The 102,501-nt window shown below is 69.7% G+C and carries 90 protein-coding genes and 1 pseudogene; 40 read left to right on the forward strand and 51 right to left on the reverse strand.

Annotated features, from left to right (window positions below; translation table 11 throughout):
* On the reverse strand, positions 1-142 hold a 142-nt coding region (gene rpsU, locus Q0654_RS06425; protein ID WP_298851938.1), incomplete at its 3' end, for a 30S ribosomal protein S21.
* 143 nt (positions 143-285) lie between these two features.
* Here rpsU and tsaD point away from each other — a divergent pair.
* The 3 genes from tsaD to folK are packed head-to-tail and all read left to right on the forward strand — an operon-like array spanning position 286 to position 2,184.
* Positions 286-1,299, forward strand: coding sequence for a tRNA (adenosine(37)-N6)-threonylcarbamoyltransferase complex transferase subunit TsaD (gene tsaD, locus Q0654_RS06430; protein ID WP_298851709.1), 1,014 nt, complete (start codon positions 286-288; stop codon positions 1,297-1,299).
* A gap of 40 nt (positions 1,300-1,339) precedes the next feature.
* Positions 1,340-1,705, forward strand: a complete 366-nt coding sequence (gene folB, locus Q0654_RS06435) for a dihydroneopterin aldolase (RefSeq protein WP_298851712.1) — start codon at positions 1,340-1,342, stop codon at positions 1,703-1,705.
* Positions 1,702-2,184: a 2-amino-4-hydroxy-6-hydroxymethyldihydropteridine diphosphokinase gene (gene folK, locus Q0654_RS06440; RefSeq protein WP_298851714.1), complete on the forward strand. Its 483-nt coding sequence runs from the start codon at positions 1,702-1,704 to the stop codon at positions 2,182-2,184. Before folB ends, folK begins: the two co-directional genes overlap by 4 nt.
* Before the next feature lie 109 nt (positions 2,185-2,293).
* Here the strand turns inward: folK and Q0654_RS06445 are convergent, their stop codons facing one another.
* The 3 genes from Q0654_RS06445 to Q0654_RS06455 all read right to left on the reverse strand — a co-directional run bounded on the left by Q0654_RS06445 (position 2,294) and on the right by Q0654_RS06455 (position 5,546).
* Entirely contained in the window at positions 2,294-2,869 is a 576-nt protein-coding gene (locus Q0654_RS06445; RefSeq protein WP_298851716.1) for a sulfur transferase domain-containing protein, read from the reverse strand.
* An 88-nt stretch (positions 2,870-2,957) separates the two neighbouring features.
* Positions 2,958-3,749 carry a DUF2189 domain-containing protein gene (locus tag Q0654_RS06450; protein WP_298851718.1) on the reverse strand — a complete coding sequence of 264 codons (792 nt, stop codon included), beginning with the start codon at positions 3,747-3,749 and terminating at the stop codon, positions 2,958-2,960.
* A gap of 114 nt (positions 3,750-3,863) precedes the next feature.
* Positions 3,864-5,546 carry a hypothetical protein gene (locus Q0654_RS06455; protein ID WP_298851720.1) on the reverse strand — a complete coding sequence of 561 codons (1,683 nt, stop codon included), beginning with the start codon at positions 5,544-5,546 and terminating at the stop codon, positions 3,864-3,866.
* 266 nt (positions 5,547-5,812) lie between these two features.
* Here Q0654_RS06455 and Q0654_RS06460 point away from each other — a divergent pair, with 266 nt between their 5' ends.
* Complete coding sequence (locus tag Q0654_RS06460; protein WP_298851721.1) at positions 5,813-6,364, forward strand: YaeQ family protein; 552 nt, start codon at positions 5,813-5,815, stop codon at positions 6,362-6,364.
* Positions 6,357-7,544, forward strand: a complete 1,188-nt coding sequence (locus Q0654_RS06465) for an NAD(P)/FAD-dependent oxidoreductase (protein ID WP_298851722.1) — start codon at positions 6,357-6,359, stop codon at positions 7,542-7,544. The genes Q0654_RS06460 and Q0654_RS06465 overlap by 8 nt, the downstream gene beginning before the upstream one ends.
* 58 nt (positions 7,545-7,602) lie before the next feature.
* Here Q0654_RS06465 and Q0654_RS06470 read toward each other — a convergent pair whose 3' ends face one another.
* From Q0654_RS06470 to Q0654_RS06480, 3 genes are read right to left on the reverse strand one after another with little or no spacing between them, the layout of a single operon-like run.
* Positions 7,603-7,887, reverse strand: a complete 285-nt coding sequence (locus Q0654_RS06470; protein ID WP_298851724.1) for a SemiSWEET transporter — start codon at positions 7,885-7,887, stop codon at positions 7,603-7,605.
* A gap of 8 nt (positions 7,888-7,895) precedes the next feature.
* Positions 7,896-8,432: a hypothetical protein gene (locus tag Q0654_RS06475; protein ID WP_298851727.1), complete on the reverse strand. Its 537-nt coding sequence runs from the start codon at positions 8,430-8,432 to the stop codon at positions 7,896-7,898.
* Positions 8,433-8,434: 2 nt separating this feature from the next.
* Positions 8,435-9,145: a pseudouridine synthase gene (locus tag Q0654_RS06480; RefSeq protein ID WP_298851729.1), complete on the reverse strand. Its 711-nt coding sequence runs from the start codon at positions 9,143-9,145 to the stop codon at positions 8,435-8,437.
* A gap of 139 nt (positions 9,146-9,284) precedes the next feature.
* Between Q0654_RS06480 and Q0654_RS06485 the strand changes: the two genes are divergently transcribed.
* A complete protein-coding gene (locus Q0654_RS06485) occupies positions 9,285-9,656 on the forward strand; it encodes a VOC family protein (protein ID WP_298851730.1) in 372 nt (123 codons plus the stop codon).
* A gap of 249 nt (positions 9,657-9,905) precedes the next feature.
* Here Q0654_RS06485 and dbpA read toward each other — a convergent pair whose 3' ends face one another.
* The gene (gene dbpA, locus Q0654_RS06490; RefSeq protein ID WP_298851732.1) at positions 9,906-11,276 is read right to left on the reverse strand and encodes an ATP-dependent RNA helicase DbpA; all 1,371 of its coding nucleotides are present in this window, start codon (positions 11,274-11,276) and stop codon (positions 9,906-9,908) included.
* Positions 11,277-11,426: 150 nt separating this feature from the next.
* Between dbpA and Q0654_RS06495 the strand changes: the two genes are divergently transcribed.
* The gene (locus Q0654_RS06495; protein ID WP_298851734.1) at positions 11,427-11,936 is read left to right on the forward strand and encodes a DUF1993 domain-containing protein; all 510 of its coding nucleotides are present in this window, start codon (positions 11,427-11,429) and stop codon (positions 11,934-11,936) included.
* Between the two features lie 329 nt (positions 11,937-12,265).
* On the opposite strand, the gene Q0654_RS06500 is transcribed toward Q0654_RS06495, so the two are convergent.
* The 3 genes from Q0654_RS06500 to Q0654_RS06510 are packed head-to-tail and all read right to left on the reverse strand — an operon-like array spanning position 12,266 to position 14,591.
* Complete coding sequence (locus tag Q0654_RS06500; RefSeq protein WP_298851736.1) at positions 12,266-13,594, reverse strand: sensor histidine kinase; 1,329 nt, start codon at positions 13,592-13,594, stop codon at positions 12,266-12,268.
* Entirely contained in the window at positions 13,591-14,277 is a 687-nt protein-coding gene (locus Q0654_RS06505; protein ID WP_298851737.1) for a response regulator transcription factor, read from the reverse strand. The genes Q0654_RS06500 and Q0654_RS06505 overlap by 4 nt, the downstream gene beginning before the upstream one ends.
* A complete protein-coding gene (locus Q0654_RS06510) occupies positions 14,277-14,591 on the reverse strand; it encodes a PepSY domain-containing protein (protein WP_298851738.1) in 315 nt (104 codons plus the stop codon). Before Q0654_RS06510 ends, Q0654_RS06505 begins: the two co-directional genes overlap by 1 nt.
* A gap of 133 nt (positions 14,592-14,724) precedes the next feature.
* Between Q0654_RS06510 and Q0654_RS06515 the strand changes: the two genes are divergently transcribed.
* A complete protein-coding gene (locus tag Q0654_RS06515) occupies positions 14,725-15,186 on the forward strand; it encodes a PepSY domain-containing protein (RefSeq protein WP_298851740.1) in 462 nt (153 codons plus the stop codon).
* Positions 15,187-15,344: 158 nt separating this feature from the next.
* Positions 15,345-15,641 (forward strand): hypothetical protein, encoded by a 297-nt coding sequence (locus Q0654_RS06520; RefSeq protein WP_298851742.1) that lies wholly within the window; start codon positions 15,345-15,347, stop codon positions 15,639-15,641.
* A gap of 27 nt (positions 15,642-15,668) precedes the next feature.
* Here Q0654_RS06520 and Q0654_RS06525 read toward each other — a convergent pair whose 3' ends face one another.
* The 6 genes from Q0654_RS06525 to Q0654_RS06550 form a co-directional block, all read right to left on the reverse strand.
* Positions 15,669-16,502, reverse strand: a complete 834-nt coding sequence (locus Q0654_RS06525; protein WP_298851744.1) for an ATP-dependent Clp protease proteolytic subunit — start codon at positions 16,500-16,502, stop codon at positions 15,669-15,671.
* A 58-nt stretch (positions 16,503-16,560) separates the two neighbouring features.
* Positions 16,561-17,823 (reverse strand): NAD(P)/FAD-dependent oxidoreductase, encoded by a 1,263-nt coding sequence (locus Q0654_RS06530; protein ID WP_298851746.1) that lies wholly within the window; start codon positions 17,821-17,823, stop codon positions 16,561-16,563.
* Between the two features lie 52 nt (positions 17,824-17,875).
* On the reverse strand, positions 17,876-18,868 hold the full coding sequence (locus Q0654_RS06535; protein ID WP_298851750.1) for a cytochrome d ubiquinol oxidase subunit II: 993 nt from the start codon (positions 18,866-18,868) through the stop codon (positions 17,876-17,878).
* The gene (locus tag Q0654_RS06540) at positions 18,865-20,229 is read right to left on the reverse strand and encodes a cytochrome ubiquinol oxidase subunit I (RefSeq protein WP_298851753.1); all 1,365 of its coding nucleotides are present in this window, start codon (positions 20,227-20,229) and stop codon (positions 18,865-18,867) included. The genes Q0654_RS06535 and Q0654_RS06540 overlap by 4 nt, the downstream gene beginning before the upstream one ends.
* Positions 20,230-20,534: 305 nt before the next feature.
* Positions 20,535-21,146: a GbsR/MarR family transcriptional regulator gene (locus Q0654_RS06545; protein ID WP_298851755.1), complete on the reverse strand. Its 612-nt coding sequence runs from the start codon at positions 21,144-21,146 to the stop codon at positions 20,535-20,537.
* A 353-nt stretch (positions 21,147-21,499) separates the two neighbouring features.
* Positions 21,500-23,542: a 3-hydroxyacyl-CoA dehydrogenase NAD-binding domain-containing protein gene (locus Q0654_RS06550; protein ID WP_298851757.1), complete on the reverse strand. Its 2,043-nt coding sequence runs from the start codon at positions 23,540-23,542 to the stop codon at positions 21,500-21,502.
* 288 nt (positions 23,543-23,830) lie between these two features.
* On the opposite strand from Q0654_RS06550, the gene rpoE reads away from it, so the two are divergent.
* The 4 genes from rpoE to Q0654_RS06570 all read left to right on the forward strand — a co-directional run bounded on the left by rpoE (position 23,831) and on the right by Q0654_RS06570 (position 26,965).
* Positions 23,831-24,424 carry an RNA polymerase sigma factor RpoE gene (gene rpoE, locus Q0654_RS06555; protein WP_091239829.1) on the forward strand — a complete coding sequence of 198 codons (594 nt, stop codon included), beginning with the start codon at positions 23,831-23,833 and terminating at the stop codon, positions 24,422-24,424.
* Entirely contained in the window at positions 24,421-25,050 is a 630-nt protein-coding gene (locus tag Q0654_RS06560; RefSeq protein WP_298851767.1) for a sigma-E factor negative regulatory protein, read from the forward strand. The genes rpoE and Q0654_RS06560 overlap by 4 nt, the downstream gene beginning before the upstream one ends.
* A gap of 3 nt (positions 25,051-25,053) precedes the next feature.
* The gene (locus Q0654_RS06565; protein ID WP_298851770.1) at positions 25,054-25,455 is read left to right on the forward strand and encodes a SoxR reducing system RseC family protein; all 402 of its coding nucleotides are present in this window, start codon (positions 25,054-25,056) and stop codon (positions 25,453-25,455) included.
* A gap of 88 nt (positions 25,456-25,543) precedes the next feature.
* The gene (locus Q0654_RS06570; RefSeq protein ID WP_298851773.1) at positions 25,544-26,965 is read left to right on the forward strand and encodes a DegQ family serine endoprotease; all 1,422 of its coding nucleotides are present in this window, start codon (positions 25,544-25,546) and stop codon (positions 26,963-26,965) included.
* A 127-nt stretch (positions 26,966-27,092) separates the two neighbouring features.
* Here the strand turns inward: Q0654_RS06570 and Q0654_RS06575 are convergent, their stop codons facing one another.
* The 7 genes and pseudogenes from Q0654_RS06575 to lptD all read right to left on the reverse strand — a co-directional run bounded on the left by Q0654_RS06575 (position 27,093) and on the right by lptD (position 34,550).
* Positions 27,093-27,662, reverse strand: a complete 570-nt coding sequence (locus tag Q0654_RS06575; protein WP_298851944.1) for a hypothetical protein — start codon at positions 27,660-27,662, stop codon at positions 27,093-27,095.
* Positions 27,547-28,596: pseudogene (locus Q0654_RS06580) on the reverse strand (symmetrical bis(5'-nucleosyl)-tetraphosphatase). Before Q0654_RS06580 ends, Q0654_RS06575 begins: the two are co-directional and overlap by 116 nt.
* The gene (apaG, locus tag Q0654_RS06585) at positions 28,596-28,991 is read right to left on the reverse strand and encodes a Co2+/Mg2+ efflux protein ApaG (RefSeq protein ID WP_298851775.1); all 396 of its coding nucleotides are present in this window, start codon (positions 28,989-28,991) and stop codon (positions 28,596-28,598) included. The pseudogene Q0654_RS06580 and the gene apaG overlap by 1 nt, the downstream one beginning before the upstream one ends.
* An 82-nt stretch (positions 28,992-29,073) precedes the next feature.
* On the reverse strand, positions 29,074-29,889 hold the full coding sequence (gene rsmA / locus Q0654_RS06590; RefSeq protein WP_298851778.1) for a 16S rRNA (adenine(1518)-N(6)/adenine(1519)-N(6))-dimethyltransferase RsmA: 816 nt from the start codon (positions 29,887-29,889) through the stop codon (positions 29,074-29,076).
* Entirely contained in the window at positions 29,886-30,884 is a 999-nt protein-coding gene (gene pdxA / locus Q0654_RS06595; RefSeq protein WP_298851781.1) for a 4-hydroxythreonine-4-phosphate dehydrogenase PdxA, read from the reverse strand. The genes rsmA and pdxA overlap by 4 nt, the downstream gene beginning before the upstream one ends.
* An 8-nt stretch (positions 30,885-30,892) precedes the next feature.
* Positions 30,893-32,197 carry a peptidylprolyl isomerase gene (locus Q0654_RS06600; protein WP_298851783.1) on the reverse strand — a complete coding sequence of 435 codons (1,305 nt, stop codon included), beginning with the start codon at positions 32,195-32,197 and terminating at the stop codon, positions 30,893-30,895.
* A gap of 124 nt (positions 32,198-32,321) precedes the next feature.
* A complete protein-coding gene (gene lptD, locus Q0654_RS06605) occupies positions 32,322-34,550 on the reverse strand; it encodes an LPS assembly protein LptD (RefSeq protein ID WP_298851786.1) in 2,229 nt (742 codons plus the stop codon).
* A gap of 244 nt (positions 34,551-34,794) precedes the next feature.
* Between lptD and Q0654_RS06610 the strand changes: the two genes are divergently transcribed.
* Positions 34,795-37,554: an EAL domain-containing protein gene (locus Q0654_RS06610; RefSeq protein WP_343230124.1), complete on the forward strand. Its 2,760-nt coding sequence runs from the start codon at positions 34,795-34,797 to the stop codon at positions 37,552-37,554.
* A gap of 56 nt (positions 37,555-37,610) precedes the next feature.
* A complete protein-coding gene (locus Q0654_RS06615; protein WP_298851792.1) occupies positions 37,611-38,276 on the forward strand; it encodes a TetR family transcriptional regulator in 666 nt (221 codons plus the stop codon).
* 25 nt (positions 38,277-38,301) lie between these two features.
* Here Q0654_RS06615 and Q0654_RS06620 read toward each other — a convergent pair whose 3' ends face one another.
* Positions 38,302-38,766, reverse strand: coding sequence for an FKBP-type peptidyl-prolyl cis-trans isomerase (locus tag Q0654_RS06620; RefSeq protein WP_298851794.1), 465 nt, complete (start codon positions 38,764-38,766; stop codon positions 38,302-38,304).
* A gap of 27 nt (positions 38,767-38,793) precedes the next feature.
* Between Q0654_RS06620 and Q0654_RS06625 the strand changes: the two genes are divergently transcribed.
* A complete protein-coding gene (locus Q0654_RS06625) occupies positions 38,794-39,063 on the forward strand; it encodes a DUF2007 domain-containing protein (RefSeq protein ID WP_298851797.1) in 270 nt (89 codons plus the stop codon).
* A 7-nt stretch (positions 39,064-39,070) separates the two neighbouring features.
* Here Q0654_RS06625 and Q0654_RS06630 read toward each other — a convergent pair whose 3' ends face one another.
* Positions 39,071-39,925: a DUF6159 family protein gene (locus Q0654_RS06630; RefSeq protein WP_298851799.1), complete on the reverse strand. Its 855-nt coding sequence runs from the start codon at positions 39,923-39,925 to the stop codon at positions 39,071-39,073.
* Between the two features lie 100 nt (positions 39,926-40,025).
* Entirely contained in the window at positions 40,026-40,838 is an 813-nt protein-coding gene (locus Q0654_RS06635; protein ID WP_298851802.1) for a ferredoxin--NADP reductase, read from the reverse strand.
* 304 nt (positions 40,839-41,142) lie between these two features.
* Here Q0654_RS06635 and Q0654_RS06640 point away from each other — a divergent pair, with 304 nt between their 5' ends.
* The 4 genes from Q0654_RS06640 (at position 41,143) to Q0654_RS06655 (ending at position 44,017) form a co-directional block, all read left to right on the forward strand.
* A complete protein-coding gene (locus Q0654_RS06640; RefSeq protein ID WP_298851804.1) occupies positions 41,143-41,898 on the forward strand; it encodes a DUF6491 family protein in 756 nt (251 codons plus the stop codon).
* Positions 41,898-42,635: a hypothetical protein gene (locus Q0654_RS06645; protein ID WP_298851806.1), complete on the forward strand. Its 738-nt coding sequence runs from the start codon at positions 41,898-41,900 to the stop codon at positions 42,633-42,635. The genes Q0654_RS06640 and Q0654_RS06645 overlap by 1 nt, the downstream gene beginning before the upstream one ends.
* A gap of 76 nt (positions 42,636-42,711) precedes the next feature.
* On the forward strand, positions 42,712-43,611 hold the full coding sequence (locus Q0654_RS06650; RefSeq protein WP_298851809.1) for a dienelactone hydrolase family protein: 900 nt from the start codon (positions 42,712-42,714) through the stop codon (positions 43,609-43,611).
* 61 nt (positions 43,612-43,672) lie between these two features.
* Complete coding sequence (locus Q0654_RS06655) at positions 43,673-44,017, forward strand: zinc ribbon domain-containing protein YjdM (RefSeq protein WP_298851810.1); 345 nt, start codon at positions 43,673-43,675, stop codon at positions 44,015-44,017.
* Here the strand turns inward: Q0654_RS06655 and Q0654_RS06660 are convergent.
* Both Q0654_RS06660 and Q0654_RS06665 read right to left on the reverse strand, forming a co-directional pair.
* Positions 43,999-44,415: a hypothetical protein gene (locus Q0654_RS06660; protein WP_298851812.1), complete on the reverse strand. Its 417-nt coding sequence runs from the start codon at positions 44,413-44,415 to the stop codon at positions 43,999-44,001. The two genes, Q0654_RS06655 and Q0654_RS06660, sit on opposite strands and share 19 nt — an antisense overlap.
* Entirely contained in the window at positions 44,416-44,835 is a 420-nt protein-coding gene (locus Q0654_RS06665; RefSeq protein WP_298851814.1) for a hypothetical protein, read from the reverse strand. It lies immediately after the preceding gene.
* On the opposite strand from Q0654_RS06665, the gene Q0654_RS06670 reads away from it, so the two are divergent.
* On the forward strand, positions 44,834-45,781 hold the full coding sequence (locus Q0654_RS06670) for a helix-turn-helix transcriptional regulator (RefSeq protein ID WP_298851816.1): 948 nt from the start codon (positions 44,834-44,836) through the stop codon (positions 45,779-45,781). The genes Q0654_RS06665 and Q0654_RS06670 overlap by 2 nt on opposite strands.
* 203 nt (positions 45,782-45,984) lie before the next feature.
* Here the strand turns inward: Q0654_RS06670 and sugE are convergent, their stop codons facing one another.
* From sugE to Q0654_RS06725, 11 genes are all read right to left on the reverse strand, one after another.
* Positions 45,985-46,305, reverse strand: a complete 321-nt coding sequence (gene sugE, locus Q0654_RS06675) for a quaternary ammonium compound efflux SMR transporter SugE (RefSeq protein ID WP_298851817.1) — start codon at positions 46,303-46,305, stop codon at positions 45,985-45,987.
* Between the two features lie 188 nt (positions 46,306-46,493).
* A complete protein-coding gene (locus tag Q0654_RS06680) occupies positions 46,494-46,748 on the reverse strand; it encodes a hypothetical protein (RefSeq protein ID WP_298851819.1) in 255 nt (84 codons plus the stop codon).
* Between the two features lie 67 nt (positions 46,749-46,815).
* Positions 46,816-47,325, reverse strand: a complete 510-nt coding sequence (locus Q0654_RS06685) for a hypothetical protein (RefSeq protein WP_298851821.1) — start codon at positions 47,323-47,325, stop codon at positions 46,816-46,818.
* Between the two features lie 8 nt (positions 47,326-47,333).
* The gene (locus tag Q0654_RS06690) at positions 47,334-48,206 is read right to left on the reverse strand and encodes a methylglyoxal synthase (RefSeq protein WP_298851940.1); all 873 of its coding nucleotides are present in this window, start codon (positions 48,204-48,206) and stop codon (positions 47,334-47,336) included.
* 100 nt (positions 48,207-48,306) lie between these two features.
* Positions 48,307-49,461 carry a hypothetical protein gene (locus tag Q0654_RS06695; protein WP_298851823.1) on the reverse strand — a complete coding sequence of 385 codons (1,155 nt, stop codon included), beginning with the start codon at positions 49,459-49,461 and terminating at the stop codon, positions 48,307-48,309.
* Between the two features lie 108 nt (positions 49,462-49,569).
* A complete protein-coding gene (locus Q0654_RS06700; RefSeq protein WP_298851825.1) occupies positions 49,570-50,694 on the reverse strand; it encodes a hypothetical protein in 1,125 nt (374 codons plus the stop codon).
* Positions 50,695-51,011: 317 nt separating this feature from the next.
* Positions 51,012-51,548, reverse strand: coding sequence for an electron transport complex subunit RsxB (gene rsxB / locus Q0654_RS06705; protein WP_298851827.1), 537 nt, complete (start codon positions 51,546-51,548; stop codon positions 51,012-51,014).
* 7 nt (positions 51,549-51,555) lie between these two features.
* On the reverse strand, positions 51,556-52,953 hold the full coding sequence (locus Q0654_RS06710) for a C13 family peptidase (protein WP_298851829.1): 1,398 nt from the start codon (positions 52,951-52,953) through the stop codon (positions 51,556-51,558).
* Positions 52,950-53,657, reverse strand: coding sequence for an acireductone synthase (gene mtnC, locus Q0654_RS06715; protein WP_298851831.1), 708 nt, complete (start codon positions 53,655-53,657; stop codon positions 52,950-52,952). Before mtnC ends, Q0654_RS06710 begins: the two co-directional genes overlap by 4 nt.
* A 5-nt stretch (positions 53,658-53,662) precedes the next feature.
* Positions 53,663-54,217, reverse strand: coding sequence for an acireductone dioxygenase (locus Q0654_RS06720; protein ID WP_298851834.1), 555 nt, complete (start codon positions 54,215-54,217; stop codon positions 53,663-53,665).
* Positions 54,214-54,852 carry a methylthioribulose 1-phosphate dehydratase gene (locus tag Q0654_RS06725; RefSeq protein ID WP_298851837.1) on the reverse strand — a complete coding sequence of 213 codons (639 nt, stop codon included), beginning with the start codon at positions 54,850-54,852 and terminating at the stop codon, positions 54,214-54,216. Before Q0654_RS06725 ends, Q0654_RS06720 begins: the two co-directional genes overlap by 4 nt.
* A 295-nt stretch (positions 54,853-55,147) precedes the next feature.
* Here Q0654_RS06725 and Q0654_RS06730 point away from each other — a divergent pair, with 295 nt between their 5' ends.
* Positions 55,148-55,495 carry a high-potential iron-sulfur protein gene (locus Q0654_RS06730; RefSeq protein WP_298851839.1) on the forward strand — a complete coding sequence of 116 codons (348 nt, stop codon included), beginning with the start codon at positions 55,148-55,150 and terminating at the stop codon, positions 55,493-55,495.
* 88 nt (positions 55,496-55,583) lie between these two features.
* On the opposite strand, the gene Q0654_RS06735 is transcribed toward Q0654_RS06730, so the two are convergent.
* Positions 55,584-56,972, reverse strand: a complete 1,389-nt coding sequence (locus Q0654_RS06735; protein WP_298851841.1) for a M28 family peptidase — start codon at positions 56,970-56,972, stop codon at positions 55,584-55,586.
* Positions 56,973-57,218: 246 nt separating this feature from the next.
* On the opposite strand from Q0654_RS06735, the gene tyrS reads away from it, so the two are divergent.
* Together tyrS and Q0654_RS06745 are read left to right on the forward strand one after the other, a co-directional pair.
* Entirely contained in the window at positions 57,219-58,496 is a 1,278-nt protein-coding gene (gene tyrS, locus Q0654_RS06740) for a tyrosine--tRNA ligase (RefSeq protein WP_298851872.1), read from the forward strand.
* A 366-nt stretch (positions 58,497-58,862) separates the two neighbouring features.
* Complete coding sequence (locus Q0654_RS06745) at positions 58,863-60,971, forward strand: hypothetical protein (protein ID WP_298851874.1); 2,109 nt, start codon at positions 58,863-58,865, stop codon at positions 60,969-60,971.
* An 83-nt stretch (positions 60,972-61,054) separates the two neighbouring features.
* Here Q0654_RS06745 and Q0654_RS06750 read toward each other — a convergent pair whose 3' ends face one another.
* Positions 61,055-61,987 carry a LysR family transcriptional regulator gene (locus Q0654_RS06750; protein WP_298851876.1) on the reverse strand — a complete coding sequence of 311 codons (933 nt, stop codon included), beginning with the start codon at positions 61,985-61,987 and terminating at the stop codon, positions 61,055-61,057.
* A gap of 96 nt (positions 61,988-62,083) precedes the next feature.
* Here Q0654_RS06750 and gstA point away from each other — a divergent pair, with 96 nt between their 5' ends.
* From gstA to Q0654_RS06770, 4 genes are all read left to right on the forward strand, one after another.
* On the forward strand, positions 62,084-62,689 hold the full coding sequence (gene gstA, locus Q0654_RS06755; protein WP_298851879.1) for a glutathione transferase GstA: 606 nt from the start codon (positions 62,084-62,086) through the stop codon (positions 62,687-62,689).
* Positions 62,686-63,777 (forward strand): nitronate monooxygenase, encoded by a 1,092-nt coding sequence (locus Q0654_RS06760; RefSeq protein WP_298851881.1) that lies wholly within the window; start codon positions 62,686-62,688, stop codon positions 63,775-63,777. Before gstA ends, Q0654_RS06760 begins: the two co-directional genes overlap by 4 nt.
* A gap of 111 nt (positions 63,778-63,888) precedes the next feature.
* Positions 63,889-66,456, forward strand: a complete 2,568-nt coding sequence (locus Q0654_RS06765) for a serine/threonine-protein kinase (protein WP_298851883.1) — start codon at positions 63,889-63,891, stop codon at positions 66,454-66,456.
* 365 nt (positions 66,457-66,821) lie between these two features.
* Entirely contained in the window at positions 66,822-68,741 is a 1,920-nt protein-coding gene (locus tag Q0654_RS06770) for a prolyl oligopeptidase family serine peptidase (protein WP_298851886.1), read from the forward strand.
* A 104-nt stretch (positions 68,742-68,845) separates the two neighbouring features.
* Here the strand turns inward: Q0654_RS06770 and Q0654_RS06775 are convergent, their stop codons facing one another.
* The 4 genes from Q0654_RS06775 to rlmJ all read right to left on the reverse strand — a co-directional run bounded on the left by Q0654_RS06775 (position 68,846) and on the right by rlmJ (position 72,965).
* Entirely contained in the window at positions 68,846-70,624 is a 1,779-nt protein-coding gene (locus tag Q0654_RS06775) for an ABC transporter ATP-binding protein (protein ID WP_298851888.1), read from the reverse strand.
* Positions 70,625-70,760: 136 nt separating this feature from the next.
* Positions 70,761-71,264: a macro domain-containing protein gene (locus Q0654_RS06780; protein WP_298851890.1), complete on the reverse strand. Its 504-nt coding sequence runs from the start codon at positions 71,262-71,264 to the stop codon at positions 70,761-70,763.
* Between the two features lie 304 nt (positions 71,265-71,568).
* Complete coding sequence (locus Q0654_RS06785) at positions 71,569-72,063, reverse strand: Slp family lipoprotein (RefSeq protein WP_298851893.1); 495 nt, start codon at positions 72,061-72,063, stop codon at positions 71,569-71,571.
* On the reverse strand, positions 72,060-72,965 hold the full coding sequence (rlmJ, locus tag Q0654_RS06790) for a 23S rRNA (adenine(2030)-N(6))-methyltransferase RlmJ (protein ID WP_298851895.1): 906 nt from the start codon (positions 72,963-72,965) through the stop codon (positions 72,060-72,062). Before rlmJ ends, Q0654_RS06785 begins: the two co-directional genes overlap by 4 nt.
* A gap of 114 nt (positions 72,966-73,079) precedes the next feature.
* On the opposite strand from rlmJ, the gene Q0654_RS06795 reads away from it, so the two are divergent.
* The 10 genes from Q0654_RS06795 to Q0654_RS06840 all read left to right on the forward strand — a co-directional run bounded on the left by Q0654_RS06795 (position 73,080) and on the right by Q0654_RS06840 (position 93,285).
* Complete coding sequence (locus Q0654_RS06795) at positions 73,080-74,894, forward strand: DUF885 domain-containing protein (protein WP_298851898.1); 1,815 nt, start codon at positions 73,080-73,082, stop codon at positions 74,892-74,894.
* Positions 74,895-75,241: 347 nt separating this feature from the next.
* Positions 75,242-75,655 carry a ketosteroid isomerase-related protein gene (locus tag Q0654_RS06800; RefSeq protein ID WP_298851902.1) on the forward strand — a complete coding sequence of 138 codons (414 nt, stop codon included), beginning with the start codon at positions 75,242-75,244 and terminating at the stop codon, positions 75,653-75,655.
* A complete protein-coding gene (locus Q0654_RS06805; protein WP_298851904.1) occupies positions 75,652-76,251 on the forward strand; it encodes a GNAT family acetyltransferase in 600 nt (199 codons plus the stop codon). The genes Q0654_RS06800 and Q0654_RS06805 overlap by 4 nt, the downstream gene beginning before the upstream one ends.
* A complete protein-coding gene (locus Q0654_RS06810) occupies positions 76,251-77,135 on the forward strand; it encodes a carbon-nitrogen hydrolase family protein (RefSeq protein ID WP_298851906.1) in 885 nt (294 codons plus the stop codon). Before Q0654_RS06805 ends, Q0654_RS06810 begins: the two co-directional genes overlap by 1 nt.
* A gap of 633 nt (positions 77,136-77,768) precedes the next feature.
* Positions 77,769-81,197 carry a hypothetical protein gene (locus Q0654_RS06815; protein ID WP_298851909.1) on the forward strand — a complete coding sequence of 1,143 codons (3,429 nt, stop codon included), beginning with the start codon at positions 77,769-77,771 and terminating at the stop codon, positions 81,195-81,197.
* 190 nt (positions 81,198-81,387) lie between these two features.
* Entirely contained in the window at positions 81,388-84,744 is a 3,357-nt protein-coding gene (locus tag Q0654_RS06820; protein WP_298851912.1) for a hypothetical protein, read from the forward strand.
* A gap of 316 nt (positions 84,745-85,060) precedes the next feature.
* Positions 85,061-88,459 (forward strand): hypothetical protein, encoded by a 3,399-nt coding sequence (locus tag Q0654_RS06825; RefSeq protein ID WP_298851914.1) that lies wholly within the window; start codon positions 85,061-85,063, stop codon positions 88,457-88,459.
* 172 nt (positions 88,460-88,631) lie between these two features.
* Complete coding sequence (locus tag Q0654_RS06830; protein ID WP_298851917.1) at positions 88,632-89,072, forward strand: DUF2141 domain-containing protein; 441 nt, start codon at positions 88,632-88,634, stop codon at positions 89,070-89,072.
* A 16-nt stretch (positions 89,073-89,088) separates the two neighbouring features.
* Entirely contained in the window at positions 89,089-90,594 is a 1,506-nt protein-coding gene (locus Q0654_RS06835; RefSeq protein WP_298851919.1) for a carotenoid oxygenase family protein, read from the forward strand.
* A 180-nt stretch (positions 90,595-90,774) separates the two neighbouring features.
* Complete coding sequence (locus Q0654_RS06840; protein ID WP_298851921.1) at positions 90,775-93,285, forward strand: serine/threonine-protein kinase; 2,511 nt, start codon at positions 90,775-90,777, stop codon at positions 93,283-93,285.
* Positions 93,286-93,345: 60 nt separating this feature from the next.
* On the opposite strand, the gene Q0654_RS06845 is transcribed toward Q0654_RS06840, so the two are convergent.
* The 3 genes from Q0654_RS06845 to Q0654_RS06855 form a co-directional block, all read right to left on the reverse strand.
* Entirely contained in the window at positions 93,346-95,145 is a 1,800-nt protein-coding gene (locus Q0654_RS06845; protein WP_298851924.1) for a TPM domain-containing protein, read from the reverse strand.
* Between the two features lie 85 nt (positions 95,146-95,230).
* Positions 95,231-95,971, reverse strand: a complete 741-nt coding sequence (locus tag Q0654_RS06850) for a DUF3667 domain-containing protein (protein ID WP_298851926.1) — start codon at positions 95,969-95,971, stop codon at positions 95,231-95,233.
* A 53-nt stretch (positions 95,972-96,024) separates the two neighbouring features.
* A complete protein-coding gene (locus tag Q0654_RS06855) occupies positions 96,025-96,657 on the reverse strand; it encodes a hypothetical protein (protein WP_298851929.1) in 633 nt (210 codons plus the stop codon).
* 483 nt (positions 96,658-97,140) lie between these two features.
* On the opposite strand from Q0654_RS06855, the gene Q0654_RS06860 reads away from it, so the two are divergent.
* Positions 97,141-97,710, forward strand: coding sequence for an ECF-type sigma factor (locus Q0654_RS06860; protein WP_298851932.1), 570 nt, complete (start codon positions 97,141-97,143; stop codon positions 97,708-97,710).
* Between the two features lie 9 nt (positions 97,711-97,719).
* A complete protein-coding gene (locus tag Q0654_RS06865; protein WP_298851934.1) occupies positions 97,720-100,203 on the forward strand; it encodes a serine/threonine-protein kinase in 2,484 nt (827 codons plus the stop codon).
* A gap of 232 nt (positions 100,204-100,435) precedes the next feature.
* Here the strand turns inward: Q0654_RS06865 and Q0654_RS06870 are convergent, their stop codons facing one another.
* Positions 100,436-101,809 (reverse strand): hypothetical protein, encoded by a 1,374-nt coding sequence (locus Q0654_RS06870; protein WP_298851936.1) that lies wholly within the window; start codon positions 101,807-101,809, stop codon positions 100,436-100,438.
* A 191-nt stretch (positions 101,810-102,000) separates the two neighbouring features.
* Positions 102,001-102,423, reverse strand: a complete 423-nt coding sequence (locus Q0654_RS06875) for a DNA polymerase III subunit chi (protein ID WP_298851942.1) — start codon at positions 102,421-102,423, stop codon at positions 102,001-102,003.
* Positions 102,424-102,501 lie beyond the last annotated feature (78 nt).

A 102,501-nucleotide genomic window follows, 5' to 3' on the forward strand; every position in this document is an offset into this window, starting at 1 on the left:
TGCGCTTGCGCTCCTGGGTCGGCTTCTCGTAGAACTCGCGCTTGCGGGTCTCGGCGAGGACGCCGGCCTTCTCGCAGGTGCGCTTGAAGCGACGCAGGGCAAACTCGAACGGCTCGTTTTCGCGGACTTTGACGCTGGGCATGGGATCTCCGGTGCTGATTCGGTGGGCCCCCGCGACAGTTGCCCGCGCGGTCGATGCGCGCAATGCGGGGGCGGGGAGCCGCGTATGATACGCGGCCTTCCAACGCCCTTGCAATCCGGGGCCTGATCTGCATCTTTCGCCCCATGAATGTGCTCGGCATCGAAACCTCCTGCGACGAGACCGGCGTGGCCCTCTACAGCCACGAACGCGGCCTGCTGGGCCATGCCCTGTACAGCCAGGTGCGCCTGCATGCCGACTACGGCGGGGTGGTGCCGGAGCTGGCCAGTCGCGACCACGTGCGCAAGCTGCTGCCGCTGATCCGCAGCTGCCTGGACCAGGCCGGCCTGGGGATGTCCGATCTCGATGGCGTCGCCTACACCGCCGGCCCCGGCCTGGTCGGTGCCCTGCTGGTAGGAGCGGCGACGGGACGGGCGATCGCCTGGTCGCTGGGTCTGCCGGCGATCGGCGTGCACCACATGGAGGGCCACCTGCTGGCGCCCCTGCTGGAGGCCGACGCGCCGCAGCCGCCTTTCGTGGCCCTGCTGGTCTCGGGCGGGCACAGCCAGCTGGTCGAGGTCGAGCGCATCGGCGTGTACCGCCTGCTGGGCGAGACCCTGGACGACGCCGCCGGCGAGGCCTTCGACAAGACCGCCAAGCTGCTGGGCCTGCCGTACCCGGGCGGCCCCGAGCTGGCGAAGCTGGCCGAATCCGGCGATCCCGCGCGCTACAGCTTCTCGCGGCCGATGACCGACCGGCCTGGTCTTGAGTTCAGCTTCTCGGGCCTCAAGACCCAGGTGCTGCTGGCCTGGCAGCAGTCGGACCAGAGCGCGCAGACCCGTGCCGACATCGCCCGCGGCTTCGAGGAGGCTGTGGTCGAGACGTTGGCGATCAAGTGCGAGCGTGCCCTGAAGGCGACGGGCGCGAAGACTCTGGTGGTGGCTGGCGGCGTCGGCGCCAACCGCCGCCTGCGTGCGCGGCTCGACGAGCTGAGTCGGCGGCGCAAGGTCAAAGTGAGTTTCCCGCGCCCGGAGTTCTGCACCGACAACGGCGCGATGATCGCCTTCGCCGGCGCCCTGCGGCTGGCGGCGGGCCAGCACGATGCCGATGCGCTCACCGTGCGGCCACGCTGGGATATGGCAGGCTTGCCGGCCGCTTGAGTCGGCGCGCCCGCCGCTTGCTCCCACATCAGGACTCCGCATGGACAAGGTTTTCATCGAGGCGCTCGAGATCGAGTGCCTGATCGGCATCTACGACTGGGAGCGGCGCATCCGCCAGCCGATCGTGCTGGATATCGAAATGGCCTTCGACAACCGCGTGCCGGCGGCGTCCGACGACATCCGCGACACCCTTGATTACAAAGCCGTCAGCAAGCGCCTGATGCAGTTCGTCGGCGAGTCGAGCTTCGGCCTCGTGGAAACGCTTGCCGAGCGCTGTGCGGCGATCATCCTCGACGAGTTCAAAGTCAGCCACGTACGCCTGAAGCTCTCGAAGCCGGGGGCGGTGCGCGGTGCGCGCGCGGTGGGCGTGCTGATCGAGCGCAGCCGCACCGACGCTGCGGCATGAGCCTCGCCCTGCTCAGCCTGGGCAGCAACCAGCAGCCCGAGCACTATCTGCGCGCCGCGGCTGATGCCCTGCGCCAGCGCTTTCCCGGCGCCCACTTCTCGCCGGTGTATCGCACGCCTGCCGTCGGATTCGAGGGGCCGGATTTCCTCAATGCAGCGGCGGCGATCGACAGCGACCTCGACCCGTTTGCGCTCAACGACTGGCTGCATGCGCTGGAAGACGTCAATGGCCGCCGCCGCGACGTGCCGCGTTTCTCCTCGCGCACGCTCGACGTCGACATCGTCTACTTCGAGGATCGCGTGCTGGAAGGCCCAGGCAACCTCAAGCTGCCGCGGCCGGAGCTGAAGTTCGCCTTCGTCCTGAAACCGCTGGTCGATCTTGCGCCGGACTTCATCGATCCGGTACAGGGCCAGGCGCTTGACGCGCTGTGGCGGGCCTCGGGGCTGGTGTCGCCGGTCCGCGACCTGCTCGATCTCTGAGCGGTTCCGCCAGGGATGCGCAGACTCTGCACGCAGGATCGCCACTCCCGCGCGTCTCGCCTTGGACAGCCAGCGGCGGCAGCGATGGACGGATGCCACTGATCCGCTTTCAGTCTTCGTCGTCGCTCTTGAGCTCCAGCCGCAGCGGCAGGCCGGTCATCTGCTCCAGTGGCAGCGGCCAGTGGCCCAGCGGCGCCAGCGAGCGCAGGGCATCCTCTGGGCTCACGCCCTGATGCTTGACCGCATAGGCGGCGTACAGCCAGCCCGCGCGCACGCCGGTCGCGCAGTGCACCAGCAGCTTGCCCTCGGACCTGGCCAGGGCCTCGGCGAAGGCGTCGACCGCCGCGGGGCTGAAAGGGTGCGCCTTGCCGTCAATCGGATGGGCGCGATAGTCGAGCCCCAGTTCGGCGGCGAGCGCGGCCTCGTCGAAAGGCACGCGGCTGCGGTCGGCCATCTCCTCGGGCGTGCGCAGGTTCAGCACGGTGCTGACGCCGCGCTCGCTCCACTGCCGCAGGTCGTCGGCCGTGGGCTGGGCGCTGACCACGATGCGCTCGAAGCTGAGTGCACCAGGCTGGGCCGAGGGCATCGGCTTCGGCGTGGGCGCAGATGCGGTCCTGGGTGTGCTGGCGCAGGCGGCCAGCAGTGCGCACAGGAGCAGGAGCAGCAGCGATGAGGCGTGGCGCATGGCGGTCATCTCCGTGGCGGCGAAGGGCGTGGGCTGAATCCTGCCGAGGTCGGCGCGCGTCGTCGACGCATCCGCCGCGGGCGCGCCTTCAGTCGAGCGCTGGCCAGCTGCTCGCGTCCAGCGTCTCCCGATAGCCGTGCCAGGCGGCGTAGGCCAGCCAGGGCATGACAAGCCCAAGGCCGAGGAAGGCGGTGGCGAAGCCGACCGCGGTGAGCACCACGATCAGCCCGACCCAGACCAGCATGGTGATCTTGTTGCGCATCACCGCATGGATACTCGACACGCAGGCGGTGACCATGTCGACCTCACGGTCGGCGATCATCGGCAGCGAAAAGGCAGCCGTGGCGAAGGTGATCGCGGCGAACAGCGAGCCCACCGCCGAGCCGATCAGCAGGAACTCCAGAAGGCCGTGGAGGTTGCTGGCGTCCACCGGAAAGAATGCATTGACCATCATTCCGGCGCGCGACCAGACCAGCAGGATCACCAGCTGCGCCAGCGCGAACACGCCGGCCTGACCCACCACGCGGCGGGCCAGGGTGAAGGAATCCGCCAGCGTTGGCCTGCGCCCTGCAGCGAGGCCACGGCTGACGCAGTACAGGCCGACCGCGAGCAGCGGCGCGATGAAGACGAAGCCCGAGAGCAGGGTCGCCAGCAGGGCGAAGCGGCCCAGCGACCAGGCCAGCGCCGAGACGGCAATGCTGACCGCGACGATGACGAGGCCGAACACTGCGCTCAAGCCCGGCGCGGCGCACAGGTCGCGCCAGCCCAGCCGCAGCCAGCGCAGGGGCGCGAAGGGATGCAGGTCCGTGCAGGGCACGACGAAGGGGCGGTCGTCGGTGGCGGCGGGCTCCGGGGCTGCAGGCGGCGCGGGCTCGTGCATGGCGTGATCCGACAGGCGACAGGCCGGGAGGCTAGCAAGTCCGCCGTCGCGCATCGCGCTGCGTCGCAACAGCAGCCCCACACGGCCAGCGGCGCGTGCGGGGCTGTCGACTTTTCAGTCGGCGCTCTTCAGCGGCGCCTTGGCGAAGGCCGCCAGCTCCTTGAGCAGGCCCTGGCTGTAGTCCAGCGAGCGCTGCCAGTCGGCCGCCAGCTCGCCCATGCCCTCGAACAGGGCGCGACGCGCCTCGTCCAGCACGCCATCGGGATCGAGATCGCCCACTTCGATCTTGCCGCTGCGCGCCAGCTGCTGATGCACGTGATCGGCGCGACGGAGTGCCGCGCGTGCGATGTGGCCGAGCAGGTAGTCCTCCAGCAAGGGCCACGGCGGACAGCTGAGGCAGGGGTCGGGGCGCGGCCAGCGGAAGCGCCAGAAATCGGCCAGGCGCGGAACCTCGAACACCAGGTCGAACAGCCACTCGCTGACCTGGCAGGGCCCGAGCAGCGGGTACAGGTACTCGGCGAAGCTGCGCCCCAGCTCGACCGTGGGCATGCGCGCATCGAGCTCCTGCAGGTAGGCATAGCTGAAGGGCAGGGCGGCGATGGCCGGCTCCAGCATGCGCGAGCGCCAGCCCGGCTTGGCCAGCCAGATCGCGACGTTGACGAAGTAGCGGCGGACCTTCGCCCACTCGACCCCGTTCTCGGCCTCCAGGCCCGCGAGGTTCATGTCGAACCAGTGGTGCCAGGTGGAATCGACCACCACGCGCCCCAGATTGACGCGCTGGCCGTCGTAGATGGTGATGGCGGCGAACTTGCGCCCGGGCTGGTCGCCCTTGTCCAGGTTCCAGGGCGGGTCGGGCAGGCTGCGCACATGGGCGATCGCGCGCGGCATCGGCGGGTTCGCGCCGGTCTGCGGGAAATCGCCCTGCGGATCGGTGATCTCGTCGGTGTCGTAGCACCAGCCTTCGTGCGGATGATCGGGAAACACGTCGATCGGCCCGTGCTGGGGATGGCAGAGGATCGGATGCGGGCGCTTGAACACACGCAGCCCGCGCACGAAGCTCGATTCCGGCACCCACTCCAGCGGCTGCGGATTGGCGTCCCGTTCGACGCCATTCGGGATTATCGCCGGACTGGGATTGCTGACCGGATGCCAGGTCTGCGCGGCGCTGGCCGGGCGATTGGTGTCGTGGCGGCTGCTGCCGGTCCGGTGCGGCACCGATTCCGCGGCCTTCCAACGGCGCATGCGGCGAACCCGCGGGATGTTGCTGCACATGCTGGCGCCGAGGATGGCGTGATCGCCCATCGCCAGCAGGCCGCCCATGCGCTGGTCCATCCAGGTGCGCAGCACGGCGGCCTCCGTGTCCGAGGTCGGATTGTTGCCGGCGGCGGTGATCTGGGCGTCGTCCTGCAGCGTCGGATTGTGGATGAGTGGACGGATGCCGAAGCACCAGATCTGGTCGAACAGATCGATGCTGCGGCCGCCGCCCGCCTCGGTCTGGTCGAAGCGGAAGCCGGTGTAGGTGGCCTGCTGCAGGCGCTGGGCCTCGCTGAGCGCGGCCTTGGCCTGCGGGCCGTCGCGGGTGGCCAGCACCACGCGCGTGCGGGCGAAGCCGAAGTCGGCGCCATCGACGATCGCAGCGATCTTGCCGATGCCGAAATCGCCGGCGGTGGAGCTCAGCGCGATGCCGCCGTCGACCAGGATCAGGATGTTCTGCGTGCGCAGCAGGCTGAGTTTGGGCCGGAGCTGGTCGAGGATCGGGACGACCCGGTCGGCGTGGATGCTGAAGCGTGGAAACATGGGGACACTCCTTGAAAGAGATTCAAGGAGTCGCGTGGCGCTCCCGGTGGCGTCGAGCGACTCGCTGCGGGCGCGACTGCATGGCGCGCCCGGGGTTCAGTGGCGGGAGATGCCGGCGCCGCGGGGCGATCCTTCGTCCGGCGGCGCTCGGTGAGTGCTCAGGGGTGCACGTCGCGGGCGTTGTCCCAGCCGTTCGTCGCCTCGGCCCGGTGGGCTGGGGCTTTCGGTCGGCCTACACTGCGCGCCCCGACATGCAGCGGATCCCCATGGCGCTCAAAGCCACCGTCCATCGCGCCGAGCTCGAAATCAGCGATCTCGACCGGCACTACTACGCCAGCCACAGCCTGACCCTCGCGCAGCATCCGTCCGAGACCGATGCGCGCCTGATGGTGCGGCTGTTCGCCTTCGCCCTGTTCGCGCAGGAGCGGCTGGAGTTCGGCCGCGGCCTGAGCGCCGACGGCGAGCCGGACCTGTGGCTCAAGTCGCTGACCGGCGAAATCGAGCATTGGATCGAGCTGGGCCAGCCCGAGGAAGCGGCGATCCGTCGCGCCTGCGGCCGCGCGCGCAAGGTCAGCCTGATCGGCTACAGCGGTCGCGCCTTCCAGATCTGGTGGGAAAAGAACGCCAGCGCGCTCTCGCGCTGCGCCAACCTCGAAGTGATCGAGCTGCCGGCCGGCAGCGCCGAAGCCCTGGCGGGCCTGCTGGCGCGCGGCATGCGCCTGCAGTGCATCGTGCAGGAGGGCGAGGTGCAGCTGATGAGCGAAAGCGCCAGCGTCACGGTGACGCCGGTGCTGCTGCAGGCAGCCACGCGTGGCTGAGGTCGATGCCCTTGATGTGCTGGTCATCGGCGGCGGCGCCGCTGGACTGTTCTGTGCGCTCACCGCCGGCCAGCGCGGCAAGCGCGTGCGGGTGATCGAGCACGCCAACCGCTGCGGCAAGAAGATCCTGATGTCCGGTGGCGGACGCTGCAATTTCACCAACACCGGCGCGCGCCCGGAGAACTTCCTCTCGGCCAACCCGCATTTCTGCAAGTCGGCGCTGGCGCGCTACCGGCCCGAGCATTTCATCGCCATGGTCGAGCGCCACGGCATCGCCTATCACGAGAAAGAGCTGGGCCAGCTGTTCTGTGATGAATCGTCCAAGCAGATCGTGCGCATGCTGCTCGACGAGTGCGCAGCGGCCGGCGTCGACATCCGCACGCAGTGCTCGATCGAAGCCGTCGAGAAGACCGACGCGGGCTTCCGCCTGCGCACCACCCAAGGCGTGTTCGAAGCGCCGACGCTGGTGGTGGCCAGCGGCGGTCTGTCGATTCCCAGCATGGGCGCGAGCGGCTTTGGCTATGCATTGGCGAAGCAGTTTGGCCACAGCGTGCTGCCGACCCGCGCCGGCCTGGTGCCGCTCACGCTCAGCGGCACTCATGCCGAGCGCATGCAGGATCTCGCCGGCGTCGCCCTGCCGATCACGGTGACGGCGGGCAAGCAGAGCTTCAGCAACGCCATGCTGATCACCCATCGCGGCATCAGCGGGCCGGCGATCCTGCAGATCTCCTCCTACTGGCAGCCGGGCGAGCCGCTGACGCTCGATCTGCTGCCCGGCGAGGATGCCTTCGCTCGGCTCAAGGCACTGCGCGAGGCGCGTCCGGCCGCCGAGCTGCGCACCGTGCTGGCCGAGTTGCTGCCCAAGCGACTCGCCCAGCGCCTGTGCGAGGAGAACTTCGAGAGCCGGCCGATGCGCCAGTTCAACCCGAAAGCGCTGCAGCAGATCGCCGACGCCCTGCAGCGCTACCCGCTCATCGCCAGCGGCACCGAGGGCTATCGCACCGCCGAGGTCACGCTGGGCGGGGTCGACACCCGCGAGTTGTCGTCCAGCACGATGGAATCGAAGCTCTGCCCCGGGCTGTATTTCGTCGGCGAAGTGATGGACGTCACCGGCTGGCTGGGCGGCTACAACTTGCAGTGGGCCTGGGCGTCAGGGCATGCCGCGGGGCAGGCTGCCTAGCGGAATCCTGGTGCTTCGCGTGCCATCCTGAGTGGTGATCGGCATCGTGCGTCGCCGCTCAATCAGCGGGTCGCGCCGCGCCGGGATGTCGCCGGTACCACACCACCTGGCCCAGGTTGATCAGGTTCACGCTGAGGGTGAACACGTTCGACAGGATGATGGGCAGGTCGTTCAGGACGATGCCGTAGCCGAGCCAGAGCAGTACGCCCAGGCTGAAGACGCTGAAGCTGACCAGCGACAGATCGCCTGCGCTGCGCCGGCGGAAGTTACGCACCACCTGCGGCAGGAAGGCCACGCTGGTGCAGAAGGCGGCGCAGAGGCCGAGAACGGTGACCGGTTCCATGAGGCCCCTCAGAGAGCAAAGCGGCGGCGTACGTCCGCCCAGTCGCGGACGCGGACCGGGGCGTCTTCCAGGAGATTGTGCGGCGCGCTGAACAGCAGGCCCTGGCCGCGGAAGCCGGTGAAGTTGCGGCTGTGGTCGTCGATCAGGAAATCGGCGCAGACCGCCGACTTGTCGCCACAGTAGATGAAGTTGCGCCAGGGCACGAAGGGGAAGTGCTGGTGCAGCCAGTGGTATTTCGGCAGGAAGGAGTTCGGATACTCCATCGCCGCGGTGGCGAAGAAGATCTCGTAGCGTTCGTTGAGCTCGCGCACGACCTCGACGCTGCCCTCGATCACGTCGAGATCGTGGAAGAACTCCTCGCGGTGCGGATAGGCGCGCACCGCGTCGCGGCGCTCGATCGGCACCGCCTCGAACAGATGGCGGCCGGCCAGGCTGGCGCGCTCGATGCGCTCGCCGTACTCGCGCTCGTAGATCGCGAGGAAGCGGCCGAGCGAGTCGGCCACCACCTCGTCCATGTCGATGGCGATGCGCTGCTTTTCGCGCATGGTTACCAGTCCGTGCGGCCGGGGATCAGCCCGCGCAGCTCGGCGTCGGTGAGGTTGCGCCACTGGCCGGGCTTCAGCACGCCGAGCTTGATGTTGTCGATGCGCACCCGGCGCAGCTCCTTGACGCGATAGCCGAAGGCCGCGGCCATCAGGCGGATCTGCCGGTTCAGGCCTTGCGTCAGCACGATGCGGAAGCCGTACTTGGCCAGCCGCGAGGTGCGGCAGGGCAGGGTCATCTGCCCGTGCACGCGCACGCCGCGGGCCATGCCGGTCAGGAACTCCGGCGTCACCGGGTTGTTGACCCCGACCAGGTATTCCTTCTCGTGGCGGTTCTCGGCGCGCAGGATCTCGTTGACGATGTCGCCGTTGCTGGTCAGCAGGATCAGGCCCTCGCTGTCCTTGTCGAGGCGGCCGATCGGAAAGATCCGCTGCTCGTGGCCGACGAAGTCGACGATGTTGCCTTTGACCTCGGTGTCGGTGGTGCAGGTGATACCGACCGGTTTGTACAGCGCGATGTAGACATGCCTGCGACCGCGCTTCTCTTCGCGCTTGGGCAGCGGGCGGCCGTCCAGCAGCACTTCGTCGCCTTCGCCGACCTCGGTGCCGATGCCGCCGCGCTGGCCGTTGACCGTGATGCGCCCGGCGGCGATCAGCCGGTCGGCCTCGCGGCGCGAGCAGTAGCCGGTGTCGGCGATGTGTTTGTTGAGGCGCATGGGGCGGGGGGATCCGGTGACGCGAAGGGCGCACATGATCGCAGCTGCGGCGGGGACGTGCATGGGCGCGCGCCGGCGCGCATGCTGTCGCGGCCGCGTTCACCCCGTGCACACCCGCCTCAATCGCAGGAGTCCCGCCATGCAGCTCGGTGCATTTTCCGTGAGCCTCAACGTCCGCGACATCGGCGCCTCGCGCGCCTTCTACGAGAAACTCGGCTTCAGCGTGTTCGGCGGCGACCAGGCGCAGAACTGGCTGATCATGAAGAACGGCAGCACCCTGGTCGGCCTGTTCCAGGGCATGTTCGAGCGGAACATGCTGACCTTCAACCCGGGCTGGGACAGCGAGGCGCAGCCGCTGCCGACGTTCGACGACGTGCGCGAGATCGAGCGGCAGCTGAAGGCGCAGGACCTCGAACTCGCCACCGAGGTCAAGCCCGACACGACCGGGCCGGGACACCTCGTGGTGATCGACCCGGACGGCAATCCGGTGCTGATCGACCAGCATCGGTGAGACGTTTGCCGCACAGGCACGCGCGAGGCGGTTGGGGAGGCTACGGTGGGCCAGGGCCCACCCTATTCAGATCATCGGCGTGGCGAACAAGACGACTCGCGTAGGGTGGGCCCTGGCCCACCATGAGCTCGAACGTTGATGCGCGCGTCTCTCATCGCGTGCACCCGGAAACTTCGCCCCTTGATTCCCCCTGAGCCCATAGGGTGGGCCCTGGCCCACCATGAGCTCGAATGCTGACGCCCACCCGCCTCACATCGCCCGCACCCGGAAGCTGCGCCCCTTGATCTTGCCGGCCTGCAGCCCGGCGATCGCCGCCTTCAGCACATCCGCGCGCACCGCCACGTAGCTGCGCGTCGGAAACACATCGATCTTGCCGATCGCGTCAGCCTTCAAGCCAGCGGCGCCCGTGAGCGCACCGAGGATGTCGCCCGGCCGCAGCTTGTCGGTGCGGCCGGCGTCGATGCGCAGGGTGCGCATGGCGGGCTTGGGCGCGTCGGTCGGGCGCGCATTCAGCGGCGCGCGGTTCCAGCGGATCGGCTCGCCGCGGCCGGCTTCGATGGCCTGCGCGCGCGGCATCTCGCGCGAAGTGACGAGGTTCAGCACCAGCCCGCTGCCTCCGGCGCGGGCGGTGCGGCCGCTGCGGTGGACATAGACATCCGCCTCGTGCGGCAGCTCGTAGTTGACCACGCAGGCGAGGTCCTTGACGTCGAGCCCGCGCGCGGCGACGTCGCTGGCGACCAGCACGCCCAGCGAGCGATTGGCGAACATCACCAGCACCTCGTCGCGGTCGCGCTGCTCCATGTCGCCATGCAGGGCGGCGGCGGAGAAGCCGGCGTTGGCCAGCGCGGTGGCGACGTCATCGACATCGCGCCGGGTATTGCAGAACACCACGGCCGACTCGGGCTTGAGCTGCAGCAGCAGGCCCATCAGGGCGGCGGGCTTGGCATCGAGCGCGACCTCGTAGAAGCGCGCGTCGATGTCCGGTGCGTGTGCCTCGCCCTCGATCGAAACCTCCACCGGCTCACGCAGGCTGTCCTTCGCAAGCGCGCGGATCTCCTCGGGCCAGGTGGCCGAGAACAGCAGGCTCTGCCGTGCCTTCGGCAGGCGCCTGACGATGTCCTTGATCGACTTTTCGAAGCCCATGTCGAGCATGCGGTCGGCCTCGTCCAGCACCAGCACCTCGATCGTCGACAGATCCAGCGCGCGCTTTTGCAGCAGCTCCTGCACGCGGCCGGGTGTGCCGACCACGATGTGTGGCGCGTGGGTCAGCGAAGCCAGCTGCGGGCCCAGCGCCACGCCGCCGGTGAACAGGCTGATCTTGACGTTGGGAATCGCCATCGCCAGCCGCCGCAGCTCCTTGCCGACCTGGTCGGCCAGCTCGCGGGTCGGGCACAGCACCAGGGCCTGGGTGCGGATGGCGGTGGCATCCAGCCGCTGCAGCAGGCCGAGCCCGAAGGCCGCGGTCTTGCCGCTGCCGGTGGGCGCCTGCGCCAGCACGTCGGCGCGCGCAAGGATCGGCGGCAGGGCCAGGGCCTGGATCGGCGTGGGCGTGTGGAAGCCCGCGGCTTCGATGGCCTGCCGCAGGGCAGGGATGAGCTCAAGTTCTTGGAAGGTCGACATGCGCCATGATCGCAGGCGGCGGCGAATCGCGCGATGCCGACTGCGCGAATCGCCTCAGACGCCGCCTTCCATGGCCAGCCGCGGCGAGAGGCGCGCAGCCCGTCGCGCCGGCAGGGGCTAACATCGGCTCCCTTTCGCAGGAGTCTCCCCATGCAGCAGCCCATGTACGTCGCCTCGATCCCGGTCTTCAAGCAGCTGCTCGGCGGTTTGAGCGGTGTCCTCACCAAGGCCGCGGAACACGCCGCCGCCCGCAAGATCGACCCGCCGGCCCTGCTGCAGGCGCGGCTGTTCCCGGACATGTTCCCGCTGCTGCGCCAGGTGCAGATCGCCACCGACTTCGCGCGCAGCGTGGCCGCGCGTCTGGCCGGGGTCGAGGTGCCGAGCGCGCCGGATACCGAGCAGAGCTTCGACGAGCTGCAGCAGCGCATCGCCAGCACGCTGGCTTTTCTCGACAGCCTCGACGCCGCCGCCTTCGAGGGCAGCGAGGGCCGCGAGATCGTGCTCCGCCCCGGCACGCCCAAGGAGCGCACGCTGAGCGGCCAGGCCTATCTGCTGTCCTACGGCCTGCCGCAGTTCTTCTTCCATGTCACCACGGCCTATGCCCTGCTGCGCCATGGCGGCGTGGAGATCGGCAAGCGTGACTACATGGGCAGCTACTGAGGGACGGCTTCCCCGGATCGCGCGGCTAGGCGTGCTTCTCGGATGCTCATGCAGGTGCGCGACACGCGCACCCTACGTATGCGATTCACCAGCGCGTCGCCGACGGGGTGTTCCTGCGCGATGCGCCAGATATTGCGAGTAGGGTGCGCCTGTGGCGCACAAGTCGAAGTAGGCTGCGCTTCTGTCGCACCAACCCAAGCAAGCCGCGCTTGCGGAGCACCAGGCGACGTTGGCCGCGCCTGCTGCTCACCGGACCCACCCACCGCGTCCGCGAAGCACGGTAAGCGTCACCGCCGATCCGGGACGTGGCGCGTTCGTCCAAGGCGGCCTCAATGCACGCGATCGATCTCGATCCGCGCCCGCAGGCCGCCGAGATCCGAGCGCAGCAGCTGCAGTCGGCCGCCGGCGGCCTCGAGCAGGTCCTCGACGATGGCGAGGCCGAGCCCCGAGCCGGGCACCCGCTCGTCGAGGCGCACGCCGCGCTGGCGCACGGCGCCGGCCGCGTCCTCACTCAGGCCGGGGCCGTCGTCGTCGAGCTGCAGCCAGAGCGTCGCGGGTGCGCTGCCCGCGCTGAGCTGCACCGCCGTGCGCGCCCACTTGCAGGCGTTGTCGAGCAAGTTGCCGAGCAGTTCCTGCAGGTCATCCTCGGCGTAGGGCAGCTGCAGGTTCGGCTCGATGTGGGCGTCGATCCGAATGTTGCGATCGGCGTGGATGCGCCGCATCAGTTCGATCAGCGTCGCCGCGACGGGCGCGAGCTCGCTGCGCGCGCGGAAGTCGCGAGCCACGCCGGCCTGCAGTTGGCGTGACACCGCCGCCTGCATGCGCGCGCTCTGTTCGCGCACGGTCACCGCGAGCTCGGGGCCGGGCCGCTGGGCGGCGGCGTCGAGCGCGGCAAGGGGCGTCTTCAGCGCATGCGCGAGGTCGGCGGCGGCGTGGCGCGCACGCTGCACCGAGCGTTCGTGATGCTCCAGCAGTTCGTCGAGATGAGCCACCAGCGGACCGAGCTCGGCGGGCAGGCCCTCGCGGCCGATGCGCGCGCGCGCGCCGCGGCGCACCTGCTCGACCTCAGCGGCGAGGCGCTTCAAGGGGCGCAGGCCCAGCCGCACCTGCACGGCCAGCAGTGCGGCCAGCAGCAGGAACAGCAGTGCCGTGGCGACCAGGGTCAGGCCGCGGAAGCGCTGCACGTCCTCGCGCAGCGGGCCCTCATCGAGGCCGACCCAGACCTCGACCGGCAGGCGCACGCGTGGCACCTGCACGCGCTGGCGCAGGGTGAGCAGCGCCTGGCCCGTGGGCCCGTCGATGCGCTCGACTGCCGCCTGTGGGCCCGCAAGCGTGGCGAAGACTGCGCGGAAATCCCACAGCGAGCGCGAGGTGAAGCCGCTGCCGTCCTCGCCGGCCTGCCAGTAGCGGCCGGAGAACACGCGCTCGTAGTCGGGGTCGCCCGGGCGGTCGCGCATGCCGAGGCTGCCGTCGGGCCGCGCTTCGAGGCGACCGACGATGCCGGCCAGCTCCTGTTCGAGGATGCGCAGCTGGCCGCGCTCGGCGATCACCCGGAAGGCTTCGCCGAGCAGCCAGGCGGCCAGCAGGCTCAGAAGCACGCCGCCGAGCAGGCCCACCCGCAGCAGGCGGGCGCGCAGCGAGCGCCCGGCCAGGTTCATTCGCCAGCGTCCGCGCCAGCTTCAGCCTCAGCTTCGAGCCGGAAGCCCTGGCCGCGGTGGGTGTGCAGCAGGCCGGGGCCGATCTTCCTGCGGATGCGCCCGACCAGCACGTCGAGCACGTTCGAGTCGGGGTCGTGGCCGCCTTCGTAGACGTGTTCGCCCAGTTCGCCGCGGCTGACGATGCGGCCGACGTTGTGCAGCAGGTAGCCGAGGATGCGCGACTCCTGGGCGGTCAGGCTGAGGCTGGCGCCGTCGAGGGCAAAGCGGCCGGCGTTGACGTCGTGGCTCAGTGGGCCGCACTCCAGCACCGGGCTGGCGTGGCCGCTGGCGCGGCGGATCAGGGCGCGCACCCGCAGCACCACTTCGTCGAGCAGGAAGGGTTTGGTCAGGTAGTCATCGGCACCGGCGTTGAAGCCGGCCAGCTTGTCGTGCCAGCGACCGCGCGCGGTCAGGACCAGCACCGGCAGCTTGACGCCCTGCTCGCGCCAGCGGTGCAGCACCGACAGGCCGTCCAGCGAGGGCAGGCCGAGATCCAGCACGGCGGCGGCATAGGCCTCGGTGGCGCCGCGGAACTCGGCCTCGCGGCCATCGGCGCAGTGTTCGGCGGTGAAGCCGGCGTCCTTCAGCGCGGCACAGACGCGCAGCGCCAGCTCGGCATCGTCCTCGGCGACCAGCACGCGCATCAGTCCTGCTCCATGTCCTTGAACTCGCCGGTGCTGGCGCGGTACTCAAGCTCCCACACGCGGCCATTGGCGTCGAGGATCTCGATCTCGTACTCGTCGTCGTCGAGATCGAACTCGATGTCGACCACGCGACCCGGCACGCGGCGCTGGGCGTCCTCGAGGATCGAATCGAGCGAAGCGAGTTCACCGCGCTGCACGGCTTCGCGCAGGCGGCGGGTCTCGGCGGGATCGGCGGGCTGCGCCGTGGCACTGCCGCCCGCGACGAGCACGAGGCAGACGAGTGCCGCAGGAAGTGCGAACAGGGGCTTGCGCATGCGCACAGGCTGCCAGCCGGGCTTAAATCGATCGTGAACCCGGCCCTCAGACTGGCCATAGGCGGGGTGTGGAGACTGCGCCCCACGCCGCGGCGATCCGCCCGGCCTGCATCCCAACCCGAGGAGAATCACCATGTCCAAGTCGTCCAACACCCTGCGTCGCTCCATGCTGATGTCCGCCATCGTCGCTGGCGCCATCGGTCTTGCCTTTGCCGCCCACGCCGTCACCCCGCGCTCGTCCGCCGATGTCGCTGCCGATCTGAATCGGGCCGGCTATGCGGAAGTGCGCGAGATCGAGTACGACGACGGCCTCTGGGAGGCCGAGGTGCGCCGCGCCGACGGCCGCTGGGGCGAAGTCCACGTCGATCCCGTCAGCGGCGAGGTCTTCGACGCACAGGCCGGCCGCGCGCTGCTGGATGCCGCGGCACTGGCCGCCGCGCTGCAGTCGCAGGGCTACACCGCGATCGAGGACCTGGATCGTGAAGGCGCCACCTGGAGCGCCGAGGCCGTGGGCCCGGATGGCCAGCGCGTCGAGCTGCGCCTGAGCGGCTACGACGGTCGCGTGCTGCACAGCGAGGCCGAGTGGGACGACTGAGCCGCAATCGATCATCGCCCAATGCAGGAGGCCGGTCCGAAAGGGTCGGCCTCGTTCCTTGAGGGGTGGGCTCGGAACAGAGACTGCGGTGGCATCGAGTCGCCGGTTGCCGCAGCCCTCGCGTACGCTGCGCGCCTGTCTGCAATGGATTGCCGCACATGGCGCCGAGCCCCGCCGTTGATTTCTTCCGTCTGCGCTGGCAGGGCGCCGTGCCGATGCGCCGACTGTTCTGGCGCGATCTGCTGCTGGTCGGCAGCGTGATCAATGGGGTGGCCAGTGTGGTCGGGCTCGCTCTGTTGGCCGGCGGCGCGCCCGCCTGGCTGGCCGTCGCCCTTCACTTCGCGCCCGTACCCTACAACCTGTTCCTGCTGCTCTCGGTCGGTCGTTCGCCGGAGCGCAGCACCGGGGTCGAACTGGTGGCCGGGCTGTGGTTCGTGGCGATGCTGCTGGTCTGATCGGACATCAGGGGCGTATGTGTTGTCTCACCTGTGCCTGTCTTCCTCGGCGCTTGGCCGCTCGCGCGGCGCGTACTCGACGCCGCCCAGCCCGCGCATCGGCTGCGGGTACAGGGCCATCAGGTCCAGCACCGATTCGGGCATGTCGATGTTGACCTTGAGGCCAAGTTCGGTGACCTGCTCGGGCGTGATCGGGTAGTCGTGGGTCCAGCGGCCCTCGGTCAGCGCCATCGCGACTTCCTCCGCGCGCTCCTTGCCAAGCCGGGCCAGCAGCAGGTCGGTCAGGCTCTCGCGCAGCTGGCGGATCGCCATCTGCGCCTGGTCGGCGAGGATCAGCGTGTCGTCTTCGACATCCTTCGGATCTTTCTGCGCGACCGCGCGCAGGATCGAGGCCGCCGGCACGTCGTCGATGGCCGGGTCGAGCGGGCCCAGCACCGCATGCGGGCTCATGACGATTTCATCGCCGGCGATCGCCAGCAGGGTGCCGCCGGACATCGCGTAGTGCGGCACCAGCGCGCGCACCGGGCCGGGGTGTCGCGCCAGCGCGCGGGCGATCTGCAGCGAGGCCAGCACCAGCCCGCCGGGCGTGTGCAGCACGAGGTCGATGGGTTGCTCCGGAGGCGTCTGGTGCACCGCGCGCACCACCGATTCGGCGTCGTCCATGTCGATGTAGCGCAGCAGCGGAACGCCCATCAGGCTCATGCGCTCCTCGCGATGCACCAGCAGGATCACCCGGCTGCCGCGCTCGGCCTCGATGGCCTCGCGAAGGCGGTCGCGCTGCCGCGCCAGCCACAGCCGGTGCAGGAAGGGCTGCAGGAACAGGGCGAAGGCGAGCAGGGCGAGCAGGCTGAGCAGGGTCATGCCGGGCGGCGTTCCATGGATGCGAGAGCCGGATCAGGCCGCAGGGCGGTGCCGCAGGTCAAGCGCGGTCACGCGCCGACGGCTTCGCGTGGCTGCGGTGGTCCGCAAGCGCCTGCAGCAGGGACGCGGGGATGCGTCTGCGCCCGAACAGGCCCTGCTGTGTGCCCGAGAGCACCGCCAGGCTCTGGCCGCGGCTGCCGGGCATCCTCGACAGCGGCAGGAACAGGGCATCGCGCAGGCGCGCGAGCAGGCGATGGTCGGACTGGAACAGCGGCGTCAGCCAGCGCGACCAGAGGTGGTAGATGCCGACGTGGGCGCGGCGTTCGGCGGCATAGCGGCGCAGCGCCGCGTCGACCCGCGACTCCGCGCGCAGGGCATCGCGCAGCGCCAGCGCGTCGAGTAGGGCCATGTTGACGCCCTGGCCGAGCTGCGGGCTCATCGCGTGCGCGGCGTCGCCGATGGCGCACAGGCGGCCCGTGTGCCAGCGCCGCAGCACGGTGTCGCGGTAGCTGGCGCGGGCCAGTCCTGAAGCCTCGGCCGGCAGACGCATGAGCACCTCGGTGGCTTCGGGCCAGAGCGCGTACAGCTCGCTGCGCCAGGCGTCCATATCGCCTGAGCGCCAGCGTTCGAACTCGGCGCAGGGCAGGCTCCAGAAGAAGCTGAGATGCGGGCGTGGGTTGGCTCCGCAGCCGCCGACCGGCAGCAGGCCAATCATCCGCCGGGCGCCCTGGTAGCGCTGGCGCAGTTCGGCCCCATGCGGCCAGCCTTCGGCCGGCAGCAGGCACCAGAGGGCGCCCCAGGGATAGGGCCGGTCCAGCCGATGCGGACCCAGCGCGGCGCGCAGCTGCGAGCCCGAACCGTCCGCGGCGATGACCAGATCGTAGGGGCCGTGCTGGCGACCGTCGGCAGTGTGCAGCCGGCCGTGTTCGGCATCCACCGACTGCACTTCGGCGGCGAATTGCAGCTGGGTTGCTTCGGAGCGCGCGGCATGCAGCAGCTGGAACAGGGCCGTGCGCTGCATGCCCAGACCGAACAGCTGCGGCTGCAGCTCGCTGTAGCGCATGTCCATGATGCGGCGGCCATTCGGCAGGTCGCCGAACAGTCGCCGCACCGGCGCGCCCAGCTGCAGGGCGGCATCGAGCAGGCCCAGCTCCAGCAGCACGCCCATGCCGGTCGGCTGCAGCAGGAAGCCCGCACCGACCGGGCCCGGGTGCGCCACCCGCTCGAACACTTCGACGCGATGGCCGTCGCGGGCCAGCAGCAGGCTGGCGGCCTGACCCGCGCTGCCGTAGCCGGCGATGGCGATGTGCAGGGGTTTCACTCGACGTTTCCCGGTGCGCGCTGGATGCGCCGAGTCTGCCTGCGCGAGCGCTTCAGTAGTAGCGCAGCTGGGTCGCCTTGCCCCAGAACACCCGGTAGCTATAGGCCGAGTAGGCCAGGATCGCCGGCAGGGTAATCGCCACGCCGAACAGAATGATTATCAGCGAGCCCGGCGCCGCCGCCGCCTCATGGATGGTGATGCGGTCGACCACGAGGTAGGGGAACAGGCTGTAGGCGAGCCCGATGAAGGCGAACACGAACAGGCCGACGGCGCAGGCGAAGGGCTGCCAGGGGCTGCGCAGATCGCCTGTGCGCATGCGCTTCAGCGAGCGCAGGGCGATGAAGAACAGCGCCGCGGTGATCAGCGGGATCTGCAGCAGCAGGATGAAGTTGGGCAGGCTGAACCACTTTTCGAAGATGCGCGCGCTCACCATCGGCGTGGCGACCGAGACCGCCCCGATGCCGATGCCGGTCAGCCACAGCGCGCGCTGCGCCCAGCGCACGGCCTTCCGCTGCAGCTCGCCTTCGGCCTTCATCAGCAGCCAGGTTGCGCCGAGCAGGGCATAGCCCGCCAGCAGACAGACGCCGATGAAGCTGGCGAAGGCGAAGTTCGCCACGCTCCACTCGAAGCCGAGGATGTAGGCGCCGAGCATGAAGCCCTGCGACAGCGCGGCCAGCGCCGAGCCGGCGAAGAAGCTGCGATCCCACAGGTGCTTGTGCTTTGCCCGCGCCTTGACCCGGAAGTCGAAGGCCACGCCGCGCAGGATCAGCGCGATCAGCATCAGCGTCACCGGCAGGTAGAGCGAGCTCAGGATCACCCCGTGCGCCATCGGAAACGCGATCAGCAGGATGCCGACACCCAGCACCAGCCAGGTTTCGTTGGCGTCCCAGAACGGCCCGATCGAGGCGATCATGGTGTCCTTCTGCGCCTCGTCACCGCCGGGCAGCAGGATGCCGACGCCAAGGTCGAAGCCGTCCAGCACGACGTAGGCCAGCATGGCCAGCCCCATCAGGGCGAGGAAGATCTCCGGCAGCCAGGCGCTCATGCGCGTGCTCCTTCAGCGGTGTCATGGGTGGGCAGGGTGCCGATGGCGCCGTCCAGCTCGCCCTTCGAGGCCTTGTGCATCAGGTGGAAGAGCACGCTGATATAGGCCGTCAGTAGAACGATGTAGATCGACAGATACAGGCCGAGGCTGATGCCGATCAAAGGCGCCGGCACGCTCGATGCCGCGTCAGCCGTGCTCACGACGCCGTACACCACCCAAGGCTGACGGCCGATCTCGGTGACGTACCAGCCGGCCAGCGTCGCCACCCAGCCGGCGAAGGTCATGCCAACGAGCACGCGCAGCAGCCAGCGGGCGGGCTCGCCGCGGCGCTTCAACTGCCAGACGCCCAGCCAGCTCACTGCCAGCATGAGCAGGCCGATGCCCACCATCACCCGGAACGACCAGAACACCGGCGCCACTGGTGGGTGATGCTCGAAGTCGTTCAGGCCCTTTAATTCACCGTCGAGCTCATGGGTGAGGATCAGACTGGCCAGCTTGGGGATCTGGATCTCGTAGTCATTGCTGCGGGTGTCCTCGTTCGGCAGCGCGAACAGGCGAAGACCCGCGCCGCGCTCGGTCTCCCAGATGCCTTCCATCGCCGCGACCTTGGCCGGCTGGTGCTCCAGCGTGTTCAGGCCGTGCAGGTCGCCGGCGAGGATCTGCAGCGGGATCAGCACCGCACCCAGCACCAGACCCGTGCGCAGGGTCGCCTGCACTTCGGCGCTGGCATCTCCCCTCAGCCGGCGCCAAGCCGACAGGCCGGCGACCAGGAAGGCCACGGTCAGGCCCGAGGCCAGCAGCATGTGGCTGAGGCGATACGGAAACGAGGGGTTGAAGACGATCGCCGCCCAATCGGTCGGGTGCGCCTGGCCGTCGATCATTTCGAAGCCCACCGGCGTCTGCATCCACGAGTTCAGCACCAGGATCCAGAAGGCCGACAGGGTGGTGCCGAAGGCGACCAGGAAGGTCGCCAGCGTATGCACGCGATCCGACACGCGGCCCTGGCCGAACAGCATGATCCCGAGGAATGCGGCCTCAAGGAAAAATGCGGTCAGCACCTCATAGCCGAGCAGCGGGCCGGCGATGTTGCCCACGCGCTCCATGAAGCCCGGCCAGTTGGTGCCGAACTGGAAGCTCATGGTGATGCCGCTGACCACGCCCAGCGCGAACGAGAGCGCGAACACCTTCACCCAGGTTCGATAGGCGGCATTCCATTTGGCATCGCCGGTCGCACGCCAGCGCAGCTTGAAGAACAGCAGCAGCCAGCCCAGCGCGATGGTGATCGTGGGGAACAGGATGTGGAAGCTGATGTTGGCCGCGAACTGGATGCGGGCCAGCAGGATGGGGTCGAGGGTGTCCATTTTTGGAGCCGGGATTCGGGATTGGTAATTCGGGATTCGTTAGAGCGCGCTTGCCGCAAGCCCTAAACTTCTCGATCTGAGCCCCTCTCCCATCGGGAGAGGGGTTGGGGAGAGGGCCGGGTGTTCGCAGGCGGTTGTGGTGGCAGGCCTGGCACTCAACCAAGCGTTCGCGCTTTCCATCCGTATTGGGAAAGCGCGCTTGGCCTAGCTGCGACATTCAGAAGTCGGCCAACAGCCGCGTGCGACCGAGCGAAGGTGGGGGTGGGGGGCTGGCGTTCGCAGGCTGCAGTGACGCAGCGCTCTGTTCAGTCCACCGCTTTCAACGCACGCTCACCCGGTTCAGGCGGCGCTTTCGCTTCGGGCTCGCCGCGCCACCCACCACCCATCACGCGCTCCTTCAGCTCCAGCAGCTTGACCACCTTGCTGCCCAAGCCCATCAGGCTCTGCAGGGTGTCGGGCGAGAGCTTGCGCACCTCGGCGAACCAGTCGGTGATCTGCTCGATCAGCTCGTGCATCTTGCGCATGCGTTCCTGCGCGTAGACGTCCTCGGGCGAGCCGGCGTTCTCCAGCAGCGCATCGCGCAGCATCGACAGGGTCGGGTCGACCTCGCGGCGCTGCCGCTCTTCCGCCAGCGTCTTGAAGATCTGCCAGACATCCTCGGGTGCCGAGTAGAAGTCGCGGCGGTCGCCGGGATGATGTTCGAGCTTGACCAGGCGCCAGCTCTGCAGCTCCTTCAGGCCCATGCTGACGTTGCTGCGCGACACGCCGAGCTTGTCGACGATGTCGTCAGCGGTCTGCGCCTCGCGGCTGACGTAGAGCAGGGCGTAGATCTGCCCGACCGTGCGGTTGATGCCCCAGCGGCTGCCCATCTCACCGAAGTGCAGCACGAAGGCCTGGCTGAGCGGGGGGAGGTTCATCGCCATCTCCGAAGTTTCAGTAATTTCTGAAATTACGGTGCGGATGATCTGGATCAGGGTGTGAACCGGATGTGTATGTTGAGCGCTGGCATTGGGGAGTGAGGATGCGCGCCAGTGGACCACGGGGCCGCGCACTGATGAGCGCCTGAGCGGCGCGTCCGAAGGTCGGGATTCCCAGGGCGCAGGCAGCGCGCCCTTCGATCGCCGGTCCGTACGCCGGCAGGGCTTCCCACTGCTTGGACAGACAGGGTCCAAAGGGCGCTGCAGCGCGGTTCCGAAAGGCTGTGCCACCAGACGACCGAGGGCGAGCCTCTCGGCTCGCCCTCGTGCGTCACCCAGCGGCGCTGCGGGCTTCAGCCCGGGATCAACGCATCCCAGCCCGGCCGTGGGTTGAAGCGCGGGCCGTGGCGACCGGCGAGTTGCTCCAGGCGGGCCTTGAGCTTGGCCGCGCCCTCGCTGCGCACGTACTGGATCGGGCCGCCGCGGAAGGGTGCGAAGCCGGTGCCGAAAATCACGCCGGCATCCAGCAGGTCGGCGTCGGCGACGACGCCCTCGTGCAGGCAGGCGACGGCCTCATTGACGAAGGCCAGCACCAGGCGGTCGGTGAGGTCTTCGGGCGCCTTGTAGTCCTTGGGCACCTCGGGCTTCTTGGCGCGGCCGTTTTCCCAGGTGTAGAAGCCCTGGCCGTCCTTGCGGCCGCGCTTGCCCGAGGCCAGCAGGCCGTCGAGTCCGCTGGGGATCGGCAGGTTGAGGAACTCGGCCATGATCTTGCCGACGCTCGCGGCCACGTCGAGACCCACGGTATCGGCCAGTTCGATCGGGCCCATCGGCATGCCGAAGGCCAGCGCCGCCTTGTCGATGACCGGGCCGGGAACGCCCTCGCTGTAGAGCGTCATTGCTTCCAGCAGATAGGGCATCAGGATGCGGTTGACCAGGAAGCCCGGGGTGCCGGCGACCGGCACCGGCAGCTTGTCGATGGCGCGGCAGAAGGCCGCGAGGCGACGTTCGGTCTCGGCGTCCATGCCCTCATGCCGGACGATCTCCACCAGCGGCATCATCGACACCGGGTTGAAGAAATGCAGGCCGGCGAACTGTGCCGGGCGCTTCAGTTCGGCGCGAAGATCCGTGAGCGGAATCGACGACGTGTTCGAGGTCAGCAGGCTGTTCGCCGGCAGGTTCTCCTCGACCTTGGCGTAGAGCGCGCGCTTGGCGTCGAGGTTCTCGAAGATCGCCTCGATCACCAGATCCGCCTTGGCCACGCCGGCGCCGTCGACATCGGCGTTCAGGCGCGCGATGGCGGCGGCGCGCTTGTCCTCGCGCTTCAGCTTCTTCTCGTAGAAGGTGTGGGCGCGGGCGATGGCCGGCTGGATCTGTTCCAGCGAGCGGTCCTGCAGGGTGGTCTCGAAACCGCGCAGCGCGCTCCAGGCGGCGATGTCGCCGCCCATCACCCCGGCGCCCACCACGTGGACGTGCTTGATGTCATGCGACTTGCCGCCGAGACCCTTCAGGCGCTCCTGCAGGAAGTAGACGCGCACGAGGTTCTGGGCGGTCGGCGTGCCCGCCAGCTTGGCCACCGACTTGGCTTCGGACACGAGGCGCGACTCCACCGGGCCGCCGCTGCGCCGCCAGGTTTCGATCAGTGCGAACGGCGCCGGGTAGTGCGCCTTGCGCGCCTTGCGGCTGACCTGCTTGACCAGCATCGGCGCCAGCGCCTGACGCACCGGCCACCAGTTGGTGGCCCAGCCGGTGAGGCGCTGCTTCAAGGGACGCTTCACGCCGCGCTTCAGCAGTGCCAGTGCGGTATCGAGCAGCACTGCAGGTTCGCAGGTCTTGTCGATCAGGCCGATGGCGCGCGCGTTCGAGGCGGACAGCGCGCGGCCGGTCAGCATCATGTCGAAGGCCGCCGGAGCGCCGACCAGCGGCGGCAGGCGCACGCTGCCGCCCCAGCCCGGATAGATGCCGAGCTTCACTTCGGGCAGGCCGATGCGGGTGCTGTCGTCGGTGCTGGCGACGCGGTAGCGGCAGGCCAGCGAGAGTTCGGTACCGCCGCCCATGCAGAAACCGTGGATCGCGGCGACCGTGGGGCAGGGCAGCTCGGCCAGCTTCTGGAACACGTTCTGGCCGTAGCGGATCGATTCGAAGACCGTGCCGCGCTCGTGGTAGGTCTTGAACTCGGCGATGTCGGCGCCGGCGACGAAGCCCGAGGTCTTGCCTGAGATCACCACCACGCCCTTCGGCTTCTCGATGGCGATGCGCTCGACCAGCTGCTCGAGCTCCTCCAGCACCTCGCGGGCCAGCGTGTTGACGCTGGAGTCGGCGCGGTCGAAGGTCAGTACCACCACGCGGTCGTCGCGCAGCTCGGGACGCCAGTGCTTGAAGCGCAAGCCGTCGAACATGGGAATCTCCTGCAGGGGGCGAGCGCCGGCATGCTAAGCCGCGCCGGCCGCGAAGGGGTCACGTATGATCCGGACTGTGTGCGGGCGCGGTCAATCCGGGCGCGTATGGTGGCGGCGGTGGAGTGAACTTTCACACTAAACCGGCGGTCGCAGGCTGCCATGAACGCCGTCCTCAGCTTCGACAGCCTGAATTCCTCCGTCTTCCGCCTGCAGGAGACGCCCGCGCCCGCCGCCCCGCGCGCCCATAGCCTCGCGCGAACAGAACAACAACAGGGAGAGCGGCCCCGGATGGCCGAGAACGAAATCGACTACGACCTTGTGCGTCGGGTGCAGGCCGGCGACAAGCGTGCCTTCGACCTGCTGGTGCGCAAGTACCAGCACAAGCTGGTCAGCGTGATCTCGCGCTACATCAACGACTGGAGCGAGTGCCAGGACGTCGCCCAGGAGAGCTTCATCCGCGCCTACCGCGCGCTCGGCAACTTCCGCGGTGACGCCCAGTTCTACACCTGGCTGTACAAGATCGCGGTCAACACCGCCAAGAACCACCTCGTGTCCAAGGGCAGGCGCCCGCCGACCGACGACATCGACGCCTCCGATGCCGTGCAGTACGACGGTGGCACCTGGCTGCGCGATGTCGACACGCCTGAGCAGGAGCTTGCGCGGCAGGAGATCGAGCGCACCGTCGCCGAAACCGTCGAAGCCCTGCCCGAGGAGCTGCGCATCGCCATCACCCTGCGCGAGGTCGATGGCCTGAGCTACGAAGAGATCGCCCAGACCATGGGCTGCCCCATCGGCACCGTGCGTTCGCGGATCTTCCGCGCCCGCGACGCCATCGACCAGAAACTGCGCCCGCTGATGGGCGCCGAGCGAGTCCGCCCATGAGCATCGACAAGCCCCTCGATCCGAACGCCGAGCTGCGCGAACAGGTCTCGGCCCTGTGCGACGGTGAACTCGCCGCCGACAGCCGGCGCTTCCTGCTGAAGCGCCTCGCCGACGATGCCGAGCTGAAGTCGGCGTGGTCGAACTACCACCTGATCGGCGACAGCCTGCGCCGCCAGGCCGGGCCGCCGCTGGCCCTGGACTTCGCGGATCGCGTGCAGGCCGCCCTCGATGCCGAGGCCGCGCAGGCGTCGCGGCATGGCTGGATGCGCTGGGGTGGCGGTGCTGCCGTGGCCGCGGCGGTCGCGCTCGCGGCGATCATCACCGTGCCGGTGCAGCAGTCGCAGGTGCCGGAGTCGGCAGCCCCGCTGGCCGGCAATGGCGAGGTGGCGCCCAGCGCTGTCAGCGAGCGCGACCTTCGCCCCGACATTTCTCGCGCGGCCCAGACCGTCGCGGTCGGTGCCACGCCTGCGGGCTACGGACAGATGAGCAACGGCCTGCCGGTGCGCTACGTGCCGGTGCTGCAGGCGGACGGCAGCCTGCTGCTGGTGCCCTACACCCCCTTGCTGCAGGCGCCCGCCCAGCCGGGCCCGACCGCGCCTCCGCTGCTGCCGGCGCGCGCCCAGTAGCGTATGCGCGCCGAGCGTCGGCCTGCGGTGGTCGTTGGCAGGTCGCGGCAGCACCTGCGTCTTCGCTACACCGCAGAGTGCAGCAGCTGCGGCGGCTGCGGCGGACGCTGCAGCGTGTTCGTCGAGGATGGCGGGCATGCCGTTGAGTTGCCGGACACCGATCCCGGCCTCAACCCTGGCGACGCCGTCGAGCTTGAGCTGCCCGGCCCGCAGCTGCTGCGCCAGGCTGCCTTGGGTTATGGCCTGCCGCTGCTGGGCCTGTTGGCGGGCGCCGCGCTGGGCAGCGCGCTGGGTGATGCCGCCACCGCAGTCGGCGCCGTGCTGGGAACTTCACTGGCGGTGGCGTATTCCAAGCGCGCCGCACGTCGGCTGCCGATGCCGCAGATTCGACGCACCGCGACTTGAAAGCCGCAGCGCGCGTCCGCATGCCCGAAGGGCGGGCGGCGACAGCGCCCTGAATCCCACTCGACCTGTCATGAGGAACCGGATGCCCATGAGCATGACCCACCCCTTGCACGCCTTCTGGCTCGCCGCCGTGCTGGCCCTCACCGGCCGCGCTGCCGAGGCGCAGAACCTGCCGGACTTCACCGAGCTGGTCGAGCAGGCCGGACCCTCGGTCGTCAACATCGAGGCGACCCGCACCGCCGAAGCCGCCGCGCGCCTCGGGCCGAACAACATCCCGCAGGACGAGATGCCCGAGATCTTCCGCCGCTTTTTCGAGCAGCCCGGCATGCCGCAGGTGCCGCGCGACCGCACCTCGATGGGCACTGGCTTCATCATCTCCGCGGACGGCTATGTGCTGACCAATCACCACGTGATCGACGGCGCCGACCAGGTGATCGTGCGCCTGCGCGATCGCCGTGAGCTGGAAGCGACGGTGATCGGGTCGGACGCGCAGAGCGATGTCGCCCTGCTCAAGCTCGACGAAAGCGGCCTGCCCACGGCGAAGATCGGCGAATCGCGCACGCTCAAGCCGGGGCAGTGGATGGTCGCGATCGGCTCGCCCTTCGGCTTCGAGCATTCGGTGACTGCCGGCATCGTCAGCGCACTGGGCCGCGCCTCGCAGATGGCCGGCCAGCAGTACGTGCCCTTCATCCAGACCGACGTGCCGATCAACCGCGGCAACTCCGGCGGCCCTCTGCTGAACACCAATGGCGAAGTCGTCGGCATCAACTCGCAGATCTTCTCCAACACCGGCGGCTACATGGGCGTGTCCTTCGCGATTCCGATCGAGGTCGCGATGGACGTGGTCGAGCAGCTGAAGGACAAGGGCTTCGTCTCGCGCGGCCTGCTCGGCGTGCAGATCCAGGAAGTCAGCCGCGAGGCCGCGCAGGCCCTGGGCCTGCCGCGTCCCGGCGGCGCCCTGGTGGGCGGCTTCAGCGCGGACAGCGTGGCCGAGAAGGCCGGCATCCAGCGCGGTGACGTGATCCTGAAGTTTGGTGACACCCCGATCAATCGCAGCAGCGACCTGCCGCCGGCCGTCGGCGCGACCCGCCCGGGCACCCGCGTCGACGTGACGGTGTTCCGCGAAGGTCGCGAACGGCGGATCCCGGTGACGGTAGGCGAGCTGCCGCGCGATCAGAGCGCGCAGGCCAACCGCGGCGGCGAGCGCAGCAGCGCGCCCGCCAACCCGCTGGGGCTCGATGTCGAGGATCTCACCGCCGAGCAGCGCGAGCCGCTGGGCCTGAAGGCCGGCGAGGGCGTGCTGATCACCGGCATCCGCGGCATCGCCGGGCGTCGCGCCGGACTGGCCGAAGGCGACATCGTGCTGATGGTCGGCCGCACCGCCGTCGGCAGCGCCAAGGCATTCAACGACGCGGTCAAGGACGCCAAGCCCGGTGAGCCGGTGATGCTGCTGATCCGCCGCGGCGAGGCGACCCAGTTCGTCACTGTGACGCCGCCGCGCGAGGACTGACACCCGACAGTATCGACGCTGCGTTCGCCAGGGACGGCGATGCGCTGTGTCTTCCGGGCCCGCGCCGAGCGATCCGGCGCGGGCTTTCTTTTGCGCCGCCCTCAGCTGGGGGCGCACGGAAAATGGCTCAGTGGGCGTCGGCGTCGCCGCTCAGTTCGCGCTCCAGCTCGTCCGCGACCTCGGCCACGAAACGGACGGCCTCGCGGACCTGCAGCGGGCTGGCCCGTGCCGGTATGCGGGCGATTGCGTACAGGTGGCGGTCCTGCAGCGCCCAGAAGCCGAGGGTGAAGGTGTTGTTCTCGCCGAGCAGGCGCTGCAGCAGGGCAGGATCCAGCGTTTCGTCCTCGCCGAAGCGGTGCGCCAGCGAGTAGACATCGCGCTGCTCTCCAACGTCGTAGCGCAGCGTCCTCGACTGCAGGGTGACGCTCTGGCTGCGGCCGTCGTCGTACTCGATCACCAGCTGCAGGTCGGCCTTGGCGTTGATCTCGTAGCTCAGGCCGGCAGCGTCCACCGCTGCGCGCAGGCGGGTGTCCACCTGCGTCGCCTTCGCTCCCTTGAGCTCCGCCTCGTCGACCCCTGCCTCATCCTGTGCGGGCGTGGGGGAGGCGAACAGCAGCAGCGGCAGGATCGCGCCAAGCACAAGGCGGCCAGCCAGGCGCGGGGTGGCCAAGGGTGGAGCAATCAGTCGTGTGCGCATCGATGCGCCCGGAGTGGAACGGGGCCGCGAGTATGCCGCGTCGATCCGGCGGAGTACGAGGCTGCGCCGGGGCGCGGGCCGGGCGCAGCGCAGACGCTTATTCGGGGCGACCGCCGGCGCGACCGGCGACCTGCACCACCTGCGGGAGTTCCTGGTCGAGCCGCAGCGCGGTGAGCTTGCCGCCCCAGACGCAGCCGGTGTCGATCGCGTGCACGCCGAGCCCCTGGAACAGGCCCAGGGTCGACCAGTGGCCGCAGACGATGCGCAGGTCGCGCTGGGCCTGGCCCGGCACGGCGAACCACGGGTACAGGCCGGGCTTCTGGGTGCCGGGGCGGCCCTTGTGGTCGAAGTTCATCGTGCCCTTGGGCGAGCAGAAGCGCATCCGCGTGCAGATGTTGATGATCGCGCGCAGGCGGTCCATGCCGTCGAGCTTGGGGCTCCAGGTCGCCGGGTTGTTGCCGAACATGCCGCGCAGCAGTTTGACGTGGTTGGGGCCGGCAAGCCTGCTCTCGACCTCGTGGGCGCGGGCCAGCGCGATCCGCGGCGTCCATTTCGGAGCAAGCCCGGCATGCACCATCATCCAGCCGAGGCTGGCATCCAGATGCACCAGCGGGCGACAGCGCAGCCAGTCGAGCAGCATCGGACCGTCGTCGGCGAAGATCACCCGCTGCAGCTCGGCATTGGTGCGCCTGCGCTCGTTCTCGGGGCGCGCTGCGATCGCCAGCAGCGAAAGATCGTGGTTGCCGAGTACCACCGTGCTGTGGATGTCGAGCGCATGGATCAGCCGCAGCACTTCCAGCGACTCGCCGCCGCGATTGACCAGGTCGCCGCAGAACCACAGACGGTCGCTGGCGGGATCGAAGCGGATCGCGTCCAGCAGTCGCTGCAGCGGTTCGAGACAGCCCTGGATGTCGCCGATCGCCCAGACCGCCATCAGTGCAGGACGCGCGGCATGCTGAGCACGAAGCCCGGGATCGGCGAGCGGAAGCGGCGTTCGTCGTCCGTCTGCCAGCCGTAGCTGCCCTGCATGTGGCCGACCGGCGTGCGCAGCACCGCGCCCGAGGTGTATTCGAAGCTCTGGCCCGGCTCCAGCCGCGGCGTCTGGCCGACCACGCCGGGGCCGCGCACTTCCTCCACGCAGTCGTCGGCGTCGGTGATCACCCAGTGGCGATCCACCAGCTGCGCCGGCGCGCCGCCGAGATGCGTCATGCGCACGGTGTAGGCGAAGGCGAAGCGCTCGTCCTCGGGCTCGGACTGCTCGGGCAGGTAGCGGGTCTGCACTTCGATCCGGATGTGCGCGCAGGGCGGCGTGGTCTTGAGGGCGCTCATGCCGCGCATTCTAGTCCGAGCAGTCGATGGCCATGTGCGTGAGCCTTGGGTTGCGCGGGTGAAATCCCACGGCTCGCCCCCGTCAGTCCTGCTCAGGCGCGAGCGCTGCCGGCACCGATTCGTCGCCGAGGGCGTTGGCCAGCGCCACATAGTCGGCAACCGCCACGGTTTCCGCGCGAGCACCGGGGTCGATGCCGACCGCTTCGATCTGGTCCGGCGTGCACACCGTCGACAGCGCATTGCGCAGAGTCTTGCGACGCTGTGCGAAGGCCGCGCGCACCACCTGTTCGAAGCGCCGGGGCTGCAGCAGCCCGACTTCAGCCGGGTCACGAGGCTCCAGCCTCACCACCGCCGAATCGACCTTGGGCGGCGGCCGGAAGCAGCCCGGTGGCACCTTGAACAGCGGCGTGACCCGGCAGCGTGCCTGCAGCATCACGCTGAGCCGTCCATAGACCTTGCTGCCCGGCGCCGCCGCCATGCGGTCCACGACCTCCTTCTGCAGCATGAAGTGCATGTCGGTGATCGCCGGCAGATGGGCGATGGCGTGGAACAGGATCGGTGAGGAGATGTTGTAGGGCAGGTTGCCGACCAGACGGATGCTGCCGCCGGCGGCCAGCGCAGTCAGGTCGACCGTCAGGACATCGGCGTGCACGATCGACAGCTCCGCGCCGAGCTCTGCGCCCAGCGCGGTCAGCGGTTCGATCAGATCGCGATCGAACTCGATGACCGTGAGCGCGCCGTGGCGCTTCAGCAGCGGCCGGGTGATGGCGCCGGCGCCGGGGCCGATCTCGACGATGCGTTGGCCGGGCTTGGGATCGATCGCGCGCACGATCTTCTCGATCATCGCGGTGTCGCTGAGGAAATGCTGGCCCAGCGATTTCTTGGTCTGGTGGCTCATGGCGCGTTCCGGCGGTGCAGGGCGAGGGCGCAGGCCGTGCGATGCGCCGCGATCAGGCTGGCCGCATCCGCGCGACCGGTGCCGGCGAGCGAGAGTGCCGTGCCGTGGTCGACGGCGACGCGCACAAAGGGCAGACCGAGGCTGATGTTCACCGCCTGCTCGAAACCGCTGTACTTCAGTACCGGCAGGCCCTGGTCGTGGTACATCGCCAGCACCGCATCCACGCCTTCCAGCATCTGCGGCAGGAAGGCGGTGTCGGCGGGCAGGGGGCCGAGGAGGTCCAGGCCTTCGTCGCGCAGGCGGGCGAGGCAAGGCTGGATGACCTCGATCTCCTCGCGGCCGAGGTGGCCATCCTCGCCGGCATGCGGGTTCAGGCTCAGCACGGCGATGCACGGCCGGGCGATGCCGAAGTCGCGCTGCAGCGCGCGGTGCAGGCAGCGCGCCGTGCGGGCGATGCGCGCGTCGGTGATGGCATCGGGCACCGCGCGCAGCGGCATGTGGGTGGTGACCAGCGCCACCCGCAGGGTCGGCGAAGCCAGCATCATCACCACATCGTCGACGCCTGCGCGCTCGGCCAGGCGTTCGGTCATGCCGGAAAACGCCACGCCAGCCGCATTGATGACCGCCTTGTGCACTGGGCCGGTGACCAGACCCTCGAAGTCGCCGGCCAGGCACAGCTCCACGCCGCGATCGATGCAGCGCAGGACCTGGGCCGCGTTGGCAGCGTCGACCAGGCCGACCTGGGCCGGGGTGGCAAGGGGCTCAGGCAGCACGGAGAGGTGCCCGGCGCGGCGCTCGATCGGCGTGCCTGCGTTGGCATGGATCGCCACCGGCAGGCCCAGCCGGGCGGCGAGCGCCTGCAGCTGGGTCGGATCGGCGATCGCCAGCAGCTCTGAATCACGCTCGTGGAGGGCCAGCTTGAGCGCCAGCTCGGGGCCGACACCGGCAGGCTCGCCGGGAATCAGCAGCAGCCGCGGCGGCGCATCCGCGCCCATGACGGCACTCAGCTCGCCAGGCGGGTTTCGACGTAGGCCTCGTCGCGCATCTGGCGCAGGAAGCGCTCGTACTCGTCCTCGGCCTTGCGGCGGCCGATCGCTTCGCGGGCCTCGTTGCGGCGCAGCTGTTCGGTGACGTCCTGCTCGCGCGAGCCCAGGCGCTGCAGGATGTGCCAGCCGGCGTCGCTCGAGAATGGCTCTGACACTTCGCCATCGGCGAGCTTGAGCAAGGCTTCACCCGTGGCCTGACCCCAGGCGTAGAGCGGGAACCAGCCCATGTCGCCGCCCTGGTTTCGGGTTGCAGGGTCCTGCGATTCGGCCCGCGCCAGCTCGGCGAAGTCCTCGCCGGCCTGCAGGCGGGCCTGCAGGGCGTCGATGCGGCTGCGCGCTTCCTCGCGGCTCACGACTTCGTTGACGCGCACCAGAATGTGCCGGGCCTGGTACTCGGTCACGCTCTGCGGACCTTCGTTGCTGCGCTCGATCAGCTGCAGCAGGTGGTAGCCGCCGGGGCCGCGCACCGCCGGCGAGACGTCACCGGGCTGCATGCCTTCGATCAGGCTCGCGAACAGGGGCGGCAGCTCGTCGAGGCGACGCGTACCCAGGTCGCCGCCTTCCAGCGCGTTGGGGGCATCCGAATAGCGGATCGCCGCAGCCTGGAAATTCATTTCGCCGCGGTCGATCAGGCCCTTGACGCCATCGATCTTGGTCTTGGCCAGGTCGATCTGCTCGGCGGTCGCGCCGTCCGGCAGTGCCACCAGGATGTTGGCGACGCGCACGCGACCCGACTGAAGGGTTTCGGACGCCAGCAGGATGTCGATCTCGCTCTCGCTGACCTGCACGCGGGACTGCACGATCTGCTGGCGCAGGCGCTGCACCACGATCTCGTCGCGCAGCGACTGTGCGAATTCCGGGAAGTCGATGCCGTCGGCGGCCAGCTGGGCGCGCATCTGGTCAAGAGAAATGTTGTTCTGCTGGGCGATCCGGCGGATCGATTCCTCGACCTCGGCGTCTGGCACGCGCACGCCCATCTCGCGGGCGCGCTGCACCTGCAGGCGCAGCAGCACGAGGCGCTCCAGCACCTGGCGCTCCAGCGCCGACTGCGGCGGCAGCTGTTCGCGACGGTCGGCGTACTGGGCGAGGATGTTGGCGACCGCGCGATCCAGTTCGCTGCGCAGGATCACATCCTCTTCTACAACGGCGACCACGCTCTCGAGCGGGGTCATGGGCACGGCGAGCTGCGCATTCACGGGGGCGCCGATGGCGCCGGCAAGCAGGACGAGCAGGGCGGTGCAACGCGTGGCGATCCGGTTCATGCGCGAACGGTCTCGTGGGTCAGCGGATGGGGGTGGGGTGGCGTCGGCTTACGGCGGCCCGCAGGCTCGCACGGACACGATGGACACCGCATAAACGACTGCGCTGGACGGGCTGCGACGGCCGTCAACGCGAGTAGCCGAGGATAGCACGCTGCAATAGTTCCTCTGAGTCGCGCCCGAAGCGCCCGAGGCCCTTCAACTCGATCTCGACGTAGAGGGCGTTGTTCTTCTCGCCCTCGCGGTTGCGGACGTAGTGGCGGCCGAGCAGGCGCACCGCCACGCAGCAGCTTTCCCACTGCAGGCCGGCGAAGGCCTCGATGGTGCGACGGTCGGCGATCGAGTAGTTCCAGCGCCCGAGCACGCGCCAGGCCGGGCTCAGCGGCACCAGCCAACTGCTGTCGACCTGCTCGACCGGGGCGCCGGCGGTGCGGCGGAAGCGATAGCTCAGGTTGGCGACGGCACCGTCGTCGCGCCGGTACTGGGCGCGCAGCGCCGAGAGGTCGGTGCGGTTGAGGTCGGGGTCCCACTGGCTGCCGATGCCGGCGGAGAAGCGGCGGGTGAAGTTGGCCGAGATCTCGCCGACGAAGGGCGAGGCGTTCGGCCGGGTGGGCAGGCCGCCGGGCTGCAGGCCGACCCGCGGCGGATCGAAGTAGCGGATCTGGCCGACGCTGGCGGCGAAGCGCTCGCGGCCATCCGCAGCATCGAAGAAACGGCTGCCTACCGCCAGCGTCAGCTGGTTGGCGTCCATCTGCCGGTCGGCGCCGGTGAAGCGGTTGGAGCGGAACAGCTGGGCGAAGCTGAAGGACAGCTCCTGGGTATCGAACAGGGGCAGGTCGTCCTGATCGCGGAAAGGCGCACGCAGGTAGAACAGGCGCGGCTCCAGCGTCTGCTGCAAATTGCTGCCGAACAGTCGGGTCGGGCGCTCGAACAGCAGGCCGGTGTCTAAGCTGAAGATCGGCAGGCTGCGCTCCGGGCTGCGGTCGGGAAAGCTCGCTGCGAAGCCGCGGTCGAGGCGGTAGCCGGTCTGGCGGAAGGCCAGCTCCGGACGGATGAATCCCCAGGCGCGTTCGATAGGAGCGCGCAGCCAGGGCCGCAGGTCGTAGCGGCTGCCGGCGTCGCGATCCTGGTGGCCGAAGGCGACCACCTCGGCATCGAGGCCGACGCGCAGCGGGCCAGCCGGCAGCCAGGCGCTGTAGCGAAGCTGCGGCAGCTGCTGGAAGGGTGCCGCGCTGTCGGGGATCAGCGGATCGACCAGCTGGAAGTCGCGCAACACCGCGCTGGCCTGCCACTGGGCGCCGCTGCCGCGCAGCCCGGCCTGGCTCTCCAGCAGGGTGGTCGAGATGCTGGTCAGCGAGTCGCCGAAGTCCTCGAAGTAGCGGTCGTCGGACACGTGGTTGAGGTCGACGAGTACGTTCCAGGCCGGCGACAGCCGACCCACGTGCTGATAGCGCAGGGCGCCGCGGTCGCGTCGACGGACATCGTCGTTCGGCAGCCAGTCGCCTTCGAGGAGCCCGCTGAAGCTGCGACCGAGGTAGCGGAACTCGCCGCCAAGCATCAGTCCACGTCGCCCGAGGCTGCGCAGGGTGACCGTGGCGTCGTAGTTCGGCGCCAGGTTCAGGTAGTAGGGCAGGCGGATGTCGAGGCCGTTGCTGTTGCCCGAGCCGACTCCCGGGTAGAGGAAGCCGCTGCGGCGGCGTTCGTCGATCGGGAAGCTCACGTAGGGCATGTAGAACACCGGCACGCCGGCGAACTCAAGGCGCGCATTGCGGGCCTTGCCAACGCCCGTTTCGGTGTCGAGGTCGATGTGCTGGGCGCGGAACTGCCAGGTTTCCTGTTCCGGCTCGCAGGTGCTGTAGGTGACGCGGTCCAGCGCGCTGCGCGTGCCTTCGACCCGGGCGGCATCGGCAACACCGTTGCCGCGCTGCATCAGCAGCTGGTAGCGCAGGTCGCCGAGCTCGGTCCGATCGTCCTGCAGGTTGCCGCGTGCGGACGCTGCCTCCACCAGCAGGGCCTGGTCCTGGTACTGCAGGCCTTCAGGCGCTTCGAAGGCGCCGCTGGTGGCGTTGAGGTCGAGCCTTGGCGCCACCAGGCGCTGGTCGGCGCGCACCAGCTCGGCCTCGCCCTCCAGGGTGTAGACGCCCGGACCCTCGATGCGGAAGGCGCGTGCGACGACGTCGATCGGCGCGGTCTCGCGGGCGACGTCGCGCGGCAGATCCGGACGGTAGAAGTCCGGGTAGTCGCGTGCGCGGCAGAGGCTCCAGTCGGGGGTGCTGGACTGGCCCAGCGCCGGGCCCGAAAGCAGGGCTCCCAGCGCAAGACCGAGGGGATGAAGGCGGAAGCGATTCGGGCTCAAGGCTACAGCTCGGGACTCGATGGGGACGGCCGCGCCGGACGGGCGCTGGCCGCGCGGAAACGCAGGGGATGGGTTGCGCCAGAGCGGCAGCGCTGGCCCTTGGCCCCAAGCTTGCAGGATAGCCCGATCAGCCGGCAATCGCGGCGGCAGCGATACGTCGCCGGCTGCCCGTATAGTGCGGCGGGGATGCATCCGGGGGAGGGCAGTCGGTGGGCTCGTAGATCGCTTCAGGCACTCGGATACGGTGGTCGCCCTGCTGTGCGCCGATCGGGGCACAGTACTGGAAGCCAATCCCGCGCTGGAGCGCGTGCTCGGCTATCGCCTTACCGATGCGCTCGGCCGACGCCCGCTGGAGCTGGGGCTCTGGCCGGACATGTCGGTGCGCACGGCGATCTGGTCGCAGCTGCGCGAAAGCGGGCGCGTCAGCGGCCTCCTGATCAGCGTCCGCCACGCCGCTGGCCACCTGCTCGCGTGTCGATTGAACGCCGAGTGCGTCGATGGCGAGGACGGCACGCAGATCTTCGCCCTGCTCGACGCCGCCCCGGAGCGTCTGGCGGAGCACAGCAACGACCCGCAGCGCGAGAGCTACCGCTCGCTCTATCTGCACGCCGCCGAAGGCCTGTTCCGCTGCCTGCCCGGCGGCGGCCTCATCGATGCCAACCCGGCGATGGCGCGCATGTTCGGCTTCGAGTCGGCGGAGCACATGCTGCTGGCGCTGTCCGAAGACATGGACAGCCTCTACGCCGATGCCGAGGACGCCGCCCGCGTACGCGAGGAGCTCGCCGCCAGTGGCCGGGTGCGCGGGCGTCGGCAGCGCATGCGCAGGCGCGATGGCAGCCTGCTCTGGGTCAGCGAGAACTCGCGGGCGGTGGTCGATGCAGCGGGGCGCGTGCTGTTCCACGAGGGTTCGCTGATCGACATCAGCGCCGAGCAGGAAGCCCAGCAGGCCTTGCGCGAGTCCGAAAGCCTGTACCGCGCACTGGTGCAGAACTGTCGCGACGGGGTCTTCCTGATCCAGCGCGGGCGACTGCTGTTCATCAATCCGGCGCTGGCCGAGATGCTGGGCTATGCGCCGGCGGAACTGATCGGCCAGAGCTACATGGGCCTGGTCCACCCGGACGACGTGCAGGCACAGGCCCAGCGGAGGCAGGCGCGCGAGGACGGCTCGCTGGACGTGCAGCGCTACGTGATCCGGCTGCTGCATCGCGAAGGCCATGTCGTCAGCGTCGAGGTGCACGCCGACGCGATCATCTACCACGGCGACATCGCCTCGACCGGCGTGATGCGCGACATCACCGTGGAGCAAAGGCAACGGCAGGCGCTGGCTGACGCCGAAGCGCGCTATCGCGAACTGTTCGATCGCTCACCCGTGGGGCTGTTCCGGAGCACCGAGCAGGGCCGCTTCCTCGATGTCAATCCGGCCCTGGCGCGCATGCTGGGCTACCCCGACGCCGCCAGCCTGGTCAACGCGCTGGAGCATGTCGATCGCCTGTACGCCGATCCGGACGACCGCGACCGCCTGCTGCTCAAGCTGCGCGAACACGGCGCGGTGGCCGATTTCCCGACCCGGCTGGTGGCGCACGACGGCAGCCTGCTGTGGGTCAATCTGTCGGTGCAGCGCGTCGACGAGCGTGCCGGCGGCATGGAGCTGGCCGGCTCCGTCGTGGACGTCAGCCGCCAGCGTGAAGCCGAGCATCTGCTGCGCTTCCACGCCAACTTTGATCCCCTGACCGGCCTGCCCAATCGCTGGCAGTTCGAGCAGCAGCTGCTCATCACCCTCGGCGAGGCCCAGGGCCGCGATCGCCACGACTACGCCGTGCTGTTCCTCGACCTCGACGGCTTCAAGTGGGTCAACGACAGCCTGGGCCACGGCGCAGGCGATCGCTTGCTGGTCGCGATCGCTGAGCGCCTGTCGCTGACCCTGGGCCGTGAAGCACTGCTGGCGCGCTATGGCGGCGACGAGTTCAGCATGCTGCCCACGGGCCCGTGTTCGCGGGCACGGGCCGAGGCGCTCGCGCGGCTGATCGCCGAACTGTTCCAGCGTCCGTTCCGCGTCGACGGCCAGGAGGTCTACTCCGGCGCGAGCGTCGGCATCGTGCTTGGACATCCTGACTACCGCTGGCCCGAGCAGATCCTGCGCGACGCCGACACCGCCATGTATCGCGCCAAGGTGCTGGGCAAGGGTGGCTTCGCGGTGTTCGACGAGGCCATGCACGCGGAGGCGCGCCGCCGCTTCGAGCTGCAGACCGACCTGCGGCTGGCGCTGGGGCGCGGGGAGTTCGTTGTCCATTACCAGCCGATCGTCGAGCTGGACTCCGGTCGTGCGCTGGGCTGCGAGGCGCTGGTGCGCTGGCGGCATCCGCGTCGCGGCCTCCTGCTGCCCGGCGAGTTCCTGCCGCTGGCCGAGGAAGCCGGCCTGATTGGCGAGATCGATCTGTGGGTGCTGCGCGAAGCCTGCCGGCAGGTGGCGGCGTGGCGCGGCAGGCTCGGCTACGAGGGCTTCAGCCTCAGCGTCAACATGGACGAGCGACTGGTCGCCCTGCCGTCGGCGCCCAGCGAGATCGCCGCGGCGCTGGCCGCGGCCGGGCTGCCCGCCAGCGCGCTGCACATCGAGGTCACCGAGCGGGTCTTCAGCGCCGACATGAACCAGGCCGGCGAGCGCTTGGACCGCTTGAAGGCGACCGGGGCGGCCCTCGTGGTGGACGACTTCGGCACGGGTTACTCGTCGCTGGAGCGCTTCGCCGAATCCCCGTTCGATGCGCTGAAGATCGACCGCGGCTTCATTCGCGACATGGGCGCAAACATCCGTCATCGCGCGATCGTGCGAACGATCATCGGCTTCGCCGGCGACCTCGGGCTTTCGCTTACCGCCGAGGGCATCGAGACCGAGGAGCAGCGTGCCGCCCTGCTGGCCATGGGCTGCGGGCGCGGCCAGGGCTACCTGTTCGCGCCAGCGCTGGAAGCCGGCGAGTTCGAAGCCTGGGCGGGCCTCGGCAGCGCCTGAAGCTGCCACGGCGCGCGCGTACACTGGCGGCCCCACGCGCCGCATCCACCCTTCACATGTCCGTTCGTGCCACTGGCGACGCTGATCCCGCCCGCACCCGCGATGAGCGGCGCCTGCTGACCCGCGCCCAGCTGCTGTCGGCGGCGCTACAGCTGATGGGCACCGGGCGCAGCTTCGCCTCGCTCAGCCTGCGCGAGATCACCCGCCAGGCCGGCGTCGTTCCGGCAGCCTTCTATCGGCATTTTCCCAATCTGGATGAGCTCGGCCTCGCCCTCGTCGAGGAGTCCGGCGCCACCCTGCGGCGACTGCTGCGCGAGGCGCGCCGCACCGGCCTGCCGCCTACCCAGATCCTGCGCAGTTCGGTGCTGATCTTCCGCGCCTACGTGCAGCAGCACCGCGCGCATTTTCTGTTCATCGCCTCCGAGCGCGGCGGCGGCGCACCAGTGATCCGCCAGGCCATCCGCACGGAGGAGGGTCATTTCGCCCAGGAGATGGCGCAGGACATGCGGCGACTGGACCTGATGCCCGGCCTCGATGCCGACACGCTCGCATTGCTTTGCCGGCTGGTGGTGGCCACCGTCATCAACGCGATCAACGACATTCTCGACCTGCCGCCCGGGCACGCCCAGGCCGAGCGCGAGCAGCTGCAGGAGCTGACCCGGCAGCTGCGGATGATCTTCCTGGGCGCCCAGCGCTGGCGCGAGGCGCGCGAGCCGCGCTGAAGCCGGGAGGCCGCCGGCGCTGCGCCTAGCTTTCGTCCGCCACCCGCTCGACCTCGAACAGCAGCGAAGCGCCCGGTGGAATCGTGCCGCCGGCGCCGCGTTCGCCGTAGCCGTATTCGGGGCCCAGCCGCAGCAGTCGCTGGCCACCGGGCTTCAAGCCCAGCAGGCCCTCGTCCCAGCCGCGGATTACCCGACCGGCGCCCAGCACGAATTCGAAGGCTCGGCCACGCGCATGCGAGTCGTCGAACTTGGGCCCACGGCCGCCCTCGGCACGCTGGTCGTAGAGGTAGCCGCGGTAGTGCATGCGCAGGCGGTCGCCGGCCTGCGCGGGCGCACCTTCACCCTCGCGCAGGTCGATCACCTCGATGCCGCGGAGGCTCCCGTACTCCGGAGGCAGCGCTGGCGGCACACACGCCGCCAGCAGCAGGGCCAGGGCTGACGCCGGGAACACCCGGAGCACCTGCCTGCGCGCGTAGTCTGTTGGACTCATCTCTGATCGAACTCCTGCGACGGACCCATGCGCAAAGTCTACGAGGCCCACAGCTACATCGACGCGCAGATCGCCCGCGGCTGGCTGGAGGCAGCGGGCATTCCGACGCTGGTGGCCGGCGAGCACCTCGGTGGCGCCATGGGCGAGCTGCCGGTGTTCGGGCTGCACAGCCTGTGGGTCGGTGACGACAACGCGCAGGAGGCGCTGGACGTGCTGGCGGAGCTTGCGGCCCAGCGCGAGGACGTCCGGACGGACGAGGACCTCGACGCGCTCGGCGACGAGATCCTGCCCGCCTGAGGCGTGATCAAGGCTTGGGTGCGAAAGCCCGGCCCAGCAGGGCGCCGTCGAAGCCCTCGCTTTCGCCCTCGCCGCTCGCGTAGCGGTACAGCGCCGCCGAATAGATGCCGGACAGCGCGGCCTGGATCAGCGCGCCCAGCACCAGGGCGATGACCAGCGCCGCGACCGCCAGACCGATCAGCACCACGCTCTTGCTCATCGCGGCTGCGACGATCAGCGCCACGCCCAGCAGCAGCACCGCGAAGTTGATCAGGCCGAAAACCAGGCCGATACCGCCCTGGCCGATCACGTTCTCGCCCCAGGTGCGCTTGAGCAGCACCGCGCTTTCCTTCACCGCCTCGAGCGGGCCGACATCGCGGCTGACCAGCACCGGCACGACAAGAAAACTGGCCACGGTCCAGGCTGCGCCAAGCAGGCCGGCGATCCAGCGGCCGATCCAGCCTGCGCGCTCCTGGATGGCGCGCAGGATCATGCCGACGGTGGCGGCGATCAGCGCATAGCCGAAGATCACGCCGAGCTTGCCGCCGGCGATGCGCAGGCCGTCGCTGACGGTCGGGTCACCGCCCTGCAGGCGGATCATCGCCGCGCCCACCAGCGCGGTGTTGAAGAAGAAGATCACGAAGTACTGGGCCAGGTAGAACAGAAAGGCCAGCACGTAGGCCAGCGGCGGCAGGCCCTCCTCGCCCATGCGATCGAGGCCGTCGAGCGCGCCCAGGCCCAGCGCCGGCAGGATGAAAGCCGCCGCCACCAGCAGGGTGGCGATCGAGGACAGCAGCGGGAACAGCAGCAGCTCCTTGTCCTGCTTCAGGACCGAAGCGCTGGCCTTGATCAGCGACCAGCTGCGCGCGAAACGTTCGAACATGGCGACACCCCCGAAAGCGCGAGCGCCCACCGTGGGCGCCGCGTGAAGACGAAGTATGCGTCGATTCGTGACGGCCGCGAACGCCGCTTCTGCCGCAGCTCTACTTGTCGACGAAGGCGCGCTCGAAGACGTAGTGGCCCGGCGTGCCGATGCGTGGGCTGACCTCGAAGCCGCGCGCATCCAGCAGGCGGCGGAAGTCGGCCAGCATGGCCGGGCTGCCGCAGATCATCGCGCGGTCCTGCGCGGGGTCGAGGGCATCGAGGCCGAGATCGCGCATCATCTGGCCCGAATCCATCAGGTCGGTGATGCGGCCGTGGTGGACGAAGGGCTCGCGGCTCACCGCCGGGTAGTACAGCAGCGTGTTCCGAACCATCTCGCCGAGATACTCGTGCTGCTGCAGTTCGCGGCTCAGGAAATCGCGGTAGGCGAGGTCATGCTCCTCGCGCACGCCGTGGGCCACGATCACCCGCTCGTAGCGCTCGTAGGTCTCGGGGTCGCGGATGATCGCGAGGAAGGGCGCAAGGCCGGTGCCGGTGGCCAACAGGTAGAGATTGCGGCCGGGCTTGACGTCCGAGATCAGCAGAGTGCCCGTAGGCTTCTTGCTGATCAGCAGCTCGTCGCCCGGCTGGATGTGCTGCAGGCGCGAGGTCAGCGCGCCGTCGGCGACCTTGATGCTCAGGAACTCCAGCTGCTCTTCCCAATTCGGGCTGCAGATCGAGTACGCGCGCAGCAGCGGCTTGCCCTCGACCATCAGGCCCAGCATCACGAACTGGCCGTTCTCGAAGCGCAGGCCCTCATCGCGGGTGCAGCGGATCGTGAAGTACTGGTCGGTCCAGTGGTGGACCTCGCGGACGGTTTCGATGCGGTAGGGCTTGTCGGCTTGCGTGCTGAGCGGCTGGACGGCGGCAGTCATTCGATTCGTGATCCGCGCGGCCAGCCGCGCGAGTCCTGGGGGTCGCGGGCAGCAGCGCATGGGGGGAGGGGAGGGCCTCGACGCGGAGGCGATTCTGCGCGGCATTATCGCCTGTCATCTTGAGGGGACTCAAAGTCGGTGCCTGCGCCTGCCGCTCGACGAGTGGCGCTGGACGCACTGAGCCTGAACGCCGACTGTCCGATGCGTCCGTCTCCGACCTGTATGGGGGCTTGCCGGTCCGGCCTGCGGCCGGCAGAGTCGGGTTCGGCTTTTCTGGCCGACCTATACCTCTCTGGAGTCCACCATGACCGCGCCTGTTCTGAGGCTTTCGCTGCTGCTGTGCTGCGCGCTCACCGCCGGGATGACGCGTGCCGAGACCGCGCGCACGGCGCCGCCTTCGCCCGACTGTCTCGATGCACGCCGGATCGACCGCGTGTATCCGGTCTCCGCCTGGCAGCTGGCGGTCGCCCAGGACGACGGCCGGCGTTTCCGCGTCGAGCTGGATCAGGCTTGCCCGGTGGTGCGCTCGGCCGAAGCCGAGCTCAGCCTGCTCTCGCAGGACGGCTGGGCCTGCGGCGGCGAGCGCGAGTATGTCGTCGATGCGCGCAGCGGCGAGGCCTGCCGCATTGCTGCGCTGGCGCCGGCCGACGAGCGCGAGTTCGCGGCCCTGCTGCGCGATGCCGGTCGTGATCGCGCCGGCCAGCTGGCGGCAGTCGAGGTGAAGGCCAGCCTGCCGCGCGCGTTCCGCGGCACCCACGACCATTGCTTCGCGGCGCGCCATGTACGCGCCTGGAGCGAGTCCGGTGAAGCGCTCGAAGTCGAGGTGTCGGCGCGCCGCTCCGGCGGCAATACGCGCTATCGCGTCGAGCTTGGCGAAGTCTGCCCCGACCTGGGTCGCGCGATCAGCGTGGGCTTCCGTTCGGGCACCGACAACGGCGTGATCTGCGGCAATGTGGGCGATCGCGTCGAGCTCATGGATGTCGGCCTGATTCCAGTGTCGCCGCTGGGCTCGCGCTGCTCGATCCGTGAGGTCTTTCCGATCGCGCAGGCGGCCCGCTGATGCGCCGCGCGTTTCTCGCGCTGGCCTGCGCGCTGGCCTGCAGCGCTGTTGAGGCGCGCTCGCCGGCACCCGCACCGGACTGCCTGGACGCGCGTCGGGTCGAGACCTTCCACGCGCCCTCGGCCTGGCAGCTGGCGGTGGCACTGTCGAACGGCCAGCGTTTCCGGGTCGAGCTGGCCGAGGCCTGCGAGGCGGTGCTCCAGGCCGAGGCGCAGCCCAGCCTGCTGGCCCGCGAAGGCTGGGCCTGCGGCGAGGGCGCCTTCGTGCAGGTGCAGCCCTCCGGCCAGACCTGCGCGATCGCGGCGCTTGCCCCGGTCGATGGCCGTGAGTTCGCGCGGCTGGCGCGCGAGGCCTCCTCTCGCACCCTGGCCACGGTGGAAGTGAAGGGCGGCGCGCGCCCCGGATTCGGCGGCAGCGCCGACTTCTGCTTCGCCTCGCGCCACCTGCGCGGTTGGAACGAAGCGGACGGCGGTCTGGTGGTCGAGACCTCGGCGCGGCGCGGTGGCGGCCGCACCCGCTACCGCGTCGAGCTCGACGGCAGCTGCCCCGATCTGGGGCGCTTCCAGAACATCGATTTCGCCTCCGGGGCCAACAACGGTCTGATCTGCGGCAATACCGGCGACACCGTGGTCATCCTCCCGGCGGACCGTGCAGATCTCGGCGGCATGGCCGCCAGCCGCCTCGGCAGCCGTTGTCCGATCCGCGAGGTGTATCCGCTGTCGAACAGCCCGGGCTGAGAGGCAAGCAACCGGTTCACGCGATCGCGATGCCCGCGCCACCAGCCTTGGCGGCCATTCATTCCGGGAGTCAGCCATGAGCATGCCGCGCCGCCTCGACCAGCACGATTTCCACCCCGAAGTGCTGCGTCTGTTCGACCAGTTCGTGCACGGCGCCATCGACCGCCGCGCTTTTCTCGCAGGCGCAGGTCGCTATGCCGCGGGTGCTGCGGGTGCGGCGGGCCTGCTGGCGGCGCTCAGCCCGCAGTTCGCCGCGGCCCAGCAGGTGGCCGCGGACGACGCGCGGCTGCGCGCGGAGTACCGCGAGTTCGACTCGCCGCAGGGCCATGGCAAGGGGCGCGGCTACCTCGCCCAGCCAGCCGAGCCCACGGGCCCACTGCCCAGCGTGCTGGTGGTGCACGAGAACCGCGGCCTGAATCCGCATATCGAAGACGTCGCGCGTCGTCTGGCGCTCGCCGGCTATCGCGCCTTCGCGCCCGACGCGCTCTTCACCCTCGGCGGCTATCCCGGCGACGAGGACTCTGCGCGCGCGCTGTTTCCCCAGCTCGACCAGGCCAAGTGCCGTGAGGACTTCGTCGCAGCCTCGCGCTGGCTGCTGGCGCTCGAAGGCGGCAACGGCCGGCTCGGCGCTACCGGCTTCTGCTACGGCGGTGCGATCGTCAACCTGCTGGCCACGCGTCTGCCCGAGCTTGCTGCCGCTGCCCCCTACTACGGCGGCGCCGCGCCGCTGGAGGGCGTGCCGGACATCAAGGCCGAGCTGCTGGTGGTGCTCGCTGCCGACGATGAGCGGGTCAACGCGACCTGGCCGCCCTATGAGGCCGCGCTGACCGCTGCCGGCACGCGCTTTGCGCTGTTCCAGCCCGAGGGCACCCTGCACGGGTTCCACAACGACACCACGCCGCGCTACAGCGAAGCCGCCGCGCGCGAGGCCTGGGCGAAGACTCTCGCCTTGTTCGAGCGCGCCCTGCGCGGCTGAGGGCACTCGGGCAGAGGTGGATGGGGTCGTATACTTTCACGCCCCCTCCACGGTCGCCCCCATGCCCGATTCGATCCCGTCCTGTCCGCAGTGCGGCTCCGAGAACACCTATCCGGATGGCGAGCAGTGGATCTGTCCTGACTGCGCCCACGAGTGGTCGCAGGCCGCGGGCGTCGAGGAAGACGAAACCGACGAACGCGTGGTGGTCGATGCCAACGGCACGCCGCTGGCCGATGGCGACTCGGTGGTACTGATCAAGGACCTCAAGGTCAAGGGCAGCTCGACCGTGCTCAAAGTCGGCAGCAAGGTGAAGAGCATCCGCCTGGTCGGTGGCGACCACGAGGTCGACTGCCGCATGGACGCCGGCAACTTCATGCTCAAGGCCTGCTACCTGCGCAAGGCCTGACCGACCCTGGGCGCTGCAGCGCTCAGACCGATCGCCAGCAGGGCGATCGACACGACATCGAACAGCAGCACCCGCTGCAGGGCGGGCGTGAGCGGCCAGTGCTGAAGACACAGCAGGGCGAAGGCGATGTCGCTGGCCAGCAGCAGGGCGCAGCCCGCGCGCAGCGAGCCGCGTCCGTTCAGCGCGAAGGCCAGCGGCAGGCTGAGCAGGGCGAACAGCAGGGCGCGGTGCTGCAGCAGCAGTTCCACGGCGGGTTCGATGCTCGCCTCCAGCGCATACAGTGCCTTCAGTGAGCCGGCGCCCAGCAGGCCCGGCAGCGGCAGCCAGTGGATCGCGATCGCGACCCACAGGCCCGCGCGGATCCACGGGCTGCCGAAACCGGACTGCGCGCGCCGCATTCAGGCGATCGCCGCGGCGGCGGCGCCGATCCGCTCGCTGCGCTGCAGGCCCAACCACTGCAGCCCGGCGAACACCAGCACGCCCAGCGCCTGCGCGACCAGCAGGGTCCAGCCCAGCGCATTCGGCGCGATCCAGCCGAAGGCCGGCAGCACCAGGCTGGCCGCCGCCCATTCGACGTTGACGGCGATGGCGAGCCAGACGCTCCAGGCCGGCAGCCGCGCCTGGCCGCCCATCCAGCCGGTCAAGGCGGCCCAGCCGAACATGAAGGCGGCGATCAGGATCATCTGTTCGCGGCTGAAGCCGAGGGCGACGCTCAGCGGCACCAGCAGCAGGGGCACCGCCGCCGCGGCAGCCAGGCTGAGGATGGCGTCGAGTCGCAGGCCCAGGCGCAGCAGGGGTGAGGGAAGCACGGTGTTCATGGCGGATCTCCTTGGGTTGGGGGCTGACTGCGCCTGCAGCTTCGGCCCGCGCCTGTCGGCGGTCGATTACCTTCGAGGTAATGCCCTGGCCGCGCTGGCGCGGGTAGCATCCGCCGCCATGGACAGCCCCAGATCAACCCTCACGCCCGCGTCGTCCACCGCCATCGGCGGCCTGCTGCGCGACTGGCGTCAGCGACGTCGGCTCTCGCAGCTGGAGCTCGCGCTGGAGGCGGAGATCTCGACGCGCCACCTGAGCTTCATCGAAACCGGCCGCGCCCGCCCCAGCCGCGAGCTGGTGCTGCACCTGGCCGCGCTGCTGGAGCTGCCGCTGCGCGAGCGCAACCGCTGGCTGCTGTCGGCGGGTTTTGCGCCGGCTTACGCCGAGGCCACGCTCGACAGCCCGGCGCTCGCTGCCGCGCGCGAGGCGGTGCAGCGGGTGATCGATCTGCACGCGCCGTTTCCTGCCGTCGCCGTGGATCGGCACTGGAACCTGCAGCTGGCCAACGCCAGTGCGCAGGCGCTGCTGGGCGCGGTCGCGCCCGAGCTGCTGCAGCCGCAGGCCAATGTGCTGCGCATCAGCCTGCATCCGCACGGGCTGGCGCCGCAGATCGTCAACCTGAAGCAGTGGCGTGGGCATCTGCTGGCGCGCCTGCGCCGCCAGGTCCACGAGAGCAGCGATGCCGTGCTGGCCAGCCTGCTGGCCGAGCTGTCGACCTACCCGAGCCTGCCGCACGAGGCCGAGCATCACGACATCCCGGAGTCGCCGACGCCCGATGTGCTGATGCTGTTCCGCCTGCGCAGTCCGTTGGGCGAGCTCGCCCTGTTCAGCACCATCACGGTGTTCGGGACACCGGCCGACGTCACCCTGTCCGAGCTCGCGCTGGAGTGCTTCTATCCGGCGGATGCCGCGACCGCGGAGCGGCTGCGCGCGCTCGCGAAGCCTTGAGGTCCACACGGGTCCAGTCCCGCCTGGCCTTGGTCGGTCGTCGCGTGTCTGGCACAGGTCCGGACGCGTTCGGCCGCAACGCGGCGACGCCTGCGCTTCGCTCGGTCACGCCGGATCAGGCGTCGCGTGCTCGATCCGTGGGCGCGCCATCCATGGCGCGCGGCGGCGCTGAATTTTGCAGCGTTGCCTGGCGCTGACGCGCCTCAGCCGCTGCTGGCGAGCTTCAACCCGGCGATGCCGGCGACCACCAGCACCAGGCTGATCGCCTTCAGCGTCGACATCGGCTCGTCGAACAGCAGCACGCCGGCCAGCGCCGTGCCGATCGCACCGATCCCGACCCACACGGCATAGGCCGTGCCCAGCGGCAGCGTGCGCAGGGCCAGGCTCAGGAGATAGAAGCTGGCGGCCATGGCGGCGAGGGTGAGCGCAGTCGGCGCCGGGCGGGTGAAGCCCTCGGTGTACTTCAGGCCGATGGCCCAGAGGATTTCCAGCACACCTGCGAGGAACAGCAAGATCCAGCTCATGGGTGACTCCCAGTGGCAGGGTCGTCCCCGCGAAACGGTGGCAGTGCCGCCGAGGTCGTCCCCGGCGCAGGCAGCGTGTCGCTGCGGCGGCGAGTCTAGCGCTGCAGACACATCGCCGGCTGGCTGCTGTTTGAACGTCGGTTCGCGTGTGCGCCGAGCCTGTTTCCCAGTCCGGGCCGCCGCAGCGGCTATTTGCCCGGCCGCAGCGGGAGGGCCGAGACCGCCAGCAGAAGCAGACCGATGGGCAGGCAGGCGAAACCGTAGAGGCGCACCGTGCTTGCACTCACCTCCTGGCGGCCGAACGCCTGAGCGGACTTCGGCACCTTCCAGTTGCCGGCGTGATGCACCACGATCGCGCGCGGGAAGGCGATCAGCGACACCCCGCCGATCAGCAGGACCAGCGCCAGGACCACGCCCACCAGGCTGACATGAGGTCGGTTCATACGGGCTTCGTTCCGGGATCTGGTCCTGCGGATGCCTCAGGCGGCCTTGTGTGACCGAATGCGCTTGCTACTCACGCAGCCAGCGCCGCATCCGCGGGTAGGGCTCGGCGCCGAGCTGCTTGGCCTCGGCCACTCCATGGGCCATGCCGGCTTGCATCAGGCCGTGCAGGCCGGGATACACGCCCAGCGAGAAGGTCATCGCCAGCGCCGCGCCGCGGCCGTGGTAGCCGCCCTCGTGGAAAAGCAGATCGGCCGGCAGGCTCAGCGCGCAGCAGGCCGCATAGGCCCAGGCGGTGGCTTCCGCCTCGCCGGCATGGGCCGCCTGCTCGCTGCCATGCAGATCGCCGGACTGCAGCGCGCGCAGTGCAGCGGGCAGCACCGCCAGATGTCCGGCTTCGTGCAGCAGGTCGCCGGGCCAGCGCAGGCGGGCGCGGTCGACCCGCAGGGCGCCGTCACGGATTTCGATGCCCGGAAGAAAGCAGGCGTCACCGAGCTCGGCGTACTGCACCTTGAGGCCGATCGCGCGCAGGAAATCGACGATGGCGGCGGTGGGCTCGTCGGCCGTTGAGTGGTCCAAGCTGGCACTCATTCGCCCGCGCGCCGATAGACGGCCGCACACCAGCGCTCGGCCACCGCCGGCGAGGTCACGCAAACCGCGCGCTCCGAGGCGACGCGCACCGCCCGTTCGAGCAGCTGGATATCGGCCTCGTGCTGGCGGGCGACGTGCGGGTCCTCGAAGAACACCACGCGCTGGCAGCGGTCGGCCAACACCAGCTCGGCGATTTGTGCGTCCCCGCCCAGCGGGCCGCTCTGGTAGCGGTCGACGAAGTCGCGCTCGCGCGGCCAGCCCTTCGACCAGGCGAGTTCGTTCAGGCGCCCTCCGGTGGTGCCGGTGGCGATGCGGCGGGCGAAGCGCGCCAGCAGGTCGAAGTGCCGACCGGCAAACTCCACCATGGCCTGCTTGCGCGAGTCATGCGCGATCAGGGCCACGGTCTGCTGTTCGAAGGCGAACAGCGGGTCGGCGTCTGCGGTGGCGCCAAGGCCCGCCAGCACGCGCTCGACCTCAATCCACTCGACGGCCCCCGCGAGTGTTGAAACAAAAGGCTTGTCGTGGGTCACGCACTGGCGCTTCAGCGCCTGCGCCTCGGGATAGATGGAGGACGGATCGACCGGATCCATCAGATAGATCGCTCCATCGAGCGCCGGCGCGATCTCGGTGCCGCCGGCGATGCCCGAGACCAGCTTCATCAGCCCACCCTCGCGGCCCATTGGATAGCGCACCAGGCCCGGGTGATCCGGCAGGGCGCGCCGCGACTCGATCACGTCGAAGGTGCGGCCGACTGCATGCAGACCGAGCTCCAGCGCGCGGATACCCGGGCCCGAGCGGCGCAGCCAGCGGAACAGCAAGGCATCCGGGCCTTCGTGGTGGCGACGGTTGGCGGCGAGGCCGAAGCGCAGGGGCATGGCGATCACGGTGCGGCGATGGGCGATGGCGCCACGTTAGCGGATGCAGGCTGCGCCGGTGCGGGCCTGCATCCGTATTCAGCGGCGCGCCCGCCTAGCGCCGACCGACCAGGCCGAAGCCGGTGGGGCCGTTGTCGCCGACCAGCACCAGGCGCTCGATACCGTCACCGCGCTGCACCCAGGCGCGGCCGGTGAAGGGCGCTTGCGAGGGGTGTTCGCTGTCGCGCAGTTCGAAGCCGAGGAAGTGGTTCGACTCTGCAAGCTGAATCAGTTCGCCCGTGAGGCGGCAGGGACCAGGCTCGGCCCCGCCAAGAAACCGCAGGCAAACACTCCCTTCAGCAGTAAGTTCCAGCCGGGCGTGATGGTCGATGATCTGCCCGCCCATCCGCACTTCCCAGGCGCCGCCAACGCGCTGCGTCGACACAGGGGATACGAACTCCTGCGGGCTCGGCGTCAGCGACAGCTGGAAGCTGCGCCCGTTTTGCGTGCGCAGCCGGAAGGCGCCCCCGCCGGCGCTGAACGTGCCCTCCAGCTCGGTAGGGACCAGCCCGTTCGGATGGCCGTAGGTCCAGTTGCTCCCGTATCGCGAGAACTGAAGCGCCGAGTCGTTGGAGTATGTCGCGCGGGTCACCCAACCGACGTGCCCGACGAAACTTGGGCCCGGCACTGAGTCCTCGGTGCCGCCGAGCGCTGTCAGCACCCGCAGCTCACCGCGCTCGTCGACGCTGGCGAAGGCAGCTGCAGGAGTGCTGGCGGGGAACTGGAGCTCAACGCCCGACAGTAGAGCAGGCGTGGACGCTTGGTCGGGCAGTTCGCAGTCGAGACCGCTGATCCGGGTGAGCCTTCGGATAGGCGTGCTGCCGCTGCCCATGCCCGCCCAATTGCTGCGCCATCGCAGAAGCGCGTGCTCGCAGCTGATCAGCTCGATGCTCACCGTGCCCCAGGTGCCTCGCCTGAGGTCGCGCGGCTGGAAGCTGCCGAAGCGCATGCCGCGATTCACGTAGGCCGTGGCCTCGATGCGGCGACCCTCGATGCGACCGTCGAGATATAGGTGAAGGGGATTGCCTTCCATGTCGTAGACGAACCAGAAGGCCAGCGCGCGCTGCTCATCGAGGATCTGGATCGACAGGCCGTGGCCGCTCTGCTCGGGGTTGTACCAGGCTCCGCTGATGCCGGGTGGCAGCTGGGCAAATGCCGGCGTGAACAACAGCAGCGTGAGCAGCGGAAGCCGGGAGAAGAATGTCTTCATGGGACTCGTTCCTTTGCAGGGAGGTCGCGCGCTTGGCGTCCGGGCAAACGCCGACGAACGCGCGCGGCGGCAAGACACCCGGGCGCACCGGGTCAGTGCGCTGCTGCCTCAGCGATGGCCGACCAGGCCAATGCCCGTCGGACCGTTGTCACCGACGAGGACGATACGCAGCGAATCGCCTTCGCCCTGCAGCCAGCCACGACCCACGAAGGGCAGGTCAGAGCGCGTGGTGTCGCTCAGGCTGAACTCGAAGAAGCCGGCGCTGCCGGTGCGCAGCGAGACCGTGCCGCGGTAGCGGCAGTCCGAGCCGAGATCGAAGCAGAGGCTGCCGTCGGCACCGATGCGCAGCCCCACCGGCAGGTTGAAGAACTGCGTGCGCGTGACCACCCGCCAGTTCTGGGCCAGAGACGCGAGCGTCAGCGGCTGCGACAGCGGCGACGCAGACGGCGCGAGCTGCCAGCGCTCACTGGAGCCGTTGTCGAGCTGCAGAGCCAGCACGCCGCCGTCGGCTCCGATCTGCCAGTCGGCCGATGACACCGCGGACGGCGCATTGAGCCAGGGCGCCATCGAGTAGCGGCTCAGCTCGACGGTCGAGTCCTCGCGTGGCCGGGCCTTGATCAGCGCCCCCGGGAATCCGACGTAACCGGTCACGGGAATGGCGTCCGGGTGAAAGGTGCTGACGGTCTCCAGCGCCCACAGCCGACCCTGCTCATCGCGTGCGGCATAGCCCCGGCCGTCGGGATAGACGTCGCGATCGATGGTCAGGGCATAGGCAGTCGGAGGATTCGCGTCGAACTCGCAGTCCAGCCCCGCGATGCGCGTCAGCCGGCGGATCTCGCTGCTGCCGCTGTCGTAGCCCGGCACGTCGCTGTCCCACTGCAGCAGGCCGCGATCGCAGCTGCTGAAGTCGAGCGCGACTTCACCCCAGACGGGCATGTCCAGATCCTCGCGGCGGAAGCTGCCGAAGCGCATGCCGCGGGGCGCGTAGGCGGTGGCCTCGATGCGCCGGCCCTCGATGCGCCCGTCGAGGTAGAGGTGCACCGGATTGCCAAGCGGGTCGTAGACGTACCAGAAGGCGAGCGCGCGCGCGTCATCAAGGATCTCCACCGACAGGCCGTGGCCGCTCTGTTCGGGGTTGTACCAGGCGCCGCTGATGCCGGGCGGCAGCTGGGCCGAGGCGAGCGCAGGAAGCAGCAAGGCAAGGCAGGCGATGCGGCAAGGCAGAGATTTCATGAAGTGCACTCCGGCAGTGCGATGGAAGGAAGCAGCAGGTAAGGCAGCAGCGGCACCGTCTGCCTGTCTGTGCAGGCTCGACGACGTGCCTTCAAAGGGCGCAGCACAGGCTGCCCGTTCAGGATGCCAAAGCGTCGGCGTCAGCACTGTTGCCTGACTGTAGGTGCGTTGTAGCAGCCTTGGCGCGAGCCGGCCCAGTGGCCCGGTGGACGCACCCAAGGCCTGCGGAGCGCAGTCGGCGGCGCCGCGACGTCCAGCTGAGGGCCACAGTCGGCCAAGGCCTGCATCAGCGCCCGTCAGCGCGTCCTCGACGGGCCTCAGGTGCTGAGCGTGAGCGGGATGCTCCGCCACGCCGGCTTCGGCGCTTCCACCGGCCGCATCTCGATGCAGTCGACCGGGCAGGGCGGCAGGCAGAGGTCGCAGCCGGTGCACAGCTCGGCGATCACCGTGTGCATGCGCTTGGGCGCGCCGACGATGGCGTCGACCGGGCAGGCCTGGATGCATTTGACGCAGCCGATGCACAGCTCTTCGAGGATGAAGGCCACCCGCGGCGGCTGCTCCACGCCGTGCTCGGCGGACAGCGGCTTGGGTTCGCGGCCCAGCAGCTCAGCCAGCGCGCGCACGCCGGCTTCGCCGCCGGGCGGACACTGGTTGATGTCGGCCTCGCCGCGGGCGATGGCTTCGGCATAGGGCCGGCAGCCGGGATAGTTGCACTGGCCGCACTGGGTCTGCGGCAGCAGGGCGTTGATGCGCTCGACCACCGGGTCTTCATCGATCCGGAAGCGCTGTGCGGCCCAGCCCAGCAGGGCGCCCAGCGCCAGCGACAGCAGCACGAAGGCGACCAGTCCGCTCATGGCCCGGCTATCGCGCCGACGCCGCGCCGAGGTGGGCGCGCAGGGCCGCGCCCATGGCGATCTGCGGTTCCGAGGCTTCGAGATCCTCTTCGGCCTCGCGCTCGGCCACCTTGGCCTGTGCCAGCGCGAACGCCTGCTCCCAGTCCAGGGTTTCGTTCAGCGCTTCGATCAGCAGGGCGCGGCCGAAGTAGGTGAAGTCGGAATCGACGCCGCAGCCGAACGAGGTGCGGTCGGCGCGCGCAGCCGTGATCACCAGGGTGTGCTCGTCGGCCAGCGCCGGCAGGAAGCCGCCCGAGTAGCAGGCCGAGACGATCAGGATGCGCCAGCGGATGCCGGCCTCGTCGAGCATGCTGCGCAGGTCCTCGGGCGCGATCGGAGTGAGCGGCAGCGGCGCCATGGCCACGTGCAGGCGGTGGTCCTCGTAGCCGTGGCTGGTCATGAACAGCAGCAGCACGTCCTCGTCGAGGTCCATGCGCCGGCCCAGCTCCTTCAGCGCCAGCGCGAGGTTGGTGCGGCTGGCCAGCGGTGCCAAGTCCACCGTCTGCGGATTGTTCAGCAGGCTCAGCACCCGCGGCCCAGCGCCCAGGCGCTCTGCAAACAGCGTCGCCGCATAGTCGACTTCGTTACGGAACACGTTCTCCGCGCCGTCCGCGCCGAAGGCCAGGGCGAACAGCTCGCGCTGACCCGGTTCGCCCTTGGGAATCGTCGACAGCGCCTGCCGCAGCCGGCGCGGCTGGTCGAACATCAGGGCCTCGGGGTCGAAGTCGAACTGCGGCTGTGCGGCCTCCCATTCGGCCGCGAGCGCGGCTTCATCGGGATACCAGAACGCGGTATAGAGCGCGCCTTGGAGGGGCAGAAGGCCACCGATCGCCATCACGGCACAGGCTGCCACGTGTCGCAGCGGCTGGCGCTCAGGCACCAGCCAGCGCAGCAGGCGCCAGATCAGGGCGAAGGCGAACAGCCAGGCCAGCAGGAGCAGCAGGGCGGTGTTGCGCTGGCTGGCGGCGGCCGAGTCCTCACCCAGCAGCCAGCCGAGCCACGCATCCACGCCCTGCGGCGTCTCGACAGGCAACACGGCCAGCAGCACGCGCAGCGGCAGCAGGCCGATCAGCAGATAGCCCGCCAGTACCTGCCAGCCGCCGGGGCGGCGCAGCAGCTTGGCCGCGGCGCCCGCGAGCAGGCCGAGCAGGGCGACGCTGCCGCAGACCGCGACCAGATGCGCCCAGAACAGCGCGCGCGGCTCGGGCACGGCGTACCAGCCGGCAACCAGTTCGACCAGCAGGTGCAGGCCCAGGCCCCAGACGATCAGCCGGCCCGAAGGCGGCAGCGGACGCGAGCGCGGGCGCAGCAGCAGGCCCAGCTTCAGCCCCTGGCCCAGCCCGGCCAGACGCGCGCGGAGATTCATGCGAAGGCGGCGGGCTCGATGCCGCGGAAATCGACATGCCGCGCGTGGCCGTTCGCCGCCTCGCCCTCGCGCGGCTGCGGGTAGTCCTCGACGCGGTCGATCAGCACGGTGCGCAGGCCGGCATCGCGGGCGGCATCGAGCTCTTGGACCACGTCCGACAGGAACAGGATTTCAGCGGGTGCGAGCTGCAGGGCTTCGGCGATGCGCGTGTAGCTGGCGGCTTCGCGCTTGCCGCCGATCTCGGTGTCGAAGTGGCCAGCGAACAGGGGCAGCAGATCGCCGGCCTCGCTGTGGCCGAAGAACAGCTTCTGCGCGCCGACCGAGCCCGAGGAATAGACGTACAGCGGCAGGCCCGCGGCATGCCAGGCGCGCAGCTGATCGGCGGCATCGGCGTAGACGTGGGCGGCGAAGTCGCCGTTCTCGTAGCCGGCCTTCCAGATCATGCCCTGCAGGGCTTTCAGCGCGGTGTGCTTGCGGTCCTCGTCGATCCAGCCCTGCAGCACTTCGGTAATGCAGGCATCCGGCCCGGCCGCTCCGATCTCGGCGGCCACCGCATCGACCCAGCGCGCGACCTCCGCGTCCTTGCCGCGCGCTTTCAGGAACGCGGGCAGGGCGCGGCGCGCGTAGGGGAACAGCACGTCCTTGACGAAGGAGATCGAGCTGGTCGTGCCCTCGATGTCGGTGAGGATGGCGCGGATCGTCATGGGCTTCAGGCGGCTTCGCGCTCGAAGCGCGGGAAGCGCTCGGCGATGTCGGTGCCGGTGAAGTTCGCTACCCAGCCGGCCGGGTTGTTGAACAGTCGGATGGCGATGAAGTAGGGCTGCTCGCTCATGTCGAACCAGTGGCGGGTGTTGGCCGGCACGCTGATCAGGTCGCCGGCCTCGCACAGCACCTCGTAGACCTTGTCGGTCGGGTGCAGGGTGAACAGGCCCGAGCCGCCGACGAAGAAGCGCACCTCATCCTCGCTGTGGGTGTGCTCGTTCAGGAACTTCTGCCGCAGCGCCGCGCGGTCGGGGTGGTCCGGGTTCAGGCTGACCACGTCGACGGTCTGATAGCCGCCCTCGGCCATCAGCCGGTCGATGTCGGCGCGGTAGGCGGCGATGACCTCCTCTTGCGAGGCGCCCGGCTTGACCGGAGCAGCGGCCTCCCAGCGCTCGAAGCACACGCCGATGGCGCGCAGCTGCTCGGCAATCGCGGCGTGCTCGCTGCTCTCGAACAGCGGCGATTCGGGCTGGGCTTCGTTGAAGATGCGGATGCGGCTCATGCGTTCAGTCTCCTCAAGTCCAGCTCGCAGGCGAGCAGGAATTCCAGTGCGTCCAGATGGCGGCGGGCTTCCGCCAGGTCGCGGCCCCAGGCGTACACGCCGTGGCCGTCAATCAGGTAGCCGTACAGATTGGGCTGGTCGAGCAGCGGTTCAATCTGCGCGGCGAGCGCGTCCATGTCCTGGCTGTTCGGCAGCACCGGGATGTCGACATCCAGCTCGTGCGTGGCATTTCCGCGGAAAGCCTTGAGCAGCTCGTAGCCGGACAGGCGGATATGGCCGTCCTTGGCGAACAGGCGAGAGGCGACGGTCTGGTTGTGCGAATGCGTGTGCAGCACGCAGCCGATGTCCGGGAAGCGGCGGTAGATCTGGGTGTGCAGGCCGGTCTCGGCGGACGGGCGCAGTTCGGTCTCCACGCCGCGGCCATCGAGGTCGACCACCATGATGTCGGCAGGCGTGAGCCGACCCTTGTCGCGGCCGGACACGGTCACCGCGATCAGCTCGCCGTCGAGGCGCATCGAGAAGTTGCTGCTGGTGGCCGGCGTCCAGCCCAGCCGGGCCAGATCGGCGGCAGCGGTCATGATGTCGTTGGCGCGCTGCGGCAGGGCCGCGCGGGCGGTGTCGGTCAGGGTTTTCATGGGCGCGAAGTGTAGCCCGGCGGGGCGGGGCGGTCGCATGAAGAGCTGTGCTCAGGCGATCCGACGGGTCACAAGCCCCGACGCTAGCAAGGCGTGCAGGCAAGTGCGAATCGTTCGCGCCGCGCTTCATGTGCCCTGCATCTCGATGGCGGCATGGTGCGCCCACGCCGCGAGGACGGAATCCCGGGCAATGCGAAGCGCTAGCGACTTGACCCCAGTCAACGCGGTGCTTGGCAGCGCCGAGTAGGGTGCCGGCCCAGCTGCGCTGATCCCCAGCCAACGCCAGGAGTCACCGATGTCCAACACCCCGAGCATCCCGAGCCGTCGCCAGTTCTTCCGCACCGCCGCCGTGGCCGCGGTCGGCGCGCCGATCGCCTTCAAGCTCCTCACCCAGCCCGCCGCAGCCGCCTCCACCAAGCCGCCGCTGCCGGTCGACAATCCGCAGGCCGTGGCGCTGGGCTATATCGAGGACGCCGCCAAGGTCGACAAGACCAAGCACGCCAACTTCAAGGAAGGCAGCAACTGCAACAACTGCCAGTTCCACCAGGGCGCCGAGGGCGACTGGGTCGACTGCATGCTGTTCCCGAACAACAGCGTCGCCGGCCCGGGCTGGTGTATCTCCTGGGCGCCCAAGCCGGCCTGATCCGGTTTCGCCCTGTCGCAAACGCAGAAGGCCTGGCAGTCGCCAGGCCTTCTGCGTTTCGGGGGCTGCGAAGGCGAACTCAAGCCGCTCAGTCGACCGCCTCGAAGCCGTCGGTGAACAGCGGCCCTTCGGTCAGCACGGCCAGGCCCGCCAGCACGGCGGCGTCCATCTTCAAAATGCCGCCAGCCAGCGCCCGCGGCCGCAGCAGGTTCTGCGGCAGGTCGGTGCTCTGGTGATAGTGCGGGTAGATGCCTGCGCCATTTTCCCAGGTGAACACCGCCGGGATGCCGCGGGCGATGAAAGGCCAGTGGTCGGAGTAGGCCTGGGTGCCGGCTTCGATGATGCGCAGCTCGGGCGCGTAGGTCGCCGCCGCCGCGCGGTAGCGCGCGAACTCGCCCTGAAAGGCGGTGGTGGTCTCGATCCGCGTGTCCAGCAGGTCGCTGGTGGCGTGCGCGATCATGTCGAGATTGATCATGTGCTCGACGTTGGCGAGCTGGCCGGAGTCGGCCAGGCTCTGCACCCAGGCGTAGGCGCCGACCAGGCCCTGCTCCTCGCCCGCGAAGCAGGCGAAGACGATGGACTTTTCGGTCGGCACGTCCTCGAAGGCCCGCGCCAGCTCGATCACGCCGGCGCAGCCCGAGGCATTGTCGTTGGCGCCCGGCTGCGGGCTGGCGCTGCCGTCGCAGCGCACGCTGTTGCGCGAGTCGTAGTGGGCGCCGACCACGATCCAGCGTTCCGGCTGCACGTGGCCACGCTTGATGCCGATCGGGTTCTGGATCTGCACCGGCGGCGGCGCCGGCGAGCAGCTGGAGTTGCCGAGCATGAAGTCGTGGCTGGAGACCAACAGATCCGCCGCCATGAAGCGCGCCAGGATGTAGTCGCGCGCCTCGGCCAGACCCAGGCTGAAGCTGTTGCGGTTGATGCTCGACAGCTCGCCGACGGTGGCGAACCAGCGGTCGGTGTCGATGCGGGCGACCAGTGCATCGACGCGTGGGTCCGACACGCCGCGCGCCTTCGCCATGTCCGCAGGCGGCACTGCGCGGGCAACGATGCCGTTCTCGGGCACCGGCATGCCGCCCATGCCGCTCAGGCCGGCGACGCGCGCCAGCGCCGCCGGGCGCCGCACCAGGCTGTAGCCGCCGACCATGGCGACGACCGGCTCTGGATAGTGCTGGGTGCAGACCAGATCGCGCACCACGATCTCGTCGCGGGCGATCGACGCCGGGCCGGCGCGGCTGCCTTCGATGCGCAGCCAGTCCTGCAGGCTGTCGGCGTCGACACCGACCAGACGCTCGCTGCCGAAGTCCACCCACCAGCGATAGCCGGCCTTGGCTTGCAGCGCCTGCGCATCCGCGCCGGGGCCCGCATGGGTCGGCAGTACCACCGTCGGCACCGGCTGCAGGGCGTTCGAGATGGGCGCCGCGGTGGCCAGCGCGGGCAGGCACAGCCAAATAACCAGCAGTCGACGGAATCGCATGGGCTGCCTCCCCGCAGCACGCCGCGGATGCCGCGGCGCGCGCAGGATAGCGCCGGCAGTCGCCGCGCGCGCGGCGGCGGGGCACAGATCACGGGCATGCCCTGCGCGCCTGGAGGCTGCTTCCTGCAGCTCAGTCGGGTTCGGGCCGCAGGCCTGTCGGACCGGTTGAGAAGTCCGCCGCGCTCGCGCACCCTGTGCGGCCGCCCGCCTGCGGCGGCCCTTCCCCGCACGACTTCGAAACCGACCATGGATCTGATCGACGACCTCATCTGGCGCGGCCTTCTGGCCGACTGCACCGACACCGACGCGCTGCGCAAGCGCCTGGCCGAGGGGCCGATCACCCTGTATTGCGGCTTCGACCCGACCGGCGATTCGCTGCACGTCGGCCACCTGATGGGCCAGCTGACCCTGCGCCGCTTCCAGCGCGCCGGCCACACGCCCATCGCCCTGGCCGGCGGCGCCACCGGCATGATCGGCGACCCTTCCGGCAAGTCGGCCGAGCGCAACCTGCTGACCCGCGATCAGCTCTCCCACAACATCGCCTGCATCAAGGCCCAGCTGGCGCGCCTGCTGGATTTCGGCAGCGGCGCCAACCCGGCCGTGCTGGTCGACAACGCCGACTGGACCGCACCGCTGTCCTTCCTGGATTTCCTGCGCGACGTCGGCAAGCACTTTCCGCTGAGCGCGATGCTGGCCAAGGACTCGGTGAAGTCGCGCATGGCCGGCGAGAACGGCATCAGCTACACCGAGTTCAGCTACCAGCTGCTGCAGGCCTACGACTTCTACCACCTGCGCAAGGAGCTCGGCTGCGAGCTGCAGATCGGCGGCTCCGACCAGTGGGGCAACATCACCGCCGGCACCGAGTTCGTGCGCCGCAAGCTCGGCGTGCCCGTCTACGGCTGGACCTTCCCGCTGATCACCAAGGCCGATGGCTCAAAGTTCGGCAAGACCGAATCCGGCGCGGTCTGGCTGGACCCCGCGCGCACCAGCCCGTACCGCTTCTACCAGTTCTTTGTGAACACCGAGGACGCCAAGGTCAGCGAATACCTGCGCAAGTTCACCTTCCTCGACCGCGCGACGATCGAAGCACTGGAAGCCGCGCACGCGGCCAACCCCGGCGCCCGCGAGGCGCACAAGGCGCTGGCCTGCGGGGTGACCACCCTGGTGCACGGCGCCGAGGCCACGGAAGCGGCGATCGCCGCGAGCCAGATCCTGTTCGGCGCCGAAATCGGCGACACGCCCGAGGCGGTGTTCGAGGATGTGATCGCCGAGATTCCGAACGCGCAGCTGGAACGCGCCCAGCTCGAAGGCGAGGGCGCTGCGCTGATCGACCTGTTGGTGCTGAGCGCCCTGTGTCCATCCAAGGGCCAGGCCCGCCGCGACCTCGAAGGCGGCGGCATCTATCTCAACAACCAGCGCAGCAGCGGCGTCGACCAGCGGGTGACTGCCGGAGACCTGCTGTTCGGCCGCTACCTGCTGCTGCGCCGTGGCAAGAAGAGCTACGCGGCGCTGCGGGTGCAGTAGCCGCGTGCTGAAACACTCCCTTGCGGGGAGTTTTTCACGGCGGCGGTCCGGCGCAGGTCCGTACCGCCTCACGACAAATCCATCGCTTGCCGGCTTGCTTCGTCGTCCCGGCCATCCCTGGCCGGGCTGGCAGCCTGCTTTTCAACAGCCAGCCAGGGCGCTCGCGATGCGCCCGCCAGAGCCAGACTGATCGGACCCATGCGGGGCCGTACCAGCGGGCGCGGGGCCCGCGCCTGAGCGCTCCCGCGGCGCGCTCGCCGCGGTCCAGGGCGAAATCGGCGTTTGCAGCCGAGACGAAAGGCTCCGCAGTGCGATGTGATTCACATAAACTGCGCGGATGTGATGATGTTTTCATTGGGGGCGTGCTTGATTCTCTTCCTGCAGATCGTGGTGGGCGTGCTGTTCGGGCTGCTGGTCTTTGCTGCCCTCGCATGGTTCCTTTTCAAGTTCTGGCTGCGTCGCAAGCTGCAAGGCCTGGGACGCGCGACTGCGCTGTTCGACGCAGACGAGCCGATGCCGGCCCGGTTGCATCTGCAGCTCAGCGAACTCGATGCGCCGGCAGAGTCCCTGCTGTCCGCCTGGGGCGAGGCGCACGCGTTGGGTTTCCGGCTGCTGGCCGACCTGGAGACGCGCGAGGGCTGGCCGGCACATGTGCGCGCCGCCGTCCATTCAGCAAGTGGAATCGGGCTGTGCCTGTGCCAGCAGGAGGACGAGGTTCACTACCGCTTGTTCGCGCTGGGCGAGGGGCAGCGCCTGTGGGTGCGCAGCGATGGCCCTGGCGAGTCGCTGCGGCGCGGCGCCCTGGATTGGACCGTGTCGCCCGGCGAACCGCTCGCTGCTGCGTTCGCTGCACTGGCTGAATATGGCGCCGGGCAGGACCTGCGTCCGCTGGATCTGCCGCTGCTGCGGCGGGTCTTCGAGCGCAGCCACGCGCAGCGCGAAGACGTGCTGCTTGCCCAGCCGCCGCGGCGCGAGGCCATCGAGCGTCGCGCCAGCGCGCTCGGCGGCAAGTTCACGCCGGAGGATATCGAGCTCGCCTATCGCGTTACCCGCGACCAGTGGTTGAGCCGGGTGCGCGAGGCGGTGCTCGACCACTACTTGCAGGTCTCAGGAGTCAGCGCTCTGGACTGGCAGTCGCTGGAGCCGCGTCTGCAGGTGGTTTGCGCGGGCATGGAAAGCAGTGAGCTGCGCGACATCCTGGTGGAGGACGAGCGCGATGCAGCGCTGTTCGATCAGTACGCAGCACAGGGCCTGGATCCCTTCGCGCTGTACGAGGCTGTCGCCGCGCGACGTCCGGCTGCCCGGCAGATGCGGCGACTGCGCGAGCTGAGCCTGCCGTTGCGAGCCCGGCTCTACGGGCCGGTCGAGCGCGTGGAGGAGGCCGAGGCGCCGGCGCGGGTGCATCTGCTCAGAGGGACATCCCCCGAGGGCGCCGATGTCGAGCACGCGGTGATGGCACGCAACGGCGGCGAGGCCCGGGCCTTGGCGGGCGGAGCCGGGCTCAGCGCGGTGCAGGTGCTGAGCGAGCCGGCACCGATGTCCGACCTGGGCCTGGAATTCCTGGAGCCCGAGGCTGCCCGCGCCGCCGTGCGCGGGTTGCGTGAGCCGTTCTGGCTCACCCTGCTGCGGTCGCTGAAGTCGAACGTGTATCTATGGGGTCCGCCGGTGGCGATCAGCGCCTGGAACCTCTCGCAGGGCCAGCCCTTCGGCTGGGGCGACTACCTCGGCTTTCTCTATCTTGGTCTGGCTCTGCTGGGCATGCTGTTCGTGATCGGACCGATGGTGGCCTACAACGGCTTGATGCGAGCGCGCCTGCACAAGCGGCTGCGCACGGCCCGCCTGTGTCTGTGGCTGCTGTCGCGGCTCTCGCTGTTCGGTGGCCTCTCGCGCGACCAGCTGCTGCTTGAGCGGCTGCGGCTCGATGCCGATGCTGGCATGGGCGAGCGTGCGCTCACGGCCTGGGAGGCGCAGGCCTCGCGCAGGGATCTGCCCACGCAGCTCGCCGGTCGCGTGCAGTTGCTGTCTGCGGTCGGACGCCTCGACGAGATGCTGCAGACGCAACGCCAGGCTCTGGAGGCCGCACCCGGCGAGATGGCCCGGATCGATCTCGCCATGTCGCTGGCCAAGCATCCGCAGCACGCAGACGAGGCCGCGCGGCTCATCGAAGATGTGCAGCCGCAGACGCTGTCCGAGCTGGTTGCGCTCGGCTACGGTTTCACCCGCGGTCTGCTCGCACAGCACGCCGGCCGCGATGCGGAGGCGCTGCAGCATTTCGCCTCGGCCCTGAGCCAGGCGGAGAGCTACCGCGGAATCCCGATGGTGCAGGCGCTGGTCGCCGAGATCCAGGGCTGGAGCGTGCTCAGTCTTCGTCGTTGCGGCGAGGTGGAGCGCGCTCGCGCACTCTGGCAGACGGTGGCGCCCTTTCTCAGCCTGCACCCTGCCTGTCGCCCGCTGCTGGAGCGCGAAGCGGCGTAATGGGGTCCACCGGGGCGCCCTCGCCCCGTGTGGCCTTCGACCGCCTGCGGCGCGGCACAGGCGCGGACTGCGGGCGGCGACATTCAGAGCGCGATGCGCTCGGATCTCGACGGAAACAGCTCCAGCAGAAAATCGACCACCACGCGCACCCGCTGTGGCATGTGCCGATCGGCGGGGTAGAGGACGGAAAAGGCACGCGTGCGGCCGCTGAAGGCCGATAGCACTTCGACCAGTTCGCCGCGTTCCAGCTCGGTCTCGGCCATGTGCCGGCTGACCTGCGCCAGACCGGCGCCGGCGCGGGCCAGGCTGACCTGGGCCTGGACATCACCGCTGCAGCACAGGCCACCTTCGGTGCTGAGGTCGAGATCCCGGCCCTGCACACGGAACTGCCAGGGTACGCGCTGGCCGCTGCTGGGCAGCACGAACTGGATGCATTCGTGCTGTGCCAGCTGCTCCAGCGCCTGCGGGCAGCCATGTCGCGCCAGATAGTCGGGTGCGGCGACCACCACCAGCGGATCCTCCAGCAGGCGGCGCGCCACCAGGCCCGAATCCGGGGGCTGGCGACCCCGTATCGCGAGGTCGAAGCCTTCGGCGATGAAGTCGACATTGCGGTTGTCCAGATGCAGGTCGAGACGCAGCTGCGGCCAGCGCCGCAGCAGCTCGGCCAGCCGCGGCAGCACGCGGCGGTGTGCGAGCGCGGTCGGCAGGCTCAGGCGCACCGTGCCGCTGGCCTCCTGCTGTGCATCGCCGAGTTGGCGTTCGGCTTCGCCGAGACGCGACAGGGCCTCGCGGCACTCGCGGTGGTAGAGCGCGCCGGCTTCGGTCAGACGCAGGCGGCGGGTGCTGCGCGCGAACAGACGGGTGCCCAGGCGCGATTCCAGGCGCGCCACGCTGCGGCTGACCGCGGCCGGTGTGAGGCCCGCACGCTGCGCAGCGGCGGCAAAGCTGCCGCATTCCGCGGCCAGGCAGAACAGTTCCAGGCTGCCCAGCATCAGGTCGTCGAGGGCTCGGCGCATCGGCATTCCGTGTAAGCAATGAAATGCATTGTCGGCCATTTATCGCACGCGCTGGCGGACCTAGCCTGCGTCCACCCCACAACACGAGGACGCCACATGAAGCTCTACTACGCCCCCGGCACCTGCTCGCTGGTCTCCCACATCCTGCTGCGTGAAACCGGCACTGCCTTCGAACTGGCGCGTGTCGATCTGCGCCAGCAGCGCATCGAGGATGGCCGCGCACTGGCCGAGGTCAATCCGAAGCGCCAGGTGCCGGTGCTGGAGCGTGCGCCCGGCGACGTGCTCACCGAAGGTGCGGTGATTGCCCAGTACATCGTCGAGCGCGCCGCTGACGCCGGTCTGCTGCCGGCCGGCGGTGAGGCGCGCTACCGCGTGCTCGAATGGCAGACCTATGTCGGCACCGAACTGCACAAGGGCTACTCGCCGCTGTTCGACCCGGGTCTCGACGGTGAGGCCAAGGCCCATCTGCGGCAGCGTCTGCGCACCCGCTTCGAATGGCTGGATGCGCGACTGCAGGGCCGCGACTACCTGGCCGACAGCGGCTACAGCGTGGCTGACGTGTATCTGTTTGTGGTCGCCGGGTGGTCGCGCCTGGTCGCTCTTGAGCTGGGCGACCTCCAGCACCTGCAGGGCCTGCTGCGGCGGGTATCGCAGCGACCCGCCGTGCAGGCCGCGCTGCGCGCAGAGGGCCTGCTGCAGTGAGGGCCTGGCGACAGAGCGCGCTTGCGCAGCGCCTTGGCATCCTGCGGCCGATCGTGCAGGGCCCCTTCGGCGGCGGCCTGTCCTCGGTGGATCTGGTGGTGGCGGTTGGCGAGGGCGGAGGACTCGGTTCGTTCGGTGCCCATCATCTCGATGGCGCCGGGATTCACGCAGTCGCCAAGCAGATCCGTGCACGCAGCGGGCGGCCGTTTGCGCTCAACCTCTGGCTGCCGCATGCGGAGCCCGGCGAGTCGCTGGTCGCCGCAGAGCAGGGCCAGGACTACGCCCTACACGCACAACGGCTGGCGGCCTGGTACGCCGAGCTGGGCGCGGAGATTCCGCCGCCACCGGCGCGCTACCTGCCGGACTTCGAAGAGCAGGTCGAGGCAGTCCTTGAGGTGCGGCCCGCGGTATTCAGCTTCGTCTTTGGTGTGCCCGCCGGCAACGTGCTGGAGCGCTGCCGCTCGCTTGGCATCCTGACGCTGGGCGCCGCGACCACCGTGGACGAGGCCAGGGCGCTGGAGGTGGCGGGCGTCGATCTGATCGTCGCCACCGGCTTCGAGGCCGGCGGACATCGCGTGTCCTTCCTGCAGCGGCCCGAGGACGCGCTCACCGGCGGCCTGGCGCTGTTGCCGCAAGTGGTCGACGCGGTGCGCGTGCCGGTGATCGCCGCCGGCGGCATCGCCGATGGCCGCGGCATCCTCGCTGCACTCAACCTTGGCGCGCAGGCAGTGCAGATCGGCACGGCCTTCCTGGCCTGCGAGGAATCCAATGCCAGCGAACTTCACCGCCAGCAGCTGTTCGGTGCGACTGCGCGCCGGACCACCCTGACGCGCGCCTTCAGCGGACGGCTGGCACGCGGCATCCGCAACCGGCTGTCCGAAGAGCTCGCCGGCGCGGCACTTGCGCCGTATCCGCTGCAGGGCTGGCTGACCGCAGCGATGAAGACTCCGGCTCTGCAGCAGCGGCGCGCCGACCTGCTGCCGCTGTGGTGCGGGCAGTCGGCCGGCCTGCTGGGTCACCGCAGCGCATCAGCGCTGATGCGCTTTCTCGATGACGACGTGGAGAGGCGACTGTCGGCCTTTGCCTGAGCATGAGCTGTGCCTGGCGTTCGTTTCGGCCGCCCGATCCACTTCCCCTGTTTGTCGGTGGCGGGTCTGCGTAAGCTCGTCAGGCGCCAGTCGAGGGCACGGGGAGAGCGCATGCCGCACGCATTGGAAGTCGTCCTGGCTGAGCTTGCCGATCGCATTGCCGAGGGCAACAGCGTTGATCTCGACGCCCTGCCGGCGGAGCTGCGCGAGCACCCCGAGGTCCAAGGTCTGCTGCGCTTTGCCCGCGTGGCGCAGGCCCTGGACCGGCACCAGTCCGGGCCGGCGCTGGTGATGGGCAGGGATGAAGATGCTCCGGCGATGCCGGCTCAGATCGGCCCTTGGCGGGTACTGCGCCTGCTCGGCCGCGGCGGCATGGGCGAGGTCTGGCTGGGCGAGCGCGTCGACGGCGCGGTCGAGCAGCGCGTCGCCATCAAACGCGTGCGCGGCGCCAGCCCGGCCTTCGTGCGGCGCTTGCTCGCCGAGCGCCGCATCCTGGCGCGGCTGTCGCATCCGAACATCGCCCGCTTCATCGATGCCGGCGTCGATGCCGAAGGCCAGCCCTGGCTGGCGCTGGAGCACGTCGAGGGCGTCGAGCTCTCGGCCTGGTGCGAGCAGCAGCGGCCGGATCTTGGCACGCGCCTGCGCCTGTTCCTGGCGATCTGCGCCGCCGTCGATCACGCCCACCGGTTGCTGGTGGTGCATCGCGATCTCAAGCCCGGCAACGTGCTGGTCGACGTGCAGGGCCAGCCGCACCTGCTCGATTTCGGCGTGGCCAAGCTGCTGGACGAAGAGGCCGGCGAGACCACGCTGGCGGCGCTGACGCCGGCCTGGGCCGCGCCCGAGCAGCTGCGCGGCGAGCCGGTCTCGACCGCCACCGATGTCTATGCGCTCGGCCTGCTGCTGTGCCGGCTGCTGAGCGGCGCGTTGCCGGCTTCGCGCGCGCGTGGCGATCTCGCCAGCCTGGTCGCGCAACTCGGTGAAGAGGACACCCAGCGGCCGAGCCGGCTGGCGCGCACGGCTACCGAGCTGCCCTATGCGCCGGAGCGTCTGCTGGGCGATCTCGACGCCATCGTCGCCAAGGCCCTGCGGCCCGAGCCCGAGGCGCGCTACGGCTCGGCGGCGGCGCTGGCCGAGGACATCGAGCGCCACCTCGACTCGCGCCCGCTGCGCGCGGTGGCACCGACCCGCTGGTACCGCTTCTCGCGCTTCGCCAAGCGCAACCGCGGCATGCTCAGCGTCGCGACCGCGGCCAGCCTTGCCGTGCTGCTCAGCCTCGGCATGGCGCTGTGGCAGGCCAACCGCGCGCGCATCGAGGCAGAACGCGCACAGGCGCAGACCGTGCAGGCGGAAGCCCAGGCCGAGCGCGCGCGCAGCGCGGTGCAGTTCCTGCTGAGCGTGTTCGCGCCGGCCGACCCTTTCGCCCGCGACGCCGCCTCGGCGGTGGATCTCGACGAGGCCTTCCGCCAGGCCCTGACGCGGCTGGACACGGACTTCGCGCCCGAGTCGCTGATCGCGCTCGATCTCACCCGCGAGTTCGGCAACATCCTCGGCAAGCGCGGCGAGGTCGAGGAGGCGGCCAAGCGCCTGGACGCCGGCATCGCGATCGCGCGCCAGCGCTACCCCGAGTCGCCCGAGCTGGCCCTGCTGCTGCTCAGTCGCGGTGCCCTGCACAGCCAGCAGGGCGAGTACGCACCGGCGCGCGCGGTGGTCGAAGACGGCGTGCGGCTGCTGCGCCCGCGCACGGCGCGCTATCCCATCGAGCTGGGCGAGGGCCTGTTCCTGCTGGCCAACCTGGATCTCGTCGATGAACGCATGGAAGACGCCGAGCGGCATGCGCGCGAGGCCGATGCCCTCCATGCCAGGGCCCTGCCCGCCGGCGACTTCCGCCACGCGGTGGCGCGCTTCAATCTCGGCATGCTGCTGCGCCACCAGCGCCGTAATGCCGAAGCGCGCCCCGTGCTGGAAGACGCCGTGCGCCTGGCCGAGGCCGCGCGCGGGCCGGATGCCGCGGGTCTGGTCTACATGCTCGACGGCCTGCGCGGCGCGGCCCAGGCCCTGGGCGATCGCGAGGCCGAGCGCGCGGCGGCCGAGCGCATGCTGGCCGTCGCCGAGCTGCATTTCGAGGGCGACCATCCGCTGCGCGCCGATGCGTTGACCGAGGCCGGCAACGTCCGTCTGCGCAGCGGGGGTGATCCCGAAGGCGAGCGCATGCTGCGCGAGGCCGCACGGATCTTTGCAGTGCACGGCCATCCCTACGAGGCGCGCGCCTGGCGCCTGCTCGGCATGTCGCTGAACATGCACCGCGAATGGGCGCGCGCGCTGTCCGCGCTCGACGAGGGCGCGCGTGCCTGCCAGCGGATCGGCGCCGGCTACGCGGAATGCCTGAGCGCGGCGGCCGAGCGCGTCACCAGCCTGGCGCGACTGGGGCGTGGCGACGACGCACTGGCCGCCAGCGTCGCGCTCGATGCGCTGATCGCCGCAGAGGGCACGCACGGCCCCGACACCGGCCTTATGGCCGACGAGGCCCGCGCCGAGGCCTTTGCTGCCAACGGCCGTCGCGAGGAGGCGCTGGCGCTCTTCGACGCCCTGAATGCGGCGTACGCGGAGCGCTACGGCGCCGAGCACCGCATCGTGCTGACGCTGCGCGAGCGGCGCGACGAGGTGGCGAACACGCGCTGAGAGCGCACGGCAGCATCGTGCCCGCTGTGCTCGGCGTCTTCAGTTGGAGCGTCCCCTGTGAAAGGTTCGCGCCCGCACTCGCCCGTGTGTGCGTAGCGGTCTTTGATGCGGGCCTGAAGGACGTCAGGCGGCTCTGCGCAGTACGATGGGGCGCGCTGCTTCGATCTCAGTTGCGCCGCTCTGGGGCGCGTGGAGAGTTTCCCGTCTGTTCGGTTGGCGACATTCCGCTGCGCGTCTTGATGCCGTCCCGCTGCTGAGATCGCTCCCGCGCGCGCGAGTTTCTACAGCCTTCTTCCAGCCTCCGAATTGTGCCTTCCGCCATGCCTGATCGTTCCCTGTGTGCTCGATTCGCCTGTGTTGTGCTGATGCTGATCCTTCTGCAGCGGAGCGTGATTGCCGCCAGCGAGGAGGTGGACCCCTTCGTCAAGCGATCCCCCTTTGCCGCGCTTGCCTTAAGCCCGGATGGGGCGCACCTCGCGGCCGTCTATGACCTGGCCGACCGCGCGGCGCTGGTGATCGTCCGCCGGGAAGACATGCAGCCGGTGGCGCGTTTTGCGGGTGATGCCGGCAGCGCGGTGGCCGGCTTCCAGTGGCTGGACTCCGCGCGCGTCCTTCTGGAGCCGGCCGAGCGCTTCGGTGAACTCGACGCTCCGCGCCCGACGGGCGAACTCGTGCTGGTGGAGATCGAAGGCGCGCGCGTGCGCAGGGTGTTCCACCGCTTCGATCCTGACGACGAGCGCGTGCTGACGGTGGAGCCGCAAACCGCTGACGTGATCGATCGCCTACCGGATCAGCCGGGTCAGATTCTGGTTGGCGTGCGCCGCTGGACCACGGCGAGTCCGCTCGTCGAGGTGCAGCGCTTGAGCCTGGACACCCGCCGCAGTCGGACCGTCACCCGGGCCCCCGTCCAGCATGCGCATATCGTGGCTGATCCCTCGGGCGAGCCGCGTCTCGCCCACGGCAACCTCGATTCGATCAACTCGCTGCTGTACCACCGCCGTGCGGGCGATGACGGCTGGACGCTCATCAATGACGAGACGGAAAGCGGCCGCTACGAGTTTCCGCTCGGCTTTGATCCTGCGGGCGAGGTGGTCTACCTGCAGGCCTCGAGTGATCGGGGGCCGGATGTCGTCGTCGAGTGGAATCCGCAGGGCGGGACGCGAACAGTGCGTATCGGCGATCCCGACTACGACCCGGGTGAAGTGTTGCGTGATGGGCGTGGAGCGGTGATTGGAGTTGCCTTCCTCGGCCCGCGCCGTCGCGCTCACTTCTTCGATGAGTCGCACCCGGACGCGAAACTGCAGGCCACGCTCGCACGCAGCTTCCCGCGGGATGACGTCTACCTGGCCCCCGCCGAGGCGGATGCTAGGTGGCGGCTGTTCGAAGTCCGCAGCGAGCGTGACCCCGGCACTGTGTTCCTGTTCGATGTGGAATCCCGGCGGGCCCATTTTCTCCAGCGCAGGCTGCCTGCGATTGAACCGACGGAGATGAGCGCTGCTGAGACCCGGCGCTTTGTCACTCGCGATGGGCTAGAGCTGGAGGCCTTTCTCACTCGCCGCGCGGGTGCAGAGGCACCTCCACTTCCGCTGGTGCTGGTGCCACACGGCGGCCCGTTTGGCGTTTTCGATCGACCGGACTTCGACCCGCTGGTGCAGTGGCTGGCGCACTCCGGCTATGCCGTACTGCAGGTGAACTTCCGGGGATCGGGCAATCGGGGCAGGGCCCTGCGTTCGGCGGGTGCGCGCGGGTGGGGGCGGGCGATGCAGGATGACCTTGCCGACGCTGCGGCCTGGGCTGAAGCCGAGTCGATCGCTCGACCTGGCGAGGTCTGTCTCGTCGGCGCAAGCTACGGCGCCTACGCCGCGCTGATGGGCGTGGCCCGGGATCCCGGGATCTTTGCCTGTGCCGTCGGCGCCTTTGGTGTCTATGACCTGCCGCGTATGGCCCGTGAGGACCGGAGAGTCAGCACCAGCCTGGGCGCCTGGAGCGAGGATTGGATTGGCCCGATCTCGTCCCTTGCGGAGGTGTCTCCGGTCAACCTTGCGGAGCGCATCCGCGCTCCCGTCCTGCTCATTGCAGGTGCTGAAGATCCCATCGCACCCATTGCACACAGTCGACGCATGCGTTCCGCTTTGAGGAAGGCGGGGGTGCAGGTCGAGGACTGGTTTGTCGAAGGTGCCGGGCACGGCCTGCACCGGGAAGAGCATCGTCGCGAGTTCCTGCTGAGAATCCGCGCGTTTCTCAACATCCATCTGCCTCTGGAGCCCCAGCGCGCTGAGGGATAAGGGGTGACGAAGCGCCGGGGACCCCGCGACGGAAGACGCACCTCCCTCGCGGCCGTCTGCATCCTCATGGCAGAACGCGGCGCATCCATGTGGGTGGGGTCCGATCACGAGCGCACATGGCGTGCTGAGTCGCTCGCCTCACCCGTCTGCAGCCGCCACAGCCCCGCATACAGGCCATCGCGCGCGATCAATTGCTCATGCGTTCCGGACTCGACGATGCGGCCTGCGTCCAGCACGTGGATGCAGTGCGCATGGCGCACGGTCGAGAGGCGATGCGCCACCACCAGCACGCTTCGGCCCTGTGCGGCCTTCGCCAGCGAGCGCTGGATCGCGGCTTCGGTCTCGTTGTCGACGGCCGAGGTGGCTTCGTCCAGCACCAGCAGCGGCGGGTCGCGGTAGAGCGCGCGGGCCAGCGCGACGCGCTGGCGCTGGCCGCCTGACAGGGTGTGGCCGCGTTCGCCGACTTGCGTGTCGTAGCCCTTCGGCAGCGCGGCGATGAAGCCGTGCGCCTCGGCTGCGCGCGCGGCCGCCTCGACGCGTGCGGGGTCGGGCGCGGCGTCGCCGTAAGCGATGTTCTCGGTCACCGTGCCGTCGGTGAGGAAAGGCTCCTGCGAGACGTGGCCGATCTGCCGGCGCAGCTGGCTGCGCGGCAGCTCCTCGATGTCGATGCCGTCGAGCTCGACGCGGCCGCCGCTGGGCGTCTCGAAGCGGAGCAGCAGCTTGATCAGGGTGCTTTTGCCGCTGCCGGTGGCGCCCACGAGGCCCACGGTGTGGCCGGCCGGCACCTCCAGATCGATCCCGTGCAGCACCTCCGTCTCGCCGTAGGCGAAGCGCAGGTCGCGAAAGCGCAGGGCACCGTCGCTGCGCCCGCCCAGCTGGCGCTGGCCGCGATCGGCCGGCTGCGGCAGGGCCAGCAGATCGAATACGCGGCGCACCGAGGTCATGCTGCGCTGGTACAGGTCGGTGAGTTCGGCCAGTCGGGTCAGCGGCCACAGCAGGCGCTGGGTCAGATAGACGAGTGCCGAGTAGCTGCCGACGCCGAGCTCGCCGCGCAGGGTCAGCACGCCGCCGTAGAGCAGGGTGGCGACGAAGCCGGCGAGGATGGCGATGCGGATCACCGGTGTGATCGCCGCCGCCACGCGGATGGCCTCGGCGTTGCGCTCGCGGTAGGCGGCGCTGGCGTCTTCGAGGTGCTTCAGCTCGGCGTTCTCGGCCGTATAGGCCTGGATCGTGGCCATGCCCTGCAGGTTGTTCGACAGACGCTGCGAGATGCCGGCGGCGGCCTCGCGCGCGGCGGCATAGCGCGGCTGCAGGCGGCGCATGAACCAGAAGGCGCCGAACAGGATCAGCGGCACCGGCAGCAGGGCGAGGATCGCCAGCGGCGCCGACAAGGCGAAGAAGACCGCACCCACCAGCAGGGTCGAGCAGAACACCTGGATCAGGTCATGCGCACCCGCATTCATGAAGCGCTCGATTTGGTGCACGTCCTCGTTCAGCACCGAAGACAAGCGCCCGCTGCGCGCGTCCGCCAGCGCACCGGGGGTGAGCCCCTGCAGGTGCGCGTAGGCCTCGATGCGCAGGTCGTGCTGCAGGCTCTGCGCCAGGTTGCGCCAGCGCACCATCGCCAGATACTCGGTGAGCGATTCGAGGCCCCAGATCAGCACGGTCAACGCGGTGAGCAGCAGCAGCTGGTGGATCGGATCGGGCAGGCCCATGCGCGCGATGAAGGAATCGCGCTGGTTCACCACGACGTCGACCGCGATGCCGATCAGGATCTCCGGCAGCACGTCGAAGACCTTGTTGAGCACCGTGTAGACCGAGGCGACGGACGCGGTGCGGCGATAGCTGCGGGCGTGGCCCAGCAGGCGGCGGAGCGGGTGCATGGTTGGGGACCGGATGAACTGCGAAGCCGCGCAGTGTAGGCGCGCCCGCGGTCCCGTCGCGTGCCGAAGGGGCCGCCAACGAAAACGGCCGGGCGTCATGGCGCCCGGCCGTCATCGTTTGGAGCGAAGCCTAGCCTCAGGCCGCGCGCGCGGGCAGGCCCTCGTTGGCGCGCTCGTTCGGGCGATAGGTCTCGTAGACCACGACCGGGATGCCGAGCTCGCCCAGATGCTGCTCGATCAGCGGCTTGACCTCGGCCCAGTCGAGGCCGCCGACGCCGGTGGCGAGTCGCGGCAGGGCAAGGCTGGCCCAGCCTTCCTTCTTCACTTCCTTGGCCAGCGCGCGCAGCGCGTGGTTGACGTGCTGCACCGTCGCCTTGCCGGCTTTCGCGCCGTGGTCGTAGGCGGCTTCCTGCGTGAACAGGGCGACGATGCGGCTGGGATACACGCCGCCCCAGGTCCAGAGCTCGCCCGACTTCGGGTGCTGGGTGTGGCAGTAGTGGCGGAAATCCTTGTACATCGCCGGCACCGCCTCGTGCAGGGCGAATGCGAGCCCCTGGTCGAAGGCATCGTTCGGGGCAACACCGTGGGCAATGGCCTCGGCCTGGCTGTGGCGGATGTCACCGGATACGTAGCGGATCATGGGGCCTCCTTCGAAGGCGTTCGGGCACGGCTCCATGCTGCGCGTTGGCCCGCCGACAGGCTTTGACAAGTCTCAAGCCACCGAGGACCCAGGTTGGGCCCTCGCCCGCCAACGCCGCGTACCCGCATAGCGCAGAGTCAGCAGGGTGGGTCATTGCCCAGCAAAGACATCCGCCCACATCGGGTGAGGCTCGTGCCGGCGTTTTGATCCACCTCGGCGCACGGGTGGATAGAAGCATGCGGACTGTTTCAGTTGGCGCGACTTGTAAGCAGTCGATTGGAACCCACCGACTGCAACCCACCGACTAGAGCCCACCACGCACACCGATGCCGACGCTGATGCGCGGCCGCTCGCGGGTGTTCCAGTCGCGCGGCCAGAGGTGGATCTCGCGGGTGTCGACTTCCGGCAGCAGCACGCGCTGCTCGCCGAGCTGCATCTCGCGCTCGCCGGTGATGCGGCCGGTCAGGGTCAGGAAGCGGCCGGGCACCACTTCGTTCGGGTCCACCCGGCCGGCGCGGATCGCGATGAAGCGCCCGCCGTCGCGCGCCTGCGGGATCGGTCGCGCCTGGGGGTCGGTGGGAAAGCCCAGCACCTCGATCTCGACGTAACCCGCGTACTCGGTCAGCGCGATCACCATGCCGCCCCAGAGCACGCTGCGCTCCATCTGCGCCTGGATGTCCGCCGCCACTGCGCGCGGTGAAGGGCTGGGATCGGCCGGAGCGTCGCGGAACAGCGGCGTCGGCACGCAGCCGGCCAGCGCCAGTGCGACGAGACAGGTCAGGGCGTTGCGTCGCTTCATGTGCCTTCCTCGCGTTTCAGCCACTCCAGCCGCGAGCTGGGCTGGGTTTCACCCAAGGCTTCGCGCAGATGGGGCAGGGCCTGCGACAGCGCCTGGTCGAAGCGATAGGGTGGGTTGACGATCAGCATGCCGCAACCATTCATGCGCAGCGGCGAGTCGTCGGGCCGCACCAGCAGCTCGGCCAGCAGCACCGACTTTGCCGGCAGCTCGGCGGCACGGCGCAGGAAGCGCGCCACGCCGGCGCGGCGCTTGATCGGGAACCACACCGCGAACACCGCCTGCGGCAGGCGCTCCAGGCCCTGGCGCACGGCGCCGAGGATGGCGTCGTACTCGGCTTCCTGCGCTTCGAAGGGTGGATCGATCAGCACCAAGGCACGGCGCTCGATCGGCGGCAGCAGGGCGCGCACCGCGGCATACCCGTCTCTCGCCTCGGCCTTGGCTCGCGGGTAGGTTTCCAGCGCCTTGTCGAGTGCGGCCTGCTCGCCGGGCTGCAGCTCGCAGGCGACCAGTCGATCCTGCAGGCGCAGCAGGCGCGCGGCCAGCAGGGGCGAGCCGGGGTAGGCGCGCAGCGGGGCGATGCCATGGCCGCTGTGGGCGAAGGTCTCGGCGTCGAAGCGGTCGACCGCGTCGACATAGGCCGCGACCAGCGGCGGCGGGCTGCTGCGGCGCTTGGGCTGCTGCTCGATCGGCCGGCGATCGATCAGCTTGAGGATGCCGCCCTCGGCCTCGCCGGTCTTCTGCGCCTCGCCCGAGTCGAGCAGGTAGCCGCCACGACCACCGTGGGTGTCGAGCAGCAGGAAGCCGGTGTCCTTGCGCTGGAAGGCCTCGATCAGGCCCAGCAGGGTGGCGTGTTTGAGCGCATCGGCGAAGTTGCCGGCGTGGAAGCTGTGTTTGTAGTTCATCGCCCCATTATGCGGGGTGCTGGGCGGCGGTGACTTCCGGCCCGGAGGCATTCGGCCCGCGGCGGCCGTAGAGTGCGCCCCGGAGCGGGCATGGAGCCCGCCGGGGGAGAGACCATGAAGAAGCTGCTGAAATGGGGGTTGCGCGGGTGCCTGGTGCTGCTGCTGGCGGGCGGCGGCCTGCTGGCGCACACGATCTGGTTCAAGCCGCTGAAGATCGAGTGGTTCTACGAGCGGGTGTTTGCCGAGTTCGCCTTCAACAGCCCGGAGCTGCTGTCCTCGCTGCGCATGCTGCCGGCTTGGCTGGACTGGTACAGCGACGAGCTGGATGACGCCTCGCTGGCCGGCGAAGAGGCCCTGCGCGCCAAGGTGCGCGAGGACCTGGCCACCCTGCGCAGCTACGACCGCAGCGCACTCGATGCCGAGGGCCAGCATTCCTACGACCTGCTGGAGACCTTTCTGGCCGTGCAGGTCGAAGGCGAGCGCTTCGCGTACCACAACTACCCGCTGAACCAGCTGTTCGGGGTGCAGAACGGCCTGCCGACCTTTCTCGCCACCCAGCATCCGATCGCCTCCACGAGCGATGCCGAGAACTACCTCGCGCGCCTTGCGGCGGTGCCGCGCAAGCTCGACCAGGTGTTGGAGGGCGTGCGCCATCGCGAATCGCTGGGCATCCTGCCGCCGCGCTTCGTGGTGGAAAAGGTGCTGGCCGAGATGCGTGGCTTCCGCGACGCCGCGCCCGAGCAGAACATCCTGTACACGAGCTTCGACGAAAAGCTGGGCAAGCTTGAAGGGCTATCGAGCGATGCGCGCGCGGCCCTGCTGGCGCGCGCCAGTGCCGCCATCGTCGAGCACGTGCAGCCGGTGTACGGGCGCCTGATCGACTACTACGACGCGCTGCTGCCGAAGCTGCAGAACAACCACGGCGTGTGGGCGCTGCCGGACGGCGAAGCCTTCTATGCCTGGGCCGTGCGCTCGCAGACCACCACCGAGATGAGCCCCGAAGAGGTGCATGAACTCGGCCTGCGCGAGGTCGAGCGGATCGGTGCGGAGATGGACGCCATCCTGCAGGCAGAGGGCCAGGTCGAGGGCAGCATCGGCGCGCGGGTGCAGCAGATCGCGCAGCGGCCGGACCAGCTATATCCGAACACCGATGAAGGCCGCCAGCAGATCATCGACGACTTCCAGACGATCATCGACGAGATCGATCAAGGCATTGGCAGCGCCTTCAACCTGCGGCCGGCCGCCGGCGTCAAGGTCGAGCGCGTGCCCGAGTTCCGCGAGAAGACCGCGCCGGGCGCCTACTACAACGCGCCGGCCTTCGATGGCTCGCGGCCGGGCATCTTCTACATCAACCTGCGCAACACGGCGGAAGTCGCGCGCTTCGGCATGCGCACGCTGGCCTACCACGAGGCGATTCCGGGGCACCACTTCCAGATCGCGATCCAGCAGGAGCTGCGCGGCGTGCCGACCTTCCGCAAGCTGCTGCCCTTCACCGCCTATGCGGAAGGCTGGGCCCTGTACACCGAGCGTCTGGCCTGGGAGATGGGCTTCCAGCAGAATCCGCTGGACAACCTCGGCCGCCTGCAGGCCGAGATGTTCCGCGCCGTGCGCCTGGTGGTCGACACCGGCCTGCACCACAAGCGCTGGACCCGCGAGCAGGCCATCGACTACATGCTGCAGATGACCGGCATGCCCGAGACCGACGTGGTCGCCGAGATCGAGCGCTATCTGGTGATGCCCGGCCAGGCCCTGAGCTACAAGGTCGGAATGAACGCGATGCTGGATGCCCGCGAGCGCGCCCGCGCCGCGCTGGGCGAGCGCTTCGATCTCAAGGGTTTCCACGATGTGGTGCTGCAGTCGGGCTCGATGCCGATCACGCTGTTGAATCGTCGCGTGGATGCGTGGATCGCGGAGCGCAAGCAGGGTTGAGCGGGCGCGTCGCTTGCGCATCACTCTCGTTGCGGAGCGCAGTGCCGCTTCGGCTGCCGATGGCAGCCGAAGCCTTGCTGTCACGGTGGGTCAGGACCCACCCTATGGCGCCGCTGCGCGGCGCAAACCACGGATGTTGCCGCCACGATGGCTTAAGGCCCGCCCAACGACGCTGCTATAGGGTGGGTCCTGACCCACCGGAGCTCCACACTCGTCCCGGTCTCATGATCGCCTCAACGCGCTCGTCGAAGGCTCGCGTGGCGAAAGGTCGATGGAAGCAGGCGTGCCGACTGCTTGCTCGCGGACATCCTTCGAATCCCCAACGCAAATCCCGAATCCCGAATCCCATGCCCAACACCGACACCCTCGACCTGATCGACCGCTACTACGCCGCCTTCAACCGCGGCGACCGCGAGACCATGCTCGCGCTGCTGTCCGAGAACGTGGTCCACGACCTCAACCAGGGCGCCCGCGAGACCGGCCGCGAGGCTTTCCGCGCCTTCCTGCAGCGCATGGATCGCTGCTATGCCGAGCAGCTCACCGATATCGTGGTGATGGCCTCGGCAGATGGCCGACGCGCTGCCGCCGAGTACGTCGTGCACGGCGAGTACAAGACCGACGACGAGGGTCTGCCTCCGGCCCGCGGCCAGCGCTACGTGCTGCCGGGTGGCGCCTTCTTCGAGGCCGGGAACGGATACATCACTCGCGTCACGAACTACTACAACCTGCAGGATTGGATCGCGCAGGTGCAGGGCGAATGAGCGTCGAGCTGCGCCAGCTGCGGCCCGCCGAGTACGCGCGCCACATCGCCGACGTGGCACACCTGCGCATCGAGGTCTTCCGCGCGTTTCCCTACCTCTACGACGGCGATGTCGGCTACGAGGAGCGCTATCTCGACACCTATGCGCAGTCGGTCGACAGCCTGTGGGTGCTGGCGCTGGACGGTGAGCGCGTGGTCGGCGCCAGCACCGGCCTGCCGCTGGCTGACGAGGACGAAGCCTTCCAGCAGCCCTTCATCGAGCGCGGCATCGACCCGCAGCGCGTCTTCTACTTCGGTGAATCGGTGCTGCTGCCGGCTTATCGTGGGCTGGGCCTCGGGCACGGCTTCTTCGACGCCCGCGAGGCGCATGCGCGGGCGCTCGGGCGCTTCGACTGGACGGCATTCGCTGCCGTCGATCGCGCGATCGATGATCCGCGTCGCCCCGCGAGTCATCGCGACAACGACGCGTTCTGGGCCAAGCGCGGCTATGCGCGCCAGCCCGGCATGGGCTTTCGCCTGGGCTGGAAGGAGATCGGTGAGCCGGATGAGAGCGAGAAACCGCTGACCTACTGGCTGCGCAAACTGGAGGCCGGCTGATGCGCGTCGCCGTCGCCGCCTATCCGCTGGAGACGATCGCGAGCTTCGAGGCCTGGGCCGACAAGCAGCGCCGACTGCTGGACGAGGCCAAGGCCTTGAGCGCCGATCTCGCTGTGCTGCCGGAGTACCTGCCGCTGGAGTTGGCCGGCGCGCAGCCCGCGGCCGTGCGCGAGGACTTCGCCGCGTCGCTGGACGCGCTGCAGCCGCTGTTCGAGCCCTGGCAGACGCTGCATCTGGAACTCGCGCGCGCGCTCGACCTGCATATCCAGGCCGGCACCTTCCTGCTGCGCCAGCCCAACGGCCGCTATCGCAATCGCGCCTTCTGGTTCACCCCGGCGGGCGAAGTGCACTGGCAGGACAAACTGCAGCTCACCGGCTTCGAGAAGGCCAGCGGACTGATCGAACCCGGCGACGCGCTCAGGGTGTTCGAGCTGGACGCGCTCCGCGTCGGCATCGCGGTCTGCTACGACAGCGAGTTCCCGCTGCCGGTGCGCGCCCAGCGCGAGGCTGGGGCGCGCCTGCTTCTGGTGCCGAGCTGTACCGACACGCCGGCCGGCGCGACCCGCGTACGCACCGGCTGCATGGCGCGCGCGCTGGAGAACCGCATGTTCGTCGCGCGTGCGGTCACCGCCGGCGAGCTGCCCTGGAGCCCCGCGCTCGACACCAACACCGGCGAGGCGGCGATCTACGCGCCGATGGATGTTGGTCTGCCCGCTGATGGCGTGCTGGCGGTCAACGCGCCCGGCACGACCTGGGCTGTGGCCGAGCTGCCGCTGTCGCGGCTGGAACGCGCGGCGTCGAAATCACAGGTGGCGGTGGATTCGGACTGGCCGCAGCAGCTGCGAGCACCGCTACAGGGTGCCAGCGTTTCGCGGCTTCGTTGATCGCGCCGGACGTTCGCGCACATCGGGCTGTTCCACGATCGAGGCGATCGACGCCGCAGGTCGGTGATGCCGGGACGCATTGGCGCGCCTTGAGCGCCACGGACCGCGCAGCCGTCGATCGCGAGGGCAGAAGTGCTGTTCGCAGAAGCGGCACGGCGAATATGCAGCCGTGCAAGGGATTCCAATCCATGGGGTGCTCTACTCGGTGCCCCTGATCGATTCCAGCGCGTCAGGGTTGCAGACATGCTTCGCGCAAGCAGAGTTTCGGGGCCGTGCGCACGCCCGTAGTGCACCTACAAAGCTCCAACACTTCAGATACATGGATCGCGGGGTCATGCTCTTAAGCTGAACATGACAGTTGCCGGTCATGCGGCCACGGCGCAGCGAGTCAACAGGTTCGCCAACGCTGTGGAGCGAATGATCGTCGTGCCCTGGCGAGGGGATGGGGTGGTCGACCGATGTGCCGTGTGGCCTATTCGAGGGGGCGCACACCTCATTGCCCATAAAGGCGCGGAGGGGCGGCGCACGAGTCTCTTTGCCAGCGCGGCTCGCCCGATGAAGCGACTGTCGGCTGCGTGGATTACAGGTATGGGGCGCTTTGCGCCAGGCCGTCGATACCAAGGCAACTTCCTCATGAGCAGACATGGACTTGTTTTTCCGCGTTGCCTGGCAGGTGTCCTGCTGTGCGCGGGTATTTCCAGTGCAGACGCCACTTCGATCGGCGGGCTGCCTTCGATCCATTCGTCATACGCCCTGCTGCCGCGAGCCACGGGTTTTGAACTGCGCTCCACGCGACAGGTGCTGCCCTTCGATGCCGAAGGCCAACCTGGTACGCCGGTCGAGGAGGCGCAAGGCGTTGCGCGTATCGAGTTCAGTGCGCCGTCCGCCCTTGAGGATCGCTGGACTCTGCTGCTGCCGGAGTCGGCCCAACACGATGCGGTGGCGGTGACTGCTCTGGGTCATCCTTACTGTGAGCGCGTGCGCATGGAGGACGGGCGGCGCCTGACCCGGCTGCGCGCGCTGCCACCGTATCTGGGTGCACCGGGTGGCGTTGGATTCACGTTTCCGCCGAACATTCCGGCGCCGCCGTCGGGCGGTCTGGGGCGCGCCGTGCCGTCGGCCGACGAGGTCTATCGGGCGGCACTGGCCGCGCGCGATGCCGAGGGCAACCTGTACTCCCTGGCCTGGTCCCCTGCGGGTGACAACCGCTACTCGCTGCTGGCCTCGGCGGTTGACTGCGAGCCCTTGTGGCATCTCAACGACGTGCGGATCTTCTCTGCCCACGCTGCGCATCCGGGTGTCTACTTGGTGCGTCCAGGCAGCACCAGCGGCGACGGCCTGAAGATCGAGCGGCATCTGCGCTCGGAGCGTCTGTGGACATTCGACCTTGCAGTGGCGCTCGGCGTGTCCGTGGCCCCGCAGGCATCGCTGTGGATGCAGGCGCTGGCGGATGGCGACGTGCTGGTGATCGCCTCGATCGCAGAACCGGCAAGCGCGCTGGCGCTGGCGCGGATCAGCGCCCAGGGGGATCTTCTTGCGCGGCAGACCCTGCAGGCCGCTGGCGTCGCCGCAGTGCGTGAAACCCCCGGCGGCTTGCTGCTGGCGCTGCGTGAGGTGTCGCCGCATCCCGGCGCCGGCAGCCTGGTGTCGCTGGACGCGCGGCTCGGCATCCGCGCGCAGCGCAGGCTGCCCGAAGGCTATGTCCATGGCCCGCTGTCCAGTGCCGCCGAGGGCATGGGCTCCAGCGTGTGGCTGTGGTCGGAAACGGCAGAGCGCTTGCCCGCGGACGATTTCGGGCTGACCCAGCGCTTCGGCGCGCTTCGGGTCGACGATGCGCTGGCGATCGAATGGCTGCAGCCGCCCTCCGATCTGAAGCCGCGCCTGGTGCTTGCGGATGGCGCGCTGCTTCGCACGCGTCGCACGACCGAGCAGCTGCAGTTGAGCCTGCTGCGCCGCGATGGCACCGAAACCGCGACACATGCTGCCGTGATCCTGCCGCCGCCGATCAGCCCTCCGCAGGCCTTCGCCCACCGCGAGGGATGGGCGCAGCTGTGGCAGAGGTACTACACCTCTGGCCATGTGCCGCGACTGCGCTTTCTTGAGGCCGATGGGCGCGAGCGCTGGAACCGCGCGCTGCCTGTCGGCTCGGGCGAGCACACCCTGCTGGAGGGCCCCGGAGCTGACCGCGTCTGTGTTCTGCTTCGCGGTGCGGCGCTGGGGAATCCGACCGAACTGAGCGAAGCCTGCTACGCACTCGCCGATGGAAGCGATCTGGCGACGGCGCGACTCCCCGAGTTGCAATCGGGTGTGTCCCTGTCGGGCTTCATCGCGCCCTCGGGGCGCAGCCAGCTGCGGGTCTGGCTGCCGCCATCGCAAGGCAGGCCCACCACCCTGCGCCTGCAGCGGGTGCTGGCCGATGGCTCGATCGCCTCGCGCGATGTGCCGGCCACCTGGCAGCCGCCGCAGTCGCTCCTCGCCGACAACGGTGCGCTGACCTTTCTATACTTCGACGACCCGCCCGATATGCGTGGCGCGCGGCTCCAGCGGGTCGATGCGGAGGGCCGGCTCCTCGCCGAGGCCGCCTTGGGCGATGGCTTCTCCAACCCCAGGCTGCTCGCGAGCGCGGCCAGCGGGGAAACGGTGGTCGGCCAGGTCGAGCCGGTCGCTGGCGTCAATCGCGTCGTGCGTCTGCGCGGTTTCGGCGCGGACCTCAGCCAGCGCTGGCAGATCGACGTCACCGCGTTGGGCGTGGACTCGCTCAGCTTGCCGTCGCCCGAGTCGGGCATCGAGTGGCTGCTGGAGCCGCAGCGACGCAGCTGGGTGATCCCGACCGTCTTCGACCAGCGCATCACCCTGATCAGCATCGATGCGGAGACCGGCGAGGCGCTGCATGCGCCGCTGGCGCCGTCCATGCCCGTAGCCGGCAGCTACGCGGCACTTCGCCTCGCCCTGGCGCCGCTGGACCGCCCGGGCGCGGTCGCGGTGCTGCGCATGCATGGCACGCGCACCTTCGTGAATCACTTCGAGCCCGTGGGTGCGCGTATGGGCGCCACGCAGGAGCTGGGCACGCCGTGGTTCGAGGATCGCAGCGCTCTGTTTCCCGCGGCCGACGGCTTCACCCTGCTGCGCCAGCGCAGCGAGACCGGCGACGCGCAAGTGCTGCGCCTTGCCGCGCCCCTGCCGGCCGCGGCAAGCGCGCCGGGCCCGGAGCACAGCGGGCTCTGGTACGACCCGCAGGTGAGCGGGCAAGGCCTGATGCTGGATGTCGACGCGCGCAGCCAGCGCTGGTTCGCCGCCTGGTTCACGTTCGCGCTGCGTCCCGAGGGCGGCGCCTCGATCGACGCGCGCCTGCGCCGCACCCTGCGCTGGTACTCGATGCTGGGGCAGGGCGGTGCCGACACCGGCATGCCCATCGCCGGAACGCTGTATGCCACCGCGGGCGGGCGCTTCGAGGGCGGCACGCCGCAGACGCGGCCGCAGGGGCGCGTCGCGCTGCGCGCGATCGACTGCAATACGCTTGAGTTCGCCTATTCGATCGATCCCGACAGTCCGCAGACGCAGCCGGTCATGGTGGGCGCACGCCGACTGCAGCGGCTGGGGCCAGCGCCGGCTGCCTGCGGCGGTGCGTCGATGACGGAACAATCGGGTCTGCGTAGTGCCTCGACCGGCAGCTGGGTGCTGGAGGGGCGCCCGAACCAGGGCCTGCTGATGCAGGTCGATCCGGGTGCTGCAGGGGAGGCGGGTGCCGTGTGGGGCGCGTGGTTCGGTTTCGATGCCGGCGAGCCGGATGATCCCGAGGGCCAGCACTGGCTCACCGTGATCGGCCGCAGCCTCAGCGGCCGGCCCGGCGTGGTCGAGCTTGAATGGATGCGCAGCCTGGGCGGTGGCCTGGACGAGAAGCCCACCTCCAATACCCTGGTGATCGGTAAGGGTCGCCTGCGATTCACCGCCTGCGATCGCGCGGTGCTGGAGTACAGCTTCGATGCGCCGGGCTTGGCGGGTGATGCGTTCGCGGGGCTGCAGGGTCAGGTGAATCTGCGGCGCTTCGCGACCTGCGACTGACAACCCCTGATCGAGATTGGTCGATGACATCCGGGATCGGCATATTGCGTTCTGGCTTGGCGGGTTCCCAGGCGCCTGTCGTGTCTGCTGCCGTGGCGCGCGTGCCTGTCGCTGGAGGATGCCCGGCATCCGCGGCCGCAGCACAGGGACGCCATCTGACGTGCAGGTCCTCTCTCTATGGACTCGTTCAATGAACACATCGATGACAGCTTTCTTCGTTCGAGTCGGGTGGCTGGCAGCCATGACCGCACTGGGCACGCTGCTGCCGCTGCAATCAGCGCTGCCGGTGGAGACCGCTGCGGACGCGCTGCTGCCCGCGCGTCCGGCCTTCTGGCCCGCGGGCGACGGCTATGAGATCCGCTCCAGCCAGCTGCGTCTGCGCTACTCGGCGCAGGGCGAACTGCTGCAGTCGGAGTCCTTTCCGCATGCCGGTACGCGCGCCGTGCCGCTGGTCTTCGCCCTGCCGGCAGAAGCCGGTGCGGAAGCCGTCGGCCTGGGCGTGATGCGGGGCGGTCCGCCGTGGTCGCGCGCGGCGCAGTGTCTGCGCCATCCCGGGCCGGACGGCACGTGGACTGAGATCCGGCTGGACCGCTTGAACATCGAAGGCTCGGTGATCGATCCGCCGCCACCGTGGCCTCGCCTCATCGACTACCGCGAGGACGCGTACGAAGCGCCGCGGATCGCCGGTGATGCCGAGGGCATCATGTATGCGACCGCCTTTGGTGGCCGACTGCTCGCGTTCGCGCCGGACTGCGAGCGCCTCGACACGAGCGCGCGCGCCCTCAACAACGTTGTCGCTGTCAGTGCTCGCAGAGAGTTCGCCGGGGCCTTCGTGGTGGAGTGGTCGGCGGACAGCCGTCGCTTTGTGCTGCAGCGGCTGCTGAAGCTGCAGCCGGCCTGGACCTGGACGATCGAGTCACTGGCTGGCCCGCGCGTGTGGGCGCTGGCGGACGGCAGTGCGCTGCTTGCCCTGCAGGGCGGAGCCTCGGGCGAGATCCAGCTGCTGCGGCTTGCCGGTGAGGATGGGCGCGTTCTGGCGAATACCCGGGTGGACGGCCAGCAGGTGGCGGGCTTTGCTGAGGTGGGTGATCGTCTACTGCTGGCGGTGACGCGTGGCAGCGACACCGCCGTGCTGGCGCTGGACCTCGCACTGTCAGTCCGCGAAAGTCACGAGCTGGCATCGCTGCAGGTGCACGGCAGCGTCGTCAGCGCCGAGCACGGCCTGCACTCGCCCTATTGGCTGGTCTCGGACCAGCGTGGCGCGCTTGGACGCGCGCCCTGGGTGCCCGGTATCGCGTATGCGGTCCTGCGCCCGCGGGCAGACGCGAGCGTCGACACCCTGAGCCCACTGCAGACCGGACGCCGCCCTGTGCTGGTGGAGCGCTCCGGTGCGGTGCTGCTGATGGAGGAATTGGACGGGGGCTGGGATCTCCTGCGCCGCCGGCCCGACGGCAGCGAACAGCGGCTGCCAAGGCCGCAGACACCCGACCCCGCGCGCAGCCTCGCCCAGGCGACACAGGCCGACCGGTTTGGCGCCCTGGGCATCCATGCCGGCCCCGGCTTCGGCAGCCTGCAGTTCAGCGCCTGGGACAGTGAGGGCAGGGCGCTCTGGACGCGCTCGCTGTCTGGCTACCAGAGCTACTACGGACGAACGCTCGTCGCGCGCAGTTCGGCGCAGGCGCCGAGCTGTCTGGTCTATCTGGATGGCAGCAGCCGGCACGCCCGGCTCGCCTGCTTCTCCAGCGCGGCCGGTGAACTGCTGTTCGATCGGGTTCTGCGCGCGTCGTCCGACAGCGAGTGGGTGCATCTCGGGCGCGTCGATGCGCAGGGCCGCGTGCGCCTGCTGCTGCAGCGGCTGCCGGTGGGCAACGGCGAGACGCCGCTGGTGCAGCTTTCGATGGACAGCGAGGGCGCAGTCATCGAGTCCATTCTCGGTGGCAGCATCGCGTTCCCGCATGTTAGCGGCATGCTCTCGCAGGCGAAGGATGGCCGCGCTGTGATCGTGTTGCCGCAGGTTTCGACGACACGCGTGCTCAGCGTCGATCTCGATCAGCAGACGCGCGTCGAGCGCGATCTCGATGAGCCCAACGCGAGCTGGTGGGTGGGCGACGTGGACGCGGAGGGCCGCAGCCTGCTGCTGGAGTTCGATGCCGGAGGCCTGAAGGGTCTCATGCGCCTGCATGCACTGGACGCAGACTTGCAGCCGATCGGCGCGATCGATCTGGCGGGCAGCGCGCTGGCCGGTCTGACCAGCCAGCAGCTGAGGGAATACGCCTGGGCGCTCGATGCCGCAGGCGGGCGCGCACTGGTCGCTGTTCGGCGCGAGGCCGGCGTCGAACTGCTGGGGCTGCCTTACCGCGCGGGCGCCGAAGCGCTGCGCCTGCAGCTTCCACTGGCGCCGGAGCCGCAGTGGCTGCGGCTCGCGGAGTCCGCGCAGCCAGGCTTCTGGCAGCTCGCCACGCTCGCGGGCGAACGCCTTGAGCTGCGCGGCCTGCGCCTGCAGCCGCTGCGGCTGGCGCCACCAACCTCGATCCAGGTGGCATTGGGCATTGGGCCGAGCGCAGCTTCCCCGGGCTGGGCGCTGTCGCCGGAAGGGCTGTGGACGCCACGCCGTCACGCCGTCACGCGAATGGCGCTGGACTCACCGCCGGTGTTGGCGGCGCTGCCCGCTGCCGAGCAGGCGCTCGATGCACGCCACAGCGGCCTCTGGTACGACCCGCAGTCGACCGGGCAGGGCCTGATGCTCGACGTCGAGGCCGCGAACCATCGCTGGTTCGCCGCGTGGTTCAACTTCGATCGGGCCACGCTTGCGTTCGGAACCACGGTGTCCTACCTGCGGCCTGCGCTGCGCTGGTACTCGATGCTGGGGCAGGGTGACGCAGCCTCGGGCATGCCGATTGCGGGCGCCCTGTACTCGACCGCGGGGGGTCGCTTCGACGGCGGTGCACCGCAGACCGCGGCGCAGGGCCAGGGCTCGCTGCGTGCGATCGATTGCAACACCCTGGAGTTCTCCTATGCCACATCCGACCCCGCCAATGGCGCGATGCCGGTGCTCTTCGGTGCCCGTCGGCTGCAGCGCCTGGGGCCTGCGCCGGCCGCCTGCGGTGGTGCGTCGCTGGCTGAACAGTCGGGTCTGAGCGCTGCGTCGACCGGCAGCTGGGTGCTGGAGGGGCGGCCCAACCAGGGCCTGCTGATGCAGGTCGACCCGGGCATTGCGGGAGGTGCGGGGGCAGTCTGGGGCGCATGGTTCGGCTTCGATGCGGGCGAGCCTGATGATGCGCTCGGCCAGCACTGGCTCACCGTGACTGGCCGCAGCGCCGCGGGGCAGTCCGGCGTGGTCGAGCTGGAATGGATGCGCACCTTGGGCGGCAGCTTCGATGCGCAGCCCACGCGCAACACGCGGGTGATCGGCACAGGTCGCCTCCGCTTCACTGCCTGCGATCGTGCGTTGCTGGAGTACAGCTTCGATGCGCCCGGGTTGCCCGGGGATGCGTTCGCGGGGCTGCAGGGGCAGGTCAACCTGCGGCGCTTCGAGTCCTGTCGCTGAGAAGGCTCGGACCCGGGGCTACAAAAAGCAACACTCCTGCAACAGTCCGCTGGCGTGGTGTTCGTCCAAGATATCCGCGGAGGGTTCTTCGATCGGCACTGCTGCGCGGCTGCGAGCACCTGCAGGCGGTGTCGCAAGCGTGTGCGCGCGATCGACTCGGACAGCGCGACAGGGCGTTCGACAGTGCGATGCGCTGGGGCGATGCGAGGCTGCTGGACCGCGGTTCGCAGCTGAGGGCGCTCCGGCGCCTCAGTCCGCGGCTTCAACCGTCCCGATGTCCTTTCCGCGTGTTTTCTTGTCAGCCGAGTATCGAGCGATGTCTGAACTGAATGTCTGGTCGCGCTGCTCCCGCCTGCTGAGCCTCTGGCTCGCCGCGGTGTGCATGCCGCTTGTGCCCATGGAGCCTGCGCTGGCCCAGTCCGGCACGGTCCCCACCGAATACTCCCTGCTGCCGCGGGAGGACGGCTTCGAGCTGCGTGCTCACGGCCAGGTCGTGGGCTACGGTGGCGACGGCAGCTTCCTCGGCAATCGCCTCGATGCCTTCACCGAGACGCCCCTGAGTGACTACCGCAGCAGCGATCTGTGGGTGCAGGCCCTGCCCGCGCAGAATGGATTCGATCCGGTGGTGATGGTCCAGCGCCGCGCCCAGGCCTGCACGCGCGTGCGCATGGAGGATGGCCGCAGTCTGCTGCGCGTTGCCAGCGTGCTGCCCGCGCCACCCGAGCTCAACTTCCTGCCGCCGCCGGGCACGCCCCAACCGACGCCGCTCGGCACGCTCGGATGGGCCAACGAGGATCGCGACCCGGCCCACCTCGCCGGGCTGGTCGCGCGGGACAGCCAGGGGGTGATCCACGCCTTCGATTGGCAGTTCCTGCCGTACACGCTGTTCAACATGCGCAGCTACGGGCCCGACTGCAGTCTGCTCGCCGAGGTGTACAGCGTTCGCGCATTCGACGCACACCCGGCCCAACCGGGCGTCTATGTGGTGCGCGACAGGATTCCCGGCTCGGCCCTGCGCCTGTCGCGCCACGAGGCCGGGCAGATGCTGTGGGACATCGATCTGCCGGCCGCGCTGCAGCTCAGCGCGGGGCAGACGCCCCACCTGTGGCTGCGCGCGCTGGCGGACGGCAGCCTGCTGCTGGTTGGCGGCGGAGGCGTATCCGCACGGCTGGAGCTGGCGGTCTTCGACGCTGGCGGGCAGGTGCTGCAGCGCGGACAGCTGCCCGGTCGCAGTGTTGCCGCCCTGCGCGAGGAGGGCGACAGCCTGCTGCTGGCGATCGGTGACAGTGCGGATCGCGCCGGCGCGCGCAGCCTGGTCGAGCTGGACCGCAGCCTGCAGCTCAGGCATCGCACCGAGCTGGCCGAAGGCTATGTGCTTGGCCCGCTCGGCAGCAGCGCTTCGGGCCTGCGCGGGGCCGAATGGCTGGTGCATGGCGACGACCGCGCGCTCAATGCGGTGGAGCGCAGCGAGCCCTTGCGCTGGGGCACGCTGCGCCTGCAGCCCGGCGGCGGCGTCCAGTGGCTGCAGCCGATGGGCGAGTTGCGTCCGCGCCTGCGCTTGGCCGACGGTGCGCTGCTGGTATCGCGCTTCGCCGAGGGCGGCGCCCAGCTGGCCACCGTTCGCGCGGGCTCGGCGCCGGCCTGGCTGCACACGCCGCGCGTGCAGGTGCCGGAAGTGGCGGGCGTTCCGCTGCAGGCGGCCCTGGACGACGGGCGGGTCGCGCGGCTGCTGCGGCAGGGCAATGTGCGTGAGCTGATCGTGCAGCGCGGGCTGCAAACGCTATGGCGGCGCACGCTCGGTCAGGTGCCGCGCTTCAGCACGAACCATCTCTACGCCGAGGTCGAGGCGGGTCGCGTCTGCGTCTCGGTGTACGACAGTTCGGCGGGCGCGGGTGAGTACGCCCTGCTGTGCTACCGCGCCAGCGACGGCGCGGCCCTGCCGGTGCAGCGCTGGCTGGGCCAGTCGTTCCCCATCGAGCGCCAGCGCGGTGGCTGGGATGCAGACGGCGCCGCCAGCGTGTTTCTGCTGCGTTCCACCGATTCCAGCGGCTACGCGGTTCGCCATCTGCGCGCCCCTGCCAGTGGCGAGATGCCGAGCAGTGCGGAGATCACGGTGGCGACCGAGTCGCAGTGCGCGCAGCGCGCGGTGGGCTCACACCCGGGGCGCGGCGCTGCCGTGCTGGAGCGCGAGGGCGACAGCTACTTCCTGCGCGCCTACGGCCCCGCCGGCAGCCTGCTCTGGCGGCATGCGCTGCCGTCCGGGCTGGGCTGCCCTGCGGTGCTCGCCCTGTCCGCTGACGGCGAGGTTCTCGTCGGCGAGCTGGAATTCAGCGGCACCGGCATTCGTCTCCAGGCGCTGCTGGCGGTGGCGGAAGCGCAGCCCCTGCGCTGGCGCACCGATCTGAGCGCACTCGATCTGAGCCTGCCTGGCCCGACCGTGGAGCGCACGCGCTGGCTGGATGCGGCGGACGCGGAACAATGGGCGGGCGTGGTGGTGCAGGGCGGCGGCGCGGGCTTGCTGCTGCTGGATCGCGCCAGCGGTGCCGCGCGCGATTTCGCGCGTCCCACGCTGGGCGCGACGAGTGCGGAGGGCTGGGAGCTGGCGAATGCGTCGCGCGCCGGAGAACTGCTGCTGCTGCAACGTGAGGCCGCGAGCGCCCATGCCCGCCGACTGCTGCTGCCGAACCTGCGCATCGGCCCGCCCGCGCAGATGCGACTACCCTGGAGCGGCCAGGTCAGCTCGTTGCTGCGGGTGGAGGAGAGCCTCGAAGCGGTGAGGTTTGTCGAAAGCTCCGTCGAGCCCGTCAGCTGGAGCGCCGTGATTGCGCCGCCGCTGGCGGAGGACAGGGCGGTCGGTGCCGAGCACAGCGGGCTCTGGTACGACCCGCAGATCACCGGGCAGGGCCTGATGCTGGACGTCGAGGCGGCCACGCAGCGCTGGTTCGCGGCCTGGTTCAGCTTCCCTGCCGCACTCGAAGCGGCTGCCGCGCCGAACAGACCCAGCCACGAAGGGCTGCGCTGGTACTCCATGCTGGGCCAGGGCAGCGCGTCGGCTGGCATGCCGGTGGATGCCGTCCTGTATGCGACCGCCAACGGCCGCTTCGATGGCGGCACGCCACAGACCAGCGTCCGCGGGCAGACGCAGCTGCGCGCGATCGACTGCAACACGATCGAGTTCCAGTACCGCATCGAGCCCGCGCAGGCAGGCGCGGGCCTCGCCGAAGTCGGCGCACGGAGGCTGCAGCGCCTGGGGCCGCCGCCGGCCTCCTGCGGCGGTGCGTCGCTGGCCGAACAGTCGGGCCTGCAGGCCGCGTCCACCGGCAGCTGGGTGCTGGAAGGGCGGCCCAGCCAGGGCGTGCTGATGCAGGTCGATCCCGGCGTTGCGGGGCAGCCGGGCGCGCTGTGGGGCGCCTGGTTCGGCTTCTCGCCCGCGTCGCCGGAGAGTGCCGGGCATCCGCACTGGCTGACCGTCGCGGGCCGCGGTCTGTCCGGACAGCCGGGCGTGGTCGAGCTGGAGTGGACACGCACCACGGCGGGTCTGCTCGACTCGCTGCCCACGACCAACAGCCACGTCGTCGGCAGCGGCCGCCTGCGCTTCACCTCCTGCGACCGCGCGGTGCTGGAGTACAGCTTCCACGCGCCGGGCCTGGCCCTGGATGCCTTCTCCGGGCAGCAGGGCCAGGTCAATCTGCGGCGCTTCGCGCCCTGCCGCTGAGTGGGCTGTCAGACCGGCTTGCCGACGCGGAGTGGGTCTCCGCGTCGGCTGCGTATCCGGCCGCAGGTGACTTTCGGCAGGCCCTGCGCATGACCGCGCTCACCTGCCGCTGCGTGCGTCCCATCGCGAGACTGTCTCCATCGGCCGCAAGGCCTTCTCACCGGAGACGCCCATGTCCACATCCAGCCTTCGCCTTCATTGGGTTCGCGCCAGCGCCTGCCTTGCGCTGCTGTCCGCCGCTTCGCTGACGGCAGCCGCCACGCTGGAAGTCGAGATCACCGACATCCGCAGCAGCGAGGGCCAGCTGATGGTCGCGGTGCACGCCAGCGCCGAAGGCTGGGACGGCAAGGCGGCGCCCGTTGCCGCCCAGCTGCACGCACCGAGCGGCGAGCGCGCCCTGCTCAGCTTCGAGGGCCTCGCGCCCGGCAGCTATGCGGTGCAGGTGATGCACGACCAGAACGGCAATGGCGCGCTCGATTCGAATTTCATGGGCATGCCGATCGAGGGCTATGGTTTCAGCAACAACCCCGAGGTGATGCGCAAGGCCACCTTCGACGAGGCGCGCATCGAAGTGGGCGAGGGCGGCACCCGCATCCAGCTGCGCCTGCGCTGAGGCTCGGGAGCCCGCCATGAACCGTCGTCGATTCCTTGGCTCACTGGCCGCGGCCGCCAGTGGCCTGCTGATCGCCCCGCGACTGCTGCGCGCCGAGACCGCTGTTGATGCGTTCGCGCGCGGACGCGCCGCCCACCCCTATCTCGCCGGCTGGCAGAGCATCGACGGTGACGCCTTCGGGCCCAGTGATGTCGTGCTGGAAGGGCGACTGCCCGAGGGTTTGGCCGGCACCCTGTATCGCAACGGCCCCGCTCTGTTCGAGCGCGGCGGCCAGCGCTACACGCACTGGTTCGATGGCGATGGCCTGGTGCATGCCTGGAAGATCGGCCCGCAGGGCATCGAGCATCGCGCGCGCATGGTCGGCACCTCCAAGTTTCGGCGCGAGCAGCAGGCCGGTCGCTTCCTGCTGCCGGCCGCTGGCTCGCGCATCGAGAATCCGCTGGCCGTGCGCAACAACGACGATGTCAACACCGCCAACACCTCGGTCACGCTGATCGACGGTCGCCTGTTCGCCCTGTGGGAGGCCGGCTCAGCCTACGAGCTGCATCCCGACACGCTGGACACGCTGGGCCCGGTGACCTGGGCGTCGGGCATGGAAGCCGCGCCCTTCTCTGCGCATCCGCTGCGCGAGGGCGACGGCACGACCTGGAACTTCGGCTCGCTGGATGTGCTGGGCGGCAGCGGTCTGCTCATCTGGCGGATCGGTGCCGATGGCCATCTGCTGGGACAGCAGCTGCTGCCGACACCCGCGCCCGGCTACCTGCATGCCTTCGCGATGACCGAGCGTCATCTGGTGTTCGTGCTCACGCCCTACCGCATGGGCGACAGCGGGCCCTTCTTCGAGCGTCTCAAGTTCGCGCCCGATCTGCCCTGCCGCATCGCCGTGGTGCCCAAGGATGCACTCGATGCGCCGCGCTGGTTCGAGGCCGACTTCGGCATGGCCTACCACTTCGGCGATGCCTTCGAGCGCGAAGGCGTGATCGAGCTGCGCGCGGTACTGCACAGCGACGTCGCGGATGCGGTGTCGCCGATGGCAGCCGCCATGCGTGGCGAACCGAGGGCGATCGTCGAGGACCGCGGCCCCCGGCTGACCACGCTGCGCCTCGACATGAAGTCCGGCCACGCGCAGTGGATCGACCATGACCAGTACGGCCTGGAGTTCCCGCAGTTCGACCCGCGATCGCCGGGTGACCGTGGCGCGCGGCTGTATGCGCCGGCAAACGTCGGCGAGCGCGAGGTGCCCTACTTCAACGGCGTTGCCGCCATCGACCTGCAGCGCGGGCGCCGCCAGCAGCACCGCTACGGTGCGCAGGTGCTGGCCGAAGAGCATCTGTTCGTGCCGCGGCCGGGCAGCAGGCGCGCCAACGACGGCTGGCTGCTCGGCACCGTGCTCGACAGCGCCCGCGATCGCAGTGGCCTCGCGGTGCTGGATGCGCAGCGCATCGAAAACGGCCCGATCGCGATGGCCTGGCTGCCGCGCAGCTTTCCGCTGGGCTTCCACGGGCACTTCGCGCCGGCCTGAAGCGGCCGCGTGGCGATGGCCGAACCGGTCGCTGCAGCCCGGTCCTGCAGGTCGTGCTGGACCCGCGCTTGGCCCGGCGTCCTGTGCTCGCCCGCGGGTCGAATGGACGCGGGCGCGGCTCTGGTGTCGCCGCGTGCACATGTCCAGAATGCGCCAGAACCGTGGTCGATCCGGAACCCGATGCGTGCACAAGCAGACGATACCCAGACGCTGAGCGTGGACGCTGACGACTACCACCTGCTCAAGCGTTGGAGCGCTGAGCTGCTCTCGCTGCCTCCCGCCCTGCGCGAGCGTCGTATGGCCGAACTCACCGCTCCGCGCCCCGGCCTTCTCGAGGCCTTGAAGGCGCTGCTCGCAGCTGCCGAGCAGCCGTTCGGGCCGCTTGACGGTGCGTCACGTCCCGGTGTCGCGGAGGCTGCTGTCATGCCCCGCAACTATCGCCTTCTCGGTGAGCTGGGGCGCGGCGGCATGGGGGTGGTCTGGCTGGCCGAACGCAGCCTTGACGGGGTGCTGCAGAAAGTGGCCCTGAAGCAGGCCCTGCATGCCCACATCGATCCGCGGCTGCAGCGTCTGTTCGAACGCGAGCGCAGCATCCTTGCCGGGCTCGACCACCCGCACATCGCCAATCTGCTGGACGCCGGCGTGGACGAGCGCGGCGTTGCCTTTCTTGCCACGCCCTACATCGAGGGCCAGGACCTCGACGTGCATCTGCGCATGCATGCGCCCGACCTGCAGGAGCGCTTGCGACTGCTGCTCAAGCTGATGTCGGCCGTCGCCTACGCCCACCGGCAGCTGGTCGTGCACTGCGATATCAAGCCCTCGAACGTCCGTGTCGACGCCAGCGGCGAGCCCAAGCTTCTCGATTTCGGTGTGGCCAGGCTGCTGGCCGAGGGCAGCGAGACGCGCACGATCGAGCAGCGCGTCTCGCTGCGCTATGCCGCGCCCGAACAGATCGAGGCGCCGGACCTGCGCCCAGGCCCCGCGATCGACATCCATGCGCTGGGCCTGCTGCTGTACGAACTGCTGACCGGTGGCTCACCGTATCCACGCGACATCGCGCCCTCCGCCCTGCTGCAGGCCATTCTGCAGGGAGACATTCGGCCACCCTCACAGTGCGCTGCAGTGCCCGGCGTCGATCGCGACCTTGATGCCATCGTCGCGATGGCTTTGCGCAAGCGACCCGAGGATCGCTATGCAAGCGTCGAGGCCTTCGCGGAGGATCTTCGCCGTCGGCTGGAGCGGCAACCGGTCGCTGCGCGTGCCCGCGAGCGCGGGTATCGGCTGCGAAGCTTCCTGCGCAAGCGCTGGCCGGCGTTGCTCGCGGTGACAGCTGCTGTCACGGTGGCGATCGTGCTGGTTGTGGTGGAAGTGCATCGCGCGCGCGCTCAGCTGGCGGCGCTTGAGCGGGAACGCGACAAGGCGGTGGCGATCGCGCACTTCTACGAGCTGATGTTCAGCAATGCCCGGCCGGAGGAGCTGCAGGGTGAGGAGCTCGGCGCGCGCGAGCTGCTGCAGCGGAGCGTGGCGCAGATCCGCGAGGGCCTGCGGGCGCAGATGTCGGACGACGCCCGCGCGGCGCTGTTCCGCTCGGTGGCGGACGTGCTGGGCAGCCAGGGCATGCATGCCGAGGCGATCGAGCTGTATGACCGTGCGATCGGTCTGTGGCGCAGTGAGCCCAGGCCGCCGGCGCGCGATCTGGCGGAGGCGCTGAACGATCGCGGCATGATCGACTATCGGATCGGGCGACTCGACGCGGCCCTGGCCGCCATGAACGAGGGCGTGGCGGTGCTGCGCGCTGGCGGCGAGGAAGCGTCGGCCTCGATGGGCCATATCCTGCAGATGCGGGGCATCATCCAGCGCAGCCTCGGCGAGGAGCAGGCCGCCGATGCGTCGATGCATGAGGCCACCGGGATCCTCCGAGCGCGCCTCCCCGAAGGACAGCTGTACTTTGCCTCGCTGCTCGGCAATCAGGGTGCGGTAGCGCTGTACAAGGGGGACGCGGAAGCCGGACTCGCCTACACCGATGAAGCCCTGGCCGTGCTGGCGCAGCTCAAGCCCGAGCGCGTGGAGAGCGTGCTCGGAGTGCAGCGCACGCGGGCGGCCGCCCTGCGCGAGCTGGGGCGTGCCGAAGAATCCGATCGGCTGTATGTCGAGATCGAGGCGCGCGCGCGCAGGGAGCTGGGTGAGGACCATGCGCACGTGGCGGAAACCCTGCACTCGCGCGGCTTGCTGCGGCTGACGCAGGGGCAGTGGAGCGAGGCCGAAACGCTGTTCGGCGCGGCGCAAGCGCTGCACGAGGCGCGCGGCGGGCCACGGCATCCGCGCGCGCTGGCGGCACAGGTGGATCGCGCATGGACGGCGCTGGCCGCCGGCCTGCCGGGCGAGGCGCAGCAGCGGATGCACGCGTTCGACCGCATGCGCACCGCCGATCAGCGGCTTGACGCCTACTCGGCGGCAACCGAGGACATCGTGCGCGCGACGCTCGGCTGTCTGCGCGACACGGCGCCGGGCCCCGCAGAGACCGCCGCGATGCAGGCGGCGCTCGCCAAGGTGCAGCGCTCGCCTGCTCTGCCACGGGCGCTGCGTCTTGAGCGTGCGAGGGCCTGGGCTCGTGACTGTGGCGTGCGCGCCGATGCGACGCCGCTGCCTGCCGGGAGCGATGTCCGGACCGCCCCGCAGACGCCCGACTGAGGCTGCCGCCCGCCCTGCCATCCGTGGCGGGGCGCGCGGACCGCGCTGTCAGGACGCGGCTCAGCCGCCCGCTTCCACCAGGTCGTAACTGAGCAGATCGAACTCGGGCGTGTCGAGATCGATCGCCGACTCACGCAGGACCAGGCTGTAGCGCCTTCCCTGCTGCAGGGCGCCGGCCGACATCAGCGAGGCGAGGTTGGCGGGTTGGTAAGCGAGCAGGTTTTGTCCGTCTGCCGTCTGCAGCAGGACTGGGGGCCCAACGCGCTCGGCACGAATCGGATTGATGCGATAGCCCTGGCCCTGTGCCGGCGGGGCTGCGTCGACCACGCTGGCCTCCACGCGAAGCAGTTTGCGGCTGACCGGATCCTGGGCGGGGTCATAGCGATCGCCGCTGCGCACGCGTCGCTCGAGCTCGGCCTTGCTGAGGGCCCGCATCTCGCCCAGATCCTGGAAGCGGATGCTCCAGTCGAGGTGGCCGGTGTCGTCGGCGATGTGGGTGGCGGCGTCAAGCAGGTTCTCGGTCCAGTTGCCGCAGGCCTGGCGCTTCTGGCACTGCGGCCAGCCCAGCCGCAGGAAGCCGCCGAGGCGCTGCAGATCCGCGTTGACGGTGCTCGACATCTGCAGAGCCACGCCTGGCCCCATGGCGATGGCCGTTTCGCCGCGTTCCGGCGCCACCACAAGCACTGCGCCATTGCCGACGTCGAGCTTGCCCACGCGCAGCTGCCGCAGCATGGCCCAGGCGTACTCGCTGGCGCTCAGCCCGCGGGTGTTGCGCGCCAGCACCGTGACGATCTCGACCTGATGCTCCTCGACGTGGCGGTAAAGGCGCTGCTCGACCGCCGCCACGATGTCCGCGTCCAGCACGCCGTACTCGTCGTAGACGAAGCGGCCGAACTTGGAGGGTATGCCACCGGGCGCAGGCGGTGCGGGCGGGGCCACTACGGCAGCGGTGGCGGGCATCGGTGACGCAACGGCCGGTGCGGCGTCGTGCTCCGGCGGCACGCTGGCGGCGGGGCGCGGCGCATTCGCTGTCGCCGTGGCGGCCTGCGCCATGCCTGCTTCGCAGGCGCTGCCGCCGTGCTGTTCGCAGGCTTCGCGCCAACCCTGGGCGATGGCGTCCAGCCGTGCCGCACGCCCCGGATGCGTGCGTGAGCGCATATCCGCCGGCACCAGCGCGCTCATCGCGTGCTGGGCGTCACTCAGGCCGGCGCCCATGCGATACAGCACGAAGCCCGAGAACTTGTCCGCTTCCAGCTCGATCGGCGGCTGGCTGCCGCCGGGCAGGATCGTGTGGCCGGACAGGTGATGGCCGATCTCGTGGGCCATGATGCTGATCGGCGCCCAGGGGTTGTCGCCGGTGGCGCGGCCGACCATGCCGAGGAAGCTGCGGTTGAAGGCGATGATCCGCCTCGGCGTCTTGCTGTCGTCGACCAGGATCAGGGCCGCCGCATTGGGCACCGGCGCCTCGACCACGTTGAAGTTCTGCGGCAGACCGGTGAAACGCATGATGCGGTTGACCAGATCCACGCAGGCGCCGTCCGCGGGCGGTCTCAGCGTCTCGCCCTTCACCGTGATCGGCGAGCCGTCGTAGGCGCAGGCCTGCAGGCGCAGCGCAATCTGCTCGGCCAGCGCATCGCCCTGGGTTTCGGCCTCGGCTTCATCGGTGCGCACGACGGGCGGAGCCGACGGAGCGCGCGCGTCTGCCAGTGCGCTGTCGGTGCTGGTGGCAGCGCCGGATTCGGCCAGGGCCTCGCCTTCGTTGCCGGTGCAGGCGCCGAGGCCGCTCATCATCAGCAGCGCCGCAGCGCAGCGGGCAAGGGCGGTTGCCTTGGCGGGCGTATGGGGTCGGTTCGTGGACATGGGGCATGCGCCTCGTGGGGTGGAGTCAGAAGGAAGAGATGCGCCTCATGCGCTGGCTGCCCTTGCTCGTGGACATCTGTCGAGTTCAGAGCTGGCTGCGCACATAGGCGCTGAGTGCGTGACCGAAGCCGCGCAGAAGAAGCCATTTGCCGGCAAGGAAGACCGCGATCAGCAGCACCAGACGAAGCTGTCCTCCGAGCCCGCGCAGCCCGAAGAACTGCCGGGCGGCGATGCCGAGGGCAAGCGCGCCCACCAGATCCTGTGCGTGCGGTGCCACAGACTGGTGCAGGGCGAGAAATTCCGGAGACCGCCACGCCAGCACCGGCAGCTTCAGCAGCGTTGCCATCGCCAGCACCAGGCTGTGCGTATAGGCGGCGAGCACGGCGTGCTCGGCGAGGGTGTAGCCGCGCTTCATCACCAGCACGCAGGCAAGCCACAGCGCGAGCCCGCCGATGGCGAAGGCGAAGTTCGACCAGGTCTGGATCAGCGCCAGTGCGGCGCCGAGCTCGGCGCCCTCGGCATCGAGATAGCCGCTGCGCTGCAGGACCAGCAGCTGTAGGGCGGCCACGAACAGCCACAGCTTCAGCGGGTGCACGTGGCGCTTGCGGGCGCCCTGCACGTATTCCAGCGCGACCTGGCCGGGTCGCCGAAGGACCTGCCACAGCGCCTGCACCAGGCTGAACTCGAACACGCGCCATCGCGTCCAGGTCTCCGCCCACAGGGCACCGGCGCCGAGTCGACCGACGCGCGCCTGACCGCAGCGCGGGCAGTAGGCGTCGAGGCGCGGGTCACCGCAGTTCAGGCAGTGCTGGGCGGTGAACGGCACAGCGTCCCTGAGGGCTTCTGCCCGCGGTCGCGGCAGCAAGCGCAGGCGCCCGATCACTTCAGCGCGCGCAGCTCGAAGTTGTCGAACACCGCGCTGGTGCCGGCAGCCGCCTCGCCGATCACCAGCAGGCCGGACTGGCCCTCTGCAGGGCCCGCGCTGGCGGCTTCGATCACCAGGCCCTCGCGGGTGCGCGCGCTCAGCCGGTCACCGCTGCAGCGCAGCTCGATGCGGGTGTCGACCGAACCCGGGATGACGCTCTCGACCGGCCCGCCAGCAAGCATCTCGGCCCTGCCTTCGCGTACGCGCATGAGCACCAGCGTGCCGTCACCGCGTGCCAGCGCGGCATCGAAGTTGGCGGGGTTGCGGTAACGGCAGGCGAGACCGGCGCCGCCGCGACCGACGCCAGCGTAGAGGAACAGATCGGCGTTCACCGAGACCTCGCCGCCGAGCTGTCGCGGCGCAGGCGCGAAGCCGAAGGTGTCGTCCTGCACCGGGGTCATCTGGTACTGCGCGCTGTCGGTGTAGACGGCGAAGCCGCGGTGCTGGTGCGAGGTGGCGGCGGCATGCGCCCAGCCGGAGTTCGAATCGCTGAAGTCGTCCTGGAAGCGTCCAGCCTGGGCCAGCGGCACCGTGGACATCAGGGTGCCGAGCAGCAGGCTGCGGGCGATGAAGGGGTGTGTGTGCATGGAGGCGCTCGCGGTGCCGGCGCTGTCGCCGGGTTCGCGATGCTGTACGCAGAAGTGCGGCGGTTCCTTCGCGGCGCCGTGTGCTGGAGCGCGGCAGGCAGCCGTGGTGGCGTGAGTTCCGGCGGCGAAGGATCTGTCGCCTGACTGCGTAGGGCGAGGCGGCGCAGTCGATGACGATCTTGGGGCAGAAGGGGTGGGCATGAGAGTTGCGAGCGATGACCAACCCAGCCAGAGCCACGTTCCTGTGGAGCAGGCCGCATTGACGGGCTCACCGGAGATCCCTGGACGCGATGATCACGGCGCGGCCCGCCAGACGGCTGGCCCGCGCGGCCTTCAGACAGTGTTGGCGCAGATGTGGCGGGCCTCGCCGTGAGCGCGTGGCAGCCTTGTTCGCGATGGGCTGCGGTTCAACCGCCCCGTGCAGCGCAAAGAGGGCGATCCGGCCTGTGCCCGCAGCGCCTGCGGCTGCACTATTCTGGCGCCATGCAAGCGCCTACCCCCGACATCACCGCCTGGATCGCCGACTGGCAGCAGGGCGACGCCGACGCCCGCGACCGGGTGTTCACCCACCTCTACCCGGAGCTGCGCCGGCTCGCCAATGCGGTGCTGCGCTCCAACGCCGATCACCACACGCTGGAGGCCACGGCGCTGCTGAACGATGCGCTGATGAAGCTGATCCAGTCGCGCGCGCCCGAGGCCGAGGACCGTGTGCACTTCGCCCGCATCGTGGCGCGGGCGATGCGCCAGATCCTGATCGATCGCGCCCGCCGCAAGCTGGCCGACAAGCGCGGCGGCGGCGAGCGCGCGCTGCCGATCGAGGACTTCGACGCAGTCGATCTCGGCACGCCTGCCGAGCTGGTTGCGCTCGACGATGCCCTGCAGCGGCTGGCCGAGTTCGATGCGCGTGCGGCCACCGTCGTCGAACTGCGGGTGTTCGTCGGCCTCACCATCGACGAGACCGCACACGCCATGGGCTTGCACCCGGCGACGGTCAATCGCGAGTGGGCGCACGCCACCGCTTGGCTGAAGCAACATGTGTTCGCGCGTGATTGAGCCGGCGCCGTGAGCTCTGATGCGACCGGGCTGCAGCCCGCCAATGACTACGCGCGCCGCAAGGCGCTGTTCCTCGAGCTGTTCGAGCTTGCGGGGCTCGCGCGTGCGCAGCGCTTGGCGGAACTCGCACAGACCGAGCCGGCGCTGGCGCAGGAGTTGGCGCGGCAGCTGCAGTCCAGCGCCCAGCCGCTGCCGGCGCTGGATGCCGTCGATCGTCGTCAGAACGTGAGCGATGCGGGGCCGCGGATCGCGAGCTACCGCGTGCTGCAGCGGATCGGTCGCGGCGGCATGGGTGAGGTCTGGCTTGCTGAGCGCGACGTCGAGGGCGCTGTCCAGCGTGTGGCGCTGAAGCGCCTCAGCGGCAGCCGCTGGAGCAGCGACGAGCTGCGCCGCTTCGAGCGCGAACGGCGAATTCTGGCCGGCCTGGAGCATCCCGGTATCGCCGCGCTGCTGGATGGGGGGCGTGACGCCGACGGCGCGCCTTACATCGCCATGCAGTTCGTCGAAGGTCTGCCGCTGGACCAGTGGTGCGCGAGCGCAGCACCCGATCTGCGCACGCGTGTTCGCGTGCTGCGCGAGATCGCCGAAGCGGTGGCCTATGCGCATGCGCGGCTGGTGGTGCATCGCGATCTGAAGCCCTCCAACGTGATGGTCGATGCCTTCGGCCGTGCGCGGCTGCTCGACTTCGGCATTGCCCATCTGCAGGGCGAGGGCACCCTGACCGCCGGCGTGCACAGCCTGATGACCTTGCGCTATGCCGCGCCCGAGCAGATCGACGCGCGGCCGGAGGCTGCGAGCATCAGTGTGGATGTGCACGCACTCGGCCTGCTGCTCTACGAGTTGGTGGCCGAGTGCTCGCCGCATGCCGGCGTACAGGACAGCGCGGCCCTGATCCATGCGGTGCTGCAGACCGAGCCCAAACCGCCGAGTCGCGCTGCGAGTGCGGTGCCGGGTGCCGATGCCGACCTCGATGCAATCTGTCTGCGCGCGCTGCGCAAGCGTCCGGAAGAGCGCTACCCGACCGTGGAGGCCCTGATCGCCGAGCTCGATCGCTGGCTGGACGGGCGTCCCGTCGAGGCACGGCGCGGCGAGTTCGGCTATGCGTTTCGACGGCTTCTGCGCCGTCGCTGGCCGCTGCTGGTCGCGACTGCTGCTGCCGTGCTTGTGCTCATCGGTGGCGCCAGCCTGCATCTGCTGCGCATGCAGGAAGCGCTGGCCCGCACCGCGGCCGAACGCGACCGCGCCGAGGCGCTGTCGCAGCACCTGATCGACCTGTTCGGCAGCGTGCCGCCGGCAGCCGTGGAGGGTGGCAGCGTCAGTGCGCGCGAGCTGCTGGAGCACCACGCCAGCCTGCTGCAGGCCGACACCGAAAAGCCCGCCGCAACGCGTGCTGCGCTGATGCTGGCCAATGCGGTGGCGCTGAAGCGTCTCGGCGAGTACCCGCGCGCCTCACAGATTCTCGACGACGTCGAGCGCTTGCTGGCAGGCATCGATGCGCCTGAGTCCGAGCTGCGGGCCTGGTTCCATGTCGAGCGGGCCAACGTCTACGACCATCTGGAGCGTCTGCCGGAATCGATGGCGCATACGCGGGCGGCGATCGCGCTGATCGAAGCTGGTGGTGTGCACAGCTTTGATGTGCAGATCACTGCCTGGTCACAGAGCGCGATGAACGCCGAAGACGAGGGCGACCATGAAGCGGCGCGCGCAGGGTACGAGGTGGTGGCTGAGCTCGCGCTCAAGCATCTGCCGCAGGAGCGGGCGATGGAGAGCTATGTCTCCATGCAGTCGAACATCGCGGACATCGAGAAGCGCACCGATGCGCCGGCCGCGGAGCAGCGCCTGCGCGCGGCGCTGCGATGGGCCGAGGAGCAGGGCTATGAAGACCGCGAGGTCTTGCTGCTGACCCGAGTCAACCTGGCCGCGGTCATCGAGCGGCAGGACCGATGCGTCGATGCTTTGGAGTTGTATCGCGAGGCACTGGCGGAAGCGCGAGCCTACTTCGGCGGCGCCGATCCCGGCATGGCACTGCTCCTGAGCAATCTGGCGCCGGCCGAAGAGCGCTGCGGACGTCCTTCGCAGGCGGTGGACTACGCGCGCGAGGCACTCGAAGTGGACCTCCGACTCGGCGGCGAAGAGGCCATCACCACCGACTTCAGCCGCCATGGCTTGGCCTCCGCGCTGATCGAGGACGATCGCCCAGGGGAAGCGCTCGCGGTCCTGGACCCAATACTTTCAAGAATCGGCAGCGAAGGGCCGAGCAGCACAATTGAATGGCTGAGCTGGGCGGCGGCCAAGCGTGCGGAGGCTGATCTGGTTCCCGAGCCCGCACGTCTGCAGGCCCTGGGCAAGGCCCTGCAGGACGTGCCCAAGTCCGCGCGCAATCCTCTGCAGCAAGCGCGTCTGCAGCGCTGGCTGGACTGGCTGCGGGCGCGCGAGCAGCGCTCCGGCACTCAGGGCGACACTGATCACGTCCATCCCGGTCTTGATCCGTGATCGCGAGTCCGGGGCAGGTTCGGCTTGCTTGTGCTGGATCAAGCGCTTACGCGCTCGATCCGCGGGCGCGCCCTCCATATCGCGCGACAACGCCGAACACTTCAGCGTTGCCTTGGCGCGTCTGAGCTTTCCTTTGCGCCTTGCGCCAGTCTTCGGGCGCTTGCATCGCCTGGCGCTGGGATGAAGGCCGAGGGCGAGTCGTGGCATCGGGAACCGCTGCGCGGCGCAGGCCTCACTCGAAGCCGTCGATGTGCAGCGCGTCGATCCGCATGCGCAGCACCCAGTAGTCGTGATCCTGGCTGTTGATGCAGTTCTGCGTGCGTGCGGCGCCGACCACGGTGACGCGGCCGTTCCAGAGGGTTGTCCGGCGCATCGACTGATCGTTGGGCTGGCTGCAGCCCGGCTGCAGTCGCGAGAACTGCCAGATTCCGCCGCTGCCGAAGCGCGTGTCGACCCGGTCCGGCTCGCTGCCTGCGGCCAGCAGCACCCGGATCTGGTACAGCGCCTTGCCGCCGAGGTCATTGTCGAGGCCGGCGGTGCCCGTGACCAGCAGGCTACCGTCCGGCAGCGGAATCACATCGCCATCCTGGTCGTGCAGCAGCTGCTTGCCCGGTTGTCCCATCACCGGCAGCAGGGTCGGCAACTCAAGTACGCGCGTTCCGGTCTCGCGCTGCAGAAGCAGCACGGGCACATCGGCCGCACCGGGCTCGCGCCGGTGGGCGACGCTGGCGAACACGCCGGGCGCAACCATGCGTCCACGCCCAACGCGGTGCAGCAGGGCGGAGCCGGGAAGGGCCTGCACCAGTGCCAAGGTTTGTGGATCCACCCGCAGATGCAGGTGGGTCGGGAGGGCGTTACTAGTGCGCACAGCGCGACCAGAAAGCCACAGACTGCCGTCCGGCGCCTCCGCCGCTGCCGCAAAGGCGAAGCGTGAGTACAGGTCCTGACGGTAAATCGCGGCAGCTCTCACCGTACCGGTGGGATCGATGCGCACCGCGAAACCGCGCGTGCCGCCATCGCTCAAGGCCACGTCACCGGTCAGGTCAACCCCGCCGTCGGCCGCAAGATTCAGGCCCAGCGGCGATTCGCGCTGTGCCAGTCCAGTGCTGAGCGCGTCGAGATCCAGCACCGCGAATCCGCCGCTGCCCCAGGTGGGATCGGGCAGACCGGTCTGCGCCCGCACGCGCACCAGCACGATGCGCTCGTCGCCCGCCTCAAGCGCCGGCTGGGCCAGCACAGCGTCGCCGTTGCCCATGCAAAGCCCGACACGCTCACGATCAAACATCCGCTCGCCTGGCCAGTCGAAGCTTTCCTTGCCGTCGCCGCTGAAAGTAGTGTCGAGGCTGCCGTCGCTGCGCAGCCGCAGCGTCACCACCCGCACGTTGCTGGAAGCCGCGCCGTAAACGGTCAGCGTGCCGCCCGGCGTGGCGCAGGCCGCGAGCGCGAAGTCGTCGTCAAAGCCGGTCACCGCCGCGAAGCCCTCGGTCAGCTGGCCGCGATCGCCGAAGCTGGGGTCCAACAGCTGTGCCGCGGCCGGTGTGCATGCCAGGAATCCGGGCAGGCCAAGGGCGAGAGATCGGAAGAGGACGCGGGAAGCGAGGGACACGGCGCGATGCTCCAGGTTCGGACTGCATCGCGATACGCGAATTGGCGGCAAATCCTCCGCGGCCTGCGCCTTGCCAGGACACCGCGGCCCTGAAGTGCGAACCAGGTTCGGCCCGCGTGCACAGGTGCGTCAGCGCGAGTGGTGCCCAGCGCAGTACCGATGACTGCGCGACTGCCTCGATGCCGGCCGCCCTACATATCGTGCTTGTTGAGCGCGTAGCCCAGCGCTTTGTACTGGCTCCAGCGCGCGCGCAGCGGCTCGCGTGCCGCGGGGTCGGCGGGTACGACTTCGAGCACGCGCTCGAAGGGCGGTGGCGCGACTTCATCGCGCAGGTTCAGCACCAGCGGCCGCGAGGGCGTGTCGACGCCGGGCGGCACGATCAGCACCGGGGTGATGTCGTCGTCCTCGTCCATGCCCGCGACCTGGTGCGGGATATAGGCGTCCTCGTCGAACTCCCACAGCAGCTGGTCGATTTCCTCGGCCTGCTCCTCAGAGCGCGCGAGGATCAGCATCGGCTGGCCCGCGCCATAGCCGCGCTTGACCAGCTCGCAGACGAGCTTCAGCGGCTCCTCAAGGAAGCGCGGTTTGGCGATCAGGTAGAAGTCGGCGCGCACTTTAGAGCCGGGAATGGGGAATGGGGAATCGGGAATCGGGAATCGGGAATCGGGAATCGGGAATCGGGAATCGGGAAT

It is taken from the genome of uncultured Aquimonas sp. (assembly GCF_937888285.1).
Classification (GTDB): domain Bacteria; phylum Pseudomonadota; class Gammaproteobacteria; order Xanthomonadales; family Xanthomonadaceae; genus Aquimonas.

Excerpts from the sequence above, each read along its gene's own strand:
- tsaD (WP_298851709.1), top strand. The coding sequence starts at position 286 with ATGAATGTGCTCGGCATCGAAACCTCCTGCGACGAGACCGGCGTGGCC.
- folB (WP_298851712.1), top strand. The coding sequence starts at position 1,340 with ATGGACAAGGTTTTCATCGAGGCGCTCGAGATCGAGTGCCTGATCGGC.
- folK (WP_298851714.1), top strand. The coding sequence starts at position 1,702 with ATGAGCCTCGCCCTGCTCAGCCTGGGCAGCAACCAGCAGCCCGAGCAC.
- Q0654_RS06445 (WP_298851716.1), bottom strand. The coding sequence starts at position 2,869 with ATGCGCCACGCCTCATCGCTGCTGCTCCTGCTCCTGTGCGCACTGCTG.
- Q0654_RS06450 (WP_298851718.1), bottom strand. The coding sequence starts at position 3,749 with ATGCACGAGCCCGCGCCGCCTGCAGCCCCGGAGCCCGCCGCCACCGAC.
- Q0654_RS06455 (WP_298851720.1), bottom strand. The coding sequence starts at position 5,546 with ATGTTTCCACGCTTCAGCATCCACGCCGACCGGGTCGTCCCGATCCTC.
- Q0654_RS06460 (WP_298851721.1), top strand. The coding sequence starts at position 5,813 with ATGGCGCTCAAAGCCACCGTCCATCGCGCCGAGCTCGAAATCAGCGAT.
- Q0654_RS06470 (WP_298851724.1), bottom strand. The coding sequence starts at position 7,887 with ATGGAACCGGTCACCGTTCTCGGCCTCTGCGCCGCCTTCTGCACCAGC.
- Q0654_RS06475 (WP_298851727.1), bottom strand. The coding sequence starts at position 8,432 with ATGCGCGAAAAGCAGCGCATCGCCATCGACATGGACGAGGTGGTGGCC.
- Q0654_RS06480 (WP_298851729.1), bottom strand. The coding sequence starts at position 9,145 with ATGCGCCTCAACAAACACATCGCCGACACCGGCTACTGCTCGCGCCGC.
- Q0654_RS06485 (WP_298851730.1), top strand. The coding sequence starts at position 9,285 with ATGCAGCTCGGTGCATTTTCCGTGAGCCTCAACGTCCGCGACATCGGC.
- dbpA (WP_298851732.1), bottom strand. The coding sequence starts at position 11,276 with ATGTCGACCTTCCAAGAACTTGAGCTCATCCCTGCCCTGCGGCAGGCC.
- Q0654_RS06495 (WP_298851734.1), top strand. The coding sequence starts at position 11,427 with ATGCAGCAGCCCATGTACGTCGCCTCGATCCCGGTCTTCAAGCAGCTG.
- Q0654_RS06500 (WP_298851736.1), bottom strand. The coding sequence starts at position 13,594 with ATGAACCTGGCCGGGCGCTCGCTGCGCGCCCGCCTGCTGCGGGTGGGC.
- Q0654_RS06505 (WP_298851737.1), bottom strand. The coding sequence starts at position 14,277 with ATGCGCGTGCTGGTCGCCGAGGACGATGCCGAGCTGGCGCTGCGCGTC.
- Q0654_RS06510 (WP_298851738.1), bottom strand. The coding sequence starts at position 14,591 with ATGCGCAAGCCCCTGTTCGCACTTCCTGCGGCACTCGTCTGCCTCGTG.
- Q0654_RS06515 (WP_298851740.1), top strand. The coding sequence starts at position 14,725 with ATGTCCAAGTCGTCCAACACCCTGCGTCGCTCCATGCTGATGTCCGCC.
- Q0654_RS06520 (WP_298851742.1), top strand. The coding sequence starts at position 15,345 with ATGGCGCCGAGCCCCGCCGTTGATTTCTTCCGTCTGCGCTGGCAGGGC.
- Q0654_RS06525 (WP_298851744.1), bottom strand. The coding sequence starts at position 16,502 with ATGACCCTGCTCAGCCTGCTCGCCCTGCTCGCCTTCGCCCTGTTCCTG.
- Q0654_RS06535 (WP_298851750.1), bottom strand. The coding sequence starts at position 18,868 with ATGAGCGCCTGGCTGCCGGAGATCTTCCTCGCCCTGATGGGGCTGGCC.
- Q0654_RS06540 (WP_298851753.1), bottom strand. The coding sequence starts at position 20,229 with ATGGACACCCTCGACCCCATCCTGCTGGCCCGCATCCAGTTCGCGGCC.
- Q0654_RS06545 (WP_298851755.1), bottom strand. The coding sequence starts at position 21,146 with ATGAACCTCCCCCCGCTCAGCCAGGCCTTCGTGCTGCACTTCGGTGAG.
- Q0654_RS06550 (WP_298851757.1), bottom strand. The coding sequence starts at position 23,542 with ATGTTCGACGGCTTGCGCTTCAAGCACTGGCGTCCCGAGCTGCGCGAC.
- rpoE (WP_091239829.1), top strand. The coding sequence starts at position 23,831 with ATGGCCGAGAACGAAATCGACTACGACCTTGTGCGTCGGGTGCAGGCC.
- Q0654_RS06560 (WP_298851767.1), top strand. The coding sequence starts at position 24,421 with ATGAGCATCGACAAGCCCCTCGATCCGAACGCCGAGCTGCGCGAACAG.
- Q0654_RS06565 (WP_298851770.1), top strand. The coding sequence starts at position 25,054 with ATGCGCGCCGAGCGTCGGCCTGCGGTGGTCGTTGGCAGGTCGCGGCAG.
- Q0654_RS06570 (WP_298851773.1), top strand. The coding sequence starts at position 25,544 with ATGAGCATGACCCACCCCTTGCACGCCTTCTGGCTCGCCGCCGTGCTG.
- Q0654_RS06575 (WP_298851944.1), bottom strand. The coding sequence starts at position 27,662 with ATGCGCACACGACTGATTGCTCCACCCTTGGCCACCCCGCGCCTGGCT.
- apaG (WP_298851775.1), bottom strand. The coding sequence starts at position 28,991 with ATGAGCGCCCTCAAGACCACGCCGCCCTGCGCGCACATCCGGATCGAA.
- rsmA (WP_298851778.1), bottom strand. The coding sequence starts at position 29,889 with ATGAGCCACCAGACCAAGAAATCGCTGGGCCAGCATTTCCTCAGCGAC.
- pdxA (WP_298851781.1), bottom strand. The coding sequence starts at position 30,884 with ATGGGCGCGGATGCGCCGCCGCGGCTGCTGCTGATTCCCGGCGAGCCT.
- Q0654_RS06600 (WP_298851783.1), bottom strand. The coding sequence starts at position 32,197 with ATGAACCGGATCGCCACGCGTTGCACCGCCCTGCTCGTCCTGCTTGCC.
- Q0654_RS06615 (WP_298851792.1), top strand. The coding sequence starts at position 37,611 with ATGTCCGTTCGTGCCACTGGCGACGCTGATCCCGCCCGCACCCGCGAT.
- Q0654_RS06620 (WP_298851794.1), bottom strand. The coding sequence starts at position 38,766 with ATGAGTCCAACAGACTACGCGCGCAGGCAGGTGCTCCGGGTGTTCCCG.
- Q0654_RS06625 (WP_298851797.1), top strand. The coding sequence starts at position 38,794 with ATGCGCAAAGTCTACGAGGCCCACAGCTACATCGACGCGCAGATCGCC.
- Q0654_RS06630 (WP_298851799.1), bottom strand. The coding sequence starts at position 39,925 with ATGTTCGAACGTTTCGCGCGCAGCTGGTCGCTGATCAAGGCCAGCGCT.
- Q0654_RS06635 (WP_298851802.1), bottom strand. The coding sequence starts at position 40,838 with ATGACTGCCGCCGTCCAGCCGCTCAGCACGCAAGCCGACAAGCCCTAC.
- Q0654_RS06640 (WP_298851804.1), top strand. The coding sequence starts at position 41,143 with ATGACCGCGCCTGTTCTGAGGCTTTCGCTGCTGCTGTGCTGCGCGCTC.
- Q0654_RS06645 (WP_298851806.1), top strand. The coding sequence starts at position 41,898 with ATGCGCCGCGCGTTTCTCGCGCTGGCCTGCGCGCTGGCCTGCAGCGCT.
- Q0654_RS06650 (WP_298851809.1), top strand. The coding sequence starts at position 42,712 with ATGAGCATGCCGCGCCGCCTCGACCAGCACGATTTCCACCCCGAAGTG.
- Q0654_RS06655 (WP_298851810.1), top strand. The coding sequence starts at position 43,673 with ATGCCCGATTCGATCCCGTCCTGTCCGCAGTGCGGCTCCGAGAACACC.
- Q0654_RS06660 (WP_298851812.1), bottom strand. The coding sequence starts at position 44,415 with ATGCGGCGCGCGCAGTCCGGTTTCGGCAGCCCGTGGATCCGCGCGGGC.
- Q0654_RS06670 (WP_298851816.1), top strand. The coding sequence starts at position 44,834 with ATGGCGGATCTCCTTGGGTTGGGGGCTGACTGCGCCTGCAGCTTCGGC.
- Q0654_RS06665 (WP_298851814.1), bottom strand. The coding sequence starts at position 44,835 with ATGAACACCGTGCTTCCCTCACCCCTGCTGCGCCTGGGCCTGCGACTC.
- sugE (WP_298851817.1), bottom strand. The coding sequence starts at position 46,305 with ATGAGCTGGATCTTGCTGTTCCTCGCAGGTGTGCTGGAAATCCTCTGG.
- Q0654_RS06680 (WP_298851819.1), bottom strand. The coding sequence starts at position 46,748 with ATGAACCGACCTCATGTCAGCCTGGTGGGCGTGGTCCTGGCGCTGGTC.
- Q0654_RS06695 (WP_298851823.1), bottom strand. The coding sequence starts at position 49,461 with ATGAAGACATTCTTCTCCCGGCTTCCGCTGCTCACGCTGCTGTTGTTC.
- Q0654_RS06700 (WP_298851825.1), bottom strand. The coding sequence starts at position 50,694 with ATGAAATCTCTGCCTTGCCGCATCGCCTGCCTTGCCTTGCTGCTTCCT.
- rsxB (WP_298851827.1), bottom strand. The coding sequence starts at position 51,548 with ATGAGCGGACTGGTCGCCTTCGTGCTGCTGTCGCTGGCGCTGGGCGCC.
- Q0654_RS06710 (WP_298851829.1), bottom strand. The coding sequence starts at position 52,953 with ATGAATCTCCGCGCGCGTCTGGCCGGGCTGGGCCAGGGGCTGAAGCTG.
- mtnC (WP_298851831.1), bottom strand. The coding sequence starts at position 53,657 with ATGACGATCCGCGCCATCCTCACCGACATCGAGGGCACGACCAGCTCG.
- Q0654_RS06720 (WP_298851834.1), bottom strand. The coding sequence starts at position 54,217 with ATGAGCCGCATCCGCATCTTCAACGAAGCCCAGCCCGAATCGCCGCTG.
- Q0654_RS06725 (WP_298851837.1), bottom strand. The coding sequence starts at position 54,852 with ATGAAAACCCTGACCGACACCGCCCGCGCGGCCCTGCCGCAGCGCGCC.
- Q0654_RS06730 (WP_298851839.1), top strand. The coding sequence starts at position 55,148 with ATGTCCAACACCCCGAGCATCCCGAGCCGTCGCCAGTTCTTCCGCACC.
- Q0654_RS06735 (WP_298851841.1), bottom strand. The coding sequence starts at position 56,972 with ATGCGATTCCGTCGACTGCTGGTTATTTGGCTGTGCCTGCCCGCGCTG.
- tyrS (WP_298851872.1), top strand. The coding sequence starts at position 57,219 with ATGGATCTGATCGACGACCTCATCTGGCGCGGCCTTCTGGCCGACTGC.
- Q0654_RS06750 (WP_298851876.1), bottom strand. The coding sequence starts at position 61,987 with ATGCGCCGAGCCCTCGACGACCTGATGCTGGGCAGCCTGGAACTGTTC.
- gstA (WP_298851879.1), top strand. The coding sequence starts at position 62,084 with ATGAAGCTCTACTACGCCCCCGGCACCTGCTCGCTGGTCTCCCACATC.
- Q0654_RS06765 (WP_298851883.1), top strand. The coding sequence starts at position 63,889 with ATGCCGCACGCATTGGAAGTCGTCCTGGCTGAGCTTGCCGATCGCATT.
- Q0654_RS06770 (WP_298851886.1), top strand. The coding sequence starts at position 66,822 with ATGCTGATCCTTCTGCAGCGGAGCGTGATTGCCGCCAGCGAGGAGGTG.
- Q0654_RS06775 (WP_298851888.1), bottom strand. The coding sequence starts at position 70,624 with ATGCACCCGCTCCGCCGCCTGCTGGGCCACGCCCGCAGCTATCGCCGC.
- Q0654_RS06780 (WP_298851890.1), bottom strand. The coding sequence starts at position 71,264 with ATGATCCGCTACGTATCCGGTGACATCCGCCACAGCCAGGCCGAGGCC.
- Q0654_RS06785 (WP_298851893.1), bottom strand. The coding sequence starts at position 72,063 with ATGAAGCGACGCAACGCCCTGACCTGTCTCGTCGCACTGGCGCTGGCC.
- rlmJ (WP_298851895.1), bottom strand. The coding sequence starts at position 72,965 with ATGAACTACAAACACAGCTTCCACGCCGGCAACTTCGCCGATGCGCTC.
- Q0654_RS06795 (WP_298851898.1), top strand. The coding sequence starts at position 73,080 with ATGAAGAAGCTGCTGAAATGGGGGTTGCGCGGGTGCCTGGTGCTGCTG.
- Q0654_RS06800 (WP_298851902.1), top strand. The coding sequence starts at position 75,242 with ATGCCCAACACCGACACCCTCGACCTGATCGACCGCTACTACGCCGCC.
- Q0654_RS06805 (WP_298851904.1), top strand. The coding sequence starts at position 75,652 with ATGAGCGTCGAGCTGCGCCAGCTGCGGCCCGCCGAGTACGCGCGCCAC.
- Q0654_RS06810 (WP_298851906.1), top strand. The coding sequence starts at position 76,251 with ATGCGCGTCGCCGTCGCCGCCTATCCGCTGGAGACGATCGCGAGCTTC.
- Q0654_RS06815 (WP_298851909.1), top strand. The coding sequence starts at position 77,769 with ATGAGCAGACATGGACTTGTTTTTCCGCGTTGCCTGGCAGGTGTCCTG.
- Q0654_RS06820 (WP_298851912.1), top strand. The coding sequence starts at position 81,388 with ATGAACACATCGATGACAGCTTTCTTCGTTCGAGTCGGGTGGCTGGCA.
- Q0654_RS06825 (WP_298851914.1), top strand. The coding sequence starts at position 85,061 with ATGTCTGAACTGAATGTCTGGTCGCGCTGCTCCCGCCTGCTGAGCCTC.
- Q0654_RS06830 (WP_298851917.1), top strand. The coding sequence starts at position 88,632 with ATGTCCACATCCAGCCTTCGCCTTCATTGGGTTCGCGCCAGCGCCTGC.
- Q0654_RS06835 (WP_298851919.1), top strand. The coding sequence starts at position 89,089 with ATGAACCGTCGTCGATTCCTTGGCTCACTGGCCGCGGCCGCCAGTGGC.
- Q0654_RS06840 (WP_298851921.1), top strand. The coding sequence starts at position 90,775 with ATGCGTGCACAAGCAGACGATACCCAGACGCTGAGCGTGGACGCTGAC.
- Q0654_RS06845 (WP_298851924.1), bottom strand. The coding sequence starts at position 95,145 with ATGTCCACGAACCGACCCCATACGCCCGCCAAGGCAACCGCCCTTGCC.
- Q0654_RS06855 (WP_298851929.1), bottom strand. The coding sequence starts at position 96,657 with ATGCACACACACCCCTTCATCGCCCGCAGCCTGCTGCTCGGCACCCTG.
- Q0654_RS06860 (WP_298851932.1), top strand. The coding sequence starts at position 97,141 with ATGCAAGCGCCTACCCCCGACATCACCGCCTGGATCGCCGACTGGCAG.